General features: G+C 49.9%; 110 protein-coding genes and 2 tRNA genes (2 of these 112 running past the window's edge). 49 read left to right on the plus strand and 63 right to left on the minus strand.

Translation table 11 applies throughout. The features are described from left to right. On the minus strand, positions 1 to 45 hold the start of the coding sequence (locus tag VFT64_11770) for a GIY-YIG nuclease family protein (protein ID HEU5048507.1). Its footprint begins 198 nt before the window's first position; the window shows 45 of its 243 coding nt (coding positions 1-45); the start codon lies at positions 43 to 45; its stop codon lies off the left edge, out of view. Positions 46 to 211: 166 nt separating this feature from the next. Between VFT64_11770 and VFT64_11775 the strand changes: the two genes are divergently transcribed. Continuing rightward, entirely contained in the window at positions 212 to 1,552 is a 1,341-nt protein-coding gene (locus tag VFT64_11775) for a DEAD/DEAH box helicase (GenBank protein HEU5048508.1), read from the plus strand. A gap of 5 nt (positions 1,553 to 1,557) precedes the next feature. Here VFT64_11775 and recQ read toward each other — a convergent pair whose 3' ends face one another. Together recQ and VFT64_11785 are read right to left on the minus strand one after the other, a co-directional pair. Further along, entirely contained in the window at positions 1,558 to 3,411 is a 1,854-nt protein-coding gene (gene recQ, locus VFT64_11780; GenBank protein ID HEU5048509.1) for a DNA helicase RecQ, read from the minus strand. A 61-nt stretch (positions 3,412 to 3,472) separates the two neighbouring features. Further along, positions 3,473 to 5,350: a hypothetical protein gene (locus VFT64_11785; GenBank protein HEU5048510.1), complete on the minus strand. Its 1,878-nt coding sequence runs from the start codon at positions 5,348 to 5,350 to the stop codon at positions 3,473 to 3,475. Between the two features lie 250 nt (positions 5,351 to 5,600). Here VFT64_11785 and VFT64_11790 point away from each other — a divergent pair, with 250 nt between their 5' ends. Further along, positions 5,601 to 5,834: a hypothetical protein gene (locus VFT64_11790; protein HEU5048511.1), complete on the plus strand. Its 234-nt coding sequence runs from the start codon at positions 5,601 to 5,603 to the stop codon at positions 5,832 to 5,834. 11 nt (positions 5,835 to 5,845) lie between these two features. On the opposite strand, the gene VFT64_11795 is transcribed toward VFT64_11790, so the two are convergent. Beyond that, a complete protein-coding gene (locus tag VFT64_11795) occupies positions 5,846 to 6,277 on the minus strand; it encodes a DUF1489 domain-containing protein (GenBank protein ID HEU5048512.1) in 432 nt (143 codons plus the stop codon). Positions 6,278 to 6,407: 130 nt separating this feature from the next. Between VFT64_11795 and VFT64_11800 the strand changes: the two genes are divergently transcribed. Then, the gene (locus VFT64_11800; protein HEU5048513.1) at positions 6,408 to 6,737 is read left to right on the plus strand and encodes a hypothetical protein; all 330 of its coding nucleotides are present in this window, start codon (positions 6,408 to 6,410) and stop codon (positions 6,735 to 6,737) included. Positions 6,738 to 6,844: 107 nt separating this feature from the next. On the opposite strand, the gene VFT64_11805 is transcribed toward VFT64_11800, so the two are convergent. The 11 genes from VFT64_11805 to VFT64_11855 form a co-directional block, all read right to left on the minus strand. After that, a complete protein-coding gene (locus VFT64_11805) occupies positions 6,845 to 7,216 on the minus strand; it encodes a hypothetical protein (protein ID HEU5048514.1) in 372 nt (123 codons plus the stop codon). Between the two features lie 94 nt (positions 7,217 to 7,310). Further along, positions 7,311 to 7,997 carry a response regulator gene (locus tag VFT64_11810; protein ID HEU5048515.1) on the minus strand — a complete coding sequence of 229 codons (687 nt, stop codon included), beginning with the start codon at positions 7,995 to 7,997 and terminating at the stop codon, positions 7,311 to 7,313. Continuing rightward, positions 7,994 to 10,660, minus strand: a complete 2,667-nt coding sequence (locus VFT64_11815; GenBank protein HEU5048516.1) for a sensor histidine kinase KdpD — start codon at positions 10,658 to 10,660, stop codon at positions 7,994 to 7,996. The genes VFT64_11810 and VFT64_11815 overlap by 4 nt, the downstream gene beginning before the upstream one ends. 2 nt (positions 10,661 to 10,662) lie before the next feature. Continuing rightward, positions 10,663 to 11,238 (minus strand): potassium-transporting ATPase subunit KdpC, encoded by a 576-nt coding sequence (kdpC, locus tag VFT64_11820; protein HEU5048517.1) that lies wholly within the window; start codon positions 11,236 to 11,238, stop codon positions 10,663 to 10,665. Next, positions 11,235 to 13,298, minus strand: coding sequence for a potassium-transporting ATPase subunit KdpB (gene kdpB / locus VFT64_11825; protein HEU5048518.1), 2,064 nt, complete (start codon positions 13,296 to 13,298; stop codon positions 11,235 to 11,237). The genes kdpC and kdpB overlap by 4 nt, the downstream gene beginning before the upstream one ends. A gap of 5 nt (positions 13,299 to 13,303) precedes the next feature. Continuing rightward, the gene (kdpA, locus tag VFT64_11830; GenBank protein ID HEU5048519.1) at positions 13,304 to 15,007 is read right to left on the minus strand and encodes a potassium-transporting ATPase subunit KdpA; all 1,704 of its coding nucleotides are present in this window, start codon (positions 15,005 to 15,007) and stop codon (positions 13,304 to 13,306) included. 417 nt (positions 15,008 to 15,424) lie between these two features. Then, complete coding sequence (locus VFT64_11835) at positions 15,425 to 16,336, minus strand: hypothetical protein (GenBank protein HEU5048520.1); 912 nt, start codon at positions 16,334 to 16,336, stop codon at positions 15,425 to 15,427. Positions 16,337 to 16,633: 297 nt separating this feature from the next. Next, complete coding sequence (locus VFT64_11840) at positions 16,634 to 16,837, minus strand: hypothetical protein (protein HEU5048521.1); 204 nt, start codon at positions 16,835 to 16,837, stop codon at positions 16,634 to 16,636. Continuing rightward, entirely contained in the window at positions 16,815 to 17,303 is a 489-nt protein-coding gene (locus VFT64_11845) for a TolC family protein (GenBank protein HEU5048522.1), read from the minus strand. Before VFT64_11845 ends, VFT64_11840 begins: the two co-directional genes overlap by 23 nt. A 192-nt stretch (positions 17,304 to 17,495) precedes the next feature. Further along, positions 17,496 to 18,851, minus strand: coding sequence for an ATP-binding protein (locus tag VFT64_11850; protein HEU5048523.1), 1,356 nt, complete (start codon positions 18,849 to 18,851; stop codon positions 17,496 to 17,498). A gap of 299 nt (positions 18,852 to 19,150) precedes the next feature. Continuing rightward, positions 19,151 to 19,732, minus strand: a complete 582-nt coding sequence (locus VFT64_11855; protein HEU5048524.1) for a YSC84-related protein — start codon at positions 19,730 to 19,732, stop codon at positions 19,151 to 19,153. 244 nt (positions 19,733 to 19,976) lie between these two features. Between VFT64_11855 and VFT64_11860 the strand changes: the two genes are divergently transcribed. The 12 genes from VFT64_11860 (at position 19,977) to VFT64_11915 (ending at position 25,403) form a co-directional block, all read left to right on the plus strand. Beyond that, complete coding sequence (locus VFT64_11860; GenBank protein ID HEU5048525.1) at positions 19,977 to 20,243, plus strand: hypothetical protein; 267 nt, start codon at positions 19,977 to 19,979, stop codon at positions 20,241 to 20,243. A 72-nt stretch (positions 20,244 to 20,315) separates the two neighbouring features. After that, positions 20,316 to 20,471 carry a DUF3309 domain-containing protein gene (locus VFT64_11865; GenBank protein HEU5048526.1) on the plus strand — a complete coding sequence of 52 codons (156 nt, stop codon included), beginning with the start codon at positions 20,316 to 20,318 and terminating at the stop codon, positions 20,469 to 20,471. Between the two features lie 33 nt (positions 20,472 to 20,504). Further along, the gene (locus tag VFT64_11870) at positions 20,505 to 20,831 is read left to right on the plus strand and encodes a hypothetical protein (protein ID HEU5048527.1); all 327 of its coding nucleotides are present in this window, start codon (positions 20,505 to 20,507) and stop codon (positions 20,829 to 20,831) included. 400 nt (positions 20,832 to 21,231) lie between these two features. Continuing rightward, positions 21,232 to 21,543 (plus strand): hypothetical protein, encoded by a 312-nt coding sequence (locus tag VFT64_11875; protein ID HEU5048528.1) that lies wholly within the window; start codon positions 21,232 to 21,234, stop codon positions 21,541 to 21,543. A gap of 92 nt (positions 21,544 to 21,635) precedes the next feature. Beyond that, complete coding sequence (locus VFT64_11880) at positions 21,636 to 21,908, plus strand: hypothetical protein (GenBank protein HEU5048529.1); 273 nt, start codon at positions 21,636 to 21,638, stop codon at positions 21,906 to 21,908. 247 nt (positions 21,909 to 22,155) lie between these two features. Next, positions 22,156 to 22,302 (plus strand): hypothetical protein, encoded by a 147-nt coding sequence (locus VFT64_11885; protein ID HEU5048530.1) that lies wholly within the window; start codon positions 22,156 to 22,158, stop codon positions 22,300 to 22,302. A gap of 128 nt (positions 22,303 to 22,430) precedes the next feature. Continuing rightward, positions 22,431 to 22,838 (plus strand): hypothetical protein, encoded by a 408-nt coding sequence (locus VFT64_11890; GenBank protein HEU5048531.1) that lies wholly within the window; start codon positions 22,431 to 22,433, stop codon positions 22,836 to 22,838. Between the two features lie 107 nt (positions 22,839 to 22,945). Beyond that, positions 22,946 to 23,356, plus strand: a complete 411-nt coding sequence (locus tag VFT64_11895; protein HEU5048532.1) for a hypothetical protein — start codon at positions 22,946 to 22,948, stop codon at positions 23,354 to 23,356. Positions 23,357 to 23,481: 125 nt separating this feature from the next. Continuing rightward, entirely contained in the window at positions 23,482 to 23,628 is a 147-nt protein-coding gene (locus VFT64_11900; protein ID HEU5048533.1) for a hypothetical protein, read from the plus strand. 80 nt (positions 23,629 to 23,708) lie between these two features. Beyond that, positions 23,709 to 24,050 (plus strand): hypothetical protein, encoded by a 342-nt coding sequence (locus tag VFT64_11905; GenBank protein ID HEU5048534.1) that lies wholly within the window; start codon positions 23,709 to 23,711, stop codon positions 24,048 to 24,050. Between the two features lie 102 nt (positions 24,051 to 24,152). Further along, the gene (locus VFT64_11910; GenBank protein ID HEU5048535.1) at positions 24,153 to 24,893 is read left to right on the plus strand and encodes a response regulator transcription factor; all 741 of its coding nucleotides are present in this window, start codon (positions 24,153 to 24,155) and stop codon (positions 24,891 to 24,893) included. A gap of 102 nt (positions 24,894 to 24,995) precedes the next feature. Then, positions 24,996 to 25,403 (plus strand): hypothetical protein, encoded by a 408-nt coding sequence (locus VFT64_11915; protein HEU5048536.1) that lies wholly within the window; start codon positions 24,996 to 24,998, stop codon positions 25,401 to 25,403. Between the two features lie 94 nt (positions 25,404 to 25,497). Here the strand turns inward: VFT64_11915 and VFT64_11920 are convergent, their stop codons facing one another. The 6 genes from VFT64_11920 to VFT64_11945 form a co-directional block, all read right to left on the minus strand. Beyond that, entirely contained in the window at positions 25,498 to 26,229 is a 732-nt protein-coding gene (locus VFT64_11920) for an ATP-binding protein (GenBank protein HEU5048537.1), read from the minus strand. A gap of 118 nt (positions 26,230 to 26,347) precedes the next feature. After that, a complete protein-coding gene (locus VFT64_11925) occupies positions 26,348 to 26,623 on the minus strand; it encodes a hypothetical protein (GenBank protein ID HEU5048538.1) in 276 nt (91 codons plus the stop codon). A gap of 312 nt (positions 26,624 to 26,935) precedes the next feature. Next, complete coding sequence (locus tag VFT64_11930; protein ID HEU5048539.1) at positions 26,936 to 27,436, minus strand: hypothetical protein; 501 nt, start codon at positions 27,434 to 27,436, stop codon at positions 26,936 to 26,938. Positions 27,437 to 27,788: 352 nt separating this feature from the next. Continuing rightward, positions 27,789 to 28,271: a hypothetical protein gene (locus VFT64_11935; protein ID HEU5048540.1), complete on the minus strand. Its 483-nt coding sequence runs from the start codon at positions 28,269 to 28,271 to the stop codon at positions 27,789 to 27,791. Positions 28,272 to 28,722: 451 nt separating this feature from the next. Continuing rightward, on the minus strand, positions 28,723 to 29,940 hold the full coding sequence (locus tag VFT64_11940) for an integrase arm-type DNA-binding domain-containing protein (protein HEU5048541.1): 1,218 nt from the start codon (positions 29,938 to 29,940) through the stop codon (positions 28,723 to 28,725). A gap of 154 nt (positions 29,941 to 30,094) precedes the next feature. Further along, positions 30,095 to 30,185, minus strand: a tRNA-Ser gene (locus tag VFT64_11945). 336 nt (positions 30,186 to 30,521) lie between these two features. Here VFT64_11945 and hfq point away from each other — a divergent pair. The 5 genes from hfq to VFT64_11970 all read left to right on the plus strand — a co-directional run bounded on the left by hfq (position 30,522) and on the right by VFT64_11970 (position 34,941). Continuing rightward, the gene (gene hfq / locus VFT64_11950) at positions 30,522 to 30,782 is read left to right on the plus strand and encodes an RNA chaperone Hfq (GenBank protein ID HEU5048542.1); all 261 of its coding nucleotides are present in this window, start codon (positions 30,522 to 30,524) and stop codon (positions 30,780 to 30,782) included. A gap of 78 nt (positions 30,783 to 30,860) precedes the next feature. Continuing rightward, positions 30,861 to 32,666 (plus strand): translation elongation factor 4, encoded by a 1,806-nt coding sequence (lepA, locus tag VFT64_11955; GenBank protein ID HEU5048543.1) that lies wholly within the window; start codon positions 30,861 to 30,863, stop codon positions 32,664 to 32,666. Positions 32,667 to 32,686: 20 nt separating this feature from the next. After that, positions 32,687 to 33,226 carry a DUF1697 domain-containing protein gene (locus VFT64_11960; protein HEU5048544.1) on the plus strand — a complete coding sequence of 180 codons (540 nt, stop codon included), beginning with the start codon at positions 32,687 to 32,689 and terminating at the stop codon, positions 33,224 to 33,226. A gap of 167 nt (positions 33,227 to 33,393) precedes the next feature. Beyond that, positions 33,394 to 34,575, plus strand: coding sequence for an SIR2 family protein (locus VFT64_11965; protein HEU5048545.1), 1,182 nt, complete (start codon positions 33,394 to 33,396; stop codon positions 34,573 to 34,575). 69 nt (positions 34,576 to 34,644) lie between these two features. After that, the gene (locus VFT64_11970) at positions 34,645 to 34,941 is read left to right on the plus strand and encodes a GIY-YIG nuclease family protein (protein ID HEU5048546.1); all 297 of its coding nucleotides are present in this window, start codon (positions 34,645 to 34,647) and stop codon (positions 34,939 to 34,941) included. A 51-nt stretch (positions 34,942 to 34,992) separates the two neighbouring features. Here the strand turns inward: VFT64_11970 and VFT64_11975 are convergent, their stop codons facing one another. Further along, a complete protein-coding gene (locus VFT64_11975; GenBank protein HEU5048547.1) occupies positions 34,993 to 36,105 on the minus strand; it encodes an acyltransferase in 1,113 nt (370 codons plus the stop codon). A 195-nt stretch (positions 36,106 to 36,300) separates the two neighbouring features. On the opposite strand from VFT64_11975, the gene def reads away from it, so the two are divergent. From def to VFT64_12000, 5 genes are all read left to right on the plus strand, one after another. Beyond that, positions 36,301 to 36,873, plus strand: coding sequence for a peptide deformylase (gene def, locus VFT64_11980; GenBank protein HEU5048548.1), 573 nt, complete (start codon positions 36,301 to 36,303; stop codon positions 36,871 to 36,873). Next, complete coding sequence (locus tag VFT64_11985) at positions 36,870 to 37,223, plus strand: septum formation initiator family protein (GenBank protein HEU5048549.1); 354 nt, start codon at positions 36,870 to 36,872, stop codon at positions 37,221 to 37,223. The genes def and VFT64_11985 overlap by 4 nt, the downstream gene beginning before the upstream one ends. Positions 37,224 to 37,391: 168 nt before the next feature. Continuing rightward, a complete protein-coding gene (gene metK / locus VFT64_11990; protein HEU5048550.1) occupies positions 37,392 to 38,576 on the plus strand; it encodes a methionine adenosyltransferase in 1,185 nt (394 codons plus the stop codon). Positions 38,577 to 38,652: 76 nt separating this feature from the next. Continuing rightward, on the plus strand, positions 38,653 to 39,030 hold the full coding sequence (gene crcB, locus VFT64_11995) for a fluoride efflux transporter CrcB (protein HEU5048551.1): 378 nt from the start codon (positions 38,653 to 38,655) through the stop codon (positions 39,028 to 39,030). Continuing rightward, the gene (locus tag VFT64_12000) at positions 39,027 to 39,965 is read left to right on the plus strand and encodes an RluA family pseudouridine synthase (protein ID HEU5048552.1); all 939 of its coding nucleotides are present in this window, start codon (positions 39,027 to 39,029) and stop codon (positions 39,963 to 39,965) included. The genes crcB and VFT64_12000 overlap by 4 nt, the downstream gene beginning before the upstream one ends. Positions 39,966 to 40,015: 50 nt before the next feature. Here the strand turns inward: VFT64_12000 and VFT64_12005 are convergent, their stop codons facing one another. Beyond that, positions 40,016 to 40,237 (minus strand): hypothetical protein, encoded by a 222-nt coding sequence (locus tag VFT64_12005; protein ID HEU5048553.1) that lies wholly within the window; start codon positions 40,235 to 40,237, stop codon positions 40,016 to 40,018. 297 nt (positions 40,238 to 40,534) lie between these two features. Here VFT64_12005 and VFT64_12010 point away from each other — a divergent pair, with 297 nt between their 5' ends. From VFT64_12010 to VFT64_12030, 5 genes are all read left to right on the plus strand, one after another. Further along, positions 40,535 to 40,996 carry a MarR family transcriptional regulator gene (locus VFT64_12010; GenBank protein HEU5048554.1) on the plus strand — a complete coding sequence of 154 codons (462 nt, stop codon included), beginning with the start codon at positions 40,535 to 40,537 and terminating at the stop codon, positions 40,994 to 40,996. A gap of 96 nt (positions 40,997 to 41,092) precedes the next feature. Next, positions 41,093 to 42,181, plus strand: a complete 1,089-nt coding sequence (locus tag VFT64_12015; GenBank protein ID HEU5048555.1) for a hypothetical protein — start codon at positions 41,093 to 41,095, stop codon at positions 42,179 to 42,181. Between the two features lie 8 nt (positions 42,182 to 42,189). Then, positions 42,190 to 42,846 (plus strand): flagellar basal body-associated FliL family protein, encoded by a 657-nt coding sequence (locus tag VFT64_12020; GenBank protein HEU5048556.1) that lies wholly within the window; start codon positions 42,190 to 42,192, stop codon positions 42,844 to 42,846. After that, positions 42,843 to 43,871 carry an inositol monophosphatase family protein gene (locus VFT64_12025; protein HEU5048557.1) on the plus strand — a complete coding sequence of 343 codons (1,029 nt, stop codon included), beginning with the start codon at positions 42,843 to 42,845 and terminating at the stop codon, positions 43,869 to 43,871. The genes VFT64_12020 and VFT64_12025 overlap by 4 nt, the downstream gene beginning before the upstream one ends. Positions 43,872 to 44,048: 177 nt before the next feature. Continuing rightward, on the plus strand, positions 44,049 to 44,549 hold the full coding sequence (locus VFT64_12030; protein HEU5048558.1) for a hypothetical protein: 501 nt from the start codon (positions 44,049 to 44,051) through the stop codon (positions 44,547 to 44,549). A gap of 2 nt (positions 44,550 to 44,551) precedes the next feature. Here VFT64_12030 and ppa read toward each other — a convergent pair whose 3' ends face one another. Continuing rightward, a complete protein-coding gene (gene ppa, locus VFT64_12035; GenBank protein ID HEU5048559.1) occupies positions 44,552 to 45,088 on the minus strand; it encodes an inorganic diphosphatase in 537 nt (178 codons plus the stop codon). A 122-nt stretch (positions 45,089 to 45,210) separates the two neighbouring features. Then, positions 45,211 to 46,515 carry an adenylosuccinate lyase gene (purB, locus tag VFT64_12040; GenBank protein HEU5048560.1) on the minus strand — a complete coding sequence of 435 codons (1,305 nt, stop codon included), beginning with the start codon at positions 46,513 to 46,515 and terminating at the stop codon, positions 45,211 to 45,213. Positions 46,516 to 46,855: 340 nt separating this feature from the next. Between purB and VFT64_12045 the strand changes: the two genes are divergently transcribed. Then, on the plus strand, positions 46,856 to 47,449 hold the full coding sequence (locus VFT64_12045) for a superoxide dismutase (protein ID HEU5048561.1): 594 nt from the start codon (positions 46,856 to 46,858) through the stop codon (positions 47,447 to 47,449). 42 nt (positions 47,450 to 47,491) lie between these two features. Here VFT64_12045 and VFT64_12050 read toward each other — a convergent pair whose 3' ends face one another. Both VFT64_12050 and VFT64_12055 read right to left on the minus strand, forming a co-directional pair. Beyond that, positions 47,492 to 48,787 carry a hypothetical protein gene (locus VFT64_12050; protein HEU5048562.1) on the minus strand — a complete coding sequence of 432 codons (1,296 nt, stop codon included), beginning with the start codon at positions 48,785 to 48,787 and terminating at the stop codon, positions 47,492 to 47,494. A gap of 207 nt (positions 48,788 to 48,994) precedes the next feature. Continuing rightward, positions 48,995 to 50,116: an N-acetylmuramoyl-L-alanine amidase gene (locus VFT64_12055; GenBank protein ID HEU5048563.1), complete on the minus strand. Its 1,122-nt coding sequence runs from the start codon at positions 50,114 to 50,116 to the stop codon at positions 48,995 to 48,997. A 390-nt stretch (positions 50,117 to 50,506) separates the two neighbouring features. Here VFT64_12055 and VFT64_12060 point away from each other — a divergent pair, with 390 nt between their 5' ends. Further along, on the plus strand, positions 50,507 to 53,023 hold the full coding sequence (locus tag VFT64_12060) for an Rne/Rng family ribonuclease (GenBank protein HEU5048564.1): 2,517 nt from the start codon (positions 50,507 to 50,509) through the stop codon (positions 53,021 to 53,023). A 79-nt stretch (positions 53,024 to 53,102) separates the two neighbouring features. Here VFT64_12060 and glmU read toward each other — a convergent pair whose 3' ends face one another. Next, positions 53,103 to 54,452, minus strand: coding sequence for a bifunctional UDP-N-acetylglucosamine diphosphorylase/glucosamine-1-phosphate N-acetyltransferase GlmU (gene glmU / locus VFT64_12065; protein ID HEU5048565.1), 1,350 nt, complete (start codon positions 54,450 to 54,452; stop codon positions 53,103 to 53,105). 65 nt (positions 54,453 to 54,517) lie between these two features. Between glmU and rmuC the strand changes: the two genes are divergently transcribed. Beyond that, entirely contained in the window at positions 54,518 to 55,999 is a 1,482-nt protein-coding gene (rmuC, locus tag VFT64_12070) for a DNA recombination protein RmuC (GenBank protein ID HEU5048566.1), read from the plus strand. Here the strand turns inward: rmuC and VFT64_12075 are convergent. Genes VFT64_12075 through metC form a run of 6 tightly spaced genes read right to left on the minus strand, consistent with a single transcriptional unit; the run spans position 55,996 to position 61,653 of the window. Then, positions 55,996 to 57,057: a Ppx/GppA phosphatase family protein gene (locus VFT64_12075; protein ID HEU5048567.1), complete on the minus strand. Its 1,062-nt coding sequence runs from the start codon at positions 57,055 to 57,057 to the stop codon at positions 55,996 to 55,998. The genes rmuC and VFT64_12075 overlap by 4 nt on opposite strands. An 8-nt stretch (positions 57,058 to 57,065) precedes the next feature. Next, complete coding sequence (locus VFT64_12080) at positions 57,066 to 58,271, minus strand: OmpA family protein (protein ID HEU5048568.1); 1,206 nt, start codon at positions 58,269 to 58,271, stop codon at positions 57,066 to 57,068. 45 nt (positions 58,272 to 58,316) lie between these two features. Continuing rightward, positions 58,317 to 59,138 carry an aminotransferase class IV gene (locus VFT64_12085; GenBank protein ID HEU5048569.1) on the minus strand — a complete coding sequence of 274 codons (822 nt, stop codon included), beginning with the start codon at positions 59,136 to 59,138 and terminating at the stop codon, positions 58,317 to 58,319. After that, a complete protein-coding gene (locus VFT64_12090; protein HEU5048570.1) occupies positions 59,129 to 59,848 on the minus strand; it encodes a methyltransferase domain-containing protein in 720 nt (239 codons plus the stop codon). Before VFT64_12090 ends, VFT64_12085 begins: the two co-directional genes overlap by 10 nt. Further along, on the minus strand, positions 59,841 to 60,506 hold the full coding sequence (locus tag VFT64_12095) for an alpha/beta fold hydrolase (protein HEU5048571.1): 666 nt from the start codon (positions 60,504 to 60,506) through the stop codon (positions 59,841 to 59,843). Before VFT64_12095 ends, VFT64_12090 begins: the two co-directional genes overlap by 8 nt. After that, positions 60,499 to 61,653 carry a cystathionine beta-lyase gene (metC, locus tag VFT64_12100; protein HEU5048572.1) on the minus strand — a complete coding sequence of 385 codons (1,155 nt, stop codon included), beginning with the start codon at positions 61,651 to 61,653 and terminating at the stop codon, positions 60,499 to 60,501. Before metC ends, VFT64_12095 begins: the two co-directional genes overlap by 8 nt. A 181-nt stretch (positions 61,654 to 61,834) precedes the next feature. On the opposite strand from metC, the gene VFT64_12105 reads away from it, so the two are divergent. Together VFT64_12105 and VFT64_12110 are read left to right on the plus strand one after the other, a co-directional pair. Then, positions 61,835 to 63,274, plus strand: a complete 1,440-nt coding sequence (locus VFT64_12105) for a bifunctional diguanylate cyclase/phosphodiesterase (GenBank protein ID HEU5048573.1) — start codon at positions 61,835 to 61,837, stop codon at positions 63,272 to 63,274. A gap of 49 nt (positions 63,275 to 63,323) precedes the next feature. Beyond that, entirely contained in the window at positions 63,324 to 65,138 is a 1,815-nt protein-coding gene (locus tag VFT64_12110) for a hypothetical protein (GenBank protein ID HEU5048574.1), read from the plus strand. Between the two features lie 100 nt (positions 65,139 to 65,238). On the opposite strand, the gene VFT64_12115 is transcribed toward VFT64_12110, so the two are convergent. After that, positions 65,239 to 65,427, minus strand: coding sequence for a hypothetical protein (locus VFT64_12115; GenBank protein HEU5048575.1), 189 nt, complete (start codon positions 65,425 to 65,427; stop codon positions 65,239 to 65,241). 480 nt (positions 65,428 to 65,907) lie between these two features. Between VFT64_12115 and VFT64_12120 the strand changes: the two genes are divergently transcribed. Next, the gene (locus VFT64_12120) at positions 65,908 to 66,528 is read left to right on the plus strand and encodes a hypothetical protein (protein HEU5048576.1); all 621 of its coding nucleotides are present in this window, start codon (positions 65,908 to 65,910) and stop codon (positions 66,526 to 66,528) included. Between the two features lie 70 nt (positions 66,529 to 66,598). On the opposite strand, the gene tgt is transcribed toward VFT64_12120, so the two are convergent. Both tgt and VFT64_12130 read right to left on the minus strand, forming a co-directional pair. Next, the gene (tgt, locus tag VFT64_12125; GenBank protein ID HEU5048577.1) at positions 66,599 to 67,720 is read right to left on the minus strand and encodes a tRNA guanosine(34) transglycosylase Tgt; all 1,122 of its coding nucleotides are present in this window, start codon (positions 67,718 to 67,720) and stop codon (positions 66,599 to 66,601) included. Next, positions 67,717 to 68,358, minus strand: coding sequence for a lysophospholipid acyltransferase family protein (locus tag VFT64_12130; protein HEU5048578.1), 642 nt, complete (start codon positions 68,356 to 68,358; stop codon positions 67,717 to 67,719). The genes tgt and VFT64_12130 overlap by 4 nt, the downstream gene beginning before the upstream one ends. Before the next feature lie 131 nt (positions 68,359 to 68,489). On the opposite strand from VFT64_12130, the gene VFT64_12135 reads away from it, so the two are divergent. After that, positions 68,490 to 69,197 (plus strand): phasin family protein, encoded by a 708-nt coding sequence (locus VFT64_12135; GenBank protein HEU5048579.1) that lies wholly within the window; start codon positions 68,490 to 68,492, stop codon positions 69,195 to 69,197. A gap of 78 nt (positions 69,198 to 69,275) precedes the next feature. Here the strand turns inward: VFT64_12135 and VFT64_12140 are convergent, their stop codons facing one another. Continuing rightward, entirely contained in the window at positions 69,276 to 70,790 is a 1,515-nt protein-coding gene (locus tag VFT64_12140) for an ATPase, T2SS/T4P/T4SS family (protein HEU5048580.1), read from the minus strand. Between the two features lie 94 nt (positions 70,791 to 70,884). Here VFT64_12140 and VFT64_12145 point away from each other — a divergent pair, with 94 nt between their 5' ends. Both VFT64_12145 and VFT64_12150 read left to right on the plus strand, forming a co-directional pair. Further along, positions 70,885 to 72,171: a CCA tRNA nucleotidyltransferase gene (locus VFT64_12145; GenBank protein ID HEU5048581.1), complete on the plus strand. Its 1,287-nt coding sequence runs from the start codon at positions 70,885 to 70,887 to the stop codon at positions 72,169 to 72,171. A gap of 90 nt (positions 72,172 to 72,261) precedes the next feature. Continuing rightward, positions 72,262 to 72,702, plus strand: coding sequence for a flagellar assembly protein FliX (locus VFT64_12150; GenBank protein HEU5048582.1), 441 nt, complete (start codon positions 72,262 to 72,264; stop codon positions 72,700 to 72,702). Here VFT64_12150 and VFT64_12155 read toward each other — a convergent pair. From VFT64_12155 to lepB, 5 genes are all read right to left on the minus strand, one after another. Then, a complete protein-coding gene (locus VFT64_12155; protein HEU5048583.1) occupies positions 72,699 to 73,277 on the minus strand; it encodes a hypothetical protein in 579 nt (192 codons plus the stop codon). The genes VFT64_12150 and VFT64_12155 overlap by 4 nt on opposite strands. A gap of 260 nt (positions 73,278 to 73,537) precedes the next feature. Then, positions 73,538 to 74,026, minus strand: a complete 489-nt coding sequence (gene nusB, locus VFT64_12160) for a transcription antitermination factor NusB (GenBank protein HEU5048584.1) — start codon at positions 74,024 to 74,026, stop codon at positions 73,538 to 73,540. Then, positions 74,019 to 74,450 (minus strand): 6,7-dimethyl-8-ribityllumazine synthase, encoded by a 432-nt coding sequence (locus tag VFT64_12165; GenBank protein HEU5048585.1) that lies wholly within the window; start codon positions 74,448 to 74,450, stop codon positions 74,019 to 74,021. Before VFT64_12165 ends, nusB begins: the two co-directional genes overlap by 8 nt. Next, complete coding sequence (gene rnc / locus VFT64_12170) at positions 74,450 to 75,118, minus strand: ribonuclease III (protein ID HEU5048586.1); 669 nt, start codon at positions 75,116 to 75,118, stop codon at positions 74,450 to 74,452. The genes VFT64_12165 and rnc overlap by 1 nt, the downstream gene beginning before the upstream one ends. A gap of 24 nt (positions 75,119 to 75,142) precedes the next feature. Then, the gene (gene lepB / locus VFT64_12175; GenBank protein ID HEU5048587.1) at positions 75,143 to 75,973 is read right to left on the minus strand and encodes a signal peptidase I; all 831 of its coding nucleotides are present in this window, start codon (positions 75,971 to 75,973) and stop codon (positions 75,143 to 75,145) included. A 116-nt stretch (positions 75,974 to 76,089) separates the two neighbouring features. On the opposite strand from lepB, the gene VFT64_12180 reads away from it, so the two are divergent. Next, positions 76,090 to 76,183, plus strand: a tRNA-Ser gene (locus VFT64_12180). A 159-nt stretch (positions 76,184 to 76,342) separates the two neighbouring features. Here the strand turns inward: VFT64_12180 and VFT64_12185 are convergent. From VFT64_12185 to VFT64_12225, 9 genes are all read right to left on the minus strand, one after another. Further along, positions 76,343 to 77,962 (minus strand): recombinase family protein, encoded by a 1,620-nt coding sequence (locus VFT64_12185; protein ID HEU5048588.1) that lies wholly within the window; start codon positions 77,960 to 77,962, stop codon positions 76,343 to 76,345. Continuing rightward, positions 77,959 to 78,420 (minus strand): DUF2924 domain-containing protein, encoded by a 462-nt coding sequence (locus tag VFT64_12190; protein HEU5048589.1) that lies wholly within the window; start codon positions 78,418 to 78,420, stop codon positions 77,959 to 77,961. The genes VFT64_12185 and VFT64_12190 overlap by 4 nt, the downstream gene beginning before the upstream one ends. Continuing rightward, positions 78,417 to 78,665, minus strand: a complete 249-nt coding sequence (locus VFT64_12195; protein ID HEU5048590.1) for a helix-turn-helix transcriptional regulator — start codon at positions 78,663 to 78,665, stop codon at positions 78,417 to 78,419. Before VFT64_12195 ends, VFT64_12190 begins: the two co-directional genes overlap by 4 nt. After that, positions 78,665 to 79,054, minus strand: a complete 390-nt coding sequence (locus VFT64_12200) for a DUF3489 domain-containing protein (GenBank protein HEU5048591.1) — start codon at positions 79,052 to 79,054, stop codon at positions 78,665 to 78,667. Before VFT64_12200 ends, VFT64_12195 begins: the two co-directional genes overlap by 1 nt. A gap of 168 nt (positions 79,055 to 79,222) precedes the next feature. Then, positions 79,223 to 80,638 (minus strand): phage terminase large subunit, encoded by a 1,416-nt coding sequence (gene terL / locus VFT64_12205; protein HEU5048592.1) that lies wholly within the window; start codon positions 80,636 to 80,638, stop codon positions 79,223 to 79,225. A 2-nt stretch (positions 80,639 to 80,640) separates the two neighbouring features. Then, positions 80,641 to 81,012 carry a DUF5681 domain-containing protein gene (locus VFT64_12210; GenBank protein ID HEU5048593.1) on the minus strand — a complete coding sequence of 124 codons (372 nt, stop codon included), beginning with the start codon at positions 81,010 to 81,012 and terminating at the stop codon, positions 80,641 to 80,643. Then, the gene (locus VFT64_12215) at positions 81,005 to 82,270 is read right to left on the minus strand and encodes a DNA methyltransferase (GenBank protein HEU5048594.1); all 1,266 of its coding nucleotides are present in this window, start codon (positions 82,268 to 82,270) and stop codon (positions 81,005 to 81,007) included. Before VFT64_12215 ends, VFT64_12210 begins: the two co-directional genes overlap by 8 nt. A gap of 111 nt (positions 82,271 to 82,381) precedes the next feature. After that, positions 82,382 to 83,053: a hypothetical protein gene (locus VFT64_12220; GenBank protein ID HEU5048595.1), complete on the minus strand. Its 672-nt coding sequence runs from the start codon at positions 83,051 to 83,053 to the stop codon at positions 82,382 to 82,384. 66 nt (positions 83,054 to 83,119) lie between these two features. After that, entirely contained in the window at positions 83,120 to 83,647 is a 528-nt protein-coding gene (locus VFT64_12225; GenBank protein HEU5048596.1) for a hypothetical protein, read from the minus strand. 77 nt (positions 83,648 to 83,724) lie between these two features. Between VFT64_12225 and VFT64_12230 the strand changes: the two genes are divergently transcribed. After that, positions 83,725 to 83,958: a helix-turn-helix transcriptional regulator gene (locus VFT64_12230; protein HEU5048597.1), complete on the plus strand. Its 234-nt coding sequence runs from the start codon at positions 83,725 to 83,727 to the stop codon at positions 83,956 to 83,958. Between the two features lie 83 nt (positions 83,959 to 84,041). On the opposite strand, the gene VFT64_12235 is transcribed toward VFT64_12230, so the two are convergent. From VFT64_12235 to VFT64_12250, 4 genes are all read right to left on the minus strand, one after another. Then, positions 84,042 to 84,785 (minus strand): SprT family zinc-dependent metalloprotease, encoded by a 744-nt coding sequence (locus VFT64_12235; protein HEU5048598.1) that lies wholly within the window; start codon positions 84,783 to 84,785, stop codon positions 84,042 to 84,044. After that, positions 84,775 to 86,829 carry a type I restriction enzyme endonuclease domain-containing protein gene (locus VFT64_12240; GenBank protein HEU5048599.1) on the minus strand — a complete coding sequence of 685 codons (2,055 nt, stop codon included), beginning with the start codon at positions 86,827 to 86,829 and terminating at the stop codon, positions 84,775 to 84,777. The genes VFT64_12235 and VFT64_12240 overlap by 11 nt, the downstream gene beginning before the upstream one ends. A 269-nt stretch (positions 86,830 to 87,098) precedes the next feature. Then, the gene (locus VFT64_12245) at positions 87,099 to 92,069 is read right to left on the minus strand and encodes a hypothetical protein (protein HEU5048600.1); all 4,971 of its coding nucleotides are present in this window, start codon (positions 92,067 to 92,069) and stop codon (positions 87,099 to 87,101) included. Positions 92,070 to 92,075: 6 nt separating this feature from the next. Continuing rightward, on the minus strand, positions 92,076 to 92,840 hold the full coding sequence (locus VFT64_12250) for a hypothetical protein (protein HEU5048601.1): 765 nt from the start codon (positions 92,838 to 92,840) through the stop codon (positions 92,076 to 92,078). A gap of 541 nt (positions 92,841 to 93,381) precedes the next feature. Between VFT64_12250 and VFT64_12255 the strand changes: the two genes are divergently transcribed. Next, a complete protein-coding gene (locus VFT64_12255; GenBank protein ID HEU5048602.1) occupies positions 93,382 to 93,768 on the plus strand; it encodes a hypothetical protein in 387 nt (128 codons plus the stop codon). Then, positions 93,747 to 93,995: a hypothetical protein gene (locus VFT64_12260; GenBank protein HEU5048603.1), complete on the plus strand. Its 249-nt coding sequence runs from the start codon at positions 93,747 to 93,749 to the stop codon at positions 93,993 to 93,995. Before VFT64_12255 ends, VFT64_12260 begins: the two co-directional genes overlap by 22 nt. A 572-nt stretch (positions 93,996 to 94,567) precedes the next feature. On the opposite strand, the gene VFT64_12265 is transcribed toward VFT64_12260, so the two are convergent. Beyond that, positions 94,568 to 98,182, minus strand: coding sequence for a sulfotransferase (locus VFT64_12265; protein ID HEU5048604.1), 3,615 nt, complete (start codon positions 98,180 to 98,182; stop codon positions 94,568 to 94,570). Positions 98,183 to 98,362: 180 nt separating this feature from the next. Here VFT64_12265 and VFT64_12270 point away from each other — a divergent pair, with 180 nt between their 5' ends. Next, entirely contained in the window at positions 98,363 to 101,011 is a 2,649-nt protein-coding gene (locus VFT64_12270) for an autotransporter domain-containing protein (GenBank protein HEU5048605.1), read from the plus strand. Here VFT64_12270 and VFT64_12275 read toward each other — a convergent pair. From VFT64_12275 to VFT64_12285, 3 genes are all read right to left on the minus strand, one after another. Further along, positions 101,008 to 101,883 (minus strand): hypothetical protein, encoded by an 876-nt coding sequence (locus VFT64_12275; protein HEU5048606.1) that lies wholly within the window; start codon positions 101,881 to 101,883, stop codon positions 101,008 to 101,010. The two genes, VFT64_12270 and VFT64_12275, sit on opposite strands and share 4 nt — an antisense overlap. 548 nt (positions 101,884 to 102,431) lie before the next feature. After that, the gene (locus VFT64_12280; protein HEU5048607.1) at positions 102,432 to 104,432 is read right to left on the minus strand and encodes a hypothetical protein; all 2,001 of its coding nucleotides are present in this window, start codon (positions 104,430 to 104,432) and stop codon (positions 102,432 to 102,434) included. Between the two features lie 33 nt (positions 104,433 to 104,465). Then, complete coding sequence (locus VFT64_12285; protein ID HEU5048608.1) at positions 104,466 to 105,839, minus strand: hypothetical protein; 1,374 nt, start codon at positions 105,837 to 105,839, stop codon at positions 104,466 to 104,468. 123 nt (positions 105,840 to 105,962) lie between these two features. Between VFT64_12285 and VFT64_12290 the strand changes: the two genes are divergently transcribed. The 5 genes from VFT64_12290 (at position 105,963) to VFT64_12310 (ending at position 113,982) form a co-directional block, all read left to right on the plus strand. Beyond that, a complete protein-coding gene (locus VFT64_12290; protein HEU5048609.1) occupies positions 105,963 to 107,528 on the plus strand; it encodes an aromatic amino acid lyase in 1,566 nt (521 codons plus the stop codon). Between the two features lie 9 nt (positions 107,529 to 107,537). Next, on the plus strand, positions 107,538 to 110,150 hold the full coding sequence (locus VFT64_12295) for a phosphotransferase (GenBank protein ID HEU5048610.1): 2,613 nt from the start codon (positions 107,538 to 107,540) through the stop codon (positions 110,148 to 110,150). Next, positions 110,086 to 111,777: a class I adenylate-forming enzyme family protein gene (locus tag VFT64_12300; protein ID HEU5048611.1), complete on the plus strand. Its 1,692-nt coding sequence runs from the start codon at positions 110,086 to 110,088 to the stop codon at positions 111,775 to 111,777. Before VFT64_12295 ends, VFT64_12300 begins: the two co-directional genes overlap by 65 nt. Position 111,778: 1 nt before the next feature. Next, on the plus strand, positions 111,779 to 112,837 hold the full coding sequence (locus tag VFT64_12305) for a phosphoribosyltransferase (protein HEU5048612.1): 1,059 nt from the start codon (positions 111,779 to 111,781) through the stop codon (positions 112,835 to 112,837). A gap of 575 nt (positions 112,838 to 113,412) precedes the next feature. Beyond that, entirely contained in the window at positions 113,413 to 113,982 is a 570-nt protein-coding gene (locus VFT64_12310; GenBank protein ID HEU5048613.1) for a hypothetical protein, read from the plus strand. 41 nt (positions 113,983 to 114,023) lie between these two features. On the opposite strand, the gene VFT64_12315 is transcribed toward VFT64_12310, so the two are convergent. The 3 genes in view from VFT64_12315 to VFT64_12325 are tightly spaced (each overlapping or abutting the next) and all read right to left on the minus strand, a layout consistent with a single transcriptional unit that may run on beyond the window. Then, the gene (locus VFT64_12315; GenBank protein HEU5048614.1) at positions 114,024 to 114,677 is read right to left on the minus strand and encodes a glutathione S-transferase family protein; all 654 of its coding nucleotides are present in this window, start codon (positions 114,675 to 114,677) and stop codon (positions 114,024 to 114,026) included. Then, positions 114,677 to 115,102: an SRPBCC family protein gene (locus tag VFT64_12320; protein HEU5048615.1), complete on the minus strand. Its 426-nt coding sequence runs from the start codon at positions 115,100 to 115,102 to the stop codon at positions 114,677 to 114,679. Before VFT64_12320 ends, VFT64_12315 begins: the two co-directional genes overlap by 1 nt. Beyond that, positions 115,099 to 115,343: the final stretch of a TetR/AcrR family transcriptional regulator gene (locus VFT64_12325; protein ID HEU5048616.1), read on the minus strand. It continues 397 nt past the right edge of the window; only the last 245 of its 642 coding nucleotides appear in the window; its start codon lies off the right edge, out of view — the gene reads right to left on this strand; it ends in the stop codon at positions 115,099 to 115,101. The genes VFT64_12320 and VFT64_12325 overlap by 4 nt, the downstream gene beginning before the upstream one ends.

Here is a 115,343-nt window from a genome sequence, read left to right on the forward strand (position 1 = left end):
AAGCGTTTGGTCGGCACATTCCAGAATATATACGGTCCATGGCAAAGATTCTCCTTTATATTTCATGCTGTTATATATCACCCAAAGGTTGTGCTTGACCCAAAACTGCCCGCCGAGTAGGAAATGTGCGCCCTCAAAGCCCTTTTTTATAATGGTGTTTTGAATATAGCCATTAAAAATAAGGGCAATAGCCCTATAGAAAAGGATATCTGTGACTACCCGCACTTTCCAGGAACTTGGCATTATAGAGCCCATTACACGCGTGCTCGCCAATAATAATTATACCCACCCCACCCCGATCCAGCTGAATGCGATTCCTGCATTGCTGGAGGGTAAGGATATGCTTGGCATTGCGCAGACGGGAACCGGAAAGACAGCCGCTTTTTCCCTGCCGCTGTTACAGAAACTCTTTCAGACCCAGAAGCCTTACGTTCCCCGCAGCGCGCGCGCACTGATATTAGCGCCCACACGTGAGCTTGCCGTGCAGATTACCGATAACTGCAATGATTACGGCCAGCATCTGTCTATGCGCCACTGCGTTATTTTCGGCGGCGTATCACAAGGTCCGCAGGTGAATTACATGTCCAAAGGCGTGGACCTGCTTATCGCCACGCCGGGACGTCTGCTCGATCTGATTAATCAAGGGCATATAGACCTCAAAGCCGTGTCGCATCTCGTGCTCGACGAAGCCGACCGTATGCTGGATATGGGCTTTATCAAAGATATCAAAAAGATTATCGCCACTATTCCCAAAGAACGCCAGACCATGCTGTTTTCAGCAACCATGCCGCCTTCCATCAGCTCTCTGGCGCATAGCATCCTTAAAGATCCCGTGAAGGTCGAAGTGACGCCGAAAGTGGTCACGGTGGAGCGGATCGACCAAAGCGTCCATCATATTAAACGAAGCGAGAAGAACGCGTTGCTGGTGACATTGCTTGCAAATCCGGCGATGGATAAAGTCATCGTCTTCAGCAAGACCAAGCATGGGGCGAATCGTATAGCAAACCAGCTGGAAAATGCCGGAATTGTTTCCGCCCCTATTCACGGCAATAAATCACAAGGCGCGCGGCAGAAGGCATTGGAAGCCTTCAAAACCGGGAAAGTCCGTGTTCTAGTGGCCACCGATATTGTGGCACGCGGGATCGACGTTGACAATGTGAGCCATGTTATCAACTTTGATCTTCCGGACGAGCCGGAGAGCTATGTTCATCGCATCGGCCGCACTGCACGTGCCGGAACCGGCGGTGTTGCTATAGCGTTCTGCGATGAAACGGAAAAGAAACTGCTGCGTGACATTGAAAGAACCATACGGCGCGAACTGAAAGTAGTACCCACGCCAACGCTGGTGAAATTGCAGCCTCTTACAACGAACCATCATCCAGAACGCCAGCTCGCTTCCGGCGGCAATCATCGTAACGGTCCACGTGGTGATAATGCGCGCAAGGCCGAGCATGGGAAAGACCATCATCACCGCGAACATAGCCGTTCCGCCAATCCTAAGGCATCCCATAACAGGCGCGGCGGGAAACCGGGCGGAAGAAGACCGAAGTAGGATCTTTACAAGTTATCTATAATAACCTGTAAAAAATCCTCGCCATAGCGTTGCACTTTGGCTTCCCCTACTCCGCTTATCTCGAGCATCTCTTCCGGGGTTTCAGGTTTCACCTGCGCCAGCTCAAGCAGCGTCCTGTCATGGAAAATGACATAGGGTGGGAGGTTATGGGTTCTGGCCAGCTCCATTCTTTTTTCCTTGAGCGCCAGAAATAATTTTTCTTCCGCCGTATTTGCCGCAGGGGAATAAAAACGCGCTTGTGTTGTTTTCCGCAGACTGCGCTTACCTTCGTATTTACGGAACCGGATCGGATATTTCTGTCGTAGGAAACGCTCCCCTTCAGCGGTAATTTTGAGACCGCTATGTTCTGCAATATCCACATCCAGCAGATTATGAGCAACGAGCTGGCGAAAGATACTTTGCCATTCCTGCCTGCTATATTCCTTACCGATGCCGAACGTGCTGACCTTATCGTGCCCAAAGCTACGCATCCGGTCGTCCGCCTGGCCAAGCAATACATCGATCAGATACGACACACCAAAACGCTGTCCGGTGCGCCACGCACAGGAGATCGCTTTCTGCGCCGCAATAAGCCCGTCAAACCCTTCCGGCGGCGACAGGCAGGTGTCGCAGTTGCCGCAAGGCGAGCCGGTATCGCCAAAATACTCCAGCATGATCTGCCTGCGGCAGCGCGTGGCTTCGCACAATCCGAGCAAAGAATTAAGCTTGCTGTGCTCGATGCGCTTCTGGTGCTCAGGCGCGTTGGATTGGTGGATGAAATTACGCTGCTGTGCAGCATCGTTCATGCCGTAAGTCATAAACGCTTCCGCCGGCAGACCGTCACGCCCTGCCCGTCCGGTTTCCTGATAATACGCTTCAATATTGCGCGGGATCGTCATATGGGCAACAAAACGCACATCCGGCTTATCGATCCCCATGCCGAACGCCACCGTCGCCACCATGATAATATTATCTTCGCGCAGGAAACGTTCCTGGTTACGGCTGCGTTCTTCAGATGCCATGCCCGCATGATACGGCAAAGCTTTAAGTCCCTGCCCGCATAACCAGGCTGCCATTTCATCCGTTTGCGCGCGCGAGAAACAATAGACGATACCGCTCTCACCCGCATGTTCCTGCATGATAAAACGAAGGACCTGCTGTTTTGCATTATCCTTGATCGCAATGCGGTAACGTATATTCGGACGGTCGAAGCCGCCCAAGAATGCTTTGCCTTGTGAGAGGCTGAGACGCTCGATGATATCTTTGCGCGTGGGCGCATCCGCCGTAGCCGTGAGTGCGATGCGTGGAATCAGAGGAAAACGCTCCGCAAGCACGGTCAGCTGCGTGTAATGCGGCCTGAAATCATGCCCCCATTGCGAGATACAGTGCGCTTCGTCAATCGCAAACAATGCCAGCGGAGACTGCGCAAGCAAATCCAGGAAATCATCCATCAGCAGACGTTCCGGCGCGACATAAACCAGATCGATCGTCCCCTGGCGAATGGCATTCCTTGTCTGCCTTACATCCGCAGGAGTCATATTGGAATGGATCGCCGCAGCGCGTATGCCAAGTTCATTGAGCGCAGCGACCTGGTCCTGCATCAGCGCGATAAGCGGAGAAACGACAATACCTACACCATGGCGGCACAAAGAAGGTATCTGATAGCACAGCGACTTGCCGCTGCCTGTAGGCATCAGCACAAATGCATTCCCTCCGGCGATGACATGGTCGATGATCTCCGCCTGCTGTCCCCGAAAATGCTTATAACCGTAATGCTTGTGCAGTATGTGTATTGGAGAACCATGCACATGCGCAGGTTCATAAGATTCCATGACAGGCTGAGTGAGAGTAAGCTGCATGCTGTGCTTATAATGCAGAATGCATGATTAAGATACTAATGATGTATCTTTTTCTTACGAGTTAACGCGCACGCCCTTGAGTCTGCAAAGTAACCGCCTGTCCAACGCTGTGTGATTTAATAAAGCTTAAGTCCCGTGTAGCAGATACATCCAAGTGAAGCCGAATAGTATCATCATCAAAATTGGCAAGTGGAGCACGATGATAGGTCATAGAGAAATTATGATCTCGCCCATGCTGCCTGCGAATAGTATCGAGGTTGGTTTTCTCTCCGGTCTTTCCATTGGTCAGCGGAAGTTCCTGCGGATGGGATTTGATGATTTCCCGCATGTCCGGCCAAAGCTCGCTCAGACTCAGATACATATCCGCTTCCTGCTGGATGGATTGACGCACATATTCACCGAATGCCTTCGGATCGAATCCCTTATAGGCATGAGAGAGTTCTTGCTGCATCGTTTCAAGCATAGCGATACGGGCTGCTGTGCCCCCATCCCGCGCAGCTTCGATCTCATGCGCTATCTCAGCAGCCCAATCCCGGGCATTCTCCAGCATGGCAGCAATGATTTCGTCACTGACGGAAGTATCAATATCTGCATGCTGCCCTCTGGCATTCAGCAGCTTGATCTTCAATAGCGTGCCGATATCTTCATCGCATACGGCTTTCCCGATATTGCTGCGTTCCGGTGAACGCAGATGTGTCTGCCCGAACGGAATATACGCCGTTAAGCAATCCGGCTTAAGCGATTCGAGACGCATGGCAAAATCATCCACCCGCAAACCCCGAATGAATGGGCCCACGCCTGTGTCCCGGTTATCGATACCGAGAATCCCCCCATCAATCGAGTAACCTTCTGACGCCAGCATCGGCGTACCACTGCGGTCATTGGTGGAAGCAACAAATGCACAATGCATGGCATCAGGATTTTCCAGCTCCGGATAATGCGTAGCATAACGTAAGAAATCCGCTGCATCATAATCGGGCAATCCGGTTTTAAAGCCCTGCACAAACCGGACACGCCTCGCATCAGGTAATAACTGCCCTCCGGCCTCCCTTTCGCTTATATCTTTTCTGCCTTCCATCGTGATGGTATAAGGTTTAAGCCCATCAAAAATATCTGTTTCCGAATAATCCTTCACGAGAGTTTGTGAATCCGGACTGGTAGATTCGCTGTATTTTGTTTTATCCAGCCAAGGGTATAAATGCGTGAAGTTATGAAAAGGGGCACTATCGGTGGTGTTAGTATAAGGCTCACTGTCTGTACAGTTAACAAACTTATAAGTGGGTAGTGGAGGCAATTTCTTCACCGGCTGCATAACGGAGAAATAAGCACCCAGGACATCGTAAGTATTCACGAATATCGGCTTCCGCAGAATGTCGGCGATGCTTTTTTTCCATGTCTCAAATTCTTGGTGCCGGTAAGGCTCAAATTCTTTGAGTGTCTGATAAACCGGCTCACCGTTGATGGATTGTTCACGGCCATGAAAGAGTTCATTTTTTGGCCCGCGGTAATCGTTAATATTAAATCGCCCAGCCAATTCATAATGCCGCATGTCGTCATCCACATTCACCATACGGCTGCCTGTCGTATAAAGCAGCATGGCGTTCTTATTACCGCCGCAGGAACCGCCCAGCATGTTTTCCAGCAGCCCTTCCTCAATTTTTCCAGCGCAATCAGGCCGTGCCGCAAGCAATTTCTCTTTCATGGATTGAATGAAGCGTTGTTTGTCTTCGGGCATCACCACATAAACATCGTTCTTGCAGGCTTGGAGAGCGACGCGCATTTCCTCTAGTTCAGCCTCATATTTGGCCTTTGCCGCCGCGTCCATATGCTCGGGCTTATTATCAAGAAAGATCAGCGTAGGAACAGCTTTTTCATGGCCATGCCGTGCAAAATTTTCTGCATAGGATTGCGCAGTCCTGGCAGCATCGGCAGGACGCATGCTGGCAATGCAAAAGAAAAAGCTCTTGTCTTCAGCTTCTCTGTCCCGATACGACACCATACTTTACTTGAATTACCGTTCTGCAAATCACAGATTCAAATATATCCTAAAATATATTAATAAATCCACTAACATCCCGAGATTGTATAATGCAACCCAAAATACTATTGGGCTATAAACCAAGATTTCCAATTTACTTATTATAAAACAACACTTAGTTTGGCTTTAATAAATACAATGAGGAAAAAAGATGACCAATAAAGCCCTGGAAGAAGCACTTGATAATATTTACGCCTCTTTGAAAAATGATAATGAGAAACTGGATACGCATATCCATACATTAAAATCTATTATGCATGAACAGGGCATGAAGGCAGTAACAGTCGATACCGCAAAACTTATGCAGCCCAATCGTGAAGGCCGAAAGCTGATGCAGTCATATTTTAAAAAACGCGGCGTTATTGTGCAATTTGCAGCGGAATAATCATAAATCCATTAAAGCAGCCCAAGTTCTGCTAATTCGCGTAACATGGGATCGGGCATATCGCGAATATCGCCCTCAAGATCAGGCGGCGCATCCTTCCCTTCCAGATAACGCCACCCTTGAAACGGACGGCGCGGCTGAGGTGTAACGCGAATTAATTCAGGCTCGTAAACGATACCGCAATGCGGCATATCGTCATACATCATAGGCCGCAGCTCAAGAATGCGATTACGGCCGACGATAAAACCTTTGATAACCCAATAAATAGAACCGCCGGCTAATACCTCTTCAGCCCGTTTCGGCGTGCTGCGTGTGATATGGATAATCTCGCCTTTTTGCCCTTTAGCCGCTTTCTCGCAAGCCAGCCGGGTTTGCCAGTCCTGCAGGTCCTTCAAAGACCTTGGCCCGACGGCAAGCTTAATGAGATGCAAGTATTTGGTCATACAGGATATAAACGAATAATAGCGGTGCTGCGAGTCCGGTGCGAACCAACCTTTGATATAAAAAACAAATGGTTTTCTTATTTTTTCTTATCCAAAATAGGAGCATTTCAACCAACATCAAGGCAAATATATGAAATCAATAACAGGTTTTTTATTCGCAGTGGCAGGTTACATGGCGATGAGTGCCATCGCTGCTGCGGATAATGTAACGCAGGTGACCAATGGACCTGGGGATACGACAACGATGATTCAAACGCCAACCGGCACGACTACCATTACCACCACACCGGGCAAATCCATAGTCACTAAAACAAAAGACGGCAATAAAATCGAAATAGATTCTGATAATTCCGTTTATACGGTTTTCCCCGATGGAGCCAGGGTAGCAGCCACAAATGGTATGCATACATTGTCAGATGGCAGCGTCATTACCGTAAAAGACGGAAAGCGAATCCCCTGAGATAAATACGGAATTGCTTTGCGAACCCGTATGCAGATATTGCGTGAATTGATGATTTGGACGGATAGTGTAACACCATTACAGTAAATCTCTGTAAGCTGAATGGTTTAAGACCTGCTGATACTGTTTTTCCCCGGCGTTGCACCATTATTCACACTTTGCTGCCATTTACCATCTCCAATCTCTTCCTTTACAGCCGTCTTTGCCTCACTGCGGGCAGCCTGCAGTAATTCCTGCCTGTCTTTATCCTTTTCTTCCATGCTGACATTATGCGCCCGGTACTGGGCATAGATCGCCGTACCCCATGCGGCTATATTGGCGAGAACCGTTCCCATAACTGCTTTGGCCGCATTGCGTTGCGCAGCGAGTAATCCTACAAAATCAGAAAGAATAGCGGCAGTGGATGCCACAAACGATAACTGCATCCATTGGGAATGGGCAGAAGTTTCCTTTTGCGGTACCGACGGATCATTATGCATGAAATAACCTGGATTAGTGTTTCCATTATCCTAGGATTTTCTGCGTATAAGAAGCGTATCAAGGGACAAAAGGAGCGTAAATAAAACGTAAAAACTACGCTAAAAACCGGTAACCGATCCCTGCTTCCGTCACGATATAGCGCGGTTGCATAGGATTGTCGCCGAGTTTCTTACGCAAATGCTGCGCATAAATACGAAGATAATGGCTGTTTTCGTTGGAATGCTTACCCCAAACCTCTTTAAGCAATTGCGAATGCGTGACAACCTTACCCGCATGTTTCACAAGAATAGTCAGCAACTTATACTCCGTCGGCGTCAAATGGACTTCAATACCGCTGACAAATACCTGACGGCTCTCCATATCCACACGGACCTCCCCAGTCTCAAATACTGGCGTCTGTGTCTGCATATTTTTCTGGGCATGGCGCAATGCAACCTTCAACCGCGCAAGCAGCTCCGCTGAACCAAATGGCTTAGTCAGATAATCATCCGCCCCCAGTTCTAACGCCGCTACCTTATCCTGTTCCTGCCCGCGCGCGGAAAGCACAATGATAGGCAATGCACTCCATTCGCGGATATTGCGGATAACCTCCAGCCCATCCATATCCGGCAGGCCTAAATCGAGAATGATGATATCGGGCGGATGGGTTGCGGCAAGCTTGATGCCTTCTGCCGCTTTCTCCGCAAAACTCAAGTCATAAGCGCCCTCAGTAAGAATGACCTTCAGCAGCTTGCGGATTTCCAGTTCATCTTCAATAATCAGAACACGTATCTTGTTCATACTGCCACCGGTAATGTAAAGTGAAATGCTGCACCACCCTCAGGGCGGTTTTCGGCCCATATGCTGCCGCCATGCGCGGTGATGATCGTATGGCATACCGCAAGGCCAAGACCGCTACCTTTAGCGACTTCTCCCCGGTTTGCAGTGTAAAATTTATCGAATATTCTTTTTTCTTCACCCGCAGGAATACCGGGACCATTATCAGAAACACAGATATGAAGCTGTGAGGAGGTGCCGGATACCTCAATACAGATTATGCTTCCAGGCTGCGTGTATTTTGTCGCATTCTCCAGCAGATTCGTGAGGACCTGTTCAATCAGAACCCCGTCCATTTCGCCTACTGGAAGATCAGGCGCAGCATGTGTCTGCACATCATGTTGCGCCAGTTGAGGCGCAAGCCGGACAAGCACCGAACCGATCAGCTCTTCAATAAAATAAGGCTGTTTGTTCAATTGAAAATTAGCGGATTCCAGACGTGTTACGTCCAGCATGTTCGTAACAATACGCGAAAGGCGCGTCGCTTCCTGGTTGATTGAAGCTCCAAGCTCACGCAGTTGATCGCTGCTGAGCCTGCTTGCGTCAGTAGCAATGATGCCGGATGATCCCGTAATGGAAGCAAGTGGCGTGCGCAGATCGTGCGATACGGAAGAAAGCAGCGTATTGCGCAGTTTCTCCCCTTCCGCATCCACACGCAGCCTCTCCGCCGTTTCCGCTGCGTTGGCGCGTTCCACTCCCGAAGCCAGTAAGTTCGCAAACGTCTCGATAAGCGAACGCTCTTCCGGGGAAAATCTCGCTGTACTTTTTCGCGGAATGACGCCCAGGACACCCACAGTGCTATCTGCCGTCACAAGCGGAGCATAAAACGCATCAGCGCTGGACATGGTATCGGTGCCGAGTCCTGCGGGCCGCGAATTACTGAAACACCACTGCACAAGACTATTTTCCTTAATGACATCGCGTTGGGGAAGGCTCCCCCACACAGGCATCAATATGTCATCCGGGCCGGGAAGACACACAACAATTTCCGCCCCGATTGAATCACGTATATGACGCGCAGCCACTTCAGAAAGCGCAACGTGACCGCGTGTAGCAGCCATTTCGCGCGTAAAGGCGTAAAACATCTGCGAATGACGCTCACGCTTACGCGCAAATAAAGCCTGCAGTCGTAACCGGGAGGCATAGGAATTGATTACAAGACTCGTGGCCAGCATGACCGTCAGTGTCATCCAATAGGAACGGTCATAGATCTGCAGTGTGTAAAGCGGCTCGATGAAAAAGAAATTGAGACAGGCCGCACTGAGCAGCGCATACATCACGGAGGGACCTCGCCCTAATCTCGCCGATACCACGACATTACCCGCAAGATAGATCAGCACTTCGTCAATGGGCTTGATGAAGCCCCTTGCGCCTACCCCAGCCAATGTACATAGCGCGATGATCAGCATTGCTTGCAGATAAAGTGCTGGCTTAAACTGCACCAGTTCATTCGCACGTTCTTGCAGGGAGTGTTCAGGCATATCTCCGGTAATCACATAAACATCGATAGAACCACTCTTACGGATGACCTTATCCGCTAGCGTGCCGAAGACTATCTCTCGCCAGCGCGGCTTATTATGCTTGCCGATGACGATCTTAGTAATGCCATTATCGCGCGCATAGGCCATGATCTCATCAAGCGCATTCGTGCCCTGGAGCACTACCGTTTTACCACCGAGCCTTTCCGCCATGCGCAGATGCGATTCCAGCACTTTTTTCTGTTCATCACCAAGCTGGTAATGACGCGCATTTTCAACATAACCAGCCGTCCACGGAGCCTTAAACGCTGCGGCAATACGTTTGGCCGAACGCACCAGCGTTTCCGATAACGGATCAGGCCCTACACACACCAGCAGCTTATCCGCCACCGGCTGCAAGCCACGGATGCCTTCGCGGATCTTATAGGCATCCATCTGTGCATCCACACGCTCCGTCGTACGGCGCAGCGCCAGTTCCCGCAATGCAATCAGATTGCTTTTCTTGAAGAAATGCTCGGCTGCGCGTGTGCGGGCCTGTTCATTGATATAGACCTTGCCTTCACTTAAGCGCTTAAGCAGTTCATCGGCATTGATATCGACAAGCACGACATCTTCCGCGTTATCGAACACGGAATCGGGAACCGTTTCTTTCACCCAGACACCGGTTGTGCCTGCGACCATATCATTCAGGCTTTCCAGATGCTGGACGTTCAGCGTCGTATAAACATCAATACCTGCCGCCAGCAGTTCTTCCACATCGTTCCAGCGTTTGGCATGACGCGAGCCGGGAGCATTCGTATGGGCAAGTTCATCCAGCAGCAAGATGGCAGGCTTGCGATCAAGTGCAGCATCGATATCGAATTCCTTGACCGTCATGCCCCGGTAGGAAAGTTCTTTCTGGGGGATAACCGGCATTCCCTCCAGCAGCTTAAGCGTCTCCGCCCTGCCGTGCGTTTCCACCACACCTGCAACAATATCCACACCATCCAGCAAAAGCTGATGCCCGGAAGCCAGCATCGCATAGGTCTTGCCGACGCCTGCACAGCCGCCGAAGAATATCTTAAGTTTACCGCGAACAGCACTGCGCTCCTCAGCTTTGATCTTCCTGAGGAGTTGCTCCGGGTCAGGCCTGTTTTCGCGTTCATTCACGCCTATAGCTTACCATCAAGATCAAGGTTTAGCATTAAAACATTGACGTGCGGCTGGCCCAATATACCGAACTGCCGCCCTTTCGTATGTTTCTGAATTAGCTCTTCTATTACTTCCTCGCTCATGCTCCGTGCCCGCGCCACACGTGCTGCCTGGTAATGCGCTGCTGCCGGGCTGATATCAGGGTCAAGGCCACTGCCGGAAGCCGTTACCAGATCCACAGGGATAGGGGTATTATTACCAGGGTCAACTTTCTTCAACGCTTCAATACGCCCTTGCACAGCCTTAAGCAAATCCGGATTCGCCGAGCCTAAATTGCTGCCACTGGAGTTAGCAGCATTATACGACTGCGGGCCCGTGGCCGAAAGCCTACCCCAGAAATATTTCGGATCGGTAAAATTCTGGCCTATCAGCGCAGAACCGAGAATCTTGCCGTCACCGGCTTTGATCAGGCTGCCTTGCGACTTTACAGAAAAGAGGGTCTGATCAATCAGGGTGACTGCTAGAGGATAGGCTCCGCCAAAGAGCAGGGAAAAGATTAGGAACAGTCGGAAGCTGGAATGAAGATACAGGCTCATGCGATCCCCGTGAAGGTCAGAATAATATCGATTATTTTAATGCCGATAAATGGCACGACCATACCGCCTACGCCATAGACAAGGATATTGTAATGCAGCAACGCCAACGCACCGGCGGGACGGTATTTGACGCCCTTAAGCGCCAACGGAATCAGGAACACGATAATTAGTGCATTGAAAATAACGGCGGAAAGAATGGCCGAAAGCGGCGAGGTAAGCTCCATAATGTTCAGTGCCTTCATCGCCGGATAAGTGCTTACAAACGCCGCCGGAATAATAGCGAAATACTTGGCGATGTCATTGGCAATGGAAAACGTCGTAAGCGCACCGCGCGTCATCAGCAACTGCTTGCCGATCTCAATGATCTCGATCAGCTTTGTCGGGCTGGAATCCAGATCCACCATATTACCTGCCTCCTTGGCCGCCTGCGTACCGGTATTCATGGCAACCGCCACATCCGCCTGCGCGAGTGCTGGCGCATCGTTCGTACCGTCGCCGACCATGGCAACGAGTTCACCGCCTTCCTGCATTTTGCGGATATAACGTAGCTTCGTCTCCGGTGTCGCCTGCGCGATAAAATCATCCACGCCTGCTTCCCCGGCAATGGCTGCCGCTGTCAGTGGATTATCGCCTGTGACCATGACACTCTTGATGCCCATCGCACGCAGTTCGGCAAGACGCTGCTTAATCCCACCTTTAACGATATCCTTGAGATAAACGACACCAAGCACTTTCGCATTCTCGCATACAATCAGTGGCGTACCTCCCTGACGCGAAATCTGTTCGCTCTGACGTATCACCCCCGCAGGCATGACGCCTCCCAGCGAAGCGACATGCTTCGCAATCACATCGCCCGCACCTTTAAAAATATGACGCTCGCCGATAGTGACTCCGCTCATACGCGTCTCAGCGCTGAAAGGTACAAAAGTCGCCCCCAATGCAGCCCATTCCTTTTTCTGCACGCCATATTTACCATGCGCAAGCGCAACGATGCTTTTGCCTTCAGGTGTTTCGTCGGCCAGTGAAGCGAGCTCTGCCGCTTCTGCAAGTTCCTGTATGGGAACAGCTTCAGCAGGAAAGAAAGCATCCGCCTGTCGGTTGCCAAAAGTGATCGTCCCGGTCTTGTCCAGCAGCAGAATATTGACATCTCCAGCGGCTTCCACTGCCCTCCCGGATGTCGCAATAACATTAGCGCGGATCAGGCGGTTCATACCCGCAATACCTATAGCGGACAGCAATCCGCCAATCGTTGTAGGAGCAAGGCACACCAGCAGTGCTATGATCACTGTGATACTAACCGGGCTTCCCTGCCCTGCTTTCTCCACACTGTAAAGTGAGAATGGCAGCAACGTGACGCAGGCCAGCAGAAAAATGATCGTCATTGCGGCAAGCAGAATACCAAGCGCAATTTCATTAGGCGTTTTCTGGCGTTTTGCGCCCTCGACTAGGGCAATCATCTTATCAAGAAAGCTTTCGCCCGGATTAGAGGTGATGCTTACAATGAGCCAGTCAGAAAGCACACGCGTGCCACCTGTTACAGCGTCACGGTCTCCACCTGATTCGCGTATGACCGGAGCACTTTCTCCGGTAATGGCGCTTTCATCGACCGAGGCAATACCTTCCAGTACCTGGCCGTCACCGGGAACAGAATCGCCAGCCTCCACCAGCACGAGATCGCCTTTACGCAGCGCACTTGCTGGCACCGCAGCCACAGAACGGCTCGCACGATTAGTGAGCTTCTTAGCCATAATATCCTGCCGCGCTTTTCTAAGCGATTCGGCCTGTGCCTTACCCTTTCCCTCCGCCACTGCTTCAGCAAAATTGGCAAACAGCACCGTGAACCACAGCCATATGCTCACAGCCGCAATAAACCATGAAGGTTCCGTCCCTCGCACATGCAGACTATAAATAAACAGCATAAGCGTCAGAACCGAGCCCACGAAGACAACAAACATGACAGGATTGCGTGCCTGATAACGGGGAGTCAGGCGAAGAAGCGATGCCTTCGTCGCCTCAATAAGAGCTGTGCGTGTAAGCAAGGTATCGGAACGTGTTTTCATAAAACCTACTGCATCAGGTGGAGATATTCCGCAACCGGCCCGAGCGCCAGCGAAGGCACGAAGGTCAACACACCAACCACGATGACTACACTGACTAGGAAGAATACAAAGAGCGGTGTAGCCGTCGGCAATGTGCCTGCAGAAATCGGAACGATATTCTTCTGCGCAAGCGACCCAGCGATGGCCAGAACAGGAATCATCACAAAGTAGCGCCCGAAGAGCATCGCAAGTCCAAGGGCGGTATTATAGAATGGCGTGTTGGCACTGAGTCCGGCAAACGCACTGCCGTTATTATTGGCAGCAGAGGAAAACGCATACAGAATTTCACTGAACCCTTGTGCACCGGGATTGGCAACGCCTACCTTGCCTGCCCCCAAGAGCACCGCAATCGCCGTGCCAAGCAAGGCGGCAAGATGCGGCGCAAGCACCGCCACGGATGCCATTTTAATTTCAAACGCATTGATCTTCTTGCCCAGATATTCAGGAGTGCGCCCTACCATCAGCCCGGCAATAAACACCGTCACGATAACGAACACGATCATGCCGTAAAGCCCGGAACCGACGCCTCCATAAATGACTTCTCCGAACTGGATCAGGATCAGCGGCACCAACCCGCCCAGAGGCGTGAAGGAATCATGCATAGCATTGACCGAGCCGTTGGAAGCCGCTGTGGTCGCCGCAGCCCAGAGCGCGGAATTAACCACTCCGAAGCGCTGTTCCTTGCCTTCCATATTACCTGCGCTTTGTTCGATATGCAGCGGCGCGAATTTTGGATTACCCATCTCTTCCTGCACCACGCCGAACAGCATGAACGGTATCAATATGATTGTCATCGCGGCGAGGATCACCCAGCCCTGCTTCGTGTCGCCGACCATTTTTCCGTAAGTGTAGCAAAGCGCTGCAGGGATAAGCAGGATTGCCAGCATTTCAAGGAAGTTGGAAAACGGCGTCGGATTTTCAAAAGGATGCGCAGAATTCGTATTGAAGAACCCGCCCCCGTTAGTGCCTAGCTGTTTGATTGCCACCTGCGAAGCCACCGGCCCCACAGCAATCGTCTGCGAAGCGGAAGGAACATCAATATACGAGGAGAAAGTCTGCACCACGCCTTGTGAACCGAGCAGCACAGCCCAAAGCAGCGACAGCGGTAGCAATATATAGACGCAGCCGCGCACGAGGTCGGCCCAGAAATTGCCGATACCTCCCGCCTTGCGTCCTGTGAAGCCGCGAATCATGGCAATCAGCACCGCCATACCCACACCCGCCGACAGGAAATTCTGCACTGTCAGCCCCAGCATCTGCGACAGGTAACTCAGCGTAGATTCGCCGCCGTAAGACTGCCAGTTGGTATTCGTGATAAAGCTTGCCGTGGTGTTAAAGGCAAGGTCCGGTGAAACGCCTGCCATATGCGAAGGATTCAGCCCTACCATACCTTGCAACCGCAGGATGGCATAAAGCCCCACAAAGCTCACTACGCTAAACCCTATCAGGGCAAACGCATATTGTTTCCAGCTCATATCCGCCTGCTCGTCGATGCTGGATACGCGGTATAGCAACCGCTCCAGCCAGCTAAGCGGCATAGAGAGCAATGTGCGCTCGCCACTATAAACACGCGCCATGTAACCACCCAACGGCTTCACACTGGCGAACAGCACAGCAAAATAGAGCGCAATCTGCACCCAGTCATTGGCGGTAAGGATAAAAAGATTCATGGAAACAGTTCCGGCTTCAGCAAGGCGGTGAACAGGTAAACAAGCAGGGCAAACGCTATAATTCCGGAAATAACATAAAGTATAAGCATGTTATGACCTCAAGAGCGAATCGCTGAACCACACGAAGCCCAGCAACACGGCAAAAAAGATTAAAGCGATGATAAGAAAAACAATGTCCATGCCACAACACTAGCCCTGAGGGCATATCGGCAGTGTAAAATTGCTAGGGGCAGGTGTAAAAATTATGTAAAAAGGATAGAGAACTTATAATAAAACTAGCGGGACTAAGGGAGCTTGTCTCAAACTCTCCCCGCATGATTTACCCATTACTTAAACCATTTTGGGCAATTCTTCGACACCCCCAAAGCGTATGCGAATGGCGCAGGTGATATTAATCAGTAATTAAAGACACTGTGTTTAGGATTTTCGCTTCTTTCGTTTAGTGCGTGGTGCTTGCTCTACCACACCAGGACCAGGAGTGACTAAAACCCGAACATTAGCATTTGGAACTTTATGCATTAGACTTGCCACTGTGACTTTCTTTTCCTTTGCGTCCTGAATAATTTTGTACAAATCCTCACTGCTAATTGTTTTTCCTTCATCTGCCATAATTAATGTATCAATCTTAAAGGGAGCGCTTTCTTCTGAGGATGCTTCAGGAACCGTCGTATTGACGATATGCTCGACGGTCTCATCTGTAAGAATATCCTGCATTCCTTCTCCAAACGGAAATTTTAATTTTATAGTACCAGGTGCAGTTCTCATTGCTTCGATGCTGATGATCTCGTTCTCTTTAAAAGGTATATGAAAATCGCTATAATCAATGAATGGGCGGTTATCGATCCTCATCTGAAAATGGTAATGCGGATGTGCTGCGTGATTCGATTCTGAATGTCCCAAATAATCTGATTCAGTACACGAAAATGACCATTCAAGATTTTTGTAACGTATTGTCGTTTCAAAAAGCTTTCCGGTTCCTTCCTCGGACATATCATTAATATTACGAGCAAAGGCTTCTTCATTTGCTACCCAACGGAGATATGTTTGAGTCTGAAAGAACCCATATTTCTTAATGAGGGTCAAAAAATCACTTTTCTTGAATCCACTAGGCTTTAATAACCAGTGGAGACAAGGTATATTGGTAGTAAACGAAGCAAGAGGTTTGTGGCATAGGTAGCAACTTCTATGATGAAAATCATTCCGAAATTGCCTATGCTCCGCTTCAGCCTGCTGTAATTGGAGTTGATTACCTCTTGTGCGTTCAGCTTGCGGTAATGACTCCAGAAACTTGGCAAAATATTGGCCTTTTTCTCTGATCTTCTCGTTCATTTTTTGTCACTCATTAAGCTACCCAGCTTGTAGCAATAGCACCGGACATCGCTGGACATATTTTTGGATTCTATCGGACTGCAAAAAACATAAAGCTGGCGGTGAGGGGTCAGACTAACATTTCTTTGAACCTGCCTTCTCCCCTCATCTTTCAAAATCCATCAAAAAAATCTACTCACATTACTACTCGCATAATGGGTGGCTTCTGATGGACAGAATCGGATGTTACCGATCTCATGACATTCTGAATATACTTCATGAGATGAAAATTAAAAGCTTCTAATGCCTCCCCAAACACTAATGCGTTTTCGCACCTGAAACGTCCGAAGCATCCCACCCACCTCCAAGCGCCTGAATAAGTGCTACACTGGCATCAAGTCGGTTCTGGCACACCATCAATAAAGTCTGTTCATTGGCAAGGGCTGCAATCCGCGCGGTCAGCACATTATTATAAGCAGCTGTGCCGTTCGAATACTGGTTAAAGGCTAGTTGCTCCTTCATATGTGCATGGACGACTGCCGCATTTTGTAGCTTGCATTGTTGTGTCAGGAGTCGCACGTTTTTGCCGGATACGGGCTTCACGCGCCCCGGCATCGAAGGCGGTTTCCGCAAGTTGCGGGCCGATCGCCCAGAATTCGCCGGATGCCGCAAACAGCTTGCTGAGGCTCATGGAGTCGTAACCGATGGAAGCGGATAGCGGAAGATCGGGAAACCATGCGGCTGTCGCCACTCCGATCTGTGCATTGGCCGCTGCCATTTTTCGCTCGGCGGCGGCAATATCAGGACAGCGTTCCAGTAGAGTCGATGGCAGACCTACCGGAATATCCGGCACATGAGCAGAGAATTTCTGCGATTTTAGCGAAAATTCCGCAGGAGGCTTTCCGATAAGAACAGCAATAGTGTGCTCAAGTCTCGCACGTCTGACTCTGGCACTGGCGGTACGTGCTTCGGTATTTTCAAATTGCATCCGGGCAGTCAGGAGGTCGGCTTCTTCTGCGGTTCCCGTGTTGTACTGATGCTGTGTGATACGTAGTTCTGCTGCTGAATAGGCGCAACTTATAGCAAGCTGGATGCGTGCCAGATTTATCCACAGGTGATGAATACCGGTGAATGGGAATCGAACCTAAAATGATACCGATACACGTACACGGCTGGTATTTCACCTGCACGACAGAATGTCTTTGCGATGGTACTTGACCAGCAGCTCTTGCAGTTCGTGCGGGTTAAAGGGTTTTGATATATAATCGTCCATGCCGGCTTCCAGGCATTTTTCCTTATCGCCCTTCAGGGCATGTGCGGTCATGGCGATAATGATCTGATGCGGCCAGTCTTTTGCTTTCTCAAGTGCGCGAATATGACGGGTAGTCTTATTGCCATCCATGATCCGCATTTCCACATCCATTAGGATAATGGAATATTTTCCGGGAGAGAATTTATCCAGAGCTTCCTGTCCGTTGCGCGCCAGTTCATAGCGGTAGCCGAAATGCTCGAACATCGTTGTTGCCACCAGGATATTGGCTTCATAATCCTCCACCAGCAGCAATGGCAGTTTTTTGATATTGGCGCCCATATCCAAATAAATGATATTTTCCTGATAATGTTTTTCACTGGCGCTGGCACTTGCCTGCACGGGAAGGTGAAGATGCAGGACAAACGTGGAGCCCTTGCCAACTGTACTGGCTACGGTAATGCGGCCATCCATGTTTTCTGCCAGTGCCTTTGAAATGGCAAGCCCAAGCCCGGTGCCACCATATCTGCGGCTGATGGAGGAATCCGCCTGAATAAACTTTCCAAAGATTATCTTCATTTTGTCTTTAGGGATGCCGATTCCGGTATCCGTAACCGAGATAGAAATTTTCTTCTTTCCGTTTCCTTTTCCGCCATTGGCAAAGACGATCGTGACTTCTCCTGTGGCTGTGAATTTGATCGCGTTGCCGATCAGGTTCAGCAGGATCTGCCTGATGCGGCCACTATCGCCGATAAATGTTTTGTAGAGTCCCGGATCGTAATGCAAGGTGAGGGCGACGCCCTTCTCCTGTGCCTTGACTGACATGATGCTGACTATCTGGTCAAGCAATGCGACCATGCTAAAAGGTTCATGCTCTAGGTCAATGACTTTGGCCTCAATCTTATCGATATCCAGCAGATCGTTGATCATTACCATCAGTGCTTCGGCGCTGCTTTGCAATACGGTTACATATTGCTTCTGCCTGTCGTCGAGCCTGGTAGAGAGGAGGATATTAGTAAGACCTATGACTGCGTTCATCGGTGTGCGGATTTCATGGCTCATATTGGCAAGGAAATCCGATTTTGCCTTATTGGAGGCTTCCGCTTTCAGCGCGGCATGTTCCGCTATGGTTTGTCTTTTTTCGGCTTGTCTTTGCCTGGTTCGGGCCTTCGTTACAGGTGTTTGTTTGTCTTTTGAAGCGCTGGTTAATTTTTTGCGCGACACGTGTTTGGTTTTTTCCATAAGCAATATCTGTCCTCCATGTTTCAGGTTCCAGCCAGATTGCATATCTCTATGCTTGGCCGTTCACGTATTCCTGGAAAGCAGAACAGAAAAATAAGCGCCACCGGCATGCAGAAGTAATATGCGCTTACTGAGCGTATGGGGCATCGCAAATAAAAGACAGATGTGTTTAAGGAAAACCACGCGGGCCGCCGTTCTGAGAACATAATATACTTGAAGTTGAGACAAAGATATCATGTGGTTGTACGGAAAGATAGAGAAATCAGTTATAAAGCACGTCCCGGCTATGCATGCTGCAGACCGTCTCCTTTCGCAAAGAGACCGCCTGCGCGTTGTTGCGGGTATTATGGATTATGAATCCGGGAGATCTTGGTACCCTCGATACTGACGCTTGCCATCAGCCCCTGCTGGTCGAAGATGAAAGCATAGGCGTCATTTTTCAGCGTTGATGATGAGAGGTTCTTGGCAACGCCTTCATTGACAACGACCACTGTCGGGCCGACTCCCACTTCCCAGCCATGTGTCTGGTGTACATAATGCACCGCCTTATCGTTCATAAGGAAAACGACATACCCGTAAGATTGCGCGCCTGCCTGCAATCCCCAGGATGCGGTAACGGAGTTATAATAGCTATCGACTTTGGTTCCCTGCTTCAACACGCCTTCGCCGTAGGCGCCGCCAAACACAAGACCGGCTTTAACAATATTGGGAAAGATGAGCACAGCCTTTGCATGCTTGGCCACCTTGGCGGCGAGAGGATTAGTGGATTCAAGCATATGTAGGGCCTGATCGGCATCCGTGTTCAGGTCATCTGCCGTTTTGGCATGTGCATCATCAGGCATCCCACCGGATACCACGAGAAACGCCCCGATTACGATAAATGCTCCAATCACAAGGACCAGCATATTGTGTTTTAAATGGTTCATAATTTTCTCCATGGGTAATTGAATCTTCAGTCAGACAACTCAATATCAGCCTGGAAATATTCGATCCGTGCGCCAGTTCTCTCCATAATATCTTTTTTGCGTCAGGGTACCGCCCCCGCTGATTTCAGTCAGGCAGGAAATCTTTACGCAAAGCATAGCTGTGACAATGCTTTCCTACATTGTTTCATTACGAAGGTCTGCGCATGCTGTCATCAGACAACGCACGAAAGAAACCATTATGCCAATGAAGTATAAAATATTTTTAGCAGTCACGGCATGCTATCTGTTCAGCTGCTCGGTTGCCGCCGCGCAGATGAATAAGGCGGCACCCCCAGTTATTATCGCTCCGGCTCCGGTCTATGTGTCGCCGTATCCGAGCTATTACGATCCGGGACATAGAAGGCATGATTTTGAATATTGGCAGCGCCAGAGATCATCCCGGCATCATCTGCCCGCGGACCGTGACGGCTCCGGGCAACAGGAACGCGGAGAATATGAGCATCGCCGATAACGGCAATACACAAGCTAGTTAATTATCGCGTCCAGTCACGTACAGCGTTCACCTACACCGGAAAGGGTTTTTATGCTTTCAACCATACTGCTCATCGTCCTGATATTCTTTCTCATCGGCGCCTTGCCGACCTGGCCGCATAGCCGGAGTTGGGGCTATTATCCCAGCGGCGGATTGGGAACCATACTTCTCATTATCATAATTCTGATGCTGATGGGGCGCATCTAAATCACAGGAGGCCTTGCCTCCCAGGGAGCTATTATGACACTCATTACGGGAAGTTTCAGGAATCAGGCCAAGGCCGGTACGGCGCTTTCAGAGCTCTTGCAAACAGGGTTTAATAAGAAGGATGTCAGCCTGATTGTTGCCGATCACGCGGACGGTGCGACATGCACTGTTCCCCTGCGCAACAAGGAAGTCCGGCCGCCGACAGTGACGATGAGTGCATGGTTCGGTGGTGCCTTAGGCACATTGATTGCCAGCCTTGCAACCATTGGCAAGATCATGATTCCGGGATTTGGGTTACTTACGGCAATCCCCGTAGTGACCATCATTGTTGGGGCGCTGGTCGGTGCGGCTGAAGTTTGAACGGTGCCCTCATGGCTACAGCGGCAGCGTATAATAAAAATAACCGCGATGAACAGGCTGTGCTTAACAGGGAAACAGTCTTACTGGCTCATGCTAAAGATGATCGCACGGAAAAGGCTGTCCACCTTGCGTTTCAGCATCATAACGCGACCACGGCAGTCGCTGGATGTAGTGATAACAGGTATTTTCACTGAGATGTGTTTTCGGTTTTATGGATATAGCAGGCACGTTCTTGTCTGCAAAGCAGAAGCGTGTGAGCATATTCTTTCATCGCTTACGGGAATATTATGAATAATGCATGTGTGCGCAATCGTTACCCCATGCGCGACCTGTCAGGAATAAGGTGTGGAGTGCAATGTGCTTCCATCATTATTCAATCGTCATTCCCAGGAGGAATCTTATGCAATATTCAATACCCTCAACGCTGCTTGTTTTAACACTTGCTCTGGCAGCCTGCACCGGACCCGCAGGACCGCGTGGAGACACAGGGAATCAGGGAAATACCGGCAATACCGGTTATACAGGGGCGACCGGTGATACTGGAGCAACTGGTAATCAGGGCAATACCGGGGCAACCGGACAGCAAGGATATACTGGTGATACGGGGCAGCAGGGAGCTACCGGCGATCAGGGCAAAAAGGGTAACACCGGGGCAAAAGGCAGTACTGTTTATAAGGGCCGCCCCACCACGATTATTGTCGAGCCAAACTAATATATCTCAGCAATACACAATTCCGTGCCATCGCAACAGGTGGTGCGGAATTGCTTCCGAATCTAACAACACTTAACCCAAGGAGTCTTACTATGTTTTCTTCTACTAAGGATGCTACCGTTCAGAATCTGCAAGATACTTCTCATAATGCGCGTGAAACCGCTGGAGAAGTGAAGGATGGAATCAGCGCCACGATTGATAATGTCGGGCATAAAGTGCGTGGCTTTGTGGATCTGGCCGGTGAAGAGTTTTCACAGACCGCAGATACAGTGACCGCGCGTATCAAAGAAAAGCCGTTGCAATCAGGTCTCATTATGCTTGGAATTGGTTTTGTTCTGAGCACGCTGTTCATGCGCCGTTCGTAATTAAGAGTTGATTATGGATAGATTCACTGCCTTAACGGCAGCAGGCTTTCCATCATATGACAGCAATCGCAAGCCCTACCATCATCCGCACGATGATGATAGGCTTTGCTGTAAGTGCTTGTTGGGCTCTTTACGCAGAAAAGATGCTGCGTCAGACGCTTCTACCTCTCTCACTTATTTCTGAAGTGATACTTTATGTGTGTAGCTGGTCGTTGACCGCTTTAACAACACACAAGAAAGTATTTTTATGTATTCCCCCACCATCATTACCCATCTGCCGGCTTTTCAACCTATAAAGGATATTGCGCCGTTGCTGGATGCGGATTTTGACCCGTCTGATTTTGAACTTCCGGATGCGGAAGCGTTGTTTGATGATGAGGATACATCCTGTTAGGGTGGTGCCACCAAGAACGTTTAGACCAGTACATGCAACCAGTTTCCGCATGGGAATAAAATATCCGATATTATAGCATGGCATCAACGTCCGGATATTTCGGACAACAGCATTTCAAGGAGGCTATTATGGAATATCGTCCACACCACCCGGAAACGACGGCCAAGGATACCCATACCTTGGATTTTGTGGAGGTCGCGTACATCGATACCGGCAAAAGATCGGTCGATGGGCAGATGGCACATATTCTCGACTATATGCATGGTCATCATGGCACCCGGCTTGCAACGCTATCGGCTTCAGAGGCAGGTATAGGGGCTTTAAAAGATATCAAAAACAAACTGGATTCTGCGAGCGACGCCTTGTTGCGCATGGAAGATGAAAGCGGCAAGTCTCTCGATGCCGGGCAAATGGCAAAAGTGGAATGCTATAGCAAAGAAAGCCAGCGTGTAGAAAAAGTTCTGCAGCAGGCAGAGCATTGTCAGCCGCTGAGAATTCGTACGCAACGCAGTGACGATAATCATTGCATGACCTGAACCGTCAAGCCTCTCTAGTGTTGCTGATCAGCTCGCGCTGAACGGGGATTTGCCAGCGTTTTACAGAAACCTAAATACTGAACATTCTAAAGATTATCACCGCTATCATGGCTTTTTCCGTTCTGCCGATTACAGGCGCGGATTATTACTGGAATAACGGCTTTCTGAATAAGTTTCTCGTAGAACAATCGCTTGCTATCATGGGCACCATATTGGCCATATACATAGCCTCTGCCGCATCTTTTCTGGCAATTGTGATCAATCATGAAAAAGGCGAGCATAACCGGATCTTCAAGGAAACCGTTACCACGCTGAAGCATAACATCATTTTTGTTATAGCCGTTTTCGTTATCCACTTGTTCATGATGGTGGCCACGCATGTGGCTACAGAGCAGGACGTTGCTGTGATTTTATTCCTGAAGGGCGGAAAGGTGTTTACATTCAGCCTGTATCTCTTTGCGTTATACCGGCTGAACTATCTGTTATTTAGCGTCCGGGAAGTTATTAACCGGTATTAAGCGCCAGAACAGAGTAATGGCTTTCCGATAAGCATCACCCTTTATCCACATGGGAATAATATGTTGGGGGACGTAAGATTGTTTTCCATCCGGAACCTTTTTCGGACGTAACAAACAGGTAATTTATGAAGTCCCCCATACGCTACACCAAAGTTGCAGCGCCGCAGGCACCGGCAAAGAACGCTCCGCCGCAGCAAGTCAAACCGGCGGTGAATAAAACGTCCACCGTCAAAGGGACGGCTTCTGATAATACGCAGAATAAAAAGAAATAACCCCTAATCTTGTGCATACAGCGCTCCTGCATCAGAAGCACTGTGCTGCATGTCATCACATCACCAGAAAGAAAATATTTATGAAGAAGATCATTGCCATGGCCCTGATAACAGCGGTTGGGATTGTCGGCCCTGCCTATGCCCAAACCCAGACGGATGAAAATATCAAAACAGATGTTCAGGCCCTTGATAAAGATAATAAAGAGCTGAATGAGCAACGCGATAACCTCGGCAAGCTGCGCGCAGATAAGGCAGAGGATAAGGCAAAGGGTGAAACGACCAAACAGGCACTGGACAGTCTGAAAATCGGTGTCAACAAAATGGACATTGAGAAAAAGGAAATAGAGAAGCATTCGGATGAGAAAGCGCTGGAGCAGCACAAAGAAGACAGCCGTCAGGAAGATAATGCAAGCAAGCACTAGATGCCGAAGCGCTTGAGAATGTGCTTTATTGGTATCTATGCGATTAATTAACTTGTACCATTGCAATATGCCACTGCATTCACACCCGCACAGTAAAGTACAATGACCCGAAACCAAAATACTATACTGATCGTTGATGATGAGCCGCAGATCAGGAAGATGCTCAACATCTATCTGGATGCATCGAACTTCAATGTTGAGGAGGCCGATAACGGTAAGCAGGCAATCCGGCTCGCGGTTTCCCTTAAGCCGGATCTGGTGATACTGGATCTGGGCTTGCCGGATATAGACGGCAAGGAAGTGATTGCCAGTATTCGAAGCTGGTCACGGATGCCCATCATCGTGCTTTCCGTGCGTTCACCGGATGCGGAAATTGTAGCGGCCCTGGATGCTGGGGCGAATGACTATATGACCAAGCCATTTGGAGCCAGTGTGCTATTGGCGCGGATACGTGCGAACCTGCGTCAGGCTTTCGTAGAAAAAACGGGAGAGCCGCAACTGGTGAATGGTGTCATCAGGATGGATGTGGTGAGCCACGAGGTCTTCCTGCGCGATGAGAAGTTGCTGCTGACCCCAAAAGAATATGGGCTGTTACGCTATTTTCTGCTGCATTGCGGGCGTATGCTGACGCATAAGCAGATCCTGAAGGATGTCTGGGGGCATGCGCATGATGAGGATATACAATATCTGCGCGTGTTTATAAGCCAGCTGCGCGAAAAACTAGGGAGCGACCCTGCCACGGTGGGATATATTGTGACAGAGCCCGGCGTAGGCTATCGTATGGAAAGCCATGCAGCAGTTACTGAAAAGCCATTGCCTTCGCAGGAAAGTGCAAACGGATAACGTGCATATGCTCTGCTTACGGCACAGGCAGTAATGGCACATGGCATTCGCCGTCCCCGGTGTATTAAGGTGTTTTCCTATTCATTACTCAAGGAGAACTCTATGAATATCCCCCATAAGTTACCTGCAGCTCTTATCAGTCTTATACTGTGTGGTGTGTTATTATCCCCTGCGCAGGCACAGGAAGCCGCCTCGCAGGCGCAAGCAGATTCCGGCGGTATTGGTGATGCAGAGATGCAGGATATCGACCATGCTCAGGAAAACTACAGCCTGAAGCTCGTCTTTGCGAATCCGGCCGGCGAATATCTGGCAGATGTTAATGTCGTCATCCATGACAAGCACGGCCAGGTAGTGCTGGATTCCCATTCAGTTGGCCCTGTGTTGCTGGTGAAGCTCGCACCCGGTGCTTACAGCATATCTGCCGGCAACGACACGGAAACGAAAAACAGCAAAGTGATCGTGCATAAAAAGGGTATTGCCGTTCGTTATATTCACCTGAGCGATTCGTAAACTCAGGCATTGAATGATACGAGCATTTTATTCTGCCCAGGATTGCTGGGCAGAAGGTTTGCAAAGTGATGGTGCAACAGTCTCCCGGCCACTCTCATTTCTTGATTCGTTTATGGTGTAAAGGCAAGGTGATGGTAAAGATCGTGCCATCGCCAGAGTCTGGGGTTTCACACCGTATGGCTCCGCCGTGCTTTTCCGCAATAGCCTTGCAGATGGGAAGGCCCAGCCCGGTACCGGCTACTTTTGTATCTTTAAGCATGGTGCGGTGGTGTTTCTGGAATATCGTTGTGGCCATCTTCTTGGAAATGCCAGGTCCGTAATCCCGTATCGTGATCCAGCAGGCGATGTTGTCGCTGGTGACGCTCACAAGTATATTCGTATCGGCCGGAGTGTAGAGTGCCGCATTGCTCAACAGCAGCGCCAGCACACGGCTGATCCATAATTCGTTGACCTGTCCCATCAACTGGCGGGGTAATTCGAGTTGCACGGGATGCTGGGACAGCACGGATTCCATCTGGTGAACGCATTGCCGCACGAGCTGAGCGATATCAATATTTTCATACTGAAAGATGATGCCGCTTTCGAGCTTCGCCATATCAAGAATGTTGGTAATAAAGTTGTCCAGGCGGCGGGCTTCGTTGATGGCCGTGGCGATCAGAATGTCTTTGCGTTCTTCGCTCAACGTGCCTTTGAGCTGCTGATAGATATCCAGCGAGCCGATGATACAGGCGATGGGGGTTTTCAGGTCATGCGACACTGAAGTTAGCAGCATGGCATGAAACTTGTCATGTTCCTGCTGGAGTGTATCCTGATGGGAAGTGGACATGTTGCAAACGACTACTGGAAAGTTGATTCCGACTGTATAGCATGCACCTGCTACGTTCAGAAAGCTACCTGCAAAGCATAGAAATAAAATATTTCATGCCTTGCAGGTATAAAACAGGTTAAGCGTTAGCTGCCTTCTGTTCCGGCGCGGGTTTTGCCTGGCTATCTTTGTCAGCCTGTGCGCCGCTGGTTTCGCTGCATTCTGCTTCCAGCTTCTTCACCGTTTTCTCGGCTTCGTCCTTATTGATGCTGTATTTTGTCTTTACCGCTTCATAGAACTTGTCCGGTTTGGTGGCCTGGAAACCGATTTCTTCATCACTCAGCTTGCCCCATGTCTTCTTAATCTCAGCGCTTAATTTCTGTGACGTGGATTTGCTGTTGGTTACTTCCTGCATAACATTCTCCTTTTATAAGTTTCTGCATAATCTAGGACGGAGAGGCAAAAACCTGCCGCTGCTATGCAGGAGGACTATGTCAGTGAGGGGCTTGGGAAGCCATACATGCTATTGCTCGCCGTCATAAGGATTACATAAAATATTACTGACCGGCCAAAATCATTTCTCATTCAATCCGACAACGTCCCCTTGAAGTAATTTCCCAGTACCGCACAACACGGCCTGTTTGATGGCTGACGTAAAGTCCCTGCCGGGACGCACAAGCAGAAACTCGGTTCCCCTAGAGGTTTCACCAATTTTCTACCAACACCTTCACTTCCCCAGCTCTGATAGCCTTTTCAGTTCGCCATCAGGCCGCGATAGGCATAGCCAGAAAAATGTAAAAAGGATACTATTATGTCTGATGTTACGGAAATGCTTACCATTTACGGCGAGCTTCTGCCAGAGTGACCGACGGGTATTTAGCATCAAAAGCTTTTGTATATGCACTACAAGTTGTTGTTGAAGACTGAGCGCCCCATTACTACGCTGAGTAAAGACGGCGGTATATTGGTTTTGGAATTGTTGAAGGTGAAAAGCATCCAGCTTGGAGGAAGGAACCTGGCCAATCAAAAAGACACCAAGATTATCAAGGCGTTGTTTTGCAGCTTCTCCAAGCTGCGCTGGTGATAAGGCAGTCCGACCTACGAATTCATGAACAAGGTGCATAGACTTCTCTACAGCAGCTTTATGGATGCGATCCATAGTGTTAGCAGCTATACCAATGCCGCCCGTGTCAACAACCAAACCGCGATTAGCGAGATCGGCTATCACCTATGATCTTATCGAGATCAATGCTTGCATGTTGCTGACTCATTAGACATTTTCTCCCTATCCTGCTCTTTTTCTCATATCAAGCCCCAACCAATAGTGGCAATGGCAGGTGTTGGCAATACAGCCAATGACATAGTAGAATGCATTATATCAGCAACACAGACAAGAATAAATGCAAATCATATGGTTAATGTTGTTGGATAAAAATTGCGGGTAGACTTCCAGAATGTCTTAATAAAACTCGGCTATGATAAGTGCCATACCATATAATACGTTTTTTATTGTCGCCCGTTGAAAAAATTAATCAGGGCGATCTTCTTGATGCGTGCTGTTTCAGGTTTTTCAGTGGATTTCATTTTGCTTCTCCTGTTACGGGTTTCCTGATTCCATTGCGGCCCAATTCTTCATAGAACTGTATCAGTTCCGGGATCATATCGCGGGAGCCGGTTTCTTTCTCATACTCCGCTTGCTTAGCTCGCAATTTCTCAGCCCTTGCTCTTGTTTCAGATGGCAAATGAGGAGAAATCTGGGACGGTTTCAGCGTAAAGGACGGTCGCAACGTTATGGCAACCCGCTTTTGTGCAACAAATTGCGGCGATGCGGTTCTGGCCGGAGCCGGATTTCCTTTAGTCCGTTTACGGAAACGGTACAGATAGTTCTTAAGCGTCGCCTTATTAATGGCAATGCCTGCATTGACCAGTACGGCAACAATATCGTCAAGGAGGACACCGGCAGCCAGCTTCTCTTCAATAAGAGGCACCCACAGCCTAATCTGGGCGGATTTCTTTTTGGGTTTCAGTCCGGCTAATGCCTGTTCTATGTCGGGCATTGTCATGCGAAAAATTGCAGTTCGTTAATTGTGTAGCCCGTATGTATTCTGGATGTATACTATTTGCAACTTTTTGCATTCTTTATGTACTATTTCTGCTTTCTTATTGTATTAAGTTGCTCACTATCTGCTTTCTATTTGTTTACGAGCTTCGCTCTGGTATGGGGTACGCTCTTAAGGTCATGAAATTTGCAGCCCTTAACGGCCTGAAATCTCAATACACACCACGCACCTCTAGCGAGGGCATTATTATGCTGTTATATAACAAATAATATAAAGAATGTGATTAATAGCGCTCTATATGCATTATATAGGAATATGCACCAATATGTTGATATAGATACAACAACGCATATAGTAATTACTATAGCGAAGGATGCGGAAGTGCTTATCTCAGAAGTGTATGTACATTACGCAACTTTTGCCGGAATTTTCTAAACCTTTTCGCTGTTATGCATCATGCGGATAGGCGCTTCCCAAACTTACCAGCAATCACGTTCGCTTGCTTAGCAACCGCATCCAGAAAATCCGCATATTCCTGCATCATCTTCTTGCGCTCCGGCAGATACTCCGCCCGGTTATAAGCAGCGCGGATTTTATCTTCATCCTCATGGGCAAGCTGGCGCTCAATCACATCAGGCGAATATCCCTTTTCATTTAATATGGTGCTGGCAAGCGAGCGGAAGCCGTGCCCAGTCATTTTGTTCTTATACCCCATACGGCGCAAGCCCATCAGGACAGTTCCATTGCTGATATGCATGGATTTGCTGGCGGGGCTATGGAAGATATGCTCTTTTTCACCTGTAAGCTTTTGCAACTCTCTAAGAATAGCAAGCGCCTGCTTAGATAAGGGCACAATATGGGGGCGGCGCATCTTCATGCGTTCTTTGGGAATATGCCATTCCTCTTTTCCCCAGTCGATTTCTTCCCATTTTGCTCCGATTAGCTCCCCAGTACGAACAAAGGTAAGCATAAGCAGTTTAATAGAGCGCTTGGTAACATTCTCTTGGAGTGTTTCGATCTTCTCTAATAATACCGGCAATTCGCTAGGATGAATACAAGCATGATGTTTTTCTTCCGCAGCAGGTAATATATCCCTAAGATCTGCGGCAGGGTTATGTAAGCAAATGCCGCGCTGGGCAGCATAGCGGAATACCTGCCCAATAAGCTGCTTCATGCGCTTGGCCGTTTCAATCGTTCCAGTTTTCCCCATCGCCTCTACCACGGCCACCACATCAGGAATGGTGATCTCTGTAATCGGCAAATCACCAATCCGGGGAAAAACATGTTGCTTCATGCGCACAAGGCATTGTGTCGCATATTTCTGATTTAACCTGCCCTGTTTCACTTCCAGAAACCGAAGGGCAATTTTCTCAAACGTGTTTTCTCCCTCACGCGCTTGACGGAGTTTCTGGATCTTCTTTTCACGGGTCAGGTTTTTACCTTCGCTGGCCTGTGCTTTCATTTCATCGCGTTTACGGCGTGCTTCTGCCAGAGTGACCGCCGGGTATTTGCCAAGGGAAATCATCTGGCCTTTACCAAGATGACGATAGCGATAACGCCATAGCTTCCCGCCAGCAGGAGACACTTCCAGCGTTAGCCCCTCACCATCCGCTACCCGGTAAACTTTATCTTTAGGCTTGAGGTGTTTTATCGCAAGTTCCGTAAGCGCCATAGTTCGAATCCCTCCAAAAATCTACTCACAAATCTACTCACATTTTACCCGGCTTGCAGCAAATTGCGCCGGACATCGTCGGACACATGATCCACGATATTCATTGATTTGTCTAGGATTTTTGGACTTTATCGGACGGTAAAAATCATGCAAATGGCGGATGAGGGGGGATTCGAACCCCCGATACGGTTTTGCCGTATACACACTTTCCAGGCGTGCGCCTTAAACCACTCGGCCACCCATCCGTTCCTTTGGCACTGCGCTGCTCCTCCGAGAGGTTTAAGCTAAGCGCACGCCTAATTCATATAGTGGTACTGCTTTTAATAAAAGCAGTACGGTCGCCTTAAACCACTCGGCCACCCATCCGTTTTTGCGTCCGCTGAAGCAGTAAACGCTTAAGGAATTCGTCTTGTGCCAGAACGGCGCAGAATATGCAACCCCTTAAGGGCTTGCCTCAAATTCCAGTCAGTCATATATATAATAATGAAAATAGCGTCTATAAATATTTATCGAATACCGCTATAAATCCTATAGTCAGATAAGCACAGAGCACATAATAACAAGAATAACAAGAGGCGCCCATGGCAAACGACAAATCCCAAAACGTGCAGGACGTGTTCCTTAACACCCTGAGAAAAAAGAAAATGCCGGTTACGGTGTTTTTGTCCAACGGTGTAAAGTTGCAGGGCAATATCACCGGGTTCGACAATTTCTGCATGGTGCTGCGGCGCGGCCCCCAGGTGCAGCTTGTCTATAAGCATTCCATCGCAACAGTAGTGCCTTCCGGCCCCATCAGCCTCTATGAAGAAGAGGATGAAGGCGCGGAAGAAGCGCAATCCTGATCACATAATCGCTTTTTTGCTCGACTCCGGGCGCCCATTGCGTATATAGCAATGGCGCGTTAACCATTATATATTACTATGACTGACCTTTCGCTCATCCGCAATTTCTCGATCATCGCTCATATCGACCACGGCAAATCAACGCTGGCCGACCGCCTTATTGAATATTGCGGCGCGCTGGAAGCGCGCGAAATGAGCGCGCAGATCCTGGATTCGATGGATATCGAAAAAGAGCGCGGCATCACGATCAAGGCACAAACCGTGCGCCTGAATTACAAGGCGGATGATGGCAAGACCTACATGCTGAACCTGATGGATACGCCGGGCCATGTGGACTTTGCCTATGAAGTCAGCCGTTCGCTCGCGGCCTGCGAAGGCTCGCTGCTCGTGGTGGATGCGAGCCAGGGCGTGGAAGCGCAGACGCTCGCGAATGTCTACCAGGCGCTCGACAATAACCACGAAATCGTTCCTGTCCTCAATAAGATAGATCTTCCTGCCGCCGAGCCGGATCGCATCAAACAACAGATTGAAGACGTGATCGGGCTGGATGCAAGCGACGCCGTGATGATTTCCGCCAAAACCGGCATCGGCATCAAGGACGTGCTGGAAGCGCTGGTGAAACGCCTGCCCGCTCCCAAAGGCACAAGAGACAGCGAACTCAAAGCCCTGCTGATCGACAGCTGGTACGATACCTATCTCGGCGTCGTGATCCTCGTGCGCATCATGGACGGCGTGCTCGCCAAAGGCATGAAAATCCGCATGGTCTCCACCGGCGCCGCTTACCAGGTGGAACAGGTCGGTTATTTCACACCGAAAAAAGTACCGGTCGATTCACTCGGACCGGGTGAAGTCGGCTATATCATCTGCGGCATCAAACAGGTCGCGGATTGTAATATCGGTGACACCGTAACGGATGATCGCAAGCCTTGCCCCGTTCCCTTGCCCGGTTTCAAACCGAGCGTGCCGGTCGTGTTCTGCGGGCTCTACCCGGTTGACACGTCCGACTTTGAAAACCTGAAGGAAAGCCTCGCCAAGCTGCGCCTGAACGATGCGAGCTTCGAATATGAAATGGAGACATCTTCGGCACTCGGCTTCGGTTTCCGCTGCGGCTTTCTGGGACTGCTGCATCTGGAAATTATCGAGGAACGTCTCGAGCGCGAATTCAATCTCGATCTCATCACCACCGCGCCGAGCGTAGTCTATCGCATCTTCAAGACCAACGGCGAAATGCTGGAACTGCATAATCCTGCCGACATGCCCGACCCTACACATATCGACCATATGGAAGAACCGTGGATCAAGGCGACCATCATGGTGCCGGATGAATTCCTCGGCAACGTGTTAACGCTCTGCACCGAAAAACGCGGCGTGCAGCTGGACCTGACTTATGTCGGCAACCGTGCGATGGCGGTTTACCGCCTGCCGCTCAACGAAGTCGTGTTCGACTTCTACGACCGCCTGAAATCCTGCACGCGCGGCTATGCAAGCTTTGACTACCATCTCGATGAATATCTCGAAAGCAAGCTCGTGAAGATGAGCATTCTCGTGAACGGCGAACCGGTGGATGCGCTTTCCATCATCGTGCACCAGACACAGGCTGACTACCGCGGCCGCGCATTATGTAAACGCCTGAAAGACCTGATCCCGAGGCAGATGTTCCAGATCGCGATTCAGGCTGCCATCGGCGGACGTATCATCGCGCGCGAAACCGTAAGCGCCATGCGCAAGGACGTGACCGCGAAATGCTATGGCGGCGACATCACACGTAAGCGCAAACTTCTGGAAAAGCAGAAGGAAGGCAAAAAGAAAATGCGCGCAGTGGGCAACGTGGAAATCCCCAAATCCGCCTTCATCGCCGCCCTCAAGATGGGTGACGCGGAGTAAGAAAGCCCGGGACAGAAGCCATGCAATACGCTGCTTTCTTCCGTAATGTGAATCTGGGGCGCAAGAACAGCCCTACCCGTCCGCAATTTGAAAAAGCATTCCTTGATGCAGGCGCAGGCAGTGCCGCTTCGTTCCTGACCAACGGCACTCTGGTATTCACTGCATCCTCGGAAGCAAAGGCACAGCGTATTCTTGAAAAAGCATGCGCACTCCTGAACGATGTATGCAATCTTCATGAACCAGCCTATATCCGCTCGGTTAAATATTTGGCGGAACTGGTCGCCACCGATCCATTCGCGTCTATTGATCCGAAAAGCGTCTATGCATGCTGCGCTTCTTTTCTTCCCGCAAATCCCGCAACATTGCCGAAACCGCCTTTTGAATCCAAACGCAAGGATGTCCAAGTGCTGCATATCCATAACGCAGATGTGCTGAGCATATGCCATAAGATCGGCAATACCCCCGGCAGTCCTAATGCATTCCTGGAAAAACAGCTGAATGTCCCCGCCACTACAAGGAACTGGAATACTATTGTGCGTCTTGTCAGTAAATTTACATAAAAATTTGTCATGCCAGCGAAGGCTGGCATCCAGCCAAGCAATTTACATAAGTCCTAGAGAATATGCCAGACCATTACTGGATGCCAGCCTTCGCTGGCATGACAAGAGCCCCATTGTGAAACAACAATAAAACTTCTACATTGAGCACCTAATTGTTGAGGTGCGATATGTTCAATGAAGAAACCGTTTTTATTCTAGGCGCTGGTGCGAGTTGGCATTATGGCTATCCCACAGGAGAAGAATTGATTAAAGAAGCTCTCAGAAAAGGTATTCTTCTAAAAGATTATTTCCAGAAATCTATGAACTCTTTAGAGCCAGGTCAGATCCGTAACGAAGAAGTCTCCCAATATGTTTTAGAAAAATGTTCTGAATTGCCTGATGCATGGAATAATGCCTACAAAGAGGCCAAAGAATTTGTAAGAAAAATACAGGAAATAGACACCTTAGTGATTGATCACTTCCTATGGCATAATCCCAGTCTTGGGAATATCGGAAAACTAATTATTGCAATGGTGCTACTTGAACGCCATACCCTATCTCAACGTTCAACAGGTAACATAAATAGAAAAGACATTTCTGAAAGAAAGGAGATAAATGACAATTGGTACAGGTTTATCATCCATAAGTTACTGCTTAATTGTCACTCTAGTAAGAACTTATGTGAGAATAGTGTTACATTTATAACTTTTAATTATGATACTTCACTAGAATATGCTCTGGAGAAAGGATTAAAAGCAGTTGAAAGACTTACACTAGAGGATATTACCGAGTTCTTGTCTCCTCCTCCACCTATAAAGCCACGAATTATACATGTGTATGGTAAAATAAGTAAAACCTCCCATATAGATTTCACCGCAACAGAAGCATTAGATAATTTTCAAATAGCGCAAATGGGTTACGGGATAAATATATCCGAGATACAAGAACGCTATAACAAGGCAAAAAAGATAATAGATGCCGCCTATAGAGCATCTAAAAGCCTAAGGCTTATTGCTCAAGATGAAAAAAACCAGAATACTGATGAGATATTGGCCGCAAAAGCGGCAATACGAAAAGCAAAAAATGTTTGTATTTTAGGATATGGCTTTGATGAATATAATAACTCCTTACTCGATCTTTATGACAGCCTGTATCATAAAGAGGGGAAATCTATACTGTTCACCAATTTTGGTGATTATAATCGCATTAATAAAAAAGCATCTTGGATATTCGGTAAAGAAAACAAAATGTTTCTAGCTGGCAAAGAAAGTATATTTGGTAATAAAACTGCTAATCTTTCAAGCTATTATTGCGAAAAGAGCACTCGCAATGTTTATGATGCACTAATGTATGATTTCGATCTTGTTTAATTCTTGTCATGCCAGCGAAGGCTGGCATCCAGCTTCGATTCCGGCTGGATACTCGGGTCAAGCCCGAGTATGACAGTGACCTATAGCAAGCAATCGACCGAAACTATGAACACCTATTACGTATACATCATGGCCAGCAAACGCAACGGAACACTCTACACCGGAGTGACTTCCGATCTGGTCAGGCGCGTGCATCAGCATAGAACCGGAGAGATCGAAGGCTTCACAAAGCAATACGGTATTAAAATGCTGGTCTGGCATGAACAGACAAACGATATTTATTCCGCAATTACACGCGAGAAGCAGATCAAAGCGTGGAAGAGGCAATGGAAACTGGCACTGATCGAAAAGGCCAATCCGGATTGAAATGATTTGTGGGAGACGATCACTGGATGCCAGCTTGCGCTGGCATGACACTTAAATAGTCTGCACCACAGCAGCAGGCTTTTTCTTAAACATCCTGCCTAGCGCAATCGAAGGCCGTTCCACAAACGCGTGCATCACCGCTGCAGCAACGAACGCCAGCGGGAATGCAATCAGCAGGCGCACAGATAGGGAAAGACTTTCATGAAGACCGTATAATATCGTCAGCAGCACCGGCAGGTGAATAAGATAGAGGCTGTAGGATACTTTACCGAGCCAGCGTGCAGGGGCGATAGAAAGCCAACGCTGCGGCGTTGCAAAGGTCAGGCAGGAAAGAATAATATAGGCCGCCACCACCCCGCGCCAAGCTTCCGCAATGGTGTAATGAATATCGATCCATGCACGCGGTACGAACAGGATCAGCAAAATTGCTAACACATGCGCGAAACGCGGCAGCGAGCGCAGGAGTGCCTGAAGTTGATCTTTATAGACGGCAAGTGTAATGCCTAGTACAAAGAACTGCACATAATAAAGCGTGAGGAATACCGCTCCTGCTGCACTCTCAGCCATATAGAAGTTATGGCCGCCATCCAGATAGGAAAATACTTTCGCCGCCGCAAATCCGAAGCAGCATGCCAGCAGCACAGCATATCCGCGCGCATAACGCACCAGCAGCATTAATAGCGGAAAAATTATCGAGATGCGCATCTCGATAATGAGACTCCAGATGGGGGGATTTAGGTCGTTACCCCCCGCTGTCCCAGTCATCAGGAAATGGGCCAGCAGTGAACCTTTCGACACTGGATGCGACCAGTCATCACCCTTGGGTGCGAATTCCGGATACGTAGCCGCCACTGCATGCCACAGCGTATAAGCAAGGGCGATCGCTACGGCAAACGGCAGGTAAATACGGCAGAAACGGCGCGTGATATAGTTTACATATCCGGGCGGCTGCGGCGAAAGATACGGCAGTGCCAGCACAAAACCACTGAGCACGAAAAACACAATGACGGACATCCGTCCCGCAATCAGATAATAGACGGGCGTATAGTCGCACAGCCAGTTATGCTCGGGAAGTGCCGGAATTACATTGTAAAAATGATTCAGCACCACAATTAGCGCCGCCACGCCACGCACGCAATCCAGGACTTCGTAACGATGTTTCATCAACTTAAACTAGAAATATAAATAAGGGTGGCAACCATAACGAGGAGCACCTATTAGCGTCAAGACGGGATGCGGATAGTTTTTATAAATATTGCATAGGCAAAAAGAGGCTCACGCCTTATAAACCGTTGAAACTCGCTTCATTTTATGACAGACTGGCGGGAGTAAATCTCAGGAAGTTTTTGGAAGAAGACCATGGCCGTGTTACCGATAATTGTTGCGCCCGATCCGACGCTTAAGCAGAAATCCGCCCGCGTGGAAGTCGTGGACGATACCGTGCGTGCAACGCTCAACGATATGCTGGATACGATGTATCGCGCAGGCGGCATCGGCCTTGCAGGCGTACAGGTCGGAGTATTGAAGAAACTGATCGTGATCGACGTGAATTGGCGTGATGACGATGCCGCTTCCCGTAAGCCGCTTAAACTCATCAACGCGGAAATCACCGCAGATTCCGACGAAGAAACTACCTACAATGAAGGCTGCCTCTCCTTCCCCGACCAGTATTCGGAAGTCGTGCGCCCCAAGGAAATCACGGTTGCCTACCTGGATGAAAACGGTAATCCGCAGGAACTGAAGACGGACGGCTTGCTCGCCACCTGCATCCAGCACGAGATTGACCATACGAACGGCATCACTTTCGTTGATCATATCTCGCGCCTGAAACGCGACATGATCATCAAGAAGCTTGAGAAAGCGAAGCGCAACGGCGTATTCGACCATCATCACCACCACCACGAACATAACGAATTCTGTAACCACGAATGAGAAACGCAACCATGGTAAAAGCTGCTCGCATGAATAGCTGGAGGCGCCCGGATAAAATGGGCGGCCCGCTTCTGCTCGCGTTCGGCGTATTTTACCTTGTGTTTCATCTGTTTAGCGGCGAACGTGGTCTCTATGCCTTACTCAAAGAAAATCGCAAGCTGGAGATCCTGAGGGCGGAATTGAAAGAGGTACAGACCAAAAATGCCGAAATGGATCGCCGCGTGAAAGCCATGAACTCCGGATCGCTGGACCTCGACATGCTGGACGAGCAAGTCCGCCGCGTGCTCGGTGACGCTTCCCGCAATGAAGTCGTTATCCCCACACAGAATCCTGCCGCAGACAAGGAATAGCTTGACCTGCTATAAATTCGCTCTAGATTAGCACTATATTTGTGGGGATTTGGTTCACTTGCCGCCACGGAAGGCTTAATACTTTCCAAAAAGGTCTAAGTGTAGCGTTTAGTGCGCCACTCCCTGCTCGAAGTCACTTTGAAAGGAATACCCGTGTCACAACTGAACATCAGCGGGCGCAAGCATTATTTATTCACCAGTGAATCCGTATCGGAAGGTCACCCTGACAAAGTTTGCGACCAGATTTCGGATGCAATTGTGGATGCCTATCTGGGAGTTAACCCGGAAGCGCGCGTGGCTGTCGAAACACTGGCCACCACGAACCGTGTGGTGATCGCGGGGGAAGTACGCGGCGCAGATTCCATCAGCTATGATATGGTCGGTCAGATCGCTCGCGAACAGATCAAGCGCATCGGATATATGCAGGACGGGTTCCATTGGGAAGATGCGAATATCGAAGTCTTATTGCATCGCCAGTCAGCGGACATCGCCATGGGCGTTGACGCAGGCGAAAATAAGGACGAAGGCGCTGGCGACCAGGGTATTATGTTCGGCTTTGCCTGCAATGAAACACCGGAGCTGATGCCAGCTCCTATTTGCCATGCAAGCAAGATCCTGCGCCTGATGGCGGAAGCCCGCCACAGCGGCAAGGAGCAGAATCTGCGTCCGGACGCCAAGAGCCAGGTCACGCTGGTTTATGAAAACGGCAAGCCAGTACGCGCCGCTTCGGTAGTCGTCTCCACGCAGCATGCAGCAGGTATCTCACAGAAAGACGTACGCGAAATCGTTCGTCCTTATGTACTTCAGTCACTGCCGGAAGGCTGGATGTGCGATGAAGAGCAGTTCTATGTCAACCCTACCGGCCAGTTTATCATCGGCGGTCCGGATGGCGACGCAGGCCTCACCGGCCGCAAGATCATCGTGGATACATATGGCGGTGCAGCCCCCCATGGCGGCGGCGCATTCTCTGGCAAAGACCCCACGAAGGTGGACCGCTCCGCAGCTTACGCGGCACGTTACCTCGCTAAAAACGTCGTCGCGGCAGGCCTCGCTGAACGTTGCACGATCCAGCTCTCCTATGCAATTGGCGTTTCCAAGCCCATCTCATTCTATGTCGGAACCGAAGGCGGGAAAGTGGATGAAGACAAGCTGGAAAAAGTACTGCAGGGCCTGATGGACCTTTCGCCGCGTGGCATCCGCAAACATCTTAACCTGAACCGTCCGATCTACACGCGCACCGCCGCTTACGGGCATTTCGGCCGCGCGCCGGAAGCAGATGGCGGTTTCTCCTGGGAAAAGCTGGACCTTGTGGACGCACTAAAATCCGAATTCAAGAACGTGATCGCCGCTTAAATCACACTGGAAAACTGGACTTTGAGACGGGGGCTGTTACACTGCCCCCGCCATAATTGCTTAAAGCGGATTAACGATGAACCTTCTATATGTTGCGGCGGGCGGCGCCACAGGTGCTGTCATACGCTTCCTGATGATGAACCTGATCGGCCACAGGATGGGAAACGATTTCCCCTATTCTACGCTCATTGTGAATATCAGCGGCTCGCTCGCCATGGGACTTTTAATCGGCTGGCTGGCGCGCGCCCTACCCGCTAATGCTTCCGATATCAGACTATTCCTGGCGGTCGGCGTATTGGGTGGCTACACCACATTCTCCAGTTTCTCGCTCGACGCTATCACACTGATGGAAGAAGGCCGTATCGGCTCCATGGCCATCTATATCGTTGCATCCGTTCTGCTGTCGCTGGTCGGGCTGCTGGGCGGTCTCTATTTAATAAGGACACTACCGTGAATCAATATACCGTAGAAGAAGCCGATGGCGATATCAGACTCGATCGCTGGTTCAAGCGTCACCGCCCTGACGTCCCGCACGGCATGTTGGAAAAAGCGCTGCGCAAAGGCGATATAAGGCTGGAAGGCAAAAAAGCAAAAGCGTCCGACCGCGTGCAGCAAGGACAGACGATTACGATACGCTTTCTGGCTACTCCTCCCGTAGCAAAGGAAGAAAAATCTACTCCTAAACCACAAAAAACTACCCCTGAAGATGCAAAGATGCTGCAGGATGCAGTCCTGTATAAAGATGCGGATATCATCGTCATCAACAAACCGCCGGGACTGGCGGTACAGGGCGGCAGTAAGATCACGCGTAGCGTGGACGGTATGCTGGATGCATTACGTTTTGATGCCAAGGAACGTCCGAAGCTCGTGCATCGTCTCGACCGCGATACAAGCGGTGTGCTGGTGCTGGCGCGTTCGGCAAAAGCCGCAACGAAACTCATGCATGCTTTCGCCCGCAAGGAAGCGGAAAAGATTTACTGGGCGCTGATCAAAGGCGCACCGGAAATTCCGCAGGGCAAGATCGACCTGCCTCTCGCCAAGCAGGAAGACGGCGATATAGAGAAAGTCAATATTGACGAGGAGGACGGCAAACGCGCCATTACCTATTACCGCGTGCTGGAACGCCTCGGCAAGACATTATCCTGGGTAGAACTGATGCCCGTCACCGGCCGCACGCACCAGCTGCGCGTCCATATGAGCGCCATCGGCCATCCGATTTTGGGTGACGGTAAATACGGTGCGCGCGAAGCCTTTATCGACGGCATGGAGCTTTCACGTAAACTCCATCTGCATGCACGGCGCATTGTGATTCCCGGACTTATCGATGTCACAGCCCCCTTGCCCCGCCATATGGAGCAAAGCTGGGAAACGCTGGGATTGGACCAGTAATAAAAAAGGCAGGCCGAAGCCTGCCTTCCAACCACGAAAGAACCTGGGGGTTAGTTCTTTTTCACGGTTTTATCTTTATCGGTTTTATTGGCTGCCGTGTTCACAGTGACTTTAGCGTCTTTCTTATCGGCAGTGTTTTTGCCTGCTGCAGTAGCTGCAACGGTCGCCTTGGCATGAATGTCCTGCTTCGGGGCTTTGGTGGTTTCAGCGGCACAGGCTCCGGAAGCAATGAAAGCGGCAACGCAGGCTGCGGTCAGTAACGTCTTTTTCATATATATCCTCATAATAAATAATGGGTCTTCCTCTTGGGTAAACAAGGGGAATTAGATCTGTATGTAATTAATTCGTACAGAAATAATAATGCAGTAATATTATTTGTATAAAATAATGCAAGAAAAATGACACAAATTCTGCAGCTACAAAATCCTTATATCTCAGCATTATGAATCTTATTCCGCAGAAACCCGTCATCGCCCTCTTGCAGAGGGCTGCATACAATAGTAGGTTGAATAATCATTTGGTAAACAATATCTGCATTTGATACGATAGCGGAAAAACGGAACACACCTATGCCTGTTAATAAGACAACGGTCACGCAAAAGCCTGACTATGAAAAACGCATCGTGCGCGCTTTGCGGCAACTCACCCAGAAACTGGATGCACACTCCAGGCAGCTACTGGCAAATCACGATGTAACCATGCCGCAGATCATCTGCCTGGATACGCTGACCGATAAGGGAGCCATGACGGTTTCTTCTCTTGCCAGCACCATCCATCTTACTCCCAGCACGACCGTTGGCATCATAGACAGGCTGGAGAAAAAAGGGTTCGTCAAACGCATGCGTGATAGCACGGACCGGCGCGCTGTCTTTGTCGAAGTAACGAATGAGGGGCGTGAGTTCATGATTTCATCTCCGCACCTACTGCACAACAGACTGCGCGACAATTTAAACAGACTTCTTGAGCGCGACCAGGCGCAAATCGCAAATTCGCTGGATGTACTTGTACAGCTTATGGACAAAAAACCGTAATAACGGTAATCAGGAATTAATATATTGACCCCACGGTCGTTATAGCAGAAAATAGCGCGCTTGATTTTTGTGGGACTGAGCAGGATACTGACCTTTATGTTCGGATTAATGAAAATATTACGCAGGGAGACCGACACAGCCGAAGACAGGGCCGGGCTTTCCAGCCTTAAACCGGGTTGCACGGTGGGCTTCGGGTTTATCCCCCAGCGCAATATCAGCGGCTGCCGCATGGAAGTGAAAGCCGTTCAGAGCTACATGTTCGGCGACGATACCTTTCTCGCCTACACGCTCACGGATGAAAATAGCGAGATCAACCTGATTGCCGCCAGGGATACGGATTCGGACAATATGTATCTGTCACTGTCACAGAAAATTGAATCCAGGCTCTTTCCCATGCTGTTCCTGTCCAAGCAGCCCGAACAGTGGTTCACCATGAATGAAGGCGATATCGTCAATACCAGCCTGCGCGTCATGGGCATGCAGCAAAGCTGGGTTGCTCCGAGCTACAGACTGGCCATACTATCCCATGGCTCAGTGCTGGATGGGGACTACCGCGAACTGAAAAAACCTTACAATGCTCACCCCGCACGCCATTTTGAATATGCCCTGCTCGTGGACGACGACAACGAACACGCACTGGAAGCGGAAAAATATGAAGACGGCACACTCATCGTTTATTCTACCGTCTATCGCCCCGCCACGGATATCGGCGCCATTACGCGCCCATCCGGTGATTCGGCACAGTTGTCTCTTCTTGACGATGACTTCCAGAAAACCAAAGCTTTCGAGCTACCGGAGAGGTGGGAAAAGAAATCCTCCGCGGACGTCATTTCGATCAGTGGCGAATCCCTCCCGACCGTTCAGACACCCGCCATGCAGGAACCTGTAAAGGAATCACCCAGGATTGATGCCAAACCGGAAGGTGACTTTATTGCACTGGAAAGTACGCTTGCCGGGAAAGTAATTCGGGAAGCGCAGCAGAATAACATCTCCCTGGCAGCACTGATCCGCAAAGTGATCGACCTGCCGGAAGCGGTAAATGACGAGGTAATGGTCTCATTTTCCCTTTCGGAAGCGGAAAAGAAAGAACTGGCGGACCGCTATAAACTCAAACCATCCGAATATGAAGAAGTAAAGAAGCACATTATCAAAGAATTGCAGCAATTTGTCGGCAACAAAAAATAGGTATGGCCATGGCGGATAAGAAAGACAAAGACGAAGACGAGAAAGAAAAAGACCAGGAAGGTGCGGAAGAAGGCCAGGAAAACTCAGAAGAGCAAGAAGCCGAAGCGAAAAAGAAAAAAAAGAAAAAGATTATATTGATTGCCGTCGCCGCAGTAGTCTTTCTTGGCGCGGTCGGTTCGGGAGTCTATTTCAGCGGCATATTAAAGCCCACCAAGACAGAAACGCTGAATAAGAAAGCCAAAAAACATCATAAAGAAGGCGAAGAAGGTGCTCACGGAAGCAGCGGTTCGAGCGTGAAAGCGGTGAAACAGAATCTGGGCGAATGGACTCCCGGTCCTGTGCCCGGCCATGAAGGTGATGACGTACAATATTACAATCTGCCGGAATTCCTCGTGAACCTGAATACGGGCGGCAAGCAGACCAGCTTTATCAAAATGGAAGTGACGCTCGAAGTGCCGACGGAAGGCGACAACGACGCCATCGACAGCCGTATGCCCCGCATTACCGACAGCTTCAACACGTACTTACGTGAATTGCGTGCGGGTGATATTGCAGGCTCTGCCGGTCTTTACCGTCTGCGCGAGGAATTGCTGCTGCGCATCAACAAGATCATCTATCCCAACAAGGTCAATGACGTTCTGTTCCGGGAAATCATTATCCAATGACGGTCTTCAAAGAAGAGGACAATAGCGCACTCGCAGAGTTCGGTCGGGAAATCGTGCTGACATTGGCAGTGCCTGTGTTAGTACAGGGTTACGCTGAGCTCGTAGCCAGATTTCGCAACGATCATTCACTCGAAAACGCCGTGAAGGAATCCGGGATAGACTCGGCGCTTTCCGCAGAAGGCCCTGAGATGGCCGCGCTACGCAAGGATAATAAGGAACTTGTCACCGCAGCGGAAAAGATTGCAGAACGGCACATGACGGAAGCAGTGCGAAAACAATTTCCTGACCATGCGGTAGTGGGTGAAGAACATGGCTTTACGCCCGGCAGCGATACACGCTGGGTTTTCGATCCTGTAGACGGCACCAGTGCTATGATCCGCTGCGCGCTCGCTGACGCATTCGGCCTTCCCTACCCTGCGCCAACTCCCGCATTCGGAATTACCGCAGGTATTGTCCGGGGCGAGACAGCCATAGTGGGAATTGTCGTTCAGCTCATACCGGCAGCTGGCGAATTACGCATAGGCGACATCTGGATCGGCCATAGCGGTATCGCTACCAATAACGGTAAGCCTGTGCACACTACCGAAGCCGCCATAACGCTGAAGGAAACAACACTTCTGTGCACCGTTCCACAGGTAATGTTTAACACCGCACAGAAATGGGGAGGATTCCAGGCACTTATGGAAGCAACCGAATCCTGCATTACGGATCAGAACTGCATCGGCTTCATGCGCCTGTTGGGCAACAATACCCATATCATTTACGAAGCTGATCTTGCCTATCATGACGTCGCGGCTCTTATACCGATCCTGCAAGGCGCTGGCCTTACTGTTACAAATGCGGAAGGCAATCCGCCTCGTTTTCCGGAAACCGCAATCGGCACAGAGTTTTCCATACTTGCAACCCCTGCGGCTTTGCACCCTTTAGCATTAGCTTGTATACGCAAAGGTGTTCCGGCCGAAAACAACCACTTCGGCAAACATGCTGTCATCGGCAAAGGTTATGCGCAAAAGTTCTCGGCGTAATAACAGCACGTATCAAATCCGAACAATTTAATATTAGCCGATATCAACCTTGAATTACATACAAGGGAGAGATACAAATAAAAAAGCGATATCATAAGTAACACGGACGTCGTTTTGCAAGCACGCTTCATTAATATAGGAAAACGCCTGATAAAAACTATAGCGCCAGCAATTTGCATGAGCGCCAGCCTGTTGTGCCAGCCAGCCTTAGCGACAGACCAACTTGATATTTCCACAGGGTTAAAAACATGGCTGCTGGTCAATGAACGGCCAACAGGAGTCATAAAAGTAGCCGTGCTGTTCGATGAGTCCAATCCTTTATCCAAAGCAGACGCACAAACTATTAAAGACGATATGGATAAAGGAATAGGAATTCCCGGCGGTGTTGAAGTGACTGCAGGTCTGGTTGCAAGCAATGATGCCACTCAGCTTGCCGGAGCCCGGGTAGCCTTTCTAACCGATGGCATGTCGGAAACGGCAATAAGAACTGCCGGAAAGACCGCTCTCAAAGCAGGAGTCCTGACGATATCGACAAATTTGAATTGCGTGGCAATGGAGCAATGCATCATCGGCATCATCTCCAAACCGCGCGTGGAAATCTATTATAGCGCGACAGCGGCGGAGGCAGCGCATATCAGCTTCTCCCCCGCCTTTATCATGCTCGTAAGGCAGCTATAGAATTAAGCTGCCGCTTTACCGGTACGCGTCATACCTTCCTGGATGAGCTTTGCGGCTTCTTCCGCATCCACCCATTTCAGCACTTTTACCCACTTGCCCTTTTCCAGATCCTTGTAATGTTCAAAGAAGTGGGCAATCTGATCGCACAGAATCTGCGGCAGGTCTTTATAGGACTTCACATTCGAATAGAACGCGCCAAGCTTATCCACCGGTACAGCAATGATTTTTTCATCCTGACCGGATTCGTCTTCCATCAGCAGCGCGCCGATCGGCCTTGCACGAACGACTGAGCCTGCCAGCACCGGAATGTTCGTAACGACAAGCACGTCGCACGGATCACCGTCACCGGAAAGCGTATGCGGCACAAAACCGTAATTCGCAGGATAAATCATCGACGTCTGCAGGAAACGGTCGACGAACAATGCGCCGGAATCCTTGTCGATCTCATATTTCACCGGCAGCCCGCCCTGCGGAATTTCAATCACCACATTGATGTCATGCGGCGGGTTTTTGCCTGTCGGAATTTTGCTGATATCCATATTTAAAGTCCTTTAGTAAGTTAATTATTTAAATTGCTCCTACAAAAGCCTGCTGACTTTTGCAATGAGCCTAACGCCTTCGGCGACTGAAGGGTTCAGCCTACTGGCTTCCCCCTTCTCCGCTATTTGCCGTTGCCTGCAAACACCCTATTGAAAATCGTATCCACATGTTTGGTGTGGTAGTCAAGATTGAACAATGCCTTGATATCCTCAGGCTTCAACGCATCGGTCACTTCCTTATCGGCCAGCAGCTCGGTCAGGAAGTCCTTGCCCTGCTCCCATACCTTCATCGCATTACGCTGCACAAGTGCATAAGCGCCTTCGCGCGATACCCCGGCTTGCGTCAGCGCCAGCAGCACGCGCTGGGAGAAAATCAGCCCGCCAAGCTTGTTCATGTTCTTCTGCATATTCTCCGGATAAACGATCAGCTTATCCATCATGTCAGTGACACGGGCGAGCGCGAAATCAAGCGTCACGGTCGCATCCGGGCCGATCATACGCTCTACGGAAGAATGGGAAATATCGCGTTCATGCCACAGCGCCACGTTCTCGAGCGCAGGCAATGCATAAGCACGCACCATGCGCGCCAGACCGCAAAGATTCTCCGAAAGCACCGGATTGCGCTTATGTGGCATGGCAGAGCTGCCCTTCTGCCCTTTGGAGAAATATTCTTCCGCTTCCAGCACTTCCGTACGCTGCGCATGACGGATTTCCACGGCTATATTTTCGACCGAGCCCGCAATCACAGCAAGCGTGGAGAAGAACGCCGCATGGCGGTCACGCGGAATCACCTGACTGGAAACCGGTTCCACAGCCAATCCAAGCTTTTGCGCTACATATTCTTCCACGAACGGTGCGATATTGGCAAACGTGCCCACAGCACCGGAAATAGCGCAGGTTGCTATATCCGCGCGTGCAGCAACAAGGCGCTCGCGGCAACGCGCGAACTCAGCATAGAACCGCGCAAGCTTGATACCGAATGTCGTCGGTTCCGCATGAATACCATGGCTGCGGCCCACGCACACCATGTCTTTGGTTTCGTACGCACGGCGCTTGAGCACAGCGAGCAATTTATCGAGATCCGCAAGCAGCAGATCCGCTGCTTCCTTGAGCTGCACGGCAAGGCAGGTATCCAATACGTCTGAACTCGTCATCCCCTGATGCATGAATCGCGCATCTTCGCCGACATATTCCGCAACGTTCGTCAGGAACGCGATCACGTCATGCTTTGTTACGCGTTCAATCTCGTCGATCCGCGCCACATCGAATTTACCCTTTTTCCAGATGGTCTCCGCAGCCGATTTCGGAATCACCCCCTGAATCGCCAAAGCATCGCAGGCATGCGCCTCGATCTCGAACCAGATACGGAAGCGGTTTTCCGGCTGCCAGATAGCAGCCATTTCGGGACGGGAGTAACGCGGAATCATGATACCAACCTATGAATTATAACTTAAATAAGGTTGCCATCCTTACTACAGAATGGTAGGTTCTGCGAACAAAATTTTCATAGCACAACAAAAACAACGGGTTACATATACTGAACACCTCCGGAACCGGAAGCGCTCGGCAACCGAATATCTTTTGTTATTAGCGTGTTATAAGAATCTTGTACCGGAGTTCTGGTCAATACCACCGGAGAAACAGATAATGGAAATCACACGACGCAAATTCTGTACTTCCATGGCGGCGGTTTCTGCCTCTGTCCTGGTCTCAAAGACCGCACTGGGAGACAGTGCCGTCACATCACATATAAGAAAGGGAAAAAATATGGCTTTTACATTACCGGATCTTCCTTACGCCCAGAATGCACTGGAACCCTACATCAGCGCAAACACGCTGGGCTTCCATCATGGCAAACATCATCAGGCTTACGTCACTAACCTGAATAACCTGGTGAAAGACACCGACCTCGCCAACATGACGCTGGAAGAAATCATCAAGAAAACCGCTGGCGATGCAGGCAAAGCCGGTGTTTTCAACAATGCCGCGCAGGTCTGGAACCATACGTTCTACTGGCACTCCATGAAACCGAACGGCGGCGGCGCACCGAAAGGTAAGATTGCCGACAAGATCAATGCTGATTTCGGCAGCTTCGATAAGTTCAAGGAAGAGTTCAAAAATGCAGGCGCTACGCAGTTCGGCAGCGGCTGGGCATGGCTTGTGCTGGAAAACGGCAAACTGAAAGTGACCAAGACACCGAACGCCGATCTGCCGATGGTACACGGCCAGACCGCGCTGCTCACGATGGATGTGTGGGAACACGCATATTATCTGGACTTCCAGAACCGTCGCCCGGACTACATCACCACGTTCCTGGATAAGCTGGTAAACTGGGAATTCGCAGAAAAGAACCTTGGGTAAGTCTTAGGCCCACCCGGAGGGGGCGAATACGCTATACGCGTATTACGCTCCCCTGCCGTGGGGTTTCGTCAAGGGCGCCAGACCGGCCCTGAGCTTATCAGCGATTCCATTCTCATCTTTACCGCGGGTAATAGCCAGGATCGCTGCAACCGTAGTAACTACACCAAGTGCCGCTACGACCTTACCCATGAATCCTTTTTTCTTCGTAACCTCACCGGTTGCCTGATCCACTTCTTCCTGGCCACCGCTCTTCATCCCGCCAAGGGTTAAAGCCGCACCGGCTACTGCAAGACCCGCAAGAGCTGCCGTGGTGCCAGTAAGACCTTTGCCATCGCTGCTTTTGCCTGCACCATCGATTGAGCTGCTGGCTCCGATACCGGAAGCAGGAGTAATGTTCATGGAACTCTGTATAACTGAGGTATCCAGCATCGCAGTAAGATCTTTGAATGCCTTCGGATCATCAACCTTATCGCCCTTTTTACCCCAGTCAGTAGCAAGTCCGCTACCGGCAGCCTTCGATGCAGCCACTTCCTCCTGAATTGCCTGGTGGATTTTATGCTTGATCGCCGCCTGCAAATCCTTATTTTTATCTGCCCCATTATTAGCAAGCGCCGTATCATAAGCCCCTTGCACAGCATTTAAGCTATTCCTAGCCTCATCAACTACTGCTACATCAGGTGTTGCACCATTCTTTTTAGCATCTTTAAGAGCAGCCGACTTTTCTACTGCGACTTTCAATGCATCTACCACTCTGGTAACATCGGCATCGATAGTACCACCACCAGAAGGCAGTGCAGCAGCCCATGTCGTCAAATTAGTCGTATAAGACTGCAGATTTGCATTGAATGCATTGGTTTTCTTAATCTGATCCTCAATGCTTGCACCTTTCATCAGGTCTTTATATTCCGCTTCTACCGCAGCCGTAAATTCAGCTTTGTCATATCCAAGTTTATCTGCCTGGTCTGCTGCCTGAGTAATATAGTCCTTTGTACGGCCAGCTCCTTTAGCAAGAACAATATAAGAGGCTGCCTCATGAACATTAACCTTCGTCTTTGGTTCAGCCACCGGGTCAGGATTGGGAACACCAGCTGCACGCAAATCAGCTACTGGAATTTCCGAACCGCCACTGCTGCGTAATTTTCTAATTTCCTGAACAAGCACACCAGCTTCGGTATCACTTATTGATATATTGCCAGCTACTTTGGCTGCCTTATCAAGCGTGCCAGTAAGAGTAGCGCGTACCTCATTGCGTTCGGTTTCGCCCGCTTTGTCAGTGGGCACACCATTCGCTGTCATGATGCGTTCTATCTCTTGATCATTCAGATTAAACCTAGCCATACGCTTCTCCTGCCTTGTGTACTTAAAATTTGTTGTTTAACCGATTTGTCTTATTAACTTCATGATTCGTTATAACATGATTATTAACCCAAATGTGTTACAATTGTGTTAAATTTCCATGAAGGAAATATTACTAATCGCATTTTTTTGCATAATATTTCAGTGGCTTCCGAAAAAGGCAGGATCTTTTTTTATACGATTTGGCAATCACTTACTAAAATAAGCGTTCACGGCGTCCACTACCCCGTGCGTAATTTTATGCTCATAATTTTTGGTATGAAGCAGGCGCTCTTCGTCCGGATTGGTCAGGAAACCGACTTCCACCAGCACGGACGGAATATCCGGCGCTTTCAGCACGGCAAAGCCTGCAAAACGGTGGGTGTGCACCAAAAGATTCACATCGTCCCCGCTCAGTTTCTTTACCAGAAGATCGGCAAACTGGTTGGATTTTGAGCGGGTTTCGCGCTGCGTCAGATCGATCAGGATATCGGCGACGTCCTTGCTCGTGCCGGACAGATCCATCCCGCCGATGATATCCGCTTTATTTTCTTTTTCCGCCAGCGCTTCCGACTGCTGGTCCGACGCGGTTTCTGAAATCGTGTAAACAGAAAGCCCGTCCGCCGACTCGACAGGAGAAGAATTAGCATGGATGGAAATAAATAGATTGCCATGATTCGCACGCGCGCGCCGCACACGTTCGCCCAGCAGCAGGTAACGGTCATCCGTGCGCGTCAGATGCACCTGGTAGCGCCCCGTCTCCAGCAATGCCGCCTTGAGCAGTCTTGCATATTGCAGCGTCAGGTCTTTCTCGCGGCTTCCCGCGTATCCTGCAGTGCCTGGGTCCTGCCCGCCATGCCCGGCATCCAGAATAATCACCGGCTTGCTCTTGGGTTCTTCCTCGGGCGGCTGCGTTGTTTCCGCTGCAGCATGGCTACTGCCTGCTCCGCGCATAACATCGAACACCAGCCAGTAAGCATGGTGCCAGCGTTCAAGCTTGGAGTTCATTACCCGGACATCCGTCACAAAATCGAACACGACGCGCGTCGTGCTTTTATTATAGCGGCTGTAGCGTATTCGTGCGATCAGAGGGTCATTATAATGTTTTGGGAGCCCCGCTCCACTGCGCCAGTGCGCCGGAGGAAGGTCCAGCACAAGCCGCGGCGGCGGATGTTCGACCATGAACAGGTGATAACTCGCTTTTTCGCTGAGCCGGATGCTCACATGTTCGCCCCCCTTGATGGGGCGGACGTGCAGCTCATTGATTTCCAATGCATTTGCTGCCGCAGGCAGCATCCATAAACCCAGAACAATTGAAAAAATACGCCGCATGCCTCATTCGTAATGGACCACCGCGTAACTTGCAACGCCAACAACGTATATTTCTTGTAAAATTCGCAGCCTGTGGCAATGCTGCGCCTATGAATGGGACAACTATTTTCGTCAAATTATAATTGTAGTTATCAATGCAATTATATATAGTCACCCTGCTTATGGAATTTTCTGCTTATTCGTCTGCTGTTTGACCATAACCAGCGCAGACGCATGAGCAGCAGGTATTAATATTTAACATTTTTTGATTTCGGCCTTTATGGTGTTTTCACTTCGTTCAACCGGCATTGATGCAGCAGGACTACGTGCTATTTCGCATGGCGCGCGCATCGCCGTTTCTGATCGTGGAGGAGCTGATGCCCTGCAAAGGCCGGCTATAGGAGTATTTTCATGGTTTTACGACTACTCATTGATTCGGTTCACACAGAGGAAACACGCGTAGCGATCGTAGAAAACGGCCGCATTAACGACTTCGATTTCGTCACATCCGCAAAGAAACAGCTTAAAGGCAATATCTATCTTGCCAAGATAACACGCGTCGAGCCCTCCCTGCAGGCAGCTTTCGTCGAATATGGCGGCGATAAGCAGGGCTTCCTCCCCTTCGCAGAAATTCATCCCGATTATTACCAGATTCCCGTCGCCGACCGCGAACGCCTCATGAAAGAGGTAGAAGCCGGAGAAGACGCGCGTGAAGAAAACGGAGCTTCATCCGAAGCAGCGGAAGAATCCGCGGCTCCTGCAAAAGCGGTTACCGTAAAGCAGGAAGAGCCGGAACCGGAAGAAATTTTCCTGAAAGCAGAACCGGAGATCATCGCCCATCTGCACGAAACACCGGTAGCTTACAGCGAAGCCGTCACGGAAGCGGAAGTGGAAGCACAGGCACATGGAGAAACTCCGCAGCCGATAGAAGGCCCTGCCGTTCAGCAGGAAGTGATCCCCCCCTCTATCACCGAAGCAGCAGAAGCAATCGAACCGTCCGAAGGACAGGAACATAGCGAAACCGCCGAAACCGAGCCGCAGGAAGCACAGGAAATTGAAACCCTGGCCAGCGAAGAAGATGCCGTGCGCCAATCGCGTTCCGCCTCTTTCTATCGCCGCTATAAGATCCAGGAAGTCATTAAACGCAACCAGATCGTACTCGTACAGGTGATCAAGGAAGAACGTGGCAATAAGGGCGTTTCTCTGACCACTTTCATTTCACTGGCTGGCCGCTATTGCGTTCTGATGCCCAATTCCCCCAAAGGCGGTGGCATTTCCCGCAAGATTTCCAGTGGTGAAGATCGCAGGCGCCTGAAGGAAATCTCTTCCGAACTCAAAACCGCGCGCGGCATGAGCGCCATCATCCGCACTGCAGGCATCGACCGCACCCGCGGCGAAATCCAGCGCGACTACGAATACCTCGTTAAATTATGGGAAACCATTCGCGAACAGACCCTTTCTTCCAGCGCCCCTGCGCTGATTTACGAAGAAGGCGATATCATTAAACGCACCATTCGCGATTTATATACGACTGATATCAGTGAAATTATCGTTGCAGGCGAAAACGGCTACAATCAGGCAAAAACCTTCCTGAACATGCTCCTGCCGGGCGACGAGGTAAAAGTCAAATCGTACCAGGACAATATCCCGCTCTTCCATGCCTATAACATCGAAGACCAGCTCAATTCCATGTATGACCAGAGCGTAAAACTGCGCTCCGGCGGCTATATCGTCCTGAATCCGACCGAAGCGTTGATCTCGATCGACGTTAACTCCGGCCGATCCACAGGCGAACGCAATATTGAGGAGACCGCAGCCAAGACGAATCTGGAAGCGGCAGCAGAAATCGCCCGCCAGCTGCGCCTGCGCGACCTTGCAGGCCTGATCGTGATCGACTTTATCGACATGGCCGACTCCCGCAATCGCCGCGCTGTCGAGCGCGCACTGCGTGACGCGCTGAAAATGGACCGTGCGAAAATTCAGCTCGGCCGCATCAGCCCATTCGGTCTGCTGGAAATGTCTCGCCAGCGCCTGCGTCCCAGCATCAGCGAAACCAGCACCATCACCTGCCCGCATTGCAGCGGCAAAGGTGTAGTGCGCTCCAACAGCTCGATTGCACTGCAGGCCATCAGGGCGCTTGAGAAGGAAGCCGCAAGCAAAGCAACAACGGAACTGAAACTCACTGTAACCACGGCAGCCGCACTGGAGATGCTCAACAGCAGACGCGATGCAATCTCCGGCATTGAACAGAAATACGGTGTGAAGATCATGATCGTCGCGGATGACAGCATCCCGCACGGCAATTTCCGCATTGAAAAGGTCAAAGGCGGAAAGCGCCATAACCAGCCTGCTTCCGGTCAGACACCGGTTTCCATGGATCATCTGACGATGGAAGGAATTCCACTGCCGCCGGAAGAACCCACCGTGAACGCAGAAGCCGGTACGGAAGAAGAGACACAGCAACCGCACACTGCCGCATCCGGTGAAGATCGTCCTCGCCGCAGGCGTGGTGGCCGCGGAAGGCGCGGTGGAAAGAATTTCGCCGAGCGTAATGCAGAACGCGGCAACGAATCCGTTCCCGCTAACGAAACGCAGGAAACAACACAGGTAGAGGGTACAGAATCTGGCACTGAAGACGCCTCCGGTCAGGCTCCGAAACGCGAGGAGCGTGGAGGACGTCGCAACAGACAGCGCCGCTGGCGTGACAAGCGCGACGGGAACCGTCCGGAAAATCAGAATACTGGAGCAGAAGCAGCACCGCATTCGGAACATTCTGGCGCCTCCACCCATGCAGCACCTGTAAATCATGCACCGTCAGCCGCACCGCAGCCACAGCAGAACAGCACTGTACTGCCCCTGGACCAGCAGGCCCCGCAGGATGGTAAACCTAAAAAAGGCTGGTGGCGCAGAATTGTCGAAGCATCGTAAGATCGCTTCCTATCAGCCAATAAAAAACGCCCCGGTCTTTCCGGGGCGTTTTCGTTTCTAGTAAGGTCTAGTAGACTTTTTACTGTTTCTCGCGGAAGTTCTTGGCCCAGCCGGGTTTATCTTCCTGCCTGCTGCGCGCCACACTGAGCGCATCGCCTGGAACGTCGCTGGTCACAACCGAACCCGCCGCCACAATCGCCCCGTCACCGATCTTGACCGGAGCCACGAGCGCACTGTTGGAGCCGATGAATGCTCCCGCGCCGATTTCGGTCTTATACTTCTTGAAGCCATCATAGTTGCAGGTAATCGTGCCTGCACCGATATTGGCTTTCGCTCCCACATGCGCATCCCCGATATAGGAGAGATGGTTCGCCTTCGCCCCTTTTTCGAGCGTGGCTTTTTTGAGTTCAACGAAATTACCCACATGCGCCGACTCACCCACATCCGTTCCCGGACGCAGACGCGCGAACGGCCCGATGGTCGCATGCGCACGCACATGCGCGCCTTCGATATGGCTGAAGGAGCGAATCTCGACATTATCTTCGATCTCAACACCCACACCGAATACGACGTTAGGATGGATAATCACATCTTTGCCTATTTTGGTGTCATGCGCAAAATACACCGTTTCAGGATCGATCAGCGTAGCACCGTTATCCATAGCTTTGCGGCGCAGGGCATTCTGGACGAACGCTTCCGCTACCGCGAGTTCTACGCGGGAATTTACGCCCATCAGTTCACCGCCATCGGCCTTCACCACGGCGCAATCATGCCCATCCGCACGCGCATGCTTTACAAGGTCAGTAAGATAGAATTCACCGTTGGCATTCTTATTATCCAGACGCGCAAGCAACGCAAACAGCACACTCGACTTCACCGCCATCACACCGGAATTGCACAGGCGTATACGTTTTTCCTCTTCGGTGGCATCCTTGACTTCAACGATGCGCTCAAGCCCACCATCCTTATTCACCACGAGACGGCCATACGCATTCGGCCCTTCCACTTCCATACCCAGAACGGCCACCGCCAGCTTAGGTGAAGCATTGAGCGCTGCATCCATGGCAAGAATCGTTTCGCGCTGGATGAGCGGTGTGTCACCATATAGTACGATAACGTTACCGGAAAATCCTTTAAGGGCTTCCTCCGCAGCTTTCACAGCATCGCCCGTGCCAAGCTGCTGTTGCTGCACCGCATTGTCCACTGCCTGCCCATAATGATTTTTAACACCTGTGCGCACATGCTCCATTTCCGGAGCTGTGACCGCCACCACTTTCTGTGCACCACAGGAGAGCGCTGTGTCGACCACATGCATCAGCATCGGCTTACCCACAACCTTGTGCATGACCTTGGGCATGGTGGAACGCATACGGGTTCCCTTCCCTGCCGCCAAAATGACGCACGCTATATTTTGTGCTTTGTCTTTCATATCGAACCAGCTATATATTGTTTAAAGAAAGTTAAAAAATAAAACCAAAAAGAAGGGAATTTGCAATGAACTTTTTGTTTTGGATTGCCGCTACCGTCGCTTTGATTTTCACTCCTGCGGCTGTTATAACTTTCTTCTCCCGCGAACGCTACCGCAAACGTCTTAAACATATTGAAATCTTAGTCGCCACCCTGACCACCCAGAATGAGGGATATAAAAAGAGCGCCGACGAAATGAAATCCCTGCGGGACCAGAATTCTGCCTACCTTGAACAAAAATCCATCGCCGTGACCGAATTGCAGGAACTGCAGAAAAAGGTCATCACCGTCAGCAATGAACGCGATAACCATTTGCGCGAAAAGGAAGAAGCCACAAAAGCACGCCTGGAAGCCGAAAAGAAGCTCGAGCTGAACCTGCAGAAGATGGAAGAAGCCGAAAAACGCATGCAGGACTGGGAGTTACAGCGCAGCGAATCGCTGAAAGCGGCCAAAGCCTCTATCCTTGAAGCAGGCGGCCAGCTTTCCAGCAAACTGCTCGAAGACCATAAGCGTGAAGCCGAAGCCGCGAAGAAAGAAGCGGAAACCGCCGTTAAAAAGACCTCAGACGCCTTGATTGAGCAGGTACTCAATATTACGAAGTCCGTTGCTTCCATTCAGGACCAGAACCGCAAGACCGAACAGATGGCCCAGACCGTCTGGCGCGCTCTCGCCTCCCCCGCTGGAGCCGGAAGCCTGGCGGAAGTAGGGCTGGAAAATTCGCTCAAGAATTTCGATCTCGAGCCCAAGCGCGACTATGTGATGCAATACGCCATCCATAGCGACGAAGCCGGAAAACTGCGTCCTGACGCGGTCATCTTCCTGCCGCAGGACATGGTGATGGTGATCGACAGCAAGGCCTCCAAATTCCTGCTGGAAATCGCCGAAGCGGAGGGCAACGAGTCGGAAACCGAGCTGCTGCTGCGCCTGAAGAAGACGATGAATACCCACTTAAACGACCTGACATCGAAGAACTACGCCGCCGCCATCCGCACGCTTTATAAAGAAGCAGGCCGCGCTGACAAGATCAGCCATGTGCTCAACGTCATGTATGTGCCAAGCGAAAACGCCATCAACCACATCCGCCGCGCCGATCCGGAATTCACCCAGAAAGCCGAACGTGCTGGCATTATTCTCGCAAGCCCCTCCAACCTTTCCGGTCTGCTGTCGCTCGCCAAGTTCAACATCGGCATGATGCGCCAGGCCGAGAATCAGGAAGTGATCGTCAACAGCGTGCAGGAACTGCTGGATAATGTGATTACCGTCCTCGCCTATTCCGACAAGGTAGGCCGCGGCCTGAAACTCGCAAACGATTACTTCGACCAGTTCGCACGCTCGGTCAATAAGCGCATGCTGCCCAAGATGCGCCAGCTCGTCTCCCTCGGCCTCAAGCCGAACAAGATCAAGGAAATTCCCGCCAAGATCACGAGCTACGATATCCGTCCGTCCGACGATATGATGATCATTGAAGGCGAAGTGGAAACGGTAGAAGCAGAAATCGCTTCAGCCTAGCCTAGCTGAGAGCGCATGTAATCATGCATGAGCGAGATGATGATCCCCTCGCGCACGCCGCGGTCAGCGATTGTGATTTCCGCCACAGGCCATAATGTGCAGATTGCCTCGAAAATAGCGCAGCCGGAAATAATATAATCCGAACGTTCCGGGCCGATACAGGCATTGGCGAAACGTTCCGACGGACGCATATTAAGAATCGTTTGGGCCGCATCGCGCAGATCGTCGAGCTTGAAACGCATCCCGTCCACACGTGAACGTTCGTAATGCGACAACTTCAGGTGAATCGCTGCGAGCGTGGTAAGCGTGCCAGAGGTGGAAAGCAGTTGCACATTACCGGTCGCCACGGCCTCGCTGATCTTGTTCTTGCGGTCGAACGCACGCAATGTTTTGACGAGATGCCCGACCAGTTCGTCGAAATACATCTCCGCAAATGCCGTGCCTCCGAATTTTTCCGAAAGATTCATCACCCCCTGATTCAGAGAAAGCCAGTCCACGATGCGGTGATCGCACATCAGTTCGGGCGGCGCCATATAGTCGCGTTTAACCCAGAGAAATTCCGTGCTTCCGCCACCGATATCGAATACGAGCGCGTTTTCCGCCTGCGGGGAAAGCAGGCTAGAACACCCCAGGAATGCAAGTTTCGCTTCTTCCTCATTGCTGATGACTTCAATCTCCAGCCCCGTCTCTTTCTGGACCATCGCGATGAATTCGTCGCTGTTATCAGCCTGGCGGCAGGCTTCCGTCGCCACGTAACGCACAAATGGAACCTGCGCACGCTCAATTTTTTTCTGGCAGGTCTTCAGCGCCGTGAGCGTGCGGTGCATCGCTTCCGGCAACAGACGGTTGTTTACGCTTAAACCTTCGCCAAGGCGCACAATGCGTGAAAAAGTATCCACGACTTTAATGCCATGATTGGCACGTACCGGATAAACGGAAGGACGGGCGATAAGCAGGCGGCAGTTATTCGTCCCAAGATCCAGGGCAGCAAAAACAGGCTGATTTTCTACAGGCTGCTCATGAGTGCTTTTTTGTGCTGCATGCGCTGGCGTTCTCATTACAGACATTATTTAATGATGAACACATCCACGCGATCAGCAGGGCCGGACTCGTTCTTGTTACCCAGTGCTTTCACATTGACACGACCGACATCAATCCCCTTTGTCGTCACGAGATAATTACGCACCGCAATGCCGCGCGCAAGCGAGACACGCTTGGGGTAAATACTGACCGCATCCGATCCGGAAGCATAGGCTACTACGTTCGCCCTCATATTAGTATGCGCGGTCAGCTGCGTTGCAATCATATCCAGCTTGGCAGTTGCGCCAAGCGGAAGTTCCGTTGCATTGGAATTAAATACAATACGCTCATCCGGCGCAGTGGCGGAACCGGCAGCGGCTTCGTCCTTATCGGCAGATGCGCCAGGCAGCGGCGGCAATGCAGCGGCTCCGGCAGCAGGAGCGTTTTTCGCACCAGGCAGCGACGGCAGGGCTTCACCGCCGGGCATGGACGGAAGTTCTTTTTCACCCGGAGCAGCTTTTTCACCCGGCAACGGCGGCAATCCTCCGGCAGGTTCTTTCGGCAGTGCAGCCAGCGGCAATGAAGGCGGTTCCGAGTTTACGGCTGGAGCCGGTGGAGTCGGAGCTTTAGCAGCACCCGGCGCAACAGGCGGCAGAGACGGTGCCACCGGTGCGGGAGAAGCAGGCTCTGGCAACGCAAGCGGCTGGACTTTCTGGCTCGGCTCTGGCATCGCAGGCGGAGTTACATCCCCTTTTTTAGCAGGCAGCGGCAATTCGGCATGCGGCGGCTCAGCTGCAACAGGAGCTTTTGGCGCAGGTGCAACCGGCGGAGACACTTCACGTCCCGGCAAAGGCGCAAGCTGCGGCACGTTTTCAGATTCCGGCGGCGAAGACGGCGCTTCATGCGCGGGCGTCACTTTCACTTCCGGCGTGGTTTCCGTTTTCTCAGGCTGTACCGGCGGACAAGCCGTAGCCTTTTTCTTATGTTTTACTGCATGTTTTTTGTGCTTGCGCTTATGCGTAGCGTGTTTGTGCTTGCCCTTGTCAGCTGCAGACTGTTCGCCGAACGGGCTGACGTCAGCCTGTCCCGCGATAGGAGTCGGAGCTTCCTCCTGATGCAGGTTATTGAGCGCATCGAGATTGATTTCTATTGTGGGGCGCATTCTGTACTGCGTGCGCGGATTAAACGCTAAAGCCGTGCTTGCGCTGAACGCTACGAGCATGGTGCAGGCTAACAAAACAGATTTTTTCATTCTCATGCCTTTAATGTAAATATTATGCGCCTTAATATCAAGGGTTTATTTTCTTTGAATTTCTTCGTCAAGCCGTTTGCGAAGATATTTCGTCTGCTTACCCACATCAAATCTGACACCCAGTGGCTCGATTGCCACAATCGGAGCCAGAACCACACCACTATTTGTCATAAAAACTTCATCACAATCGCGCAGGGCGTCAAGTAAAAAATGGCCCTCTTCCACCCTTCCGGGCCATAAAGTCATGACCCTGTGGCGCATAGTCCCCGGCACCAGTGGCAAATCAGGCGCTGGGGTATAAAGCGTTTCATCCTTTACCCAGAAAATCGAACCGGAAGCCGTTTCACAGATACGTCCCTGCCCGTCCAGCAGCAACGCATTATCGCAAGCCTGCGCACGCGCTTCCAGAAGCGCCAGACTATAAAGAATGCCGTTATTGGTTTTGGCAGGAACCTGAGCGCAAGCATAATACGAAGACTGCCATAGCTTGAGCGGTGCAAAAGAAGGATAAGGCCGGGGAATCACCAGCACGATGAGATAGGGTGTACAGCCATCCGGCAAGTAGCCCGAAGCACCTTCCCTGTCCTCCCCACGGGAGACGACAACGCGAAGATACCCCCCTTGCAGCTCGTTGCGCCGGAGCGTTTCCACGCAAATGGCAGGCAATTCATTCAGATCGAGAGCTATATGCAGGGATTCAAGACCGTGCTTCAATCGCTCAATATGTGCGGGTAGATCGAAAATCTTTCCTTCCGCCACAAGCATGGTTTCAAAAAGCCCGTCGCCAAAGCGAAAAGAACGGTCGCGCAATCCCACATGGCATGCGCTTTCATCTTGAAACCCGTCCTTGAAATAGGCTATCGGCATGACTCTATCCAATACAATATTTCCCATGTCACCCGCAAGCCGTTCTTGTCCACGAACCTTTCGCGATACACTGCCTCCACCTGCTGCAGCCTGCGGCGTGTAGTAAGCCCTTTGCGTCGTCCGGCAAGCTTATTCGCCGCACCGATGGCTTTGAGCGCCCGCATGAGCGCGCCCATATCGGCAAAATGCTCGGTCACGATTTCCTTCTGCCACCCTTGCGCATCGGCAAAGGGAGAAACATGCGCATCGCCATCTATGGCAGCAAAGCTTTCGCGCAATTCATGCAGCGTCGCGGCACCAAACGTACTGACAGCCACAACACCCCCTGGCTTCACAACCCTCTTCAATTCCTGCATAGCACCCCGCCAGTCCGGCAACCATTGCAACGCCAGCGAGGAGATAACCGCATCGAAACTGCCATCCGCAAAAGGCAGCGCCGCTATGGTGCCGGTAACAGCGCTATGGCCGTTGCGCCGGGCTATGGCGCACATGGCGGGGGAAAGATCAAGCTGAACGAACCGCCGCCCCTCCAGCAGTTTGGCGCATTGCCCTGTACCGCACCCGGCATCGAGCACCAGCGCATCCGCCGGGACAAGCGGCGCCGCCCACTCCACAAGACGACGCAAGACATGCTGCTGCAGATGCGCATATTCATCATATTGCGCTGCCGCTTTTGAGAAATCCTGCTGTATGCGCTTTATATCAAACACGGCTGTCGATCAGATCTTTTAAAAATACAGAATCATGCAGGTGCGGCGCATGCCCGCAACCGGGCAGCATGATCATCTCCGCCCCCGGCAGATGCTGCGCGAATAATGCGGCCTGCGCCGGAGGAATCACCTTATCGTTCTCCCCATATACAATCACCGTATGCGGAAACCGGCGGAAATGCATGTCTTTGCAGCTGCCCCTCGCCAGTTCATCCAGCCAGTACAAACCATTCTCCCAGAGAGTTTTTGTGCGCAGCAAGCTGCGCGCTATTTGCGACTGACGGTTATCCCCCAGCGCAACCAGCGCCTGGAACTGCGCCAGCATCTGCGATGGATGGGAAACATAGTGTTCACGAATAGTATTGAACTGTTCGATAGACGAACCTGTTCCCTCATCTATAAACTGAAATGGCGCCGCTAATAAAATCAAAAGGCCGGGCCGTATGTAACCATTCGAAACAGCACGCGCCAGCAATTGCCCGCCGAGCGACCAGCCGATGGCAACATCAGGCTCACGCGGCAACGCTGCGAATAATGTTTCCGCATCGCTATACGCGGCATAATCGAAATGCTGTGCATCCGCCGGGACGATCCCAGCCAATGCTTCCCGCTCTTGTTGCCATCCCGTCAGGCACAGAGCCTTCTTCGGTTCAGCCATTGAGCCTCGCGAACCCGGCTTCCAGATCGGCAATCAGATCTTCCGGTGCCTCAAGCCCCGCATGCACGCGCAGGCAGATACCGTCATGCTTCCACTGCGTGACGGTGCGCTCAGGCTTGAACGGAATCATAAGGCTTTCATACCCACCCCAGCTGAAACCCATGCCGAAAAGCTTCATATGATCGAGCATGCGCGCCAGCGCTTCATGCGGATAAGGTTTCAGCAGCACGCCGAACAGGCCGCTCGCGCCGGTGAAATCGCGCTTCCATATCTCATGCCCCGGGCATTCGGGCAGCGCTGGATGCAGCACGCGCACGGTTTCCGGGCGCTGCTTGAACCACTGCGCAAGCTTGAGCCCCGTTTCCTGATGCTGCTTCAGGCGCGTAGCCAGCGTGCGAAGGCCGCGCTGTGCGAGATAGATTTCTTCGGAACCCGGACACGCGCCGTAATTGCGGTAGGCACGGCGCAGGGCAGGAAAATATTGTTTCGAGCAGGTGATCAGCCCCATCACAAGATCGGAATGGCCGCTGATATATTTCGTGCAGGACTGGATCGAAATATCCACCCCGTGACGCGACATATTATTAAAGAGTGGAGTCGCCCAGGTGTTATCCGCCACCACGATGGCACCATGCGCATGCGCGGCTTTGACGATGGCCGGAATATCCTGCACCTCGAACGTCTGTGAACCGGGCGCTTCGCAATACACCATCTTGGTATTTGGGCGCAGCAGCGGCCTGATGTCTTCCACAAGCGGGTCGAAAAACGTGATTTCAATTCCGAAACGGCTGATTTCCTGCTTGCACATCTTACGCATGGAACCGTATACGTTATCCGTCACGAGCAGATGGTCGCCACTGGAGAGAAATGCCGTAATAGCCACCAGGATGGCCGACTGACCGGAAGAAGTCACAATCGCATGATCGGCTTCGTCCAGTTGCGCCAGCGCTTCCTCAAGCGCGCGCGTTGCCGGAGTGCCGGAGCGCGCATAGACCAGCGGCTGCACGCCGTTGCTGCGTTCGGACTCTTCGTAATCCGCCACGGTCGGAAAAAGAATCGTAGAGGCGCGGTAAACCGGAGGATTAACAACTCCCTCGTGCGCTTCGGGATTTCTACCGATAGTTGTTACAAGTGTTTCTTTTTTCATGGCTTTATACCTGATAGATTCTAAAATTTTCTCATAATTAGACTCAAATTTGGTAAATAATCTAAAATAATTTCTGCAAAGGAAAGATTTTCTTTAAACTTTATTTACCATTTTGAGGCATACTGTAAAAATATTCATGTAAATTGCACGTACTATATATAATTTGTGGGATGTGAGCTATATGTTTTCGGGGAAACAGCATATTACGGGCAATACAGTGCCGGATCAATACGAACCTTACCGGCATCTGTTTACCCCCGGCGCAGCCCCACACAGCCTTACTCCCCGCTCGTCCAAGGGCTTCGCAACAACAACCGCAACGGGATATAATACATTGGCACGTGATGAAAGCAGACCGGATCACTCGGTCAGGGATTATGATTACCCTCCGCACTTCGTTGAATCGCTCAATCACGCGGTCATGTATGCAAAGCAGGAAAGTCACACAGGTTCGCTGTTAATCATTTCCATTAATAACCTTGCCATGATTATCGGCACTTACGGCCATGAGGATGCAGAGAAGGTCATGCATCATATCTGCAATGCGATCACCGAATGTACAGCGTCTTCCGGCATTGTGGACCGCATCGGATTCGACCAGATCGGCGTAATTATGCATAGCTGCAACAAGGAAGGTATGCATAATCATGCCAAACTGATCGCCCATGTGATTCAGGATTACGGCGCCTCTTCACCTATCGGTGCGCTGCATGTGACCTGCTCGATCGGCAGCACCACCCTACCCGAAGGCGATGACAACGCCACCTCCGCACTCGACCGCGCTTACATTGCACTGCGCAACACCTACGGCAATGCCTATTGTACGTATGATGACATGCGCGAGGAAAACATGCAGAACCGCCAGCAGATGGGGCTGGCCAATTACCTGCGCCGCGCCATTGCGGATAACCGCCTGCGCCTCGCCTATCAGCCCGTGATCGACACGAAGAACGGCGGCATTTCGCATTACGAAGCATTGCTGCGCGTCATCAGTAAAGACGGCAAGATCAGCTCCGCCGGTTCGCTGATCCCGATTGCGGAACGCATGGGACTTATCGACATGATCGACCAGATGGTGTTCGACATGGTGGTAAAGGAACTTGCCACATCGTCCAACGTTACGCTGGCGTTTAACGTCTCCAACATGACCACCAACAATCATCAGTGGCTTAAATATGCTACCAGCGTACTGCGCGAATACCCGGATGTCGCACGCCGCATGATCGTGGAAATCACGGAAACTGCCGCGCAGCATGATCTGCGCAGTACCGCTTATTTCGTCGCCTCCCTGCAGGCGCAGGGCTGCAAGGTTGCGCTGGACGATTTCGGCTCCGGCTACACTTCCTTCCGTCAGCTCAAGGCGCTTGATGTCGACATGGTCAAGATCGACGGCGCATTTATCAAGGACATCACCGAAAATCAGGACAACCACTTCTTCGTCAAAACGCTGCTGGATTTCACGCACGGCTTCGGCCTTGTCTCGGTTGCCGAATATATCGAGAAAGGCGAAACGGCAAAGATGCTCATGGATATGGGCGTCAACCTGCTGCAGGGGTATTATTTCGGCAAGCCCGAAAACTACCGCTCCTGGCTGAGCGACGGCGAATATAAGAAAGACTGATCCCTTCTGACTATTCCCACCTGAACTGCCAACTTCATTTTAAGAGACCATGACAGACAATCAACTATCGACTGGTGAACTTTCCGGTGTGCTGAAAGATCTCGGCGCCAGCGATGAACAAAGCAGGGTTACTCAGACCGAAGTTGACGTCATTAATTTTCCATATAACGGAGACCGGCGCCAGTATCATGACATCCATCATCTGGATGATATGGGCAAAGGTGACGTGCCAGATGAATTGCAAATCCGGCTGCTGGCCACATCGTTCAGCCTCTCCCGACCAGACGCAGAAACACTCTTCACCGGTTTAGCCGCCGGAGCAATTGAGGAGCCGCGTAAAACGGAAGCAGAAAATGTATTAAAAAAAGCCCGGGCTATATTGCGTATTGCAGGCTTCCTGCACGATTGCGCTTACAAGCAGATAGACGGTGCAGCTGATCCGGAATTCGCGTGGCCGTTGATTCTGCAAAGGGTTATCGGAAACGATCTGACCGCCTCGCCGGAAATCGATGAGAAGTCCGGTAAAACCATATTTAATACACGCCTGACAGAAGACGGACAGGCAAACCGGCTAACCAGAATAATCGCCGAGATATTCGACGTTAACGACAGCAAAATCTCTACGCTCAAAGGCGGCAACGAATTCGATAGCGCAGTCGTAGCTGCAAAGCTTCTGGAAAAACACAGTGCCATGGCAACCGCAAAGGTACTAAAGCAGCACGGCATCGACGAAAAAACCATCCTTTCCGTCGTCGCCTGTATCGCCGCCACCTACCCGTTCCAGTCTGCAACCGAATCTGGCCGCCCTGATGGCTATATGGGACAGTTGGCAAAAAGAATGCACAAAGCCTGCCGCGAAGCCAACCCGCCCATAGAGATGGACTGGCTGGAGATTAATAAGGCAATGCTGCTCGCCGTCCAGACCGCAAATGACGACGTACACGACTTTTTCGGCGGTATTCCTCAGAAAGAAGGCTCAGATTTTACCGATATTGCTCAGGGTGCAGTGCTGCTGAAAGCAGAAGAAATCACGGATCTTCATCCCAGCCAGGAAGAAGACGCAACCATACAGGACCTTTTTCGTCTTGCGAGCGTATCGCGTTCCGCCCCCTATCTGTACAAACAGATGCAGGACCCAGAATTCTTCGTTCAACCGGAGAACGTGCCGCATTTCTATCTTGAACGAGATGCAAAAGGTGATGTCATTGAAAATTCGCATTATCCGGCAAAAGTAGAATACGACGCCGCAGTTGAACGCGTCCGCACCAATACAAGGCTCGCCGCCGAATATTTTGAAGCCAAGAAAGTGGGCGTCGCCGTCGTGGCCGCACTGGAAAAACTAGTACGCAAGCCTAAAGAAGATCCGGTCCGCGTACTGGATTTCGTGCATGGTAATATCTGGGAACAATGGCCGGAAGAAACCGCATCACATTTAAATGAAGAAGAAAAACTTATTTATAATGCCCTGGCAAAAGGACGTGGCAAAGGCGCGGTCAGCAAATTGGAAATAGACAAATCGCCTACAGCAGGTGTCGTATACGGCTATGCCGGCCGGGAAGGCATGCAGGAACTCTATAACCTGGATATCAACCTTGGGAATGGCCAGACCACGAAACTCAAAGACATGGAGAATGTCGAAACGGACGCACAGGCCGAACAGATCGTCAACGCCATGCTGCATTACACAGGCATGGAAGGGTTGCAGATTATCAGCGAAGAACTTGCCAGAGTCGCCGTGCTACGCAATAATGCTGACCGTGAAAAGGCTCTGCTTGCAATCCCCGAACGTTTCCGCACCCCCGGCACGCAGGTAGGCACCCCTCGAGCCAGTGTACTACGTGAACGAGACGGCCCGGAAAGATAGAAACATAAGAAAAAATCACCTGAAGAAATCTCCGGAAGAGAACGGGCTTTCCCGGAGATTTCTTCTATATCACCTCCCCGTGAAGGTAGATATGATCAGGTTATGAGGAAGGCGAAGACTCGCCACCAGTTTCGTCCTCAGAAGACGGTTCCACGGGCACTTGACCTGTCAGAACAGCAGTCCAGACATCAGTCATCGCCTTGACTACATCACGATGGTCATGCGTACCCTGGTCAACAGCTTCGATGGCTGCTTTGCCCATCTTATTGAGTTCTTCTGGAGTCGGCATAATTTCACCTCCTCCCTCTATAAGCAGCACAGTCTCCTGCACCGCTGTCCGAAGCCTTGCGTATTCGCGAGACTGTATCCTGTGGGTATGAACGCACGCATCCATACTCAAGGAGTGAACCACCAGTATACTGATAATACGACATATTATCAATATTCTTCATAGTCTGCGTTCCACACTTCTACAAGTTTCCACCGCAATGCCCTGAAATCTCTGGCATCGATCACATTAAGCTTGCTGGCAATAGAACTTAGCATTCCATCTTATTCACAAATAATTCATTTTATACAACCAATTAGATATGATAACATGGAAAGGTCTTGTCGCTCTTACCGTATTAATATTAAGACGACTGCCTGGATTTTCCAGCTCACACTCATCGGTTTTCCGATTTCAGCCCACGCCATCGAGCGGCAAGCAGGGCTTTAGTGTTGCTGGGCTTCCTGTGCAGGAGTCTCTTAACGAAGGGTTGGTGGGCATATGGCCCCCATTTCCCCCCGCGACTTCTTCGAGGCCGCGGAGGACAGACGCACTGCCGTACCCGTCATCACCATCTGGCACGTTCAGGCCGGTGAAACGGTCTATGTCGGCCGCCAGCCGCTGGCCACGCAGACCGTCGAAGAACCGGGCTGGTACGTCGTGAGCCCTGAGGTGTCGCGTGTGACTACCCAGGACGAAGCCGACGATGAGTACCTGCCCTACCGTATCGAGCCGAGCACGATCCCGCGACAGGAGATCGGCACGATCACGGTGCAGCGAATCGCCGCGCACGAGGAGTACATGGTCGGCGAGATCGCACACCGGGCGGTCAGGGACGGCTACCTCCTGAGCGATGGCGAGACGGTGGTCTTCCTCAGCCGCCTCTACTACGAGGCGCTGTTCGGAAACCAAGGACGCATGGACGGCTGCGAACTGATCGCGAACGACGAGCCGATCGAGTACATCGTGCTCACCGAGCCGGTCACGCTCGCCTTCCGGGAGGGGCCGTTCGAGGCTGAAGCTGGAATGGTCCTGTTCGAGGACTGGCAAAACCGCAGAGGCTTCGGCATCGCTTCGTGGCTCGCGTTCCTGGCGGACCACGCCCCGGCCATCTCGGCCTGACCTGCAACACAGGCAAGGGCTCCCCGACCGCATGCTCCGGCTGCGGACGGGGGGCCTGCGCCACACGATCTTATTCTGACGCCTCTTCTTTCTGAACTTTCATAAACTCCGCCGCGAATGCCGTGAACGTCCCGCCATCGATCGCATCGCGTATGCGTTGCATAAGGCTCTGGTAATAATGAATATTGTGCCAGGTCAGCAGAATCGGCCCCAGCATTTCATCCGCCTTGAACAGGTGGTGAACATAAGCGCGGCTGTAATGTGTGCAGCATTCGCAGGTGCAGCCTTCCTGTACGGGACGCGCATCTTCCGCATGGCAGGCATTCTTGATATTAAGCTCACCACCTTCCACATAAGCCCGGCCGAAACGCCCCGAACGCGTAGGGATCACGCAGTCGAACATATCCACACCGCGCGCGACCGCCCCCACAATATCCGAAGGCTTGCCGACACCCATCAGGTAGCGCGGCCTGTCCTGCGGCAGTTCCGGCACGGTATAATCAAGCACCGAGAACATCAACTCCTGCCCCTCACCCACCGCAAGCCCGCCGACGGCATAACCATCGAATCCGATCTGCTGCAATGCCTGGGCTGATTCTTTGCGCAGGTGCGGATAGACACTGCCCTGCACAATACCGAATAATCCATACCCCTCGCGTTTCACAAACGCATCCCTGCAACGTTGCGCCCAGCGCATGGAAAGCCGCATGGATTTTTCCGCCTCCGCTTCCGTCGCCGGATAGGGCGTGCATTCATCGAGCACCATCGTAATGTCGCTGTCCAGCAAGCGCTGGATTTCCATCGCACGCTCCGGCGTGAGGTTATGGCTGCTGCCGTCGATATGTGACTGGAACACGACACCTTCCTCCGTAATCTTACGCAATTTGGAAAGTGACATAACCTGGAAACCGCCGGAATCTGTGAGAATCGGGCGCGACCAGTTCATGAATTTATGCAAGCCTCCCATCTTCGCCACCAGTTCCGCCGTCGGGCGCAGCATGAGATGATAAGTATTCCCCAGCAGAATATCCGCCCCTGTCGCACGCACGGATTGCGGCAGCATACCCTTCACCGTGCCTGCCGTTCCCACCGGCATGAAAGCAGGCGTACGTATCTCGCCATGCGCTGTCGTCACCGTACCGGTGCGCGCAAGCCCTTCTTTGCTGCGTACCGTAAAACCAAATCCGCTCATACTTCCTGATCCACTTCTTCCGTAAGACGCACCATATCTTTTTCCAACGCTTCCGGTGAAGCATCGAAAAGCGGTGCGCCGATTTTATAACAAATGCGCCCGAACGGCAGTGCGAGCATGAAACTATCCCAACTGCGCATGCGCTTATTGCGCGAGGCACTGTACGTCACAGGAATCACCGGCACCTGCGCCATGCCGGAAATGCTGGTGCTTCCCTGCTGCACTTTCATGGCAGGTCCACGCGGCCCGTCCGGTGTAATGGAAACATTTTCGCCCGCCTGCAAAGCCTTCACGGCATTGAGCGCCGCCGAAGAGCCGCCACGGCGCGAAGAACCGCGCACCGTCTCGAACCCGAAATTATGCATCGCCCGCGCAATCACTTCACCGTCGCCATGCGTGGAGATCATCACGTTCATTTTGCGTCCGGGCGGGCAGATCATCGGCATCAGCAGCAGCCGTCCATGCCAGAAGGCAAAAATAGCAGGCAGCTCGCCGTTCATATAGATCTGCGCCGCCGGATCGATTGTCATTCTGCGACGGCTCGAGTAGTACACCAGCCGGATATAACAGGCGATAAGCCAGCAGACGAACGTATGGAAGGCTGCAGTTTTAAACAGGCGCTTTAACGGTTTCTTCATTGGACGGCAGCTTCCGCGGACACTCGTAATAATTGACAAAAGGCTGGAAAGCCTCTAGATATAGCTTGGATTTTTTTATTTTAAAGCGCCGATTGCAGGACGCCCCACTCATTCATAAAGGATCACGCGCCATGTCACAAGCCCCCAAAAAACCGACCCATACTGCGCATGCGGCGCCTAAAATCGTCGCCAAAAGCGCGCATACCCCTGCCAAACCCGCACAAACCGCTCATCACGCTCCCGCTAAACCGGCACAGGTTGCTGCACACCACGCACCGGCCAAAGCCCCCGAAAAACCTGCTAAGCCAGCTATGTCTGCTCTGGAAAGCACCCAGAATGCGGCCAAATCCGTTGCTAACAGGAATGCGGATACGATCAAGGAATTCTTCTCGAACAACGCCGAAGAAGCCCAGAAAGCCCATGCCCGCATGTTCGCACTGAACCGCGAAGGCACGGAAGTTGTCACCCGCGCGCTGGATGCCCTGACCCGCACGATGAACGACTGCATCACGCTCAGCCGTGAAAGCGTTGACGTAGCAGTGGAAGTTAACAACATCGTAAATGACATTTCCCGCACGGCAAATGCGGAACTGATCAAATATGCCAACAACAACTTCGCTGACAATCTCGACATTTTCAATGAAGCGCTGGGTTGCCGCAACATTAATGATGCGCTGGAAATCACGAACCAGTGGATCAGCACGAACATCAACAACTATTTCAGCCAGGCCGCCCGCATGGCCGACATGCTGTTCCAGTTCGCAAGCGAAGCTTCCGAACCCGTGAACGACCATATCCTCGAATCAGCTGAACGCCTGAGCAAATCGCTCGCAGCGTAAAAGCACCGCTTAAAAACAAACGCGCTGTATAGACATACAGCGCGTTTTTTATGCTTTTAAATCCGGCCTTGGTAACTTTTAGCCCATAGCCCCGGTGCCGATACCCATGCACTCCACAAGTTCTTTATCGAGGTTGAAATACTGTGCCCTCGGCAGAAAGCGCGGACGGATACCGCTGCAGAAGAATTTACCCGTGAGCTTACCCTCAGCATTCATATTCCCCGGCTGATAACCGAACAAGGTCTGCGTGATAATGGTTTCACCTTCCATGCCGATCACTTCCTCGATATGGGTGACACGCCTTCCGCCGTCGCGCATACGGGCAACCTGAACAATCAGGTTGATCGCGCTCGAAATCTGCTGACGCATTGCGAGGATCGGAATCTGCACACCGGACATGGCCAGCAGGTTTTCCACACGGCCAAGGCAATCGCGCGGATTGTTGGAGTGGATGGTTGCCATCGAACCGTCATGGCCCGTATTCATTGCCGACAATACGTCGATCACTTCATCACCGCGAATTTCGCCGAGGATAATGCGGTCGGGACGCATACGCAGCGCGTTGCGTACAAGTTGGCGCTGGCTGATTTCCCCTGCCCCTTCCGTATTGGCAGGCCTGGTTTCCAGACGCAGCACGTGCGGCTGGTGCAACATGAGTTCCGCCGCGTCTTCAATTGTCACCACGCGTTCACCCGGATCGATATGACCGGAAAGCGCGTTCAGCAACGTCGTTTTACCCGAACCCGTACCGCCGGAGATCATGATATTGAGACGGATATGACCGCAGATTTCGAGGAACCGGCACATTTCCGGCGTCATTGAACCGTAATCGACATATTGCGTCAGCGGCATCTTATTCTTTTTGAACTTACGGATGGAGACCAGCGCCCCGTCCAGTGCAAGCGGCGGGATGATCGCGTTGAAACGCGAGCCGTCCGCCATACGTGCGTCCACCATCGGGCTCGTTTCATCGATACGCCTGCCCACCGCCGAAACGATCTTCTGGATCGTCGTCAGCAAATGCTTCTCGCTCGTGAATACAAGATCCGACAACAGGATCTTACCGGATTTTTCAATATAGATCTGCTTATGCGTATTGATCATGATATCCGAAACATCCGGATCGGATATCAGCAATTCCAGCGGCCCAAGCCCCAGCAACTCGTTCAGCAGGTCTTCCTTGAGCAGCACCCCTTGCGCGGAAGTCAGCGGAATACTGATCTGGCTGATGAGCGTTTCCGCCATTTCACCCACACGCGCCTTGCGGCTTTCCTTCGGAATCTTTTCCAGCGCCTCGAAATTCACCTGCTCGAGCACGTTTTCAATCAGGATTTCCTTCGCACGGATAAAGTCCGCCGTCAGAAGGTTCGAGTCGATAAACGAAATCGTCGGCGTATTCTCATAAACCGTCGCCTTTCTGGGTTCAGGCGCAGGTGCTGCTGGCCTCTCCGAAGCGGAAGGCGCGGCAGGGCGCGCCGAGGGCGTAGGCGCAGGCGCCATAGACGGGCGCTGCGGCATCGCGGCGGCAGGATTCTTGTTAACCGGCTGCGTGGAGGACGCTGTACCGGCACCGGTTGGCTTTTTACCGAACATGTTTAAAACACCCTATCATTGCGCATAAAGCTGTTATACATATGTATTTCTAGGGAGAGTGTAGCTCTTTTAGATTAAAATTTAGTTAAATGGAATGAAATTATCCAATTCGCAATGGCTTTTGTGGGAAGAAACGCAGGCTTTGGCCCGGGCGCTGGGCAGTGAGCGCATGCGTTTTGTCGGCGGAGCCGTGCGCGACTGCCTGCTCGGCATTGACGCGAAGGATGTGGACGTAGCCACCCCCCTCCCCCCGCAGGAAGTGATGGAACTGCTTACCGAAGCCGGCATGAAGGTCTTTCCCACCGGCATCGACCACGGAACGATTACAGTGGTCACCGGCAAACACCATTTTGAAGTCACGACACTCAGGCGCGACGTGACGACCGACGGCAGGCGCGCCATCGTCGCTTATACGGAAGATTGGTGCGAAGACGCTATGCGGCGCGACTTTACCATGAACGCGCTTTACTGCGACATGGAAGGTGAAATCAGCGACTATTTCGGCGGCGTGCAGGATGCAATGGAAGGTCATGTGCGCTTCATCGGCAATGCGGCCGAACGCATCCGTGAAGACGCACTGCGTATTTTACGCTTCTTCCGCTTCTTTGCCTGGTATGGCAAGCTGCCTGCCGACAGCGAAGCACTAACCGCCTGCCAAGAACTTGCAGAAATGATAGACAGGCTTTCCGGCGAACGCATCCGGCAGGAAATGCTGAAACTGCTTGTATCACCCAATAGCGCCAGCGTCATTACCCTGATGCAGGAGCACGGCGTATTGCGTTATGTCCTTCCCGCTCCTGTTTCGGTGCAGGCATTGAGCAGGCTTCCGCAGTTGCTGGAAAAAACACAGCAGCCTCACAACCCCATTCTCGCGCTTGCGCTGCTTCTGCGCAGTGCGGGAGGTGACGTATTGCAACAAGCAGACTGGATCCGCACACGCTGGAAACTCTCCAATGCAGAGCAATATCTGCTCGCGGATCTGTGTCGTTATGAAAGGATAAAACCTGACAAGGATACGCGGAGGAGCGCAGCGACGACCTCTTCAGAGGGGGTAAGCGAAGCGAAGGGGGCGACGAACTCGCCCCCTGGCAATAATATAAAGAAACATATTCGAGCGACAGGTAAGGAGTTATTCATCCTGCAGCAACTTATGACCATGGCAGAAGGTGAAGACGAAGCACAAGGCACGCACACAATCGCACTCGCGGCAAGCTGGCAGCCGCCGGCGTTCCCGCTGACAGGAGACGATTTGATCCGCCGTGGCATCACGCCGGGAAAAAATATGGGCGCGCTGCTGAAAAGGCTTGAAGAATACTGGGAAGAAGAGGAATATAATCCAGACAAGCAGGCTTTGCTGCGCCATGCAGGACTGGCAGAATGATAACTTCCGCTTGGCTATCTGTGGTATTATATAGTAGCATATTAAGCTAGATATAGTATAATCAAGCGTATCAAATTGGAATGAGGCACGATGAAAATCGGCGAATATTCACCCGTAGGCAAAACAGGGGCCACCGGTAAGAAGAAAGGAACCTCTTCTGTCGGCGGAGGCGATTTCCTTGGCCTGCTTTCGACGGGTGAAACAGAGAGCGCTTCCGCATCGCAGCCCACTTCCGATGTCCAATCTGTTTCCATGGATGCTCTGCTCTCGCTACAGGAAATGCCGGACAATGAAGTTGCGCGCCGCCAGGCCATGCAGGAAGGCAGCAACATCATTGAAACGCTCGACAAGCTCAGGCTTGATTTGCTCACCGGCAAGGTCTCCGGCAATCTTTTGAACCGCCTCAATGACCTCACACGGATCAAACACCAGTTCACGAACGACCCGCGCCTTGAATCCATTATTCAGGATATTGAACTGCGTGCTGCTGTGGAGTTGGCCAAGCTCGAACGCGCAGCCAAGGACAACTAGGATTTCTTCTTAGGCTCTTTGGGCAGCGGGATCTTCACAAAAATCACACTCGCAATAATGGGCAGCAACGCGGCAAATCCCGGCTGGAATATCCAGGGTAAAACGGTCTTTCCCGTGAGCGAATAAGCCCAGATCGCAAACGCACTCATATAAACCATAAGATGCCTTTGCTTTTTAAACTCGTCCCCCATGCACCAGCCATACCAATAGCCCGTCCCTATAATCCCAAGCACATAACAGGCCGCTGCGACCAGATTTCTCCATTGTTCCGGAAACAGTGGAATAGTATTGAGCGCCGCACCATACGCTCCCAGTATTTCACCCGGAATCAACCGCGCGATCTTATCGATCGCATCGTAATTATCACCGCCGCTTTTAGATTTCTTTGGTTTGGGAGCCTTGGGAGCAGGAGTCGGCATCTGCGGTGCCATAAAACTCTGCACCATCATACCCTGCACGGGTATTTTGATGTTCTCAGTGAGCTTTTCGCTAAAAATATCGCTCAGCATATCCTCACCCGGCAGCGAAGGCACCTCATCGGAGGAATCGAAATAAATACGTTTCTGAAAAGCCATGACCTGCCTCCGAATAGTTTATGCTATTGCAGGTCGATAATTACAATCTATAATTGCAAAGTCAACGCAACCTCAATATGCCGCATATAATTGCGACAGCTTGTGCTTTTTGCGCCATAGCGATAGTTAAAGATGGCTCAAAAATCGCTAGGCCGCAGCGAGAATGATTATCTTCTGGTAACCGCAGCGGAGCGTACATCAAAGTACGTGAGCAGCGGAAGACCAGAAGATAGTTATTCGTAGCGCGGCATAGTAGATTTTTAAGTCGTCTTTTGCTCTTTAGCCAGCTTATCCAGGATTCCGTTAACGAATCCGACTTCCGGCAGATCGAAGAAACGCCCCGTGAGCGTCACATACTCATTCACGGCAATCACCGGTTTGGATGATAAATGACGGATTTCATAAACCGCGCAGGCAATGATCGCAATCAGCAGCGGGCTCATGCGCTCAAGCTTCCACTTATCATTCAGTGAACTGCGGATGAACTGGCCAATCTCATCGGATTTCTCAATCACGCCGGAAATAATGCGCAGGAAAAGCGGTTTGTCCGGTTCCGCCTCGAAGCTCATCGCACGGTTGGTGGAATCCTTGTCTTCGTGCCACTGCGCCATATAGTCGTCGAACAATTCCTGCGGCGTGATGCGCTCGCGGTTCAGCTCCAACCGGTAGACGCACTGCACGGCTGCAAGACGCGCACTGGATTTCTTGCGCAGGGAAAGCGGCGGCGGTTTGGGTTTATTATCATTCATCGAGATTCATCTGCTTTTTAATGGCGAGCATGCGCAGACAGGCTTCCACAGCATCCTTGCCTTTATTTCCCTGTTTAACATCGGCGCGCACCCAAGCCTGTTCCGGGTTCTCGACCGTCAATATTCCATACCCTATCGGCGCAAGGTAATCCAGCGCCAGCTGGTTCAGCCCGCGCGCGCTTTCGCCGCAGACATAATCGTAATGCGTGGTTTCACCGCGTATCACGCAGCCCAGCGCCACAAACCCATCGTAACGGCCGCTCGCAATCGCCATGTTGATGGCAGAAGGAATCTCGAACGCGCCCGGCACTTCAAACACGTCATGCGTCGCGCCTGCTTTTTTCAAAGCAGCTTCTGCTCCGCGTATCAGCTCGTCCGCCAGGTCTTCGTAAAACCGCGCTACGACCACGAATATATGACTCATCACTTCTCCAATCTCTCCAGCAGCGCTTTGGCTGCAAGTTGTTCGGCCTGGCGTTTCGCCGGAGCCTTGGCCACCGCCCTGCCCCCGCTTTCCACCGACGCCTCGACGGTGAATTGGGGCGCATGGGAAGAGCCGCTGACTTCAATAACCGTATATACGGGTAATTTCAAGCCCCGCCCTTGCGCCCATTCCTGCAGGCTGGTTTTGGCATCCTTAGGTGGCTCACCCATGGATTTCGCTATATCTTTCCAATGGTTGAGAATAAACCCCCTCGCCACTTCGAATCCTCCGTCCAGGTAAAGCGCTCCGATCAGCGCCTCGCAGACATCCTCCAGATTCGAATTATTATCGCGTTTTTCGCCCCCGCGTCCGCCCACCGACATGCGGATATAGTCCGCAATGCCGAGCTTGCGCGCCACGCCTGCGAGCGATTCACTGCGAACAAGCGCGGCATGCCGTTTGGCAAGATTGCCTTCATTTTCCTGCGGATAGAGCGTAAACAGTAATTCCGCCACCACAACCCCGAGCACGGAATCGCCCAGGAATTCCAGCCGCTGGTAATTAAAGGGCTGGTTTCCGCGTACTTCCGCACAGCCCGGATGCGTCAGCGCCTCCAGCAGAAGCTGCTTGTCGGCAAATTCATAGCCTATGATCGTCTCAATGCTCATTCACGCCGCACTACAATTGTACGCCTATAACAGCTTGAACAGGCGATGCGGACAGATAAACCCGCACGACCAGGAAAACAGGATAATATCCGCACGCCCGACAATATTCTCTTCCGGCACATAACTTACCGGAAAACCATAGCGGCTGTCGCGCGAATTGTCGCGGTTATCGCCCATCATGAAATAATGCCCGTCCGGAACCGTATACACATCCGTGTTCTCCATCCTGTCCTGCTCTTTTTTGTTCAGGATATAATAAGTGACTCCGTTGGGCATCGTCTCCTTATACCGGTTAAGCTCAGGGTCTTCCTTCTGCCTGAACTCGGAACCCTCCTCATTCTCTTTGACAATGTCCTTGTCCGTCCAGGTGCCGACAAATTCCTTGGGAAGCGGTTTGTCGTTGATATAGAGAATGCTGTCTTTCATCTGGATACGGTCGCCCGGCAGGCCGATCACACGTTTGATAAACTGGTCTTCCAGCGGCGGATTGCCCGGCGGATGAAACACCACGATATCCCCGCGCTTGGGATGCGAATCGAACAGCCTGCCATGCATCGGCAGCAGCTTCATCACATAAGGCAACGAGAACCGGCTGTATCCGTAGGAAAATTTGGAGACAAACAGATAGTCCCCGATCAGCAGCGTATTCTTCATGGAGCCGGAGGGAATATGGAACGGTTCATAAGCAAACGTGCGGAAAATCAGTGCAAATACAATGGCAAACGCCACTGTGCGGATGGTTTCTTTCCAGTCGTCCGGCTGCGCGTTCCTGGCAACGAATAATTGCTTGAGTTTTGAAGAGGAAGTTTCCATGGTTTCACCGCTTTTGAAGGTCTGCCCGAGTTTATTGCACATTTCCAGCTTAATTCAAGCGTGTTGACAATAATTCCACGGCTGCTAAAAGCATGGGTCTGGTTTTCTGGAATCTGCGCAGCCCGCCCTTGCGGAACTGCCCCGGAATAAACCATTGCGGAGGGGTGGCCGAGTGGCTGAAGGCGGCGGTTTGCTAAACCGTTATAGGGTTGTAAAGCCCTATCGTGAGTTCGAATCTCATCTCCTCCGCCATAAAACTATATATGTCTTAATGTTACGAGAGACGTCCTCGTGTGCGGCACAGTGTGGGCGGTTTGGTTTTCAAAGCCTACCGGAGAAATAATAAATTCCGCAGATTTACTGAGATATCGGTATATTCTCTCCGTTCGCGATTTCAACGGTAGGGCTTTGTTAGTGCAGTCCTAGGATATTACGCTGCGCTTCCCAAGCAACCGGAAGCTTGATTGTCTTAACCAGCGCATCGGCGCTAAGATCAGTAGGCTGCTTACCTGCAATAATGATTTCCACAATATCAGGAGCTAAAAATGCCAGCGGTAATATATTCCCGATATAGCCTTCGCTAACATTTTTTTCCTTTGCAATTGCTGCAATGGATGTTGCCTCACCAGAAATCAGTTGATTGAACCAGCTATATGCCTGAGCAATTGTCTTAATTAGGATAGGATCGTGATTAGTGGCAAATTGCTCTGCACCAATGACCAACCTCATCTCGTGACCGCGACGCTTCATCTGCATGGGAACACTACGAATAATAGTGACAAGTCTTTGTGCCGTGGCGGGTAGCAGTATCGTAACGCTAATCTCGCTCTGGTGTAGCTCAGCTCTCTGCAGCAATGTGTTATGATTATTGCTTTCTAATTTGCCAATGGCTTCCAATACTGACGAAACCTGAGAACCTTCAATACCTGCGCCAATCAAGGCATTGGCAATGGCAGCTTTATCGGCAAGTATGCTCTTTATCACACGCATCACTGCCTGTTCAATCTCCTGTGCTGGCAAGCGCCACCCTACTTTATTGTTATTCGACATACCTGTCGTAAGATGCTTCGAGACATAATACCGGTAGCGCTTCCCTTTCTTATTAGCATGGCTGGGCGTTAATAGTTCACCAGATTCATCGAATAGCTTTCCAATGAGCAAGGAGGCTTCTGTCTTTCTATTAGATCCTGATTTAACCGCATTATTATTCAGCACATTTTGCACCTGATCCCAGAGCGCTAAATCGATAATGGCTTCATGCTGTCCGGGATAGGTTACGCCTTTATGCCGCACCTGTCCTATATAGAGCGGATTCGACAACATGTTATAAAGAGTACCGCGCGACAGAATGCTTTTGCCATACTTCCTACCCTTTTCTCTGGGTTTGGAGCGGATGCCTTTTTCTGCGATCTCTTCCTGCAGTATCCGTACACATCCTAATTCCAGATAACGGGTAAATATATACCGAATCGTTTCCGCTTCTTGTGGGTTGATCACCAGCTTTTTATGAACCACATCATACCCAAGCGGAGCGAGTCCTCCCATCCACATCCCCTTCTTTTTCGAAGCCGCGATCTTATCCCGAATGCGCTCGCCGGTGACTTCACGCTCAAACTGGGCAAAGGACAATAAGACGTTAAGTGTTAAACGCCCCATGGAAGATGTCGTATTAAACTGCTGGGTCACCGATACAAAGGAAACATTGCGCTTGTCGAAGGTTTCGATAATTTTCGCAAAATCCGCCAGCGAGCGGGTCAGGCGGTCGACCTTATAAACAACGACAATATCGATTTTACCCTCCGATATGTCCTGCAGAAGCTGCTGAAGTGCGGGACGCTCCATGTTCCCTCCGGAAAAGCCACCATCATCGTAATGGGTTTTGATAACTTGCCAGCCTTCATGCTTCTGGCTTTTAATATAGGCTTCACAAGCTTCCCGCTGCGCATGCAGGGAGTTGAAGTCCTGTTCCAACCCTTCTTCAGAGGACTTACGGGTATAGATAGCACAATTTTTAACCGCAAGCTTGCTCATACGCCCCTGCCCTTTAACCCAAAGAACAATGGTCCCGACCACTTGACTCCGGTGATAATCCGAGCCACTTCAGACAAGGAACGGTAACGCTTACCATTGAACAATACACCATCTGCAATCACCTCCACCTCATAGGTCTTGCCATGCCACTCCCGGATCAGGCGCGTGCCGGGTTTAATTAGCGCGGGTGGAAGAATAGCTGGTTTCACCTTATCAGCCTTCAAAGCCTCCAAGCTTTTAGCAAGAAACTTCTTCGTTGCAGGTTTCAGTCCTCCATAAACTCTTTCCTGCATCTTGTAGGCGATCGCCTTTACCATAAGTTGACGGCTGATATTTTTAGGAGGGACATTGCTATACAATGCTCTCCAACGCTCAATAAGCTCTGACCGTTCCAGATGCGGAAGCCCTGCCAGTTCTACAGCAAGGCTCCCTTTATCATACAGCACCCGACGCTTCATAAACTGCCCATGTCACCATCATCCAGCAGCGTCTTAACATGAACGTCCAGTATGCAAGCAATGCGGCACATACTTTCAAGGTCAATCTTATGCTTGCCAAGTTCATACTGTTTCAACCGCCGCTTGGAAACATTACTGAGACAGGCCAGCTCGGGTTGTGGCATCGACTTCTCCGTACGCAACCGGGTGATGTTCCGACCGATAGTCCGGCGCAAGTCACGCAGCATATGGGTACTATACTGCATTACGCCCTCTCACCTGTGATGCGGTAGACCCGGCCGCGTTTTTCATCCTTCTCAGAAGTGATGGTAAGACCAAGCTTTTTCTTTAATGCACCGGACATCGCCCCCTGCACACTGTGCTTCTGCCAGCCAGTGGCTTCAGCAAGCTCGGCGACCGTAGCTCCCTTCGGAGCTTTCAGCATATCGATGATGATGGTTTGCTTGGACCCTGGGCGGCTGACGTTGTCCTGCGTTGGCTTTGCAGGTCCAGTTGCCCTGGTTTTTGTCTTAACTACTGCTTTAGCTGGTACAATCTCACTTACTTCAGCTTTCTTTTGCGCAGTCGCCACCGTAGATTCTACGGACTTTATCTTGGTCGCTACTGTGGCTTTGGGTTTAGTGTTCTGTTTCATGATTCCTCCATGGTTTATGCACCGGATCATTCCGATGCTTGTACCACCCAAAGCCCGGCATTACGGCCAGGCCAGCATTCCGGGCCAGGAGGTCGGCCCGTAATGACAGCAATGCTTCCTTTACGGAGGAAGTCCAGTAGAATTAATTATACTCCAGGTACTTACATATTAATCGAGCACATCAAAAATAGAAACTCCATCTCCCCATAACCAATCGATCAACTGCGAGAGGGCATCTACCTGATCGTCATTGCGCCCATAAGGAAACGCTACTATCTCCTGTCGAAAATCGTCCAGCCATGAAGCATATTCAGGAATATGAACTTGGCCACCTTCAATGTAAGCAGACTGTGTTACCGCCCGATCTTTCTTATCTCCTTTGGGTTCATATGCAATAGCTCCAATACCGTCTCTATAGAGCTGCTGAATCAAAGCAGTGCCAGATCCCTTATCTTCAATCAGAAGAGTATGCACGTTGAATTCCCCCATCAACTCTAGGATCTTTCGTCTCAGTTGTGGGAAATCGAGTTTATCACGGAATACGTCTAGAATATAAAGTCGTCGATCTATCTCACGTGCAATAATGAAAGCAGAATAATCACTGCCATCATGCGCTTTCATTGCAGTATCGCAACTCATAATAATCCGGTCACGTCCCGATTGCCTGACCGGTAACTCATCATAGGTTCTAAACCACTCCCACTTGATAATGTTTCCGCTGTCAGGGACCGGCTCTTGCTGGTATTGTGCAGAGAAGTTATAGCTCCCCATATTGGCCTTAATGCCTGCAAGCGTCGCGGCAGATTCTAAGGTGGGATTTAAGACCACTCCAGCGGCACGTTTCAGCTTTTCACCATTGGATAGGCAATGCACTTCGTCATTGATGGCAATCGCGGGCAGGTTCAGTACCGTCCATTCTTCATTTTGTTGTACAAAACCCACTAGATCGTCCAAATGGATGCGCTGCATCACGATAATGATACAGCCAGTTTCTTTGTTATCCAAACGGCTGAAAAGCGTATTATTGTACCACTGATTCACATTGTTACGCCTAGTATCAGACAATGCATCCTGTGGCTTTAATGGATCGTCGATAATGATGAAGGAACCTCCTCTCCCCGTGAGCGTTCCTCCCACCGAAGTAGAAATACGGCAACCGCCGCAAGTGGTCTCAAATTCTCCTTCACTGCGCTTATGCGGATTGAGGCGGGTAAAAGGAAACACCCTTTTATATCTGGAGGATTCAATCATAGATCGGCAGTCGCGTGCATGCTTGCCCGCCAATTCATCCGAATAACTCACACATATGATGCGTCGCCTGGGATCCCTGCCAAGCAACCAAGCTGGAAAAGCGACAGAAGCACAGACGGATTTGAGACTACGGGGAGGCAGATTAATAATCAGCCGCTTGATTTCACCGCGTTCACAACGCTCAAGTGCATCGGCTATCAACAGGATATGCCAGTTTCGCACATAGGCTTGGCTGGCTGCCACTGTATAATAGGTCTTCTCAATAAACGATGCGAGACTATTACGAAGGATCGCATTATACATTTCTTCCAAAGTTGGAGGAGCTTTCACCATGACTAATCCCCCTTCTGGAACGGATTATAATAACGCAGAATGTCACGATCTTCTTGTAACAGGGCATTGATGTCGGCATGCCCGGTTCCCTGCGGATTATCATGTTCACGGGTTTCATTAAGCAAAATAGGAACGGTTTTGGGATCACCTGAAACTGCCTTATTCACCAATTGCTTGGCAATAGCTTCACGCTTGGAGATGGTCCTGCGCTTACCATTCTCTGTAATGGGAATACGTATTTCCAACTCCGCATGGATAGCAGTGGCAAAGTTCTTTGCACCTTTTCTTCGTCCTTTCGGATTACCAGACTGTCCAGGTTTGAATTGATTCTTAGCGGGAGGCTTTTTGTAACCTACTTCATATTCATCAGACATTGGCACCTCCACTGATCAGAGATGGCTTAATTCCAGTCATTTTCCCGAAGCGGTACAGGATTACATCACAATAATGGGTTTCATACTCGATGACATAAGCCTTGCGTTTGCTCCTTTCAGCAGCAAGAAGGGTTGAACCACTGCCTGCAAAACAGTCCAGAACAATACCTCCTTGTTTGGAACTGTCGATGATGGCGTCGGCTATCATCTGTACGGGTTTCACCGTCGGGTGCAGCTTCAGATCATCCCGATGGTTGTTATTGGCATGCACACCGGGATAATCCCAGACATTGGTCCGGTAACGGCCATGTTTGCCGAGTTCGATATTATTGATGTGGGATGCCTTGCCATGCTTGAAGACAAAGACCAGTTCATGCTGGGAACGGTAGAAACTTCCCATGCCTCCCAACTGTTTGTTCCAGACACAGATATTCTTGAGTTCGTCATAAATCTTGCCAGCGGTCATCATCTCCAGCATATGCCTCCAGTCCATGCATACATAATGGATCGAACCATCCTTGGAATGACGCATTAGGAGATCAAAGGATTTGGATAGGAAACCAGTGAATTCTTCTGGGGTCATTTCTCCAGAAGCTTGCGCAAATTCTTTATGCCGGATCTTTCCAGTACCACATACATGGCCATCAACCGGAACATTATAAGGAGGATCGGTGAAGACGACATCCGCCAGCTTCCCCTCCATTAGTATATCAAAACTCTTTGATTTCAGGCTATCCCCACAATAAAGCCGATGATTTCCCAACTGCCATAGATCTCCGGAACGGACCTGCTTGGGAACTGCATCCTCATCGGCAATGCTATCAACAGGATCGGCTTTCGAGGCTGAAGATGCCTCATTGAACAGAAGATCAAGTTCTGGGGTTTCAAACCCTGTAACCGTTAGATCGATATTAACATCCAGCTCCAGAAGCGCTGCGAGTTCTAACTTAAGACTATCTCTGTTCCACCCTGCTTTCTCAGCCAATCTGTTATCAGCAAGTATATAAGATTTCTTCTGTACCTCCGTCATATGCTCGTGCCTTATGACAGGCACTTCCTGCATTCCGAGCTGCTTGGCCGCCAGTAGCCGTCCATGGCCCGCCATGACCGTGTTGGCCTCATCTATCAGTATGGGAACGGTAAAACCAAATTCTCTGATGCTTCTGGCGATTTGAGCGATCTGTTTATCACTGTGTGTACGCGCATTCTGTGCGTATGGGATCAGCAAGCTAGTGGAAACGCTTTCTATTGTTAACATAATACCTCCTTAGAATGGTGCTTGTACCCCTATTCTAAAGAGCGGTCAGAAAACGGAAATTAGGCAAAATAATTTTGACTATATACAGTAAGGCAAATGCAATAATGAGTGTTAATCAGTCGGGAAAGTAAAATTTCCTGTTTTGGAAATGCCAGGAAATATACCGCTCAGGTGATCATACATTGCTTTATAGTTGAGGGGTTTATTATATATGTACTGTTGGCGTATGATGGCGATTATCTCCCCCTGGCATACTAGTTTAAGTCGTTCAAAAGCTACTCTCGCCTTTGGATAGCTATCATATTCCAGAGGAAAAGGCCGGACTTTTGCTTTTTCGATGAAGGACTCAACAACTGCTAAGTTACGAAAGAAAAATCCAACCGTATCTCTGGCCTCTTCCTTCATTACTCCTCTGTGAGCCTCTTTGAGACCGGTTTCACCAACATTCTTCCACTGCATTAGCGCTTTTATTGCCTGGTTTAAAGGACAGCCAAACAGAACCAAAAATTGCAGAGTGATACCCATTATACGCCTATCTTTTCGTACCTCTAAAGAAGTATTAAACCCCTTATCTTTATTGATAACTTCGATTAGAATTTCAGGATCGAAAGGTAATGGGATATTGGCGGGTTTGCAGAACCGTTCATTAAATATTTTTAGTTCCATCACACATATAGCGATTACTTCTTCAGCATTATCACCCTTGGTTTTCCAACGCCTTAAGGCATTCTGCAAGATATCCTTGTCCGTCTGATAAAGTTTGGGAGCATTTTCCTGCTGCATATCAAATATCCGAAAAATTAATCAATTTGATACCAATAAATATTTCTCCGATTAAAAGTGTCAAGTTTACTCAGGTGGATGGATATTAACTGAAACCACCTCGTTTTTGTTTAAATCATATTGACACTCAACTCCTACATGTTGCATAGCGCCGAAAGCATTCTGAAATTTTGCGTCTGGTTCATAAACGAACACGACACCTGTCTCTACATAATCAGTACCATCACGAAGTCTTCCAAAGGATTCAAACTGTGGAAATTCCGGCGTACCGTATTGGGCCCCTTTGATTGCCGCCTGCTTACAAATATACTGCACATGAAACCAATTATGATAATTATTTGCCATCTGCAGATTGTCAGCACATTTTTTCCAGTCTTCTACACATGCTTGCTCCTGAGGTGTTCTTTCTTTTGTCTCCGGCTTTAATGTCCAAAAAATAATCCCCAAAAAGACTACTCCGAGCACTGTATTAAACGTTCTACTATTGCTAAGTCCTTTGGCAATTCCCGAACGTAAAATCCATATAAGAAAGCCTATAAGGCCGAGAAATACTAGAACGGCTATAATGCCGCGTAATATCATACCAGATTCCATAAATATCCTATTTTGGGATAATCCTGAGTTGGGATTAACTCTGTTTGCGCACCAAATCAACCGGAAAGTGCGCAACTGTGAAGAAATCTATATATTCAGATAGATATAGAGCCTTATGCGGCGCATTAATCGCAGCCCGAAAAGCTGCCGGTATAACGCAGCAACAACTGGCAGATAGGCTGAAAAAACCTCAATCCTTTGTTGCGAAATACGAAAACGGAGAACGCCGTTTAGATGTAGCTGAATTTATGACTATTGCTGAGGAACTTGGTGTAGATCCGGCTAAAATTCTAGCAAAAAATAAAAGATGAGGACAGCCGGAATACCACAGACAGGCTTCTGCAAATAGCGAAGGACCTAAAATAAAATCTTCAGAAACCATCAAGAGATGCAATTATAATATTCTTCTTTCTGCGGTTATCTCAAGTTTGTATTTTCGCTCCTCCCAATCAGGCATTACCGAAGATAATAGTTTATAAAATTTAGAATTATGGTTATGTTCTTTTAGATGACATAATTCATGCATAATTACATAGTCAATGCATTCTTTAGAACACGCAACCAACTCAGGATTTAGTGTAATTTTAGCATCTTTAGAGCATGTTCCCCAACGGGTTCTCATACTTCTTAAATAAAGCCTGTTTTCATATTGAATATTAATTTTAGAGACCAATCTCTGACAGACAGCAAACCGTTCCATAAAGATATCTGCGGCTCTGGCTCTATACCATATATCAAGCAACTCTTTCACTCGCTGCTGTTCAATACGAGTGGCATAAACAACCAGTTTGCCTCTTTCTATGTGTACTTTATTAATTATGCCCTTCTCAACCCTAAGTTTATATTGCCTACCTAAATATCGGAATGTTTCGCCAGAAATATATTTTCTAACAGGTAAAGCAGGAGGCAATCCCGCAAAAAACTTCTGCTGTTTTCTGATCCACCTCGCCCGTTTGAGCACTCTACTCTTAATCAGAGCCAATGCGACATCTTGGGGAGCGTCAATGACAACAGACATATCGGGATAAACATGGATTGCTAGAGTATGACGATCGGTAAAATTCAACCTGAAAGGAATGCTAGTATTACCATAAAGCACCTCATGGTAACCTTCCTTTCTAAATATATTAGCTGCCATAACCTTCACGCCTTTTTGCAACACTTAGGAGAAGTTGCATCACATGATCTAATTCCTCGGTACTGAAACCAAGATCATATCTTCCTTTCATACTGAACAAGAAATCTTCAATGTCGTTGAGCATAGCATTCTGTACGTCGATCTTGTGCGCCCAATCCCTAATTTTATGACTATCGATGAGTTCTTCAGCTCGGATAGCAATATCCGCAGCAATATCTTCTTTCCCTTTAATCGAACTGTTTATAGGAAGATATTCTAGCACAACGCCATAATAAGCTTTCGCATCATCATGCCCGGCTAGCGCAGTGGGTAAATCCGAACCTCCTTGTTGTCGCATTTCTTCAAGCACTTTCTTCATGCGCTTTAAGTAATTAGCATCTGACAAACGCTGTGCTCTGTGTTCTGCAATAGCTTCTTCAATGACTTCAGAGAGACGCTTATAGAGCGTAGGGTCTTCGTCCATCTTCTCGGTAATAGTCTTTTTCATGCGCGATGCAATCGCATCTGCCTTTGCTGCTTCACCTTCTATTTTATCAAGCTCAAGCTCAAAGTTCTCTACATCAAATACATTGACTGGTTCGATAAGCTGCCTCACCTGAGAAGCGCCAATATATTTATTCACCATGTTACGGATTTGCGCTTCATAGGATGAATAATCCACACTTTCACCATAACGCTGCTTCACCGCAGCACGAAGGTCCAAAAACCGTTTGAGATCATCAGTATATTTTTTCTTTTTCTCCTCTGGTGTTTCATCCTGAAATTTGGAGTTACTGAGCGCAAGCTGTAGCGTTTTGGAAAACTCTTTTAGGCGTTCATAAAACTCCTCACGCACATCAACCGGCTCAAGATGGCGCTGTAATGCCTCAATGTCGCTCTTGTTCTCAACCCCGTTGAATACCTGCCAAATATCTGTGTGGCGTTGGGGAAGCTGTTTAATTTCCTCGCTGACATCGGCAAGTGTTCCTTCAATATCCTCGAAGTCAAAGCCTTCGTTTTCCAATGCACGATAGGTGTCTATGGCTTCATTCAGTTCGCCAAAGATACCTCGATAATCGACAATAAGGCCGTATTCTTTCCCATCCAACAAACGGTTTACACGAGCAATCGCCTGAAGAATATTGTGTTCTTTTAGGTGCTTATCAATGTAGAGAACGCTGTTGCATGGCGCATCAAAGCCCGTCAACAGCTTATCTACAACGATAATAATTTCCGGCCAGTCGGAATGTTTGAAAGAGTTTACAATCGAATCCACATAGGTTTTCTCATTCCCGTACTTAGCCATCATGGCTTTCCAGAATTGCTGCACTTCGGGGATTTGTAATTCATCGGTAGAAGTATGATCCTCACGGGTATCCGGTGGAGACATGATAACCGCTATTTCGATTCCAAATTCTTCCAGCAGCCGCTTATACCCAAGCGCCATTTCCTTACTGGATACAGCTAGCTGTCCCTTTCTGCCCGTCTCTCTAAAATTGGCCTTAAAATGCTCGGAAATATCGTAAGCAATTTCTGCGATGCGAGCGCTGGACTTGCTTAACTCTTCCTCGCGCCGGAATTTCTTCTTCAAATCGAGCTTTTGTTCAGGCGTTAAGTCGGCGGTGATGCGCTCAAACCAGCGGTCTAACTGCTCCTTTTCCCCATGCAATTCTGCCATGCGTCCTTCGTAAATAAGAGGCGCAACCGCGCCGTCTTTTACCGCTTGGTTCATAGTATATTTATGGATAAAGCCGCCAAACTTCTCGGCTGTACTTTTATCCTTCTTAAGCAGCGGCGTACCCGTAAAGCCTATGTAACAGGCGTTCGGGAAGACATTTTGCATTTTCGCGTGGGCGATGCCGTATTGCGAACGATGGCTTTCATCCACCAGCACAAAGATATTGCTGCTTTCGTCGCGGATGCGCTGTTTCTTGGTAGCCGTTTCAAACTTGTCGATAATCGTGGTGATAATGTTGGCTTTGTTATGGGAGACCAAATCAACCAGATGTTCGCCGCTTTGCGCCTGCACCACATGCTTGCCGCAGGATTTGAACGTCCCATAAATCTGATCATCAACTTATCAGAATAAATAATTTGACGAGGCACAGGATCAACATACCGCATCCTGAAGTCTAACCATCTTAAGAGTGGACAGCTTAAACTAGAAACCTCTCCCTTGTATCTTAAGGAATAAGCATTTATTAATCGCAGCGCGAGTTTATCTAGGCTAAGCTGCAGATCTCGATTAACTTTCTTATTATTCAGAACAAAAGAAGCCATCTCATTAAAAAGCCGGGAAAGTCTAGATACTTTCCCGGCTAAACCTTCATCTTATCAATGCCAGCTTGCTGCAAGTGTGCTTTGCAGCGTGGAATCCGTCGGCATGCTAGTGGCGGTGGTGGGATTGAAGCCCGTATGGTTGGCACTATAGGTAGCCATTGCCTGCACAAGCTGCTGCAACTGGCTGTCGATCACATTACCAGCAGCAGTGTGGATGCTGCTCAGCTTGGAATAGCTGTTGCTATACCAGTTATTGATCGTCATGTGATCGGTCGTGCCTAGGATATCTACTTGCAAGTTATTACCGACATGCTCAAACCAGATCTGGTTCTTACTGATATTGGCGCCCATATCGAGCTCACCACTCGGCCCCGTATTGGTAGAAAGACCATTGATCAAAGCGTCATGTCCTGCACCACGTGCAAACTGGTAATGATTGCCATTGCCATGGATCGTCAGGTTTGCACCGGTAATCGTGGCCGAAGCACCCGTGGCCAGTGTCACAATATCACCGTTATGAGCATGCAGGGTATTGTTGGTACCGGAGAGAGAAATCGAAGCACTGCCATAGGCATTGATAACGTTATTGTTACCGGCAACGGTGACGGTATTATCCGCACTGGTATCGATCTCGTTGCCATTGCCTATAACTGACACTACTGCGCTGCCATAGGTGCTGACGTTGGTATTCGCGCAATGAACCGTCACAGCCGAATTACCCTCGATGTCCACCCAGCCGTCCGACAGGGTAACTGTATCGGCATCGGCAGGATTGGTACTATCGCTGCTTAAATACAGATAGCTGCCCGCTCCGAAGGTGATGGTATTGCGGTCACCATACGCATAGACATTATCATTGATGCCGGTGACCACCGTATTATCAGAGCCGTACAGGTTGATAGCCGCATTATCCGCTACATTCACCGTACCATGAGACAGGTTGATCGTATCGTAATCCGAAGCATCGGCTCCCTGGCCATTGCTCTGGATATTGACCGTGCTGCCATTACCTGCCGTCAGCGTATCTCCTAAGCCATCAAGCAGGAGCGTCGCTGAAGTCCCGGCAGTAATCGTGTCGTAATCCCCAATGACTGCAGCCGTTGCGGAGTTTGCAATGCTGATCGTAGCGGAAGACGTATCGTAGATGGTGCTGGAGGAGGAGATATTGATCCCGTAATCGTAATTCTGGAAATTATCGATAGCGAGGGAATCCGAACCTTTAGTCACCGTTAGTGTTGTGCCGGAGAGCGTATAGGTCAGACCGTTGGGTAAAGCTGTTCCCAGCGTGATGTTACCTCTTGTATCCACGCCATCGAAGGTAATCGCAGAAGTCAGGATATCCACGCCATAATCTACATATCCTGTGACGCTGTTGCCGTTGCCGGAGATGTTGATAAGGTTACGGGTACCCGCCAGCACAGCATTGTCATTGCCTGTTATGGTGAAGGTATCATTCGTATTACCGAACGAATTGATCGTATTGCTGTTGCCGGTGACCGTTACGGTGTTATCGGCATAGACATCCACTTCGTTGCTGTTGCCTGAGACACTGAGAACAGCACTGCCATAGGTGCTAACGTTCGTGTCCGAACCGGTGAAGTTGACTGCTGAATTATCGGCGACATCTACCCAGCCGTTGGACAGACTGACCGTATCTGCATCACCGGAATTCAAGCTGGCCGTGCTCACATACAGATAGCTGCTGGTGCCCATGCTTATGGTATTAGCGGTGCCGTAAGCATAGAGATTTCCGTAATTATTCGCTGTCACGACATCATCAGAACCGCTCAGAGTTACGCCTGCATTCGCAGACATTGTCATAGTGCCACTCGATAAATTGAGTACATTATCCGTACCGCTAACCGACACGGTATTTTGGGTGCCATTGACAGATAAGGTATCGTTGCCAACAAGCGCTGCTGTATCAGCAATACCAGTAAGTGTTGCACTAGTATTGGATGCAAGCGTCACCGCTATATAGGATGCGTTCACTTTTGCGCCAATACCGGACACTGCGGCACTGTTTGGACCAGAATTGTTATTATAGTAAATAATTTCTGAAGTTACAGTACCAGTCAGATTCGCACCGCTATAGTTAGTAACCTCTTCGCTTTCACCGCTGGGAAGATTGCTGAACAGTTGCAATTGCGAAGTGCCATCATTCCAATTAATGATATTCTTGATATCCGTACTGCCATTATATTGATTATCAACCGTCATAATACCGTCTTCGCCTGTGATAACGGCTTGTCCGCCAGAAGCAACCTGGATTGCTACGGGATCTGCATAAGTGATAACTTCGGTGGTATTGGAAAATGATAATGTAGCGTCAGCAAGTTTCGCCCCGCTTTCTGTAGTACCAACAGTCGCAGATGCACTAGAAGCAACAGTGACTGTACTGTTTTCTCCTACCGTAATCACATTGCCTGTACCACTGGCAGATACAGTTGCGCTAGCATCGGCAGTTAATATATTATTATTACCTGTGACAACGGCACTATCATCGCTACCGGCATTAATACTGTTATTAGAACCCGTAAGATGAAAAGCTGTACCATCAGCAGCATTAACAGTTCCTCCTGATACATTGATGGTATTAGCGCTACCACTACCAGATGTATTAACCGTATCACCGTTTGCAGCACTCACTGTATTAGATGAACCATTGAGTGTTACATTACTATTGATATCCGCTGTGATTGTATTGTTATTCCCATAAACGAATATGCTATCTCCACTACTTCCAGTAATAATATTTCCATCACCGGAAATAATAGCATTCTGATCACTTGCGATAGTTTTATTTCCATCACTATGATCTGTAATCTGATTATGTGCGGCCGAGGAGTTGATGGTAGGAGTGGCCACAAAACCTGTGCTGTGTACAACGTCTGTTCCAGTTACAAGGCCATTATTACTAATACCTCCTACAAAATATTCGTACGGATTATTGGGCGCTGTAATCGGTGTAAAAGAACCCGTGTTACTATCGTAAACAAAACCAATAAAGGCTTCTACTCCATCTTCAATAAAGCCGGATATCTGCCCGCTGTTATTTATACCCGTTAAATTTATACTGATCATGGGACTGGAAGGATTGAGGTTAGGTCGATTGGGATCTAACTCAAGAGGAAAATCTATTGTAGTAAATACGCCATTGGAATCTAGAAAGCCATGCTGATTGCCTAAACTATCGTAATAAGTCCCAACAACTTGGTTGGAATTATTAATCGCCGTAGCTGTGGTGGATCCTATACCATCAGGCACATCAATGGTAGTGAATGTACCGGATACATCTACAAACCCATGAGAACCGTTGTCATCGTTATAAGTTCCAACAATTGTTCCAGCATTATTAATACCTGAAGCTTTTGTATATAAAGCATTGGGGGCATTAATAATGGTATAGACTCCCCCAGAATACAAGAAGCCATGTTCACTATCTATGGTATCGCCAGTAAAAAAGTCACCGACAATCTGTCCGGCATTATTAATGCCATTAGCATCCGTCGATAATGCGCCAGATACACTGATATCTGTAAAAGTGCCGTTATTGTTTAAAAAGCCTGTATTGTAATAGCTGCTATCCGTGCCATAGGTGCCTACGGTCTGCCCGGAATCATTAATGCCGTTTGAAGAAACGATATAGGCATTGGCTTTATTAAAAGAACTATAACTATAGGGTGAGTTAATTATAACCCCATAATCGCCATTCTGGAATCCGTTAATAGTAATAGAATCCTGGTCCTTAGTAATCGTCAAATTACCATTAGAAAGATTGAAGGTGCGGCCATATTGGTCAGTATCCCATGAATTGTAAGTGCCGGTAAGAGACTGTCCTTCGAAGATAATAGTATCAGAGGTAAGGTCTGCCGTTGTACTGGCGGCTTGGATAACATCATTTATTACGTTCGGAGTATCTTCCGTATAACTATTATCGCCGTAATCCAGAAGTGCATCAGCTGCAGACAATAAAGTGACTTTATCGTTGGCACCCATTAAAATAGTATTTCCAGTCCCAATAATGGTCGCAGCGTTGATATCTGAAACCGTTCCATCTTCAAAAGTAATAGTAGCATTATCTTGAATAATCTCAGGACTGAAACTTGAACTTGCTGCGCCGGTTCCATTGCTGATATCTATGCCATTAGTCGTAAATGCTGCCGTTGTGCTTGCATCAGTCGCCCCAGCTGAAAAATAACTTTCAGTCATAGAACTTGTTCCACTGCTAGGAATGAATCCTCCAATAGTTCTGGTAGAGCCGTCTTTGAGATACACAGTAGCGGATGGAATGTTCCACCCTCCTGTGGTGACGCTATAACTGATATTATTAGGTTGTTTCTTCCAATCTACCTGCGCAGAAGAAATAGCATACTTCTTGAGTATCCAAACATCGCTGTAATAATCTATATATCTGAGATTAGGCGCGAAAGAAATCTTATGAGTCTTATACTCATTCGTAGCCAAAGTAACTTGGTCATTATACAGATTGGGATCTGTAGAAGGGATATTCTTGAGATGCTGTTCTAACGTAGCATCAAACATTATGTTGTCTTGTGGATCTAACTGAATAGCAACATCATATTCTTCTACGACAGCAACCCCTTCAAAACGTGCTCCTATACTGGCTGCCTGATCTGGAGAGGATGCAGTGGTAACATCGCCTGTCCCGCCAGTGTCTACCGCATGGCCAAGCTCATGCCCCAATATAGTTACAAGAGAGGCTAAAGACGGAGCGAACATATTATGCGTGGCTATTGCATCCATCGCAAACAATTTCGGATCAATAACAATGGTCGCATTGTAGGTAGTATTTCCTGCTGAATCTGTCTTCGTACCAACATTGGTATAAGTACCGCCACCTGCAACACCAAGCGTAATGGTACCATTAGAGCCATACTTATTAATAAATTTCTGAATCTCATCTGCAATAATCTGTGACCCCTGCATAGCTTGCAGAAACAGACTCCATTGAGGAGAATTAACAAATGTATCAGAAAACGGTTGTGTATTAATAATTGCCATATGCTGTTACTCCTCAATACCGATGGATAGGCTGTGCATCTTCTTATTCTTATCAAACGATATTAAGACATTCGCAGACACGTTCCCCTTCCCCTTAAGTAGGTACGTTATACGGTTACTTGGCGCTGGAGATTCATGATGAGCAGAGGTACCCGGCATAGAAGGCGTATAGTACTTCCAGTCCGGGCCAAATACTGCTTCTACATCAGCAATGCTTAGTCCGAAGGCATCTGTTTCCCTGATGCCAAAGCTAACTTTGACTTTCTTTGCATTCTGATAAGTCGAACGAGACTTTATGATTTGAATATTAGGGGTAAGCACACCTGCTACGTGCAGAGCTGGCTGATCGATGGAAACTGGAAATCTTCCGGCCCTTACAACTAAGGTGCCATTCTCAAATGGATACTCTTTCAAGAATTCCCTAACGGCAAATATTTTCCAGAGCAATTCATCATTGGTATATATATCATCCTTAAGGAATAAATTAAGTGCGAGGGCACTTTTAATATTCTTCAAAAGCTCAACAGGCGTTGTAGGGGGAGATATTATAGGGCAATTCTTTTCCGGTATCTTCTTTCCACACACTGAGGAAAGACTAAGATTAGGAGAGGATTTGGAGGATAATACATAATCCGTAGAAAATTCAGGAGGAGTCGAATACGTCGTTTGCGTCCCCGTTTGGGGCAAGCCGCTAGTATTCTTTTGGCTGCATGCAGATAGCAAAATTACCGTTACCAGGAATGAATTTCTAAGAAAATTAGAATGCGCCATTGTAACCCCTCATGTTATTGCCACTCTGATTGGAGTAATTTACAATCTATTTATAGAAACAGTTTCTCAACCTGTCTCGAAAAATAACAATCAACCAGAAGGAAATAAATCTTGACTTCAATTTCGCGCTACAAGACTGTAGAATTTCTGCTTATAGGGAATCATCCGCAGGATTACACTGCTCCAGCTAAACGCAAGCACTCATTAATGTAATTTGTCTACAGTAATCTGAAATCCGAGGCACGTATTCATTGCTTCTTCAGGAAACTTCTTTTTTCTCTATACACTCCTTAAATAAGAGCGTACGGTGACTGTATCAGTATGGTGTATGACACTTCAGGCCGCAATATACGGCTTATCGCTAATCTTAAATTAATTAACCATACCCTTCATCCATGATATTCGTTGGCGTAATACGAATGGCCAACAAGGAGTCATTATGCTTGGTCCTTCGACGATTTTACGCCAACAGATCGATAATCTATCTTTGCACATGCGCAATATGGTGGCAAAAACGGTGATATCCCATTGCAGAATATGATTGGGTTTAACAACAAAATTGGTTGAGAATGTATATAGGACCGATGATTTGCCGACACGGTTCTATGAGCAACTGCATAACGTTGAACAATTAATGAATGCATCTATAAAACCATTCTTGCAGAACCGTTCTCTCAGCAAGGTTGGTAGCCGTCAGGCATTGGAAACGCTGGAGCGATGGTCGGAACTGTATCGCCATGGCCTTAAAGCGACTGAAAATATTTCCGAATGTGGTGAGGAGTGGCTGGCGGAAGCCCATCGAAGGCTTGATCTCACCGTAGATGCACTGCGGCAGTTGGATATAGAAAATGAAGCGGTTGCTACAAAGCGTCGTGAGACGACCTTTCTCAACAGGGGAATAATACCATGCCTTATGTTTTTATTGTAAAAGACTCTTCTGCCAACAGAGTTGAATATCTGCGCGCTGAAAACATTCAGCGAGCATTTAGTGTCGGACAAGAGATTATAAAACAAGGCAATGAGATAATAGATATCAGCGTCACAAGCTCAGACGATAGCCCGCTCACCATTGGTGAAATAGAGCAATCCTTAATCCGCGAAGAACACTGGGAAAAAGAATATAAAAAGCAGGGAAAATCCGGCCACGCTGACTAGACGCTCCCATAACGCTCATACGACTTATACTGTTTTCTTGTACATTCAAATCATTAAAAAGACATATTATATGCCCATTCTTCCAGCAGAGATCATCGAGGGTACCACTTATATTACTGAGGAGAATTCCTTGGGACACTCTCAAATCAAAGAAGTATTAAAGGTTATTCCTGACAGACAAGACACACTATACGACACGATTGAATACAGGGCAAAAATATTTGAAACATCCTCTCCATGGATAACGCACAAATGTATGCGTAAGACTTTTGCCAGGCATAATAACAAGATAAGCCCTAGTATCGCTGCCTCCCTTAATTTGGCGAAGAGAACATAGGCGAGTGGGAATTTGGGAATCGACAATGGACACTTCTTCTGGTGCTCTTTCCGTCAAGCGCCTTCTATAAACTCGCAATGATTTATCCCAGTATAGATTTATTCCCAGACACTTTGCGCTGACGGGAATCATTTTAATGCATCGCACATACTTATAAGCATCGATTGGTCTTCGAAAAATTACGTGGGAGGGAAGGTAATGCGGTATAATTTCAAGCTATGTAAATTCATGCCCTTTACTCTTTCAACACATTGCCTAAACCTTCTATCAGCGGCCCTAAGAACCGCTCATATTTTTTCCAGCGTGCAACAGAAGACGTATAGACAGGCTGACGAACTTGCGTGACGCTCGCAGTACGGATATCGCGCCTGGTTTTATGGGGCTCGAAGCATGCATCATCCCATGATAGTCCGCAATAACTGATCAGCTTGCGAGCATGGGTTTCCATATCTGCAACCAGTTCTTCATAACGTATGGTGTAAAAGCTATCCGCCGGAAGCACAGCACGCCAATGATCCATTAACTGGCTGTATTCTCGGTAATAGCGCCCGAGATCATAGAGATTATACGTATATTCCTGCGGATGGGAAAAAAGACGGATAAAGCAGGATAAGCACGTATCGAGCGGATGTCGCTCAACATGAATGATTTTGGCGTTAGGCAACGCTAAATGTATCGCTCCCATATGAAAATAATTATGGGGCATTTTGTCGGTAATGTATTTAGCACCCGGCGCAAGCGCTCTGAGCCTATCAACATATTGACTGCCAATCGCTTCGATGCTTTGCGGTTGCTGCGCAATCTCAGAAAAATCCGGCAATTCGCCTGCCCCAAACACGTGCGGGTGGCTGGCAATGATTTGTTCGACCAGCGTCGTGCCCGAACGCGGCATGCCGAGTACAAAGATCGGCACATCTGAAGAAACGCCCTGGCCTCGGTTCTGGTCAATAAAGCGTCTGCTGAATATGTCCTTCTGGCGTGCAAAGAGCCTGTATTGCTCTTGCGCATTATAATGATTGTGCTTGCGGTGCAACCGACAGCCTTCCAGAAAATGGTGGAAAGCTTTTTCAGGATTATCATTATCATCATACGCTTTACCGAGCGCGAAATGAATACGGCTGGCTTTTTCATCCGGAAGGAGTGCCAATTGCTCCGCCTCCTTTTCCAAAAGCGGGATGACATCCTCATCAGACCTGATTTTCCTGACCTGGCTAAGGCTGCAAAGCGCATTGATGCGCTCCTGCCCGCTATCCAGAACACTACGAAAAATGGATTCTGCTTTTGCAAGCTCCCCCTTTTGCATCATGATACTGCCAACTCCGAGCTTAGCGCTTGCCAGAGCGGGGTCATGCATTAATGCCGTCTCAAATATTGCAAGCGCCTTATCCGTCTCTCCTAAAGCAAGATGGATCGAAGCGAGAGTGCTATGGAATTCCGCCGTACCGGGTTTTAGCGCCAGGGATTTGAGCACATATGCTTTCGCTTGCGCGTATTGATGAAGATCGTTGCATAAGCGCGCTAGGCCAGCGTAAGCTTCCGCATAATCCGACCGCAACTCCAGGACGCGTGAAAAACAGCGGTGCGCTTCTTCCGGCTCGCTCAATGCCAAAAGAGCATAGCCGCGATTGCACAAGGCATGTGTGTCATTCGGGTTGAAAGCCAGAACCTGATCGAGATAGGTCAACGCTTCTTGCACCTGGCCACGGCGCACCAGCACTTCACTTAAGTTGCTGAGCGGCTCCGTATAATGCGGATTGGCAGCAATGGCTTTACGGTAATACTCCATAGCGCCTTCATCGTCTTTATACGTGCGCCGGATACTACCCATAGCATTGAGTGCCGGCGGAAAATGCGGGTTGATGGCAAGCGCCGCTTTCTGGCAGGCCTCGGCTTTATCATATTCTTTCTGGTCGAAATAGCTGATACCGAGATTGGCATGCGCCGCGATCAGACCTGGCTCAAGAGCTATCGCCTGCTTGCCGTGAGCTATCGCCCGTGCAAGCTCACCCCGGACACGATACATTTCAGTGAGGTTGGCATGAAAAAGTGCAATATTTCCGTCCGACTGGATAGCCTGCCGGACTAACTCAATGGCTATATCAGGTTTCCCGGCTTTATAGGCGACCAGCCCTAAGAGATGCAGCGCCTGCGCCTCCCGCGGCCTCACTTCCAAAATTTTCCGCAGGAGCATTTCCGCTTCCGCCAACTGGTTTCTTTCCAGCGCCTGATTGGCACTCGCCAACGCCTGTTCGATTGTCATACTTTGTTGTGGCATCTCTTTTCCGTCCATCGCTTGACGCAAAGGCTCAAGATGCTTGCGGTAATGCTCCCAGCGCGCAACAGAGCTTTGATAGATCGGCTGGCGCACCTGCGCAACGCTGGCAGTTTTGACCAGACGCTTGTTTTGATAGAAAGCAAGACATCCCTCTTCCCAGGGCAAGCCGCAATAATCGAGCAAGCGCCTCGCCTGCCCTTCGAGATCGGCAACGACATCTTCATAGCGCACATCAAGAATCGTGCCTTTCGGCAGAACATTCTTCCAATGCCGCATCAACGCGTCATACTGACGCCAGTACCGGCCAAGCTCCTGTAAATCATACGCGAAAGGCATGGTTTCTTTAAAAAGCCGCGAATAGTTGGAAAAGCACGTATCCATGGGATCGCGCATAGAATGGATAATTTTTGCCTTCGGAAATACTGTGTGAATAAGACCGATGTAAAAATAATTTCCGGGCATTTTATCGGTGATACGGGGTGCCGTGGAATGGAGCACACGGATCTTTTGCAAATATGCCGCACCGATAGCATGCAATTCTTCTTCCGTAGCCGATTGCAGGCAGTCTATATAAGAAATACCTGCCCCAATCCCCCACTGTTGCGTGATCGTACTGCATAGATCGTGTAGTTCTCCCGCACCGAACACGACGGAATGGCTGGAGAGGATTTGCTCAATCAGTGTGGTTCCCGAACGTGGCATGCCGACAATAAAAATGGGCGTTTCATCCGCAAGACCCGAATGTTTTTTCCTTGCCAGCGTTTTATTGAAACGTTCAATGATATCCCGTGTGCTTTTCGCCGCAGTCTTTTCATCATAGCCAATCATGGCGCGATGGATGCGGTTGCCACGCTCATAGGCAGCAAAGGAATCGTCATAACGCTTAACATCTTCCCAGGCCTTGCCCAACGAGAACCACAGCCTGAGCTGCACATCAACAGGGAGATTGTGGGCATTGGCAGCCAGTTTTTCCAGAGCGATAAGGTGCGGGTCATCCACCGTATATTTCTTGAGTGTCGAGAGATTGTAATGCGCGTGTACAAACAACGGGTTAACATTCACCGAAGCAATAAAGCATTGGCGCGCGCGATCCAGATCGCCGCGAGTGCTCAAGATGGCGCCTAGATTGTTTTGCGCTTCCGCATTACAGGGATTGGACTCTACGGCACGCGCATAACATGCTTCGGCTTCCGACAGCTTCCCGTCCACTTCCAGCATTGCGCCAAGATTATTGGCAGCTTTATCATGCCGGGGATTAAAACACAGGGCTTGCTGATAGTGCGCAGCAGCGTCACCATGCCGCCCTGCTTCGCTGCAGGCCAGAGCCAGAAGATACCAGGCTTCTGCATCTTGCCGGGCGAGGTTCACCGCCTGCTCGCCAGCGGCAATCGCCTTGTCGAATTGTTTGATGCATCTTAAAATATCGCACTGGAGTTGATAGTAGGCAGGAACCGAGCCATCGCATTCTATGGCCTTAGCTATCAGTGTTTCCGCCAGCGGCAATGTGTGCGCCTCAGCAGCAGCGTTTCTACCGGCATTGAAAAACTCTTCCGCTTGCGCCTGTAACGATGTCATGCAGTCTGGTTTCCGAAAGGCTCTGGCTTCATATCCATGAAGAAATGATTCATCGTGATGCAAATTTGCAGCAATGCTAAATTCTTGCGTTAGTTCATTATTTTTAACAGATTATCGCTTGTCAGCAAGACATACTTATCCTAGTTTCATTGCAATCATTATTTTCATGTCGCAGGGAAAATGTCTCAACTGAAACCTCTCAAGAAATACCTGATTGGTTCCACCGCCCTGATTGGCGGAAGCTTCTTCCTCCCGGCAACCGCCTTCGCTATATCATGCCCGACCATCATCACAGGTACGGCACTTTCAGGAATCGTCTGCGATTTCGATGCGACTTCCAGCGTCACTGTCGCAAACGGCGGTAACGTCGGCGGCATAAATTTGAGCACCAACACACCTCCCTCCCCCGGCTACATTCACAATAACGGAACTCTGGGCTGGACCGGCACCGGTATCGTCATAAACAGCAGCAATCTTTCTGGTGGCATCGCCAATAGCGGCACCATCAGTACCGACGCTTCAGGCATCGGGATTATTAACGGCTCTGCCGTCCTGAATGGCATCACGAATACCGGCAACATCATCAGCACCGCAGCCGGTACTGGCATCCGACTCTCCAGCAGCATACTCATGGGCGGCATCACCAACAGCGGCACTATCAGTGGCAGCAACAACGATGAAGGCATTGCCATTATCAATAACAGTACGGTTGTAGACGGAATCCATAATACGGGTGTCATTCAGGGGGGACCTAATGGCAATGGTATTCTCATGCGCAGCAGCAACCTTTCCGGCGGCATTGCCAACAGCGGCACCATCAGTGGCGCGGGCACGGGACTTGCAGCGTTTAACGTGTCGAATATCACCGGTGATATCGTCAACTCCGGCACCATTACGGGCACAACGTCTGCTGGCATCTCATTGCATAACGGCGCAACGCTGAATGGCAGCCTCATTAATCAAGCGGGCGGCGTAATTTCCGGCGGCAACGCCGGTATCCTGGTGTTTAGCGCCACGAACATCACAGGACACATCGCCAACAGCGGCACCATTTCAAGCGCAAACACCGGTATCAGGATATCCAGCACTGCAATTATCAGCGGCGGCATTCAGAATTCCGGCACCATTCAGGGCAACATATTCGCTATCAATATCGACCCCACTTCGACCGTACCCAACATCGACCTTCTCAGCGGCAGCACCGTTATTGGCGACATTCAGGCGACGAACACTACCCTTAACCTCCTTGGCGGCCAGATCGATGGCAATACCAACGTTAATGCCATCAATGTCGCAAGCAATTTCACCACACACGGCAACTTAACCGCCAACAACACGACGGTAGCGAGCGGCGACAGGCTGACGCTGCGCGCAGGCGACACGCTGACGGGAAATTTCGCCGGCAATGGAGGCACGCTCGCCTTCGGGGTAAGCAATAACACGTTCGGCAAAATTGTCGGCAACGCCGATCTGACAGGCGTGAACGTCGCTGTCGATCTTGGAAACGCCCCGCTGTTGCATAACGGTGATGAGATGAAAGTCATCCAGGGCAGCGCTCCCCTCACCGGCGGCCCGGGCGGTATGCTGACCGCGATTTCCGATAACTCCTACCTCTGGAACTTCCAGATGGTTGACGGCACCGGTGCTACAACCCCGACCAGCAGCAGCGATCTGTTCATCCGGGCAAGCCGTGCTTCATCCGGCAACCTTGGCTTTAACCCAGCCGACACAAACACCTATAACACACTGCAGACATTTGCGGATGCGAATACCAGCGACCCGGCCATACTGCGAGTACTGGGAAATTTAAACAGCGCCCCCACCCGGGCCGCCGCCCAGAATACCCTCCAGTCGGTGGAACCTACACTTAACGGCAGCGATTTCATCGGTGCACAGGCGCTCAATAACCAGACATTGAATATGGCAGCCGAACAACTGGCCATATTGCACGGTAGCGGCGAAACCGGTATGGCTGCCGGCGGCAACCTGAAGGGCGTGCGCATATGGGGGCAGATGTTCGATGCAGAAGCGAACCAGGGTGAACATCAAGGTATCAAAGGCTATAGCGCCAATAGCTGGGGCGGCGCAGTCGGTATTGATACACGTAACATCAACGACAAGACGATTCTGGGCCTGGCATTAAGCTCTGGCCAAACCAACGCCAACTCAAAGAACGCTAACCACACCGGTACGGATGTAAACAGCTACCAGCTGACCCTATACGGTGATTACGCTTTTACAAAAGATACTTTTGCAAGCGGCATGCTGGCTTATGGGTGGCAGAATGTCGATACCATCCGCTACGATGTAGGCGGCGCAGGCGGCTCGGCCGCACACGGCGACTTTAACACGAACGAGATCGCAGCGCGCACGGAACTGGGCAAGAATTACCGCTACGGCTCTACCCTCGTGACCCCAAGCATTCTGGCCAACTACCTGCACTACTCACCGGACAGCTACACGGAAACCGGTGCCGGAAGCATGAACCTGCATATTGACCGTAAGAACATGGACGTTCTCGAACTTGGCGTGGGCACAAAGCTTAGCTGGACTTACCAACGCGCAGAGGGAGTCTTAACCCCAAGCGTTCACGGCGGATGGCGTTATGATGTCATCGGCGATCATCTCGATGCCACCAATAGTTTCGCTGCCGGCGGCCCGGCTTTCGATACTCAGGGCATACAGCCCGGCCGCGGCACACTCGATATGGGCGCAAGCGTGAAGTACGTAACCAACAGTAACATAGAGCTTACTGCCAATTACGAGCTCCAGCATAAAATGGACTACACCAGTAACGCAGGCTTTGTGCGCGCGGCTTACAAGTTTTAAAGAGGCGCGTAACAATCCAGCGACGCTCGCAAAAGGTCTCGCCAGACATTCACCCAGCCTTCGCTATGATCAGCGCTTTCTACCTTTGTAATTCTTATACAATAAGATGTACCCACCGCCCGGCGAAAGCTCCGGGCAATATCCAAAGGAATGATCTCATCCCGCCCTCCCACGAAATGCTGTTGCGGTATATGCGCGGTCTTCGCTGCCACGCTTAAAGGAGAAAGCGTATCGGCGGCAGGTTTGCTGATGCGATGAAGTTGCGAAAATAATGCCGGATCAAGATTACCCGCCACCGTGCGCAAGCTTAATACGTCACCCCGCATACCTGCCAGCAATGCCACCACACCGCCTCCACCAGAATAGCCGACCAGATTAAACCCCGTGAGATGGTATCGCGCTTTGATATCGTCAAGGGCAGCGTTTTCAGACCGCAACTCCTCGGGAGAGAGACGCCGCGAAGTCCAATACTCCTTTGGACAGATCGCACTCGCATCACTTAAACCGCTGAACTGGCACGGACGCGCCATATAGATCACGTTATCATCCTGATCCTCCGCCGCAAGACGCAAAGCCAGCGGATCAACGGGTGTCGGATTGAGTGAAGGTTCCTGCCGGTTAAGCCAGGCGAGCCCGTCACCTTCAATATAAATCGTTGCCGGAGCATCAAGTTTGCCAACCCGCTCGAACACCGTCAACACAAATGGCTCTGCCATAATGCGATGCTCACGCAGATTAGCACCTACAGCGATATGCCGCGCCGTTTCAGCACGATCTTCCGCGGAAATTCCTGTGCACCCAGCCAGTAAGACTATTAACAACGCCAGTATGAGGGCCTTACTGGAAGCAATGACCTCTAAGGAATGTGACAAATAGCACTCATAATTTTTTAGGTATATTTATGACACAAAGGACAAAATGGGCCCAAACGAAAATCTCAGTTGAACAATGGTGACATATTATCGTCTTATTTCAATGCCCAATTGTCCTTGAATCCCATATTCTGTTTGCCTGTTAATAAAACAGATTCCCTGTTCCGTAAAAATAATTGCCTGCTCCAATTTTAGGGAATTTTCTAATAACCATCTATTATGACGCAGCTTTTAGTCGCTAGCTATCATGCTCTAGGCCAAAATAGTAAAATTTCCCTGTATTTTGCCTGATAAACAGGGAATTTGACATGGAGAGCGGTTCGCAGCAGACTCTGTCCACCGCCATTTATTTAGAATTAATCAATATATTTCAGGTAAATGGCTTAGCGCACTTCTCACCAACCCATAAATCACCCCATAATCGTATAGCGCACAGAGAAAAACAGACACAAACTGTTCTGATGCCATTACATCAGAAAATATAAATATCGTTTTGCTATGATATCCCCGTATCCCCATATGATTGTTCCAATAATCTAGCCCTCCTACTAATGCCCCAAACCGGCTTGCGCACTTCCTCCACCCCTTTGCTGGTCCAGATAAGAACGTGCGTATGATGCAGTTTCATCTCTTCCCATATTCCGGCCGCGAATGCGGGGAGTATATTCCATCTCCGGCGCATTTCTCCGTTCGCTGCCGAGCGATTTTGTTTCCAGTTCCGGCATCAAAGAGGGGGCCAAGCATTCGACAACCGGCGTGAAAGCCGCCTTCATACCCTGGCCGGGATAGGGTATGGAAGAAAGGGTATGTATCCTGTCCGACGCCAGCCACATATTGGATAGTGCTGTATGCATTTCTCTATTTATCTCACCGATACCTTCCCTTTCCACGAGATGCTCCATCATTTTTGCCAGCTCATTGAGACCCAAACTTTCCCTGACAATCTCTGTAAGCTCGCGGCAATTCTCATGTTGCCTGCCCAGTCCGAAATGTTTAACGCCGTCACGGCGAGTGATGTTCTCTGCCGCCGCAAGCAACCTCTGCGCAAAATCAGGGGAATGAACAGCCTCTCCGATAGAGTCCAGCGTTTCCCTGCACGCCCTGTCTCCTTCCAAAGCACGCGTCAGCACCTGCTCGATAATGGTCTGTTCCAGCGCGATTATCCCATATCCCAGTAATATGGATGCATCTCTGCCCGCAGTTACCTGCGGGGCACGAAGCATATCATCGGAAGCAATGAGCGGAGTGCCATCCTCAAGTTCCAAGCCGAAGGTTTTGGCTATCTGCTTAAACGTATCGGTTTGCAAGTCGTAACTGGCGTATTTGAAAGGGTGGACTGAACGGATATGATCGTTTTGTGTTCCAATCCCCGTCAGATCCGCCCCTGCATTTCTGCCTTCACCTTGCACCGGCCGCAACTGGTCAAAGTCAGGTGGATTGACGGGACAGAGCGTTTGTGCAACAGCATTGGCAAGCAGCAGATCATTCGGCAAGGTCGCTTTATGGTTCATCAGTTGGCTGCGTATGATCGCCATCATGTGGGAATGCCCCTCAGGGTCTTCCCGCAGCAATGCACTGGTCGACATATCAAGACCATGATTCTGCTCAAGCATAGCAATAGTGGAGCGGATGCCGTTGAACCCTCCCATATCATATTTCTCGGCATTGAACGAACCGCTGAACAACATTCTTTGCTGCGGGCCATTGAGTTCATAAAAACCGCCACTGCGTAGCTTGTTGAAAATAGCCCAGTGTGTTGCCAGGTTTTCATCCACCACCCCGCCTTGCGGATCAATAATCCAGCCAAGCGGTTTACTTATTTGCCCGTTAGTAGAAATGCCGAACTGGTAATCCGTCGCATTGCCCTTGTAATCCACACCCGAGCCGGGAATGAAATCGCTTTTAAGCCCGGCAGATACAGAATGAACGGAAAGTGCCACCTCCTCTGCTTCACCTCCGTCACGGCGAATCGTGCCGCGCAATTTGTTTCCATCGATAGTATAATTCTGCGCTTCCAGCATCCGCCGGATATCCTCTCTGCGCTCACTATCCTGAGGTACTCCTTCAATATAGAGAAAGCCTTGCTCATGCATGACATCATTCACGGATTTGGCCAGCTGTAATGCCGGAGAATGGGAGAGTTCCATCACGGTATTAAGGCCGTTGCTCAATGAAACGGATCTATCATCCCGTCTCGCGAAGCGTTGCCACCGCTGGGTCTCCCGATTTGCAAACCGTCCCGTTCCGATAAGCTGCAGGCAGGCTTCATGCAGCACGCCATCGAATCCCCTCTGCGCATAGGAAGGCGATTCCGTACGCGTGACCGCATGAATCTCCGGTATTTCATCCGCATAGGGCATGCAGGTAGAAATCGTATTAACGAAATCACCGGTCACGATCTGCATGTCATTAACAATACGGCCGATGACGCCAACCATATCGGAAGGATGGAGCGCGCGGTGCATATTAGTCCAGTTCAAGCCATTAAAATAGGTGGCTTTAACTTCATCATAAGGCAGCGCAGGAGGTGGGGTTAGAGATGCGGTCATCTATAGGGCTCCCGGTTGAGACATATTCTTCATTCAGCGCCCCCTGCCCCTCACTGCCTGCGCTGCTATCTCTGTGTCAATCGCCTGCGCCTTAGCAAACAAACTTTCATATAATTGTTCATGCTGGATCGCCACGTTACGGGGAATAAAATTCGCCGTTGCAGCTTCCGCTCTGCCCCCGATCTCATCCCGTGTCAGGGCATGAGGATTTTTTTCCGTCCTGATCGAAGTTCCCTCGCGTTCCATATGGTTAATCTGGCGCAATGCATCCCCCCAGTCTTCGACCAACACGATACTGCCGTTTCTGTAATAGGCAGGTGTATCTTCGCCTTCCGTGGCCAGCGTCACACGCCCCATCTGCATTCCGGGAATGACGCTGCCATTTTTCCCCGTAACTCCTCCCTTCACCAGGGTGACCATATAGCCCATCTCGCTGATCAGCTCCCCGACCCGCTCCGCCGATTCGCCCAGATGCAACTCAACATTAAGCCGTTTAGACTTGCCCTGCAGAAACTTTACAAGATCCTGCTTGTTATCGATACGTTCCAGCGCATCCAGTTGCGCAGGCGTAAGATTATATATTTTCCTGACGATATCGTTTTTGACAAACTTCAGCCCCCTGTCCTGCTCATCTCCCCTTGTCTCCACAATGTCGCCAATCAGATGAATAGTATGGTTCTGCTGCCGTTCATCATAAGCAGCCAGTCCGGGTTCATATTCCGATCGTGAAGCCTGTCTTTGCGGAGCATCAGGCGGCAATGTCCGCCCGCGGATATCCTCTGCCATTTCAATGAGCTGTTCCAGACCTCGCCTATGAGCCCTGAAGCGTGCGAAACTTCCTATATGGCTGCTTCTTTCCGGTACGCAAGCAGGCAGCGGTATATTGCTTGGAACCGGAATGACGCTGCTTTTCTGCCTGAGATCGATACCATGCGCGCCTGCGAATTCAACAGCCGATTGCTGTTCGGCATCCGTTGTAAAAACAATCTGATCGGCTTTACGCAATACGGGAAGTGTATCGTTTTTATACGACATGCAAAATCCTGGATACTCTACCGTTCCCGGGTTGATTCCTCCCTTCATGAGACTGAACTGATGGAACGTAAACACCAGCTTCTGACTCGCCTGCAAATCCAGGGATTCTATCTGATCCAGCAATTGGCGGTCGCGTTCTCCCAAACCGGGATATTGTACATGGATAATCTGTTGTTTGTGGTCGGGATTAAGAGCATCAAGCTGTTTTTGCAAACTATTCTCACTGGTGAGATCCCATTGGGCATTATCGAGCACAAGGACTTCATATCCTAATGTCTCAAGCTCCCTTGCCTGATTGCGCGTATAATCGCCGACTCCTTCATTCGCTGCTTCCGGGAAACCGGTAAAAAATACAACCTGCTCTTTTTTCAAAGGATTTACACCCACACCACCGTCCCAAAAATCAACAACTATTACTAATTTATAAACAAAATTTATTAACAAATCTTTAATCAATTCCATGTAATGTTTTGTAATGAAACATTGAGGAATGACATGTCTCATAAAAGGACTTTGCTGCTGAACGGAAATTCATTAACGCCCAAACAGGTTAACGCCATTGTCAGAGGCGATATTACCGAAATACGCATTGATCCTGCCGCACTGCGCCGGGTAAGGGAAACTCATAGAGCCTTTGAAAGAACGGCTGCCGAAAACCAGGTATACGGCTTGCATACCGGTTTTGGCAGCAGGGCAACCGTATTGATAGACCAGAACACGGACCGTTATTCCTCGATAGTAAATACGGGCAGTTTTTCCAATATTTTCGACTTCGTCGACCCAAGCGTCTCTAAGGCGGTTCTGGCTATCAAGGCTAACAGCTTTCTTGCTGGAGGAATGGGTGCTGTAAGGCCGGAGCTAATCGAAAAGCTTGTAGAAGTTTTCAACGATAATAATTTCCGCTCCATGCCTAACGTCCCAGCGCTGGGAACAGGTGAAGGAGATTTAAACTCTTCTGCAATACTTGCAAAATGGTGGCTTGATAAGCATCCGGATTTTCATTTGGCTCCGGGGGAAGATCTTGCCTTGCTGGCAGGCAATGATTATTGCGATGCGCTGATGGCGGTCACCCTGTCCGAGATAAGGCGCCTGATGGATATATCCTACTCCGTATTCGGGGCCAGTATGGAGGGGTATAGGGCTCAACCACAGGCCATCGCTCCGCAGGTTGCAGAAGCACGGCCCAGTAACTCCCTGAGAACTTCCATAAAATGTATCAACGGCGTTATGAAAGACAGCAGGCTGCTTGAAACCGGGGCACGGAACCTGCAGGATCCTAATAGCTTCAGAACATTCCCGCAGGTCATGGCTGCCGTGGAAAATTATACCAGTAAGCTTGAGAAATACCTGCAGCAGGAAATGAATTCGGCCACACAGAATCCTTACTATTCAGCGGATTCGGATCAGATCATCCATAACGGTAATTTCGACACCACCTATAGTTCTGTCACCTTAAGCGCCCTGCAGCTGGCCTTAGCGAAACATGCAGATATTTCGTTTAAGAGATTATCCAAAATGTGTGATCCGCATTTTAACGGGCGTTTGGTGCCGGGGCTGTCGCGCCCCAACAGCTTGGCAGATAACATCCAGTCCCTGAACGTAACTAACATCGCGGGGCAGGCATTGAAAAATGTCGTCGGCCACGCACGTCAGAACATAACAGACGCTTCCTCATTACAATTTCAGAACGGCATAGAAGATAGTGTTTCCGGTGTGTTTCAGCAGTTGCTGGATGCACAGGCCATGGTGAAAAATATACGATTGGTAATGGCCTGCGAACTCGTGGTGGCGATGGCCACGATTCAAGAGCGGATAAGGGATGGCGATATCGTGGAAGGAGATCTCTCTCCACATATTGCCCGGATATACGAAAATTTCATGCAATCCATTGATATCAGTAGAACAACAGACCGTAGCGGAATGGGGTTTGACCTGGATCAGGTGACAGCTCTCTTCGATAACCGCGACATATTTCCGCCCACCCCTCACCTGGCCGACAGAAAACTGCTGCATGTGGAGCAACTCGCCGGCAGAACCGGACAGGAAGCCGGCAGAGCATAAGGAAGCATAATGGCATTTACCAAAGAAGATATTTCATCAGCATTTGCAGCTTCCTTTCCTCAGTTAGGAACTGTTGAAGATGTGATTGCTGTGATGGAGGGAGTGCGATCCGCTTATCGTGTTATAACCACAGAAGGAGAATATTTTGTAAAAAACGTTCCGCCGGGTGCAAGGCGCACTCCGGAAGAGAATATGGGGATTCAGAAAGAACTTTATGATGCCGACGTACCGGTGGTCAAACCCGTTGGCCTGATGACAGCAGGCGATAGCACATTTACTGTAGAGGAATTCTGCGATGCGCAATATATAGAGCGCCCGCAACTCCAGCATAAGATACAGGTGGCACAGGCGCTCGCCAAGCAGCATGCCGCCACGCAATTACCGGAAGATGCTATTGTTCCGCGCCATAAAGCACATGCGCAGATTGACACATTGCGGGATAACTTTCAGCGTGTTTTCACCCAATTTGAAGATGAAGGCATTCCCAAGGAAAATTGGGAAGCGGCATTGACAGACCGGTTCATGTCACAGTTTGACAGGCACGGCCTTGCTCATCTGGTAGAAGATCAGCCGACATTCGGTGATTCGGCACTACCCGCAAGGGAACGGTTCAGGCAGGCCGCCGCACAAATTGCTCACATGGTTGTGAAAGAAGGTGCTGTCGATTATATTTGCGATACATTCTACAATTTAGAAAAGAGCCAGACGGAGCATGCTGCCGAGATTCATCGCAGCAGGCTTCATGAAGATCCTAATACAGGTAATGTATTATATGACGGATCCGGCAAGCTGGTGGCCCTGATCGATTATGAATACAGTCAGCTGGGTCCTTCTTACATGGACCTCGGCGCGGCTATTAAGACGCAGATATCCGGCAAGAAGATTGACTGGGAAGAAGCCTCCCAAATGGTATCCGCCTATCACCAGATCCGCCCGTTATCCGCTAAAGAAGTGGAACTGCTCCCGGCATCCATTCATGTAAGAACTGCACTTCTCTCAGCGTTGCGGCTTATAGAATTCTCAAAGGTTTTAGGCGATAATCCGCCAGATTACCTAAAGAACCCTGTGCCTTATTTGAAGGATCTCGAGAAAGAGAAAACCGAGATCAAGCAGGTTGAGGACAAGCATTTACTCTTTCCCCGGGATTTGCCGCAAAAAGAGGTGCTGCGCACATTTCTTCCTTATCTTAATACGCGGAAATTCCATCCTTCCCCGGAATATGAAGATCCTAAAGTTGAAACCTTGCTAGATGCTGTCGAGAAATTTCTGCGCAGAGAGAAGATCACCATTGCGTATGATCCGTCATTACCTGCTCAGCCGATACCGGATGATTTCGGCAATGTTGCAGGCCTTGTCACGTTCCGCCTTAACAGCCGCCCTAAACTGCATAACCAGCCTCCCCTTGCGCAATACCAGTTGGATAATAGTTCATATCAAAGAAATCTGGGGGATCTGATGCTCGCCGTCGCGAGCTACTGCGTCGCAGAAAAGGCAGGACATCCTGTCGACCTGAAACAGGAGGATATTATACCCTCCTTCGGTTTAAGCGCCCGCGCCCCTGACGATGCAAATGCATTTCATAAACTTTCCAAGGCAGAATATCCCAGGTTCGACAAGCCTGTTGTTTTTGGAGTATGGGGGCTTGGCGTCCAGGAAAACTGCTCACAGGATTTCATCGATGAGGGAATACGCAGGGCGGATCATCTCAGCCAGAAAGCTGGCAATATGGATTATTACTTTCTTACCTACCCCCAGCAGCCTATGGCGCTATATAGCGCATATGGCAATCAGTACAATCAGGATCCGGAGCATTATTATTCCGAAACCGCCATGCAGTTTGTGCAGGATGTGTTAATGCCAGCAGTAAGTCCCCGCTATACCCCTGCCCATCCCCAGGCGCATCGTTATCGCAAGGAAGACGAAAACGCGGTCGTTTCCGGCGAACGGTACAATGATATAGAGCAGGTCAGGCAGCAACTTGGGAATATAAGATTCGTAGCGCATAGTTACGGCACCTGCTTTGTTCAGGAGGTGCGTAATGCGCTTGTGCGCTCCATGAAAGATCTGGGATATGCGCAAGAGGAAATCCGTGAAACATTGCCTGCCGTTTTTTCACTCAATACAGGTACGCTGGTTCAAACCGATATTCAGAAAACGGAGGGGAGTTTCTCCCAGTTCAGCATCGTCGCTAAAGATGATATTGTGGCCAATAATTGCAGCAACCATCTAAGACAGCTTAAGGAAATACCACAGGATGACTGCACATTAAGCTCACCTGACACACACACCGTCAATGCCTATAGCAATATCATTACCGGACAACTCTTCGCATCGCCAGAAGATCAGGAACCCATCGTCTGGAAGGCTAATCCGCATGAGTGGGAGGCATATTGGTATGACGGTTACAATGCAGCAGGCCAGCATCTCGATAATAGTTCCCTGCCTGGACATGTCCTGCAAAAGGCGATTGAGAAAGGCGCATCCATAGCGCAGGACGGAGTGCCATCCTTACTTCCATCGCAAGAGCATATCCATTCCATTGAAGCAAGGCCAGCAGGTGAATGGACAGCCAGGGCCGCAAACACAGCTGAATCCGGAATTGCAGGCCGGAGGGCTGGATAACATGGGCAATATCCTATCCGCCATTACGGCCCATGATAATCCTTCTCCCGCCCTGATGAGAGCGGATCAACAGACCGGAATGAACAACAGGCAGCTTGGCGCGTTTGTAAGTGATATGACCGTACAGTTACAGCAACTCGGCCTCAGGCGGCATCACAAAGTCGCTCTTGCCTTGTCGGAAGGCGAACCCAGTACCGTGACAGCGCTGCTTGCCACTATAAATACGTCGATCGCAGCCCCAATGCGAAGGTTCGAGAACGACGAAATGACAGATATATCATTGGATACCATCGCACCGGACGTATTAGTGCTTGATGAAACCGTGCCTAACTATAGTGATATTGCTCTTCTGGCCTCCGCGAAAAATATCCCTGTTATTACACTGCATCCGGAGAATGATAAGAACGGTAAATTCACCCTACGCCACAATACGGATCTGAGCAATCTCAGTAAGGGGGAGATCGCCGAACCTACAGAAGACGATATTGCCGTTCTGTTCCAAACCTCTGGAACGACAGGGACTCCGAAACTGGTTGCTCATACGCACGGACATTTCCTGCACAACGCCCGGATACATACCAATACAGTCGGTATTCATAAGAATGAACTGCGCTGTCTGAATGTTTTATCCCAGCGCGCTCAGTGGGGTGTCACCACTGCCTTGACCACATTATTATCGGGCGGAACACTAATGGTATATCCACACACGAACCTCAACTATGCCAGCACAGGAGAGACCAAACTTGCACACCTTATTGAAACCACCCAATCCAACTGGGTGCCGCTGACGCCTTCCAATCTTGTGGATTTAGCTGGTCTCATGCATAAGAGGCCGGGAATCGGCCAGAAACTGCGGGATAGTGCATTACAGGTGCTGGAAACCTCCTCTTCGTCAGCGCATCCCATGCTGTTGGAACAAGTACAGAATGAGCTGCCGCTTATCAGCCTTCTTCAGACATACGGATCGACGGAGACCGGCCCTATTTCCGCCAATACATCGCGGAATAACAAAACGGGAACGGTAGGCTGTGCTGTAGACGGTGTTGAAATAAAGATTGTAAACGGCGCCGGAAAACAGGTAGCGGACGGCGAGATGGGAGAGCTATGGGTGCGCAGTCCTTCCGTAGCGCGCTATTACCAGAATGATGAAGCCAATCGGAAAAGCTACACAGAAGATGGATTCTACAAAACGGGAGATATTGTTGCACTGGATGCCGATGGACATATTACGATCGTGGGACGAAAGAGCGAGATATTTGTCGTAAATGACAGGGAAGTCATTCCCGCCGCCCTGGACAAAGTAGCCCAGACCATTCCGGCAGTAAAGGAAGCGGCGACCTTCCCCGTAACCAATGAAGGTCAAACCACAGTAGGTATGATTCTGGCTATTGGGGAAGGCACCAACCCTGCTGATGCGGCCGAAAGCCTCAGGCAAACCCTTGGCGATATCCCGGTACACATCTTTTTTGCCTCCAAAATACCCCAACAATATCTGACCTCCAAGGGATCATTGAGGCGCGGCGTTATGACGCAGGAACTAAGCGGCAGAGCAGGCAATGCGCCAGAAATCCATTTTCTGGAGTTGGATGCCGGACGTCCGGCAAGCGTGGGAGGACCAGGAAGGTAACATGACCCGATATGCCCCTCTCTCCAGAAAACCGTCGTTACGCGAAGTATTCAAAGAGGATATCGCCGCACATACATGGAGCGGTGAAGAAGGCCAGCCCGATCCGCTGTCACGAAGCGGCGAAGACGCATTCACTCAATCCCCTTTAAGGAAATTTGCCAAGAACGGAGACTGGCTGTCGGCCGTCAGGATTGTCGCAGGCGATGAAGAATTCACTCATATCTTAAAAAACGTCGACAACATTACCTGGCCGGCCGGTATCATTATCACCGAGGAAAGCAAACAATTCCATCAGAAGCTTCTGCAGGGGGAAGAGATTGGAATAGAGGGTATCTCGCAGGTATTTCCCAAAAGAGGTGCCGCTGCGAAAGTGCTGGACGGTAAAGAAAGTATTTTCTGCCCTTATGATGAAAGCGCAAGGCCACCCCTTGTCAATGCAGACATATGCGGCAGCCTTCAGGAAAAATACGGGCATCTGGAACCTTCTCCCGTAATCGTACCGATCAGGTCCACACCGCGGGCAGATGGCTCCATGAATTACATGGCGGAAGCTTTTGCCTGGGCGGTATCACAAAAATCGGGCATTCGCGTTGCCCCTCGAGGAATAGGTGTTGTAGCCAAATCCGTCAGCAGAACAGACTGCGATGATGCAGACAGATTAAGGCAGGAAGACGCAAGAATAGATGTCCCTCGCGGGCTGAAAAATGTCATACTGCTGGATGACACCGTTTATACGGGACGCAGCATGATCCGGGTTGCGGAGGAAATCTTAGCCAAGGGAGGCTCTCTCCTGGGAGCGCCGCAATGCCTCAGAGGTTATTATGAGGATACCACTTTATTTCCTTCTGAGAAAAAGCTGGAACTGCTGGAGCAAAAGATTGGGGCAGAATATAACAATCACAACGAGTTTTGGAACGAATTTACGCAGCATACAAGTTTAACACAAGACAGAATCACCGATACAGAAGTGGATATTTTGCTGCAGCAATCTTCGCTTAAAGCATTTGTGGGTGCATTGGAGCAATCACTAAGCAGAGCGGCTTCTACACGATACATGTAACTCACCTCTTCCCACCCCAACACATCATGGAAAAGATGAAGAAACTTGGCTTTAAATAGGGTTTGGGTTGTCTCCTAATCTAAATATTCTATTTACCTGCTTGCATATATAAATTCCCTGTATCAAGAAATAATTTCCCTGCTGAATTTTTAGGGAATACCATAGTAACTTACTAACATTATGGGGGTTTTTAGACTTCTAGATCCAATGTATGGCTAAATTTACAATAATTCCCTGTTCTTTCCCTGATAAACAGGGAATTTGTCACAGAGAGCGGTTCGCGGCAGACTACGCCCACCGCCATTACTGATTATATGGATTTATCATCCATATAATCAGTAATCACGATGTGATGAGATGAGAACGTAGTTCGACAATTTTTCAGGAAGAAAAATTGGACGCCGCAGCAAAGCGAGGCGCCGCCTGACGGCAAATGGTCAGGAGACCATTTGTCAATCTCATTTCCCTTTTACTAATTAATCATATGGTTCGTCAGATCGAGAACTAAGAATGCTTCCTCCCAATTTCGAGAACATGACTTTGCCTGTTAAGCTGTATCTAGCATCTTATCGGGCATGCATGGATTGCAAATATGCCATAGAACTACTCAAGAGCAGCTCTATAAGCTTTCAAATTGGAAAGTTCAATGGGCTGGTATTTGCGCATTATTAAAAACATCTATTCATTTAATGCGTGAGAAGGACGCAAAATCATGCTTACCTGAACCACTTAAAAACAGTCTCCATTCTGCATGGAATGAACTTAGAAAGAATAGAACAAAATACTCTATTTTCTGGGATTTTATTGATAAAGAGCGCCATAACATCCTTAAAGAATATGAGTTTTCTGCGTACGAAGCAATTTTAACAGAAGATGGTACCGTAAAGAAAACCTTTCGTAGCCTTTTATCTATAATGGAAGAAGGAGAAAAAGAGACCCTATTGATAAAAAGCGGCCCATATGAAGGGCGTTTAGCTCTTGAGGTATTAACCGAAGCTGTTCAATGGATTGAAGATTATATTTTTGATGCAATCAGAAAGACTGGCTACGATCCTCATGAATCTCGGCGTACAACCGCACTTTTACCCCCACTGCAATCAAAGGGATTGAGCTTGCTAGAAGAAATTTGGCAACACCCTGCCTAATACATATAAAATTTTCACTCTGCTAAATTGCATATGAGAAATCATCCCACCGCCACTGCATTAGTAAAAACCGCCAGCTGCGCAGCAAACGCACGTTGATATGCAGGCCGCACTTCGCCCCGGGCAACATAAGCAGCAAGATTCGGGTACTCCTCCAGAAGCCCTGAAGGTCTGAGCCTGAGCAGCACAGACACCATCATCAGATCGCCCGCGCTGAATTCACCGTCAAGCCAGTCCGCATCGCCAAGGTGAGCAGAAAGCTGATTCAAACGGTTGCGTATGCGGTCCTGAACCAGAGGCAAGCGCTCTTTACTCCAGGGCTTGTCACCCTCATGCAATTTGACGGTGACGAGATCGAGGATCGGCGGCTCTATCGTATTGACCGCAGCAAACATCCACGCGATCGCGCGTGCACGGGCATTGGCATTTTTCGGCAGAAGTCCCGCATTGTTTTCTGCAATATGAAACACAATCGCTCCTGACTCGAACAGGGCAAGATCGCCCTCCTCATAGGTTGGAATCTGCCCGAAAGGATTGATCGCCAGATGCGCAGGCTCCTTCATCGCTTTGAAGGAAAGAAGCCGCACATCATAAGGCTGGCCCACTTCCTCAAGCGCCCAGCGGACGCGCGTGTCGCGCGCGAGCCCTTTGCCGCCATCGGGCGACCGTTCAAATGCGGTAATGGTAGGAGTCATTACGCCGCCCTCGCGCTTGCTGCTTCCACATGCTTGCGGAAATTATCCAGAATGGATTGCCAGCCAAATCGCTGCTGCTCAATCGGATAGACATTTTCGCTATCGAACGTCACACGCACCTTCACTCCTTTGGCCTCAGGAATAAACTCAACCTGCGCAGTGCGGTCGCCAAACGCATATTCGATTCGCTGCTTATCGACGATCTTGGTATAGGTTCCGGCGAAATCGAACCCCATGCTGCCGTCTTTTGCTTCCATGCGTGAACTGAACGCTCCACCTTCGCGTAAGTCCACTTCCGCTTTTGTGGTATGCCAATCATCCGAAGCCGCATTCCACTGCATGATATCCGCCGGTGATGTATAGGCGCTCCATACTGTATTGATCGGTGCATTGACGATGGTTTCAACGGTAATTTTCTGGCTCATGATAATTCTCCTGAGAAGGTTGGTTTGCGAAAAAGATAAACGATATAGCGGCGCAGATGGTCAATGCTCTCCCCGGCTACGGCAGCATCGCCTTTTGCTTTAGCGAGAATAAATGCACCCTGCAAAACAGCCTGTGTGTGCAGTGCAAGACTTCGCGCCGTCCAGTCCGCGCTAATGCCGTGCGATTTCATCGCTTCATCAATATCGGCTTCCACTTTTGCCGCATGGCTGCTGATGCTGG

The organism is Rickettsiales bacterium, assembly GCA_035765535.1.
GTDB lineage: Bacteria > Pseudomonadota > Alphaproteobacteria > Rickettsiales > JABCZZ01 > JABCZZ01.

Excerpts from the sequence above, each read along its gene's own strand:
- recQ (HEU5048509.1), bottom strand. The coding sequence starts at position 3,411 with ATGCAGCTTACTCTCACTCAGCCTGTCATGGAATCTTATGAACCTGCG.
- VFT64_11785 (HEU5048510.1), bottom strand. The coding sequence starts at position 5,350 with ATGCGTCCTGCCGATGCTGCCAGGACTGCGCAATCCTATGCAGAAAAT.
- VFT64_11790 (HEU5048511.1), top strand. The coding sequence starts at position 5,601 with ATGACCAATAAAGCCCTGGAAGAAGCACTTGATAATATTTACGCCTCT.
- VFT64_11795 (HEU5048512.1), bottom strand. The coding sequence starts at position 6,277 with ATGACCAAATACTTGCATCTCATTAAGCTTGCCGTCGGGCCAAGGTCT.
- VFT64_11800 (HEU5048513.1), top strand. The coding sequence starts at position 6,408 with ATGAAATCAATAACAGGTTTTTTATTCGCAGTGGCAGGTTACATGGCG.
- VFT64_11805 (HEU5048514.1), bottom strand. The coding sequence starts at position 7,216 with ATGCATAATGATCCGTCGGTACCGCAAAAGGAAACTTCTGCCCATTCC.
- VFT64_11810 (HEU5048515.1), bottom strand. The coding sequence starts at position 7,997 with ATGAACAAGATACGTGTTCTGATTATTGAAGATGAACTGGAAATCCGC.
- kdpC (HEU5048517.1), bottom strand. The coding sequence starts at position 11,238 with ATGAGCCTGTATCTTCATTCCAGCTTCCGACTGTTCCTAATCTTTTCC.
- kdpB (HEU5048518.1), bottom strand. The coding sequence starts at position 13,298 with ATGAAAACACGTTCCGATACCTTGCTTACACGCACAGCTCTTATTGAG.
- kdpA (HEU5048519.1), bottom strand. The coding sequence starts at position 15,007 with ATGAATCTTTTTATCCTTACCGCCAATGACTGGGTGCAGATTGCGCTC.
- VFT64_11835 (HEU5048520.1), bottom strand. The coding sequence starts at position 16,336 with ATGAACGAGAAGATCAGAGAAAAAGGCCAATATTTTGCCAAGTTTCTG.
- VFT64_11840 (HEU5048521.1), bottom strand. The coding sequence starts at position 16,837 with ATGAAGGAGCAACTAGCCTTTAACCAGTATTCGAACGGCACAGCTGCT.
- VFT64_11845 (HEU5048522.1), bottom strand. The coding sequence starts at position 17,303 with ATGCAATTTGAAAATACCGAAGCACGTACCGCCAGTGCCAGAGTCAGA.
- VFT64_11850 (HEU5048523.1), bottom strand. The coding sequence starts at position 18,851 with ATGCAATCTGGCTGGAACCTGAAACATGGAGGACAGATATTGCTTATG.
- VFT64_11855 (HEU5048524.1), bottom strand. The coding sequence starts at position 19,732 with ATGAACCATTTAAAACACAATATGCTGGTCCTTGTGATTGGAGCATTT.
- VFT64_11860 (HEU5048525.1), top strand. The coding sequence starts at position 19,977 with ATGAAGTATAAAATATTTTTAGCAGTCACGGCATGCTATCTGTTCAGC.
- VFT64_11865 (HEU5048526.1), top strand. The coding sequence starts at position 20,316 with ATGCTTTCAACCATACTGCTCATCGTCCTGATATTCTTTCTCATCGGC.
- VFT64_11870 (HEU5048527.1), top strand. The coding sequence starts at position 20,505 with ATGACACTCATTACGGGAAGTTTCAGGAATCAGGCCAAGGCCGGTACG.
- VFT64_11875 (HEU5048528.1), top strand. The coding sequence starts at position 21,232 with ATGCAATATTCAATACCCTCAACGCTGCTTGTTTTAACACTTGCTCTG.
- VFT64_11880 (HEU5048529.1), top strand. The coding sequence starts at position 21,636 with ATGTTTTCTTCTACTAAGGATGCTACCGTTCAGAATCTGCAAGATACT.
- VFT64_11885 (HEU5048530.1), top strand. The coding sequence starts at position 22,156 with ATGTATTCCCCCACCATCATTACCCATCTGCCGGCTTTTCAACCTATA.
- VFT64_11890 (HEU5048531.1), top strand. The coding sequence starts at position 22,431 with ATGGAATATCGTCCACACCACCCGGAAACGACGGCCAAGGATACCCAT.
- VFT64_11895 (HEU5048532.1), top strand. The coding sequence starts at position 22,946 with ATGGCTTTTTCCGTTCTGCCGATTACAGGCGCGGATTATTACTGGAAT.
- VFT64_11900 (HEU5048533.1), top strand. The coding sequence starts at position 23,482 with ATGAAGTCCCCCATACGCTACACCAAAGTTGCAGCGCCGCAGGCACCG.
- VFT64_11905 (HEU5048534.1), top strand. The coding sequence starts at position 23,709 with ATGAAGAAGATCATTGCCATGGCCCTGATAACAGCGGTTGGGATTGTC.
- VFT64_11910 (HEU5048535.1), top strand. The coding sequence starts at position 24,153 with ATGACCCGAAACCAAAATACTATACTGATCGTTGATGATGAGCCGCAG.
- VFT64_11915 (HEU5048536.1), top strand. The coding sequence starts at position 24,996 with ATGAATATCCCCCATAAGTTACCTGCAGCTCTTATCAGTCTTATACTG.
- VFT64_11920 (HEU5048537.1), bottom strand. The coding sequence starts at position 26,229 with ATGTCCACTTCCCATCAGGATACACTCCAGCAGGAACATGACAAGTTT.
- VFT64_11925 (HEU5048538.1), bottom strand. The coding sequence starts at position 26,623 with ATGCAGGAAGTAACCAACAGCAAATCCACGTCACAGAAATTAAGCGCT.
- VFT64_11935 (HEU5048540.1), bottom strand. The coding sequence starts at position 28,271 with ATGACAATGCCCGACATAGAACAGGCATTAGCCGGACTGAAACCCAAA.
- VFT64_11940 (HEU5048541.1), bottom strand. The coding sequence starts at position 29,940 with ATGGCGCTTACGGAACTTGCGATAAAACACCTCAAGCCTAAAGATAAA.
- hfq (HEU5048542.1), top strand. The coding sequence starts at position 30,522 with ATGGCAAACGACAAATCCCAAAACGTGCAGGACGTGTTCCTTAACACC.
- lepA (HEU5048543.1), top strand. The coding sequence starts at position 30,861 with ATGACTGACCTTTCGCTCATCCGCAATTTCTCGATCATCGCTCATATC.
- VFT64_11960 (HEU5048544.1), top strand. The coding sequence starts at position 32,687 with ATGCAATACGCTGCTTTCTTCCGTAATGTGAATCTGGGGCGCAAGAAC.
- VFT64_11965 (HEU5048545.1), top strand. The coding sequence starts at position 33,394 with ATGTTCAATGAAGAAACCGTTTTTATTCTAGGCGCTGGTGCGAGTTGG.
- VFT64_11970 (HEU5048546.1), top strand. The coding sequence starts at position 34,645 with ATGACAGTGACCTATAGCAAGCAATCGACCGAAACTATGAACACCTAT.
- VFT64_11975 (HEU5048547.1), bottom strand. The coding sequence starts at position 36,105 with ATGAAACATCGTTACGAAGTCCTGGATTGCGTGCGTGGCGTGGCGGCG.
- def (HEU5048548.1), top strand. The coding sequence starts at position 36,301 with ATGGCCGTGTTACCGATAATTGTTGCGCCCGATCCGACGCTTAAGCAG.
- VFT64_11985 (HEU5048549.1), top strand. The coding sequence starts at position 36,870 with ATGAGAAACGCAACCATGGTAAAAGCTGCTCGCATGAATAGCTGGAGG.
- crcB (HEU5048551.1), top strand. The coding sequence starts at position 38,653 with ATGAACCTTCTATATGTTGCGGCGGGCGGCGCCACAGGTGCTGTCATA.
- VFT64_12005 (HEU5048553.1), bottom strand. The coding sequence starts at position 40,237 with ATGAAAAAGACGTTACTGACCGCAGCCTGCGTTGCCGCTTTCATTGCT.
- VFT64_12010 (HEU5048554.1), top strand. The coding sequence starts at position 40,535 with ATGCCTGTTAATAAGACAACGGTCACGCAAAAGCCTGACTATGAAAAA.
- VFT64_12015 (HEU5048555.1), top strand. The coding sequence starts at position 41,093 with ATGTTCGGATTAATGAAAATATTACGCAGGGAGACCGACACAGCCGAA.
- VFT64_12020 (HEU5048556.1), top strand. The coding sequence starts at position 42,190 with ATGGCGGATAAGAAAGACAAAGACGAAGACGAGAAAGAAAAAGACCAG.
- VFT64_12025 (HEU5048557.1), top strand. The coding sequence starts at position 42,843 with ATGACGGTCTTCAAAGAAGAGGACAATAGCGCACTCGCAGAGTTCGGT.
- VFT64_12030 (HEU5048558.1), top strand. The coding sequence starts at position 44,049 with ATGAGCGCCAGCCTGTTGTGCCAGCCAGCCTTAGCGACAGACCAACTT.
- ppa (HEU5048559.1), bottom strand. The coding sequence starts at position 45,088 with ATGGATATCAGCAAAATTCCGACAGGCAAAAACCCGCCGCATGACATC.
- purB (HEU5048560.1), bottom strand. The coding sequence starts at position 46,515 with ATGATTCCGCGTTACTCCCGTCCCGAAATGGCTGCTATCTGGCAGCCG.
- VFT64_12045 (HEU5048561.1), top strand. The coding sequence starts at position 46,856 with ATGGCTTTTACATTACCGGATCTTCCTTACGCCCAGAATGCACTGGAA.
- VFT64_12050 (HEU5048562.1), bottom strand. The coding sequence starts at position 48,787 with ATGGCTAGGTTTAATCTGAATGATCAAGAGATAGAACGCATCATGACA.
- VFT64_12055 (HEU5048563.1), bottom strand. The coding sequence starts at position 50,116 with ATGCGGCGTATTTTTTCAATTGTTCTGGGTTTATGGATGCTGCCTGCG.
- VFT64_12060 (HEU5048564.1), top strand. The coding sequence starts at position 50,507 with ATGGTTTTACGACTACTCATTGATTCGGTTCACACAGAGGAAACACGC.
- glmU (HEU5048565.1), bottom strand. The coding sequence starts at position 54,452 with ATGAAAGACAAAGCACAAAATATAGCGTGCGTCATTTTGGCGGCAGGG.
- rmuC (HEU5048566.1), top strand. The coding sequence starts at position 54,518 with ATGAACTTTTTGTTTTGGATTGCCGCTACCGTCGCTTTGATTTTCACT.
- VFT64_12075 (HEU5048567.1), bottom strand. The coding sequence starts at position 57,057 with ATGAGAACGCCAGCGCATGCAGCACAAAAAAGCACTCATGAGCAGCCT.
- VFT64_12080 (HEU5048568.1), bottom strand. The coding sequence starts at position 58,271 with ATGAAAAAATCTGTTTTGTTAGCCTGCACCATGCTCGTAGCGTTCAGC.
- VFT64_12085 (HEU5048569.1), bottom strand. The coding sequence starts at position 59,138 with ATGCCGATAGCCTATTTCAAGGACGGGTTTCAAGATGAAAGCGCATGC.
- VFT64_12095 (HEU5048571.1), bottom strand. The coding sequence starts at position 60,506 with ATGGCTGAACCGAAGAAGGCTCTGTGCCTGACGGGATGGCAACAAGAG.
- metC (HEU5048572.1), bottom strand. The coding sequence starts at position 61,653 with ATGAAAAAAGAAACACTTGTAACAACTATCGGTAGAAATCCCGAAGCG.
- VFT64_12105 (HEU5048573.1), top strand. The coding sequence starts at position 61,835 with ATGTTTTCGGGGAAACAGCATATTACGGGCAATACAGTGCCGGATCAA.
- VFT64_12110 (HEU5048574.1), top strand. The coding sequence starts at position 63,324 with ATGACAGACAATCAACTATCGACTGGTGAACTTTCCGGTGTGCTGAAA.
- VFT64_12115 (HEU5048575.1), bottom strand. The coding sequence starts at position 65,427 with ATGCCGACTCCAGAAGAACTCAATAAGATGGGCAAAGCAGCCATCGAA.
- VFT64_12120 (HEU5048576.1), top strand. The coding sequence starts at position 65,908 with ATGGCCCCCATTTCCCCCCGCGACTTCTTCGAGGCCGCGGAGGACAGA.
- tgt (HEU5048577.1), bottom strand. The coding sequence starts at position 67,720 with ATGAGCGGATTTGGTTTTACGGTACGCAGCAAAGAAGGGCTTGCGCGC.
- VFT64_12130 (HEU5048578.1), bottom strand. The coding sequence starts at position 68,358 with ATGAAGAAACCGTTAAAGCGCCTGTTTAAAACTGCAGCCTTCCATACG.
- VFT64_12135 (HEU5048579.1), top strand. The coding sequence starts at position 68,490 with ATGTCACAAGCCCCCAAAAAACCGACCCATACTGCGCATGCGGCGCCT.
- VFT64_12140 (HEU5048580.1), bottom strand. The coding sequence starts at position 70,790 with ATGTTCGGTAAAAAGCCAACCGGTGCCGGTACAGCGTCCTCCACGCAG.
- VFT64_12145 (HEU5048581.1), top strand. The coding sequence starts at position 70,885 with ATGAAATTATCCAATTCGCAATGGCTTTTGTGGGAAGAAACGCAGGCT.
- VFT64_12150 (HEU5048582.1), top strand. The coding sequence starts at position 72,262 with ATGAAAATCGGCGAATATTCACCCGTAGGCAAAACAGGGGCCACCGGT.
- VFT64_12155 (HEU5048583.1), bottom strand. The coding sequence starts at position 73,277 with ATGGCTTTTCAGAAACGTATTTATTTCGATTCCTCCGATGAGGTGCCT.
- nusB (HEU5048584.1), bottom strand. The coding sequence starts at position 74,026 with ATGAATGATAATAAACCCAAACCGCCGCCGCTTTCCCTGCGCAAGAAA.
- VFT64_12165 (HEU5048585.1), bottom strand. The coding sequence starts at position 74,450 with ATGAGTCATATATTCGTGGTCGTAGCGCGGTTTTACGAAGACCTGGCG.
- rnc (HEU5048586.1), bottom strand. The coding sequence starts at position 75,118 with ATGAGCATTGAGACGATCATAGGCTATGAATTTGCCGACAAGCAGCTT.
- lepB (HEU5048587.1), bottom strand. The coding sequence starts at position 75,973 with ATGTGCAATAAACTCGGGCAGACCTTCAAAAGCGGTGAAACCATGGAA.
- VFT64_12185 (HEU5048588.1), bottom strand. The coding sequence starts at position 77,962 with ATGAGCAAGCTTGCGGTTAAAAATTGTGCTATCTATACCCGTAAGTCC.
- VFT64_12190 (HEU5048589.1), bottom strand. The coding sequence starts at position 78,420 with ATGAAGCGTCGGGTGCTGTATGATAAAGGGAGCCTTGCTGTAGAACTG.
- VFT64_12195 (HEU5048590.1), bottom strand. The coding sequence starts at position 78,665 with ATGCAGTATAGTACCCATATGCTGCGTGACTTGCGCCGGACTATCGGT.
- VFT64_12200 (HEU5048591.1), bottom strand. The coding sequence starts at position 79,054 with ATGAAACAGAACACTAAACCCAAAGCCACAGTAGCGACCAAGATAAAG.
- terL (HEU5048592.1), bottom strand. The coding sequence starts at position 80,638 with ATGGTGAAAGCTCCTCCAACTTTGGAAGAAATGTATAATGCGATCCTT.
- VFT64_12210 (HEU5048593.1), bottom strand. The coding sequence starts at position 81,012 with ATGTCTGATGAATATGAAGTAGGTTACAAAAAGCCTCCCGCTAAGAAT.
- VFT64_12215 (HEU5048594.1), bottom strand. The coding sequence starts at position 82,270 with ATGTTAACAATAGAAAGCGTTTCCACTAGCTTGCTGATCCCATACGCA.
- VFT64_12220 (HEU5048595.1), bottom strand. The coding sequence starts at position 83,053 with ATGCAGCAGGAAAATGCTCCCAAACTTTATCAGACGGACAAGGATATC.
- VFT64_12225 (HEU5048596.1), bottom strand. The coding sequence starts at position 83,647 with ATGGAATCTGGTATGATATTACGCGGCATTATAGCCGTTCTAGTATTT.
- VFT64_12235 (HEU5048598.1), bottom strand. The coding sequence starts at position 84,785 with ATGGCAGCTAATATATTTAGAAAGGAAGGTTACCATGAGGTGCTTTAT.
- VFT64_12245 (HEU5048600.1), bottom strand. The coding sequence starts at position 92,069 with ATGGCAATTATTAATACACAACCGTTTTCTGATACATTTGTTAATTCT.
- VFT64_12250 (HEU5048601.1), bottom strand. The coding sequence starts at position 92,840 with ATGGCGCATTCTAATTTTCTTAGAAATTCATTCCTGGTAACGGTAATT.
- VFT64_12260 (HEU5048603.1), top strand. The coding sequence starts at position 93,747 with ATGCCTTATGTTTTTATTGTAAAAGACTCTTCTGCCAACAGAGTTGAA.
- VFT64_12265 (HEU5048604.1), bottom strand. The coding sequence starts at position 98,182 with ATGACATCGTTACAGGCGCAAGCGGAAGAGTTTTTCAATGCCGGTAGA.
- VFT64_12270 (HEU5048605.1), top strand. The coding sequence starts at position 98,363 with ATGTCTCAACTGAAACCTCTCAAGAAATACCTGATTGGTTCCACCGCC.
- VFT64_12280 (HEU5048607.1), bottom strand. The coding sequence starts at position 104,432 with ATGACCGCATCTCTAACCCCACCTCCTGCGCTGCCTTATGATGAAGTT.
- VFT64_12290 (HEU5048609.1), top strand. The coding sequence starts at position 105,963 with ATGTCTCATAAAAGGACTTTGCTGCTGAACGGAAATTCATTAACGCCC.
- VFT64_12295 (HEU5048610.1), top strand. The coding sequence starts at position 107,538 with ATGGCATTTACCAAAGAAGATATTTCATCAGCATTTGCAGCTTCCTTT.
- VFT64_12305 (HEU5048612.1), top strand. The coding sequence starts at position 111,779 with ATGACCCGATATGCCCCTCTCTCCAGAAAACCGTCGTTACGCGAAGTA.
- VFT64_12310 (HEU5048613.1), top strand. The coding sequence starts at position 113,413 with ATGCATGGATTGCAAATATGCCATAGAACTACTCAAGAGCAGCTCTAT.
- VFT64_12315 (HEU5048614.1), bottom strand. The coding sequence starts at position 114,677 with ATGACTCCTACCATTACCGCATTTGAACGGTCGCCCGATGGCGGCAAA.
- VFT64_12320 (HEU5048615.1), bottom strand. The coding sequence starts at position 115,102 with ATGAGCCAGAAAATTACCGTTGAAACCATCGTCAATGCACCGATCAAT.